The sequence below is a fragment of the Corallococcus macrosporus genome, assembly GCF_017302985.1.
GTDB classification, from domain to species: domain Bacteria; phylum Myxococcota; class Myxococcia; order Myxococcales; family Myxococcaceae; genus Corallococcus; species Corallococcus macrosporus_A.
Genome location: NZ_JAFIMU010000017.1, coordinates 1 through 115,343, shown reverse-complemented (window position 1 = coordinate 115,343; position 115,343 = coordinate 1). Strand labels below are relative to the sequence as shown.

The 115,343-nt window shown below is 71.5% G+C and carries 86 protein-coding genes and 1 pseudogene (1 of these 87 running past the window's edge); 39 read left to right on the top strand and 48 right to left on the bottom strand.

Annotation, left to right across the window (positions count from 1 at the left end; translation table 11 throughout):
* The 3 genes in view from JYK02_RS36835 to JYK02_RS36825 are tightly spaced (at most 33 nt apart) and all read right to left on the bottom strand, a layout consistent with a single transcriptional unit that may run on beyond the window.
* Nucleotides 1–858 carry the 5' portion of a hypothetical protein gene (locus JYK02_RS36835; protein WP_207057638.1) on the bottom strand. The gene continues 447 nt to the left of window position 1, outside the view, so only the first 858 of its 1,305 coding nucleotides appear in the window; its start codon is at nucleotides 856–858; its stop codon lies off the left edge, out of view.
* Between the two features lie 33 nt (nucleotides 859–891).
* Nucleotides 892–1,596 (bottom strand): hypothetical protein, encoded by a 705-nt coding sequence (locus JYK02_RS36830; RefSeq protein ID WP_207057637.1) that lies wholly within the window; start codon nucleotides 1,594–1,596, stop codon nucleotides 892–894.
* A 2-nt stretch (nucleotides 1,597–1,598) separates the two neighbouring features.
* On the bottom strand, nucleotides 1,599–2,273 hold the full coding sequence (locus JYK02_RS36825) for a carboxypeptidase-like regulatory domain-containing protein (RefSeq protein ID WP_207057636.1): 675 nt from the start codon (nucleotides 2,271–2,273) through the stop codon (nucleotides 1,599–1,601).
* A gap of 325 nt (nucleotides 2,274–2,598) precedes the next feature.
* Here JYK02_RS36825 and JYK02_RS36820 point away from each other — a divergent pair, with 325 nt between their 5' ends.
* The 3 genes from JYK02_RS36820 (at nucleotide 2,599) to JYK02_RS36810 (ending at nucleotide 4,690) form a co-directional block, all read left to right on the top strand.
* Nucleotides 2,599–3,201 (top strand): hypothetical protein, encoded by a 603-nt coding sequence (locus JYK02_RS36820; protein ID WP_242589620.1) that lies wholly within the window; start codon nucleotides 2,599–2,601, stop codon nucleotides 3,199–3,201.
* A gap of 17 nt (nucleotides 3,202–3,218) precedes the next feature.
* Nucleotides 3,219–3,770: a hypothetical protein gene (locus tag JYK02_RS36815; RefSeq protein ID WP_207057634.1), complete on the top strand. Its 552-nt coding sequence runs from the start codon at nucleotides 3,219–3,221 to the stop codon at nucleotides 3,768–3,770.
* 101 nt (nucleotides 3,771–3,871) lie between these two features.
* Nucleotides 3,872–4,690, top strand: coding sequence for a transglycosylase SLT domain-containing protein (locus JYK02_RS36810; protein WP_207057633.1), 819 nt, complete (start codon nucleotides 3,872–3,874; stop codon nucleotides 4,688–4,690).
* Nucleotides 4,691–4,731: 41 nt separating this feature from the next.
* On the opposite strand, the gene JYK02_RS36805 is transcribed toward JYK02_RS36810, so the two are convergent.
* Entirely contained in the window at nucleotides 4,732–5,493 is a 762-nt protein-coding gene (locus JYK02_RS36805) for a glucosamine-6-phosphate deaminase (protein ID WP_207057632.1), read from the bottom strand.
* A gap of 230 nt (nucleotides 5,494–5,723) precedes the next feature.
* On the opposite strand from JYK02_RS36805, the gene JYK02_RS36800 reads away from it, so the two are divergent.
* The 3 genes from JYK02_RS36800 (at nucleotide 5,724) to JYK02_RS36790 (ending at nucleotide 9,125) form a co-directional block, all read left to right on the top strand.
* Complete coding sequence (locus JYK02_RS36800; RefSeq protein ID WP_207057631.1) at nucleotides 5,724–6,761, top strand: 6-phosphofructokinase; 1,038 nt, start codon at nucleotides 5,724–5,726, stop codon at nucleotides 6,759–6,761.
* A gap of 105 nt (nucleotides 6,762–6,866) precedes the next feature.
* Nucleotides 6,867–8,501 carry a long-chain fatty acid--CoA ligase gene (locus JYK02_RS36795; protein WP_207057630.1) on the top strand — a complete coding sequence of 545 codons (1,635 nt, stop codon included), beginning with the start codon at nucleotides 6,867–6,869 and terminating at the stop codon, nucleotides 8,499–8,501.
* An 87-nt stretch (nucleotides 8,502–8,588) separates the two neighbouring features.
* Nucleotides 8,589–9,125 carry an FHA domain-containing protein gene (locus JYK02_RS36790; RefSeq protein ID WP_207058303.1) on the top strand — a complete coding sequence of 179 codons (537 nt, stop codon included), beginning with the start codon at nucleotides 8,589–8,591 and terminating at the stop codon, nucleotides 9,123–9,125.
* Here the strand turns inward: JYK02_RS36790 and sitI6 are convergent, their stop codons facing one another.
* Both sitI6 and sitA6 read right to left on the bottom strand, forming a co-directional pair.
* Nucleotides 9,126–9,845 carry a SitI6 family double-CXXCG motif immunity protein gene (sitI6, locus tag JYK02_RS36785; RefSeq protein WP_207057629.1) on the bottom strand — a complete coding sequence of 240 codons (720 nt, stop codon included), beginning with the start codon at nucleotides 9,843–9,845 and terminating at the stop codon, nucleotides 9,126–9,128. It lies immediately after the preceding gene.
* Nucleotides 9,846–9,848: 3 nt separating this feature from the next.
* Entirely contained in the window at nucleotides 9,849–10,517 is a 669-nt protein-coding gene (gene sitA6, locus JYK02_RS36780; protein WP_207057628.1) for a SitA6 family polymorphic toxin lipoprotein, read from the bottom strand.
* A 138-nt stretch (nucleotides 10,518–10,655) separates the two neighbouring features.
* Here sitA6 and JYK02_RS36775 point away from each other — a divergent pair, with 138 nt between their 5' ends.
* Together JYK02_RS36775 and JYK02_RS36770 are read left to right on the top strand one after the other, a co-directional pair.
* The gene (locus JYK02_RS36775; protein WP_207057627.1) at nucleotides 10,656–11,828 is read left to right on the top strand and encodes a metallophosphoesterase; all 1,173 of its coding nucleotides are present in this window, start codon (nucleotides 10,656–10,658) and stop codon (nucleotides 11,826–11,828) included.
* 62 nt (nucleotides 11,829–11,890) lie between these two features.
* A complete protein-coding gene (locus tag JYK02_RS36770; RefSeq protein ID WP_207057626.1) occupies nucleotides 11,891–12,802 on the top strand; it encodes a hypothetical protein in 912 nt (303 codons plus the stop codon).
* Here the strand turns inward: JYK02_RS36770 and JYK02_RS36765 are convergent.
* The 13 genes from JYK02_RS36765 to JYK02_RS36705 all read right to left on the bottom strand — a co-directional run bounded on the left by JYK02_RS36765 (nucleotide 12,784) and on the right by JYK02_RS36705 (nucleotide 34,570).
* Nucleotides 12,784–16,017 (bottom strand): CHAT domain-containing tetratricopeptide repeat protein, encoded by a 3,234-nt coding sequence (locus JYK02_RS36765; RefSeq protein WP_207057625.1) that lies wholly within the window; start codon nucleotides 16,015–16,017, stop codon nucleotides 12,784–12,786. The two genes, JYK02_RS36770 and JYK02_RS36765, sit on opposite strands and share 19 nt — an antisense overlap.
* A gap of 105 nt (nucleotides 16,018–16,122) precedes the next feature.
* Nucleotides 16,123–16,728 (bottom strand): class II aldolase/adducin family protein, encoded by a 606-nt coding sequence (locus JYK02_RS36760; RefSeq protein WP_207058302.1) that lies wholly within the window; start codon nucleotides 16,726–16,728, stop codon nucleotides 16,123–16,125.
* 41 nt (nucleotides 16,729–16,769) lie between these two features.
* Nucleotides 16,770–17,885 carry an S-methyl-5-thioribose-1-phosphate isomerase gene (mtnA, locus tag JYK02_RS36755; RefSeq protein ID WP_207057624.1) on the bottom strand — a complete coding sequence of 372 codons (1,116 nt, stop codon included), beginning with the start codon at nucleotides 17,883–17,885 and terminating at the stop codon, nucleotides 16,770–16,772.
* A 26-nt stretch (nucleotides 17,886–17,911) separates the two neighbouring features.
* Nucleotides 17,912–18,796: an S-methyl-5'-thioadenosine phosphorylase gene (locus tag JYK02_RS36750; protein WP_207057623.1), complete on the bottom strand. Its 885-nt coding sequence runs from the start codon at nucleotides 18,794–18,796 to the stop codon at nucleotides 17,912–17,914.
* Nucleotides 18,797–18,844: 48 nt separating this feature from the next.
* Nucleotides 18,845–19,546, bottom strand: coding sequence for an acireductone synthase (gene mtnC, locus JYK02_RS36745; protein WP_207057622.1), 702 nt, complete (start codon nucleotides 19,544–19,546; stop codon nucleotides 18,845–18,847).
* A complete protein-coding gene (locus JYK02_RS36740) occupies nucleotides 19,543–20,088 on the bottom strand; it encodes a 1,2-dihydroxy-3-keto-5-methylthiopentene dioxygenase (protein WP_207057621.1) in 546 nt (181 codons plus the stop codon). The genes mtnC and JYK02_RS36740 overlap by 4 nt, the downstream gene beginning before the upstream one ends.
* Nucleotides 20,085–20,714, bottom strand: coding sequence for a methylthioribulose 1-phosphate dehydratase (locus JYK02_RS36735; protein WP_207057620.1), 630 nt, complete (start codon nucleotides 20,712–20,714; stop codon nucleotides 20,085–20,087). Before JYK02_RS36735 ends, JYK02_RS36740 begins: the two co-directional genes overlap by 4 nt.
* Nucleotides 20,715–20,838: 124 nt before the next feature.
* Nucleotides 20,839–21,651 carry an alpha/beta hydrolase gene (locus JYK02_RS36730; protein WP_347402669.1) on the bottom strand — a complete coding sequence of 271 codons (813 nt, stop codon included), beginning with the start codon at nucleotides 21,649–21,651 and terminating at the stop codon, nucleotides 20,839–20,841.
* Between the two features lie 44 nt (nucleotides 21,652–21,695).
* Complete coding sequence (locus JYK02_RS36725) at nucleotides 21,696–22,931, bottom strand: serine/threonine-protein kinase (RefSeq protein WP_207057619.1); 1,236 nt, start codon at nucleotides 22,929–22,931, stop codon at nucleotides 21,696–21,698.
* A 98-nt stretch (nucleotides 22,932–23,029) separates the two neighbouring features.
* Nucleotides 23,030–23,650 carry a D-alanyl-D-alanine dipeptidase gene (gene ddpX / locus JYK02_RS36720; RefSeq protein ID WP_207057618.1) on the bottom strand — a complete coding sequence of 207 codons (621 nt, stop codon included), beginning with the start codon at nucleotides 23,648–23,650 and terminating at the stop codon, nucleotides 23,030–23,032.
* Entirely contained in the window at nucleotides 23,650–24,345 is a 696-nt protein-coding gene (gene queC, locus JYK02_RS36715; RefSeq protein WP_207057617.1) for a 7-cyano-7-deazaguanine synthase QueC, read from the bottom strand. Before queC ends, ddpX begins: the two co-directional genes overlap by 1 nt.
* Nucleotides 24,346–24,402: 57 nt before the next feature.
* Nucleotides 24,403–25,017 carry a hypothetical protein gene (locus JYK02_RS36710; RefSeq protein ID WP_207057616.1) on the bottom strand — a complete coding sequence of 205 codons (615 nt, stop codon included), beginning with the start codon at nucleotides 25,015–25,017 and terminating at the stop codon, nucleotides 24,403–24,405.
* 13 nt (nucleotides 25,018–25,030) lie between these two features.
* Nucleotides 25,031–34,570: a flagellar hook-length control protein FliK gene (locus tag JYK02_RS36705; RefSeq protein ID WP_207057615.1), complete on the bottom strand. Its 9,540-nt coding sequence runs from the start codon at nucleotides 34,568–34,570 to the stop codon at nucleotides 25,031–25,033.
* A 167-nt stretch (nucleotides 34,571–34,737) separates the two neighbouring features.
* Between JYK02_RS36705 and JYK02_RS36700 the strand changes: the two genes are divergently transcribed.
* Together JYK02_RS36700 and bla are read left to right on the top strand one after the other, a co-directional pair.
* The gene (locus JYK02_RS36700; protein ID WP_207057614.1) at nucleotides 34,738–37,173 is read left to right on the top strand and encodes a protein kinase domain-containing protein; all 2,436 of its coding nucleotides are present in this window, start codon (nucleotides 34,738–34,740) and stop codon (nucleotides 37,171–37,173) included.
* Between the two features lie 112 nt (nucleotides 37,174–37,285).
* Nucleotides 37,286–38,068 carry a subclass B1 metallo-beta-lactamase gene (gene bla, locus JYK02_RS36695; protein ID WP_242589618.1) on the top strand — a complete coding sequence of 261 codons (783 nt, stop codon included), beginning with the start codon at nucleotides 37,286–37,288 and terminating at the stop codon, nucleotides 38,066–38,068.
* Between the two features lie 13 nt (nucleotides 38,069–38,081).
* On the opposite strand, the gene JYK02_RS36690 is transcribed toward bla, so the two are convergent.
* From JYK02_RS36690 to JYK02_RS36680, 3 genes are all read right to left on the bottom strand, one after another.
* Nucleotides 38,082–38,492, bottom strand: coding sequence for a hypothetical protein (locus tag JYK02_RS36690; RefSeq protein ID WP_242589617.1), 411 nt, complete (start codon nucleotides 38,490–38,492; stop codon nucleotides 38,082–38,084).
* 77 nt (nucleotides 38,493–38,569) lie between these two features.
* Nucleotides 38,570–39,466, bottom strand: coding sequence for a CHAP domain-containing protein (locus tag JYK02_RS36685; RefSeq protein WP_207057611.1), 897 nt, complete (start codon nucleotides 39,464–39,466; stop codon nucleotides 38,570–38,572).
* Nucleotides 39,467–39,529: 63 nt separating this feature from the next.
* Entirely contained in the window at nucleotides 39,530–44,515 is a 4,986-nt protein-coding gene (locus JYK02_RS36680; protein ID WP_207057610.1) for a hypothetical protein, read from the bottom strand.
* Between the two features lie 943 nt (nucleotides 44,516–45,458).
* Between JYK02_RS36680 and JYK02_RS36675 the strand changes: the two genes are divergently transcribed.
* On the top strand, nucleotides 45,459–45,959 hold the full coding sequence (locus tag JYK02_RS36675; protein ID WP_207057609.1) for a GNAT family N-acetyltransferase: 501 nt from the start codon (nucleotides 45,459–45,461) through the stop codon (nucleotides 45,957–45,959).
* A gap of 74 nt (nucleotides 45,960–46,033) precedes the next feature.
* On the top strand, nucleotides 46,034–46,783 hold the full coding sequence (locus tag JYK02_RS36670) for an endonuclease III domain-containing protein (protein ID WP_207057608.1): 750 nt from the start codon (nucleotides 46,034–46,036) through the stop codon (nucleotides 46,781–46,783).
* 9 nt (nucleotides 46,784–46,792) lie between these two features.
* Here the strand turns inward: JYK02_RS36670 and JYK02_RS36665 are convergent, their stop codons facing one another.
* Complete coding sequence (locus tag JYK02_RS36665; protein ID WP_207057607.1) at nucleotides 46,793–48,061, bottom strand: phospholipase D-like domain-containing protein; 1,269 nt, start codon at nucleotides 48,059–48,061, stop codon at nucleotides 46,793–46,795.
* Nucleotides 48,062–48,212: 151 nt separating this feature from the next.
* On the opposite strand from JYK02_RS36665, the gene JYK02_RS36660 reads away from it, so the two are divergent.
* The 5 genes from JYK02_RS36660 (at nucleotide 48,213) to JYK02_RS36640 (ending at nucleotide 55,250) form a co-directional block, all read left to right on the top strand.
* Nucleotides 48,213–50,627 (top strand): acyl-CoA dehydrogenase, encoded by a 2,415-nt coding sequence (locus JYK02_RS36660; protein WP_207057606.1) that lies wholly within the window; start codon nucleotides 48,213–48,215, stop codon nucleotides 50,625–50,627.
* On the top strand, nucleotides 50,624–51,142 hold the full coding sequence (locus JYK02_RS36655; RefSeq protein ID WP_207057605.1) for an ester cyclase: 519 nt from the start codon (nucleotides 50,624–50,626) through the stop codon (nucleotides 51,140–51,142). Before JYK02_RS36660 ends, JYK02_RS36655 begins: the two co-directional genes overlap by 4 nt.
* Nucleotides 51,143–51,277: 135 nt before the next feature.
* Nucleotides 51,278–52,744, top strand: coding sequence for an MBL fold metallo-hydrolase (locus tag JYK02_RS36650; protein WP_242589616.1), 1,467 nt, complete (start codon nucleotides 51,278–51,280; stop codon nucleotides 52,742–52,744).
* Nucleotides 52,737–53,186, top strand: a complete 450-nt coding sequence (locus tag JYK02_RS36645; protein WP_207057604.1) for a DUF3293 domain-containing protein — start codon at nucleotides 52,737–52,739, stop codon at nucleotides 53,184–53,186. Before JYK02_RS36650 ends, JYK02_RS36645 begins: the two co-directional genes overlap by 8 nt.
* 141 nt (nucleotides 53,187–53,327) lie before the next feature.
* Nucleotides 53,328–55,250 carry a bifunctional metallophosphatase/5'-nucleotidase gene (locus JYK02_RS36640; RefSeq protein ID WP_207057603.1) on the top strand — a complete coding sequence of 641 codons (1,923 nt, stop codon included), beginning with the start codon at nucleotides 53,328–53,330 and terminating at the stop codon, nucleotides 55,248–55,250.
* 12 nt (nucleotides 55,251–55,262) lie between these two features.
* On the opposite strand, the gene JYK02_RS36635 is transcribed toward JYK02_RS36640, so the two are convergent.
* Complete coding sequence (locus JYK02_RS36635) at nucleotides 55,263–55,580, bottom strand: hypothetical protein (protein ID WP_347402668.1); 318 nt, start codon at nucleotides 55,578–55,580, stop codon at nucleotides 55,263–55,265.
* A gap of 213 nt (nucleotides 55,581–55,793) precedes the next feature.
* The gene (gene clpP / locus JYK02_RS36630; protein WP_014399808.1) at nucleotides 55,794–56,393 is read right to left on the bottom strand and encodes an ATP-dependent Clp endopeptidase proteolytic subunit ClpP; all 600 of its coding nucleotides are present in this window, start codon (nucleotides 56,391–56,393) and stop codon (nucleotides 55,794–55,796) included.
* A gap of 184 nt (nucleotides 56,394–56,577) precedes the next feature.
* Here clpP and JYK02_RS36625 point away from each other — a divergent pair, with 184 nt between their 5' ends.
* Complete coding sequence (locus tag JYK02_RS36625) at nucleotides 56,578–58,689, top strand: ELWxxDGT repeat protein (RefSeq protein ID WP_207057601.1); 2,112 nt, start codon at nucleotides 56,578–56,580, stop codon at nucleotides 58,687–58,689.
* A 145-nt stretch (nucleotides 58,690–58,834) separates the two neighbouring features.
* Nucleotides 58,835–61,681, top strand: a complete 2,847-nt coding sequence (locus JYK02_RS36620) for an ELWxxDGT repeat protein (RefSeq protein WP_207057600.1) — start codon at nucleotides 58,835–58,837, stop codon at nucleotides 61,679–61,681.
* Between the two features lie 7 nt (nucleotides 61,682–61,688).
* Here the strand turns inward: JYK02_RS36620 and fumC are convergent, their stop codons facing one another.
* Nucleotides 61,689–63,086 carry a class II fumarate hydratase gene (fumC, locus tag JYK02_RS36615; protein WP_207057599.1) on the bottom strand — a complete coding sequence of 466 codons (1,398 nt, stop codon included), beginning with the start codon at nucleotides 63,084–63,086 and terminating at the stop codon, nucleotides 61,689–61,691.
* 122 nt (nucleotides 63,087–63,208) lie between these two features.
* Here fumC and JYK02_RS36610 point away from each other — a divergent pair, with 122 nt between their 5' ends.
* From JYK02_RS36610 to JYK02_RS36600, 3 genes are all read left to right on the top strand, one after another.
* Nucleotides 63,209–63,688 (top strand): MOSC domain-containing protein, encoded by a 480-nt coding sequence (locus tag JYK02_RS36610; RefSeq protein ID WP_347402667.1) that lies wholly within the window; start codon nucleotides 63,209–63,211, stop codon nucleotides 63,686–63,688.
* A 140-nt stretch (nucleotides 63,689–63,828) separates the two neighbouring features.
* A complete protein-coding gene (locus JYK02_RS36605; protein ID WP_207057598.1) occupies nucleotides 63,829–64,380 on the top strand; it encodes a PDC sensor domain-containing protein in 552 nt (183 codons plus the stop codon).
* A gap of 31 nt (nucleotides 64,381–64,411) precedes the next feature.
* The gene (locus JYK02_RS36600) at nucleotides 64,412–66,319 is read left to right on the top strand and encodes a methyl-accepting chemotaxis protein (RefSeq protein WP_207057597.1); all 1,908 of its coding nucleotides are present in this window, start codon (nucleotides 64,412–64,414) and stop codon (nucleotides 66,317–66,319) included.
* A 1-nt stretch (nucleotide 66,320) separates the two neighbouring features.
* On the opposite strand, the gene JYK02_RS36595 is transcribed toward JYK02_RS36600, so the two are convergent.
* Nucleotides 66,321–66,680, bottom strand: a complete 360-nt coding sequence (locus JYK02_RS36595; RefSeq protein WP_207057596.1) for a PspC domain-containing protein — start codon at nucleotides 66,678–66,680, stop codon at nucleotides 66,321–66,323.
* 274 nt (nucleotides 66,681–66,954) lie between these two features.
* Between JYK02_RS36595 and aceB the strand changes: the two genes are divergently transcribed.
* From aceB to JYK02_RS36580, 3 genes are all read left to right on the top strand, one after another.
* Nucleotides 66,955–68,577 (top strand): malate synthase A, encoded by a 1,623-nt coding sequence (aceB, locus tag JYK02_RS36590; RefSeq protein WP_207057595.1) that lies wholly within the window; start codon nucleotides 66,955–66,957, stop codon nucleotides 68,575–68,577.
* A 64-nt stretch (nucleotides 68,578–68,641) separates the two neighbouring features.
* Nucleotides 68,642–69,928, top strand: a complete 1,287-nt coding sequence (aceA, locus tag JYK02_RS36585; protein WP_014399818.1) for an isocitrate lyase — start codon at nucleotides 68,642–68,644, stop codon at nucleotides 69,926–69,928.
* Nucleotides 69,929–70,138: 210 nt separating this feature from the next.
* Nucleotides 70,139–70,552, top strand: a complete 414-nt coding sequence (locus tag JYK02_RS36580; protein WP_207057594.1) for a hypothetical protein — start codon at nucleotides 70,139–70,141, stop codon at nucleotides 70,550–70,552.
* A gap of 62 nt (nucleotides 70,553–70,614) precedes the next feature.
* On the opposite strand, the gene JYK02_RS36575 is transcribed toward JYK02_RS36580, so the two are convergent.
* The 6 genes from JYK02_RS36575 to JYK02_RS36550 all read right to left on the bottom strand — a co-directional run bounded on the left by JYK02_RS36575 (nucleotide 70,615) and on the right by JYK02_RS36550 (nucleotide 75,463).
* Nucleotides 70,615–70,860 (bottom strand): hypothetical protein, encoded by a 246-nt coding sequence (locus tag JYK02_RS36575; RefSeq protein ID WP_207057593.1) that lies wholly within the window; start codon nucleotides 70,858–70,860, stop codon nucleotides 70,615–70,617.
* Between the two features lie 81 nt (nucleotides 70,861–70,941).
* A complete protein-coding gene (locus tag JYK02_RS36570; protein WP_207057592.1) occupies nucleotides 70,942–71,283 on the bottom strand; it encodes a hypothetical protein in 342 nt (113 codons plus the stop codon).
* Between the two features lie 16 nt (nucleotides 71,284–71,299).
* Complete coding sequence (locus JYK02_RS36565; RefSeq protein ID WP_207057591.1) at nucleotides 71,300–72,592, bottom strand: TIGR04013 family B12-binding domain/radical SAM domain-containing protein; 1,293 nt, start codon at nucleotides 72,590–72,592, stop codon at nucleotides 71,300–71,302.
* Nucleotides 72,593–72,620: 28 nt separating this feature from the next.
* A complete protein-coding gene (locus JYK02_RS36560) occupies nucleotides 72,621–73,463 on the bottom strand; it encodes a type VI immunity family protein (RefSeq protein ID WP_347402666.1) in 843 nt (280 codons plus the stop codon).
* 74 nt (nucleotides 73,464–73,537) lie between these two features.
* Nucleotides 73,538–74,347 carry a hypothetical protein gene (locus tag JYK02_RS36555; protein ID WP_207057590.1) on the bottom strand — a complete coding sequence of 270 codons (810 nt, stop codon included), beginning with the start codon at nucleotides 74,345–74,347 and terminating at the stop codon, nucleotides 73,538–73,540.
* Between the two features lie 90 nt (nucleotides 74,348–74,437).
* A complete protein-coding gene (locus JYK02_RS36550) occupies nucleotides 74,438–75,463 on the bottom strand; it encodes a polysaccharide lyase (RefSeq protein ID WP_207057589.1) in 1,026 nt (341 codons plus the stop codon).
* A gap of 334 nt (nucleotides 75,464–75,797) precedes the next feature.
* Between JYK02_RS36550 and JYK02_RS36545 the strand changes: the two genes are divergently transcribed.
* Nucleotides 75,798–76,823, top strand: a complete 1,026-nt coding sequence (locus JYK02_RS36545) for an arginine N-succinyltransferase (RefSeq protein WP_207057588.1) — start codon at nucleotides 75,798–75,800, stop codon at nucleotides 76,821–76,823.
* Here the strand turns inward: JYK02_RS36545 and JYK02_RS36540 are convergent.
* Nucleotides 76,807–77,850: a lasso peptide biosynthesis protein gene (locus tag JYK02_RS36540; protein ID WP_207057587.1), complete on the bottom strand. Its 1,044-nt coding sequence runs from the start codon at nucleotides 77,848–77,850 to the stop codon at nucleotides 76,807–76,809. The two genes, JYK02_RS36545 and JYK02_RS36540, sit on opposite strands and share 17 nt — an antisense overlap.
* A 66-nt stretch (nucleotides 77,851–77,916) precedes the next feature.
* Here JYK02_RS36540 and JYK02_RS36535 point away from each other — a divergent pair, with 66 nt between their 5' ends.
* Nucleotides 77,917–81,066: an ABC transporter substrate-binding protein gene (locus JYK02_RS36535; RefSeq protein ID WP_207057586.1), complete on the top strand. Its 3,150-nt coding sequence runs from the start codon at nucleotides 77,917–77,919 to the stop codon at nucleotides 81,064–81,066.
* Here the strand turns inward: JYK02_RS36535 and JYK02_RS36530 are convergent.
* The 7 genes from JYK02_RS36530 to JYK02_RS36500 all read right to left on the bottom strand — a co-directional run bounded on the left by JYK02_RS36530 (nucleotide 81,063) and on the right by JYK02_RS36500 (nucleotide 87,664).
* Nucleotides 81,063–83,261 (bottom strand): hypothetical protein, encoded by a 2,199-nt coding sequence (locus JYK02_RS36530; RefSeq protein ID WP_207057585.1) that lies wholly within the window; start codon nucleotides 83,259–83,261, stop codon nucleotides 81,063–81,065. The two genes, JYK02_RS36535 and JYK02_RS36530, sit on opposite strands and share 4 nt — an antisense overlap.
* Before the next feature lie 92 nt (nucleotides 83,262–83,353).
* Nucleotides 83,354–83,977 (bottom strand): DedA family protein, encoded by a 624-nt coding sequence (locus JYK02_RS36525; RefSeq protein ID WP_207057584.1) that lies wholly within the window; start codon nucleotides 83,975–83,977, stop codon nucleotides 83,354–83,356.
* Nucleotides 83,978–84,103: 126 nt separating this feature from the next.
* Nucleotides 84,104–84,865, bottom strand: coding sequence for an SDR family oxidoreductase (locus tag JYK02_RS36520; RefSeq protein WP_207057583.1), 762 nt, complete (start codon nucleotides 84,863–84,865; stop codon nucleotides 84,104–84,106).
* 177 nt (nucleotides 84,866–85,042) lie between these two features.
* Nucleotides 85,043–86,113, bottom strand: a complete 1,071-nt coding sequence (locus JYK02_RS36515) for a radical SAM protein (RefSeq protein WP_207057582.1) — start codon at nucleotides 86,111–86,113, stop codon at nucleotides 85,043–85,045.
* Nucleotides 86,110–86,349 (bottom strand): anti-sigma factor family protein, encoded by a 240-nt coding sequence (locus JYK02_RS36510; RefSeq protein WP_207057581.1) that lies wholly within the window; start codon nucleotides 86,347–86,349, stop codon nucleotides 86,110–86,112. Before JYK02_RS36510 ends, JYK02_RS36515 begins: the two co-directional genes overlap by 4 nt.
* 65 nt (nucleotides 86,350–86,414) lie before the next feature.
* Nucleotides 86,415–87,044: an RNA polymerase sigma factor gene (locus JYK02_RS36505; RefSeq protein ID WP_120524966.1), complete on the bottom strand. Its 630-nt coding sequence runs from the start codon at nucleotides 87,042–87,044 to the stop codon at nucleotides 86,415–86,417.
* A 35-nt stretch (nucleotides 87,045–87,079) separates the two neighbouring features.
* Complete coding sequence (locus JYK02_RS36500) at nucleotides 87,080–87,664, bottom strand: DNA-3-methyladenine glycosylase (protein WP_207057580.1); 585 nt, start codon at nucleotides 87,662–87,664, stop codon at nucleotides 87,080–87,082.
* 114 nt (nucleotides 87,665–87,778) lie between these two features.
* Between JYK02_RS36500 and JYK02_RS36495 the strand changes: the two genes are divergently transcribed.
* From JYK02_RS36495 to JYK02_RS36490, 3 genes are all read left to right on the top strand, one after another.
* Complete coding sequence (locus JYK02_RS36495) at nucleotides 87,779–88,189, top strand: hypothetical protein (RefSeq protein WP_207057579.1); 411 nt, start codon at nucleotides 87,779–87,781, stop codon at nucleotides 88,187–88,189.
* A 77-nt stretch (nucleotides 88,190–88,266) separates the two neighbouring features.
* Nucleotides 88,267–88,392: a hypothetical protein gene (locus JYK02_RS40645; protein WP_277991512.1), complete on the top strand. Its 126-nt coding sequence runs from the start codon at nucleotides 88,267–88,269 to the stop codon at nucleotides 88,390–88,392.
* A gap of 173 nt (nucleotides 88,393–88,565) precedes the next feature.
* Nucleotides 88,566–90,119, top strand: a complete 1,554-nt coding sequence (locus JYK02_RS36490) for a 4-alpha-glucanotransferase (RefSeq protein ID WP_207057578.1) — start codon at nucleotides 88,566–88,568, stop codon at nucleotides 90,117–90,119.
* 68 nt (nucleotides 90,120–90,187) lie between these two features.
* On the opposite strand, the gene JYK02_RS36485 is transcribed toward JYK02_RS36490, so the two are convergent.
* Nucleotides 90,188–90,490 (bottom strand): hypothetical protein, encoded by a 303-nt coding sequence (locus JYK02_RS36485; protein WP_207057577.1) that lies wholly within the window; start codon nucleotides 90,488–90,490, stop codon nucleotides 90,188–90,190.
* A gap of 166 nt (nucleotides 90,491–90,656) precedes the next feature.
* Between JYK02_RS36485 and JYK02_RS36480 the strand changes: the two genes are divergently transcribed.
* Both JYK02_RS36480 and JYK02_RS36475 read left to right on the top strand, forming a co-directional pair.
* Nucleotides 90,657–92,828, top strand: a complete 2,172-nt coding sequence (locus tag JYK02_RS36480) for a BamA/OMP85 family outer membrane protein (RefSeq protein WP_347402665.1) — start codon at nucleotides 90,657–90,659, stop codon at nucleotides 92,826–92,828.
* Nucleotides 92,825–97,570: a translocation/assembly module TamB gene (locus JYK02_RS36475; RefSeq protein ID WP_207057576.1), complete on the top strand. Its 4,746-nt coding sequence runs from the start codon at nucleotides 92,825–92,827 to the stop codon at nucleotides 97,568–97,570. The genes JYK02_RS36480 and JYK02_RS36475 overlap by 4 nt, the downstream gene beginning before the upstream one ends.
* Before the next feature lie 45 nt (nucleotides 97,571–97,615).
* On the opposite strand, the gene JYK02_RS36470 is transcribed toward JYK02_RS36475, so the two are convergent.
* Nucleotides 97,616–98,641: a hypothetical protein gene (locus tag JYK02_RS36470; RefSeq protein ID WP_207058260.1), complete on the bottom strand. Its 1,026-nt coding sequence runs from the start codon at nucleotides 98,639–98,641 to the stop codon at nucleotides 97,616–97,618.
* A gap of 161 nt (nucleotides 98,642–98,802) precedes the next feature.
* Here JYK02_RS36470 and JYK02_RS36465 point away from each other — a divergent pair, with 161 nt between their 5' ends.
* A complete protein-coding gene (locus JYK02_RS36465; RefSeq protein ID WP_242589615.1) occupies nucleotides 98,803–100,113 on the top strand; it encodes a hypothetical protein in 1,311 nt (436 codons plus the stop codon).
* 76 nt (nucleotides 100,114–100,189) lie between these two features.
* Here JYK02_RS36465 and JYK02_RS36460 read toward each other — a convergent pair whose 3' ends face one another.
* A complete protein-coding gene (locus JYK02_RS36460; RefSeq protein ID WP_207057575.1) occupies nucleotides 100,190–100,957 on the bottom strand; it encodes a DNA alkylation repair protein in 768 nt (255 codons plus the stop codon).
* 116 nt (nucleotides 100,958–101,073) lie between these two features.
* Between JYK02_RS36460 and JYK02_RS36455 the strand changes: the two genes are divergently transcribed.
* From JYK02_RS36455 to JYK02_RS36430, 6 genes are read left to right on the top strand one after another with little or no spacing between them, the layout of a single operon-like run.
* Nucleotides 101,074–102,243, top strand: coding sequence for a hypothetical protein (locus tag JYK02_RS36455; protein ID WP_207057574.1), 1,170 nt, complete (start codon nucleotides 101,074–101,076; stop codon nucleotides 102,241–102,243).
* A 43-nt stretch (nucleotides 102,244–102,286) separates the two neighbouring features.
* Complete coding sequence (locus JYK02_RS36450; protein WP_207057573.1) at nucleotides 102,287–103,360, top strand: hypothetical protein; 1,074 nt, start codon at nucleotides 102,287–102,289, stop codon at nucleotides 103,358–103,360.
* A gap of 38 nt (nucleotides 103,361–103,398) precedes the next feature.
* On the top strand, nucleotides 103,399–104,703 hold the full coding sequence (locus tag JYK02_RS36445) for a hypothetical protein (RefSeq protein ID WP_207057572.1): 1,305 nt from the start codon (nucleotides 103,399–103,401) through the stop codon (nucleotides 104,701–104,703).
* 21 nt (nucleotides 104,704–104,724) lie between these two features.
* Nucleotides 104,725–106,734 (top strand): hypothetical protein, encoded by a 2,010-nt coding sequence (locus JYK02_RS36440; RefSeq protein WP_207057571.1) that lies wholly within the window; start codon nucleotides 104,725–104,727, stop codon nucleotides 106,732–106,734.
* Between the two features lie 58 nt (nucleotides 106,735–106,792).
* A complete protein-coding gene (locus JYK02_RS36435) occupies nucleotides 106,793–107,890 on the top strand; it encodes a hypothetical protein (RefSeq protein WP_207057570.1) in 1,098 nt (365 codons plus the stop codon).
* 15 nt (nucleotides 107,891–107,905) lie between these two features.
* On the top strand, nucleotides 107,906–108,877 hold the full coding sequence (locus tag JYK02_RS36430) for a DUF4438 domain-containing protein (RefSeq protein ID WP_207057569.1): 972 nt from the start codon (nucleotides 107,906–107,908) through the stop codon (nucleotides 108,875–108,877).
* Here the strand turns inward: JYK02_RS36430 and JYK02_RS36425 are convergent.
* The 4 genes and pseudogenes from JYK02_RS36425 to JYK02_RS36410 form a co-directional block, all read right to left on the bottom strand.
* Nucleotides 108,860–109,228, bottom strand: coding sequence for a response regulator transcription factor (locus JYK02_RS36425; RefSeq protein WP_207057568.1), 369 nt, complete (start codon nucleotides 109,226–109,228; stop codon nucleotides 108,860–108,862). The genes JYK02_RS36430 and JYK02_RS36425 overlap by 18 nt on opposite strands.
* 8 nt (nucleotides 109,229–109,236) lie before the next feature.
* Nucleotides 109,237–110,184 (bottom strand): hypothetical protein, encoded by a 948-nt coding sequence (locus tag JYK02_RS36420; RefSeq protein ID WP_242589614.1) that lies wholly within the window; start codon nucleotides 110,182–110,184, stop codon nucleotides 109,237–109,239.
* Between the two features lie 742 nt (nucleotides 110,185–110,926).
* On the bottom strand, nucleotides 110,927–112,609 hold the full coding sequence (locus JYK02_RS36415) for a hypothetical protein (RefSeq protein ID WP_242589613.1): 1,683 nt from the start codon (nucleotides 112,607–112,609) through the stop codon (nucleotides 110,927–110,929).
* 574 nt (nucleotides 112,610–113,183) lie between these two features.
* A pseudogene (locus JYK02_RS36410) lies at nucleotides 113,184–115,343 on the bottom strand (VWA domain-containing protein); the annotation flags it as partial.

Below are 115,343 nucleotides of genomic sequence, written 5' to 3'. Positions count from 1 at the left end.
GAGCAGCGCGACCGCCGGGGCCCGCTTCACGGCGCCCCCATGCAGCCGCCAGTCCCCCTCCAGCCGCGGGTCCAGGCTGTGCTCCAGCCGGAAGCCCTCGGGAGGGATGGCGCCCCAGCGCACCTCGCGCGGCTCGCCGAACATCGGGGCCCAGATGAGCCGTTCGCTGGTGAGCCGGAGCCGGCCCGCGCTCAGGAGCTGGGCCCCCAGGGTGGCCAGGGCGAACGTGACCAGGAAGCCCGTCAGCCAGGACTCCATCGACTTGGGGACGACGAAGGACAGCAGCAAGGTCAGCGCGAACACCGTCCCCACGGAGAGCACCAAGCGCCGCGTCCGCTCCTGCTTCCAGGCGGTGAACGGGGGTGCCAGGTCCGAGCGCAACCAGGAGTCGTTCTCGAAGACGAGCACCTCGCCCGGCTTCAGCGCCCAGCGCACCGCGGGCTGGCGCACCAGCGCATCCAACCGCGTCAGCGCCTCCTCCAACGGCACGTCCTCCGGCGCCACCGTCAGCGCGTTCAACCTGCGCCGGACCAGCTGCCGCAGCCCCTCGCGCCCGGCCGTCAGCTCCCGGGCCTCCCGCAGGACGGGCGTGCCGTCCGGCCAGACCTCCAGCTCCGCCCGGCGCTGGACGCGCTCCAGTGCCTCCTCCACCGCTCCCGCTTCGGCCACGAGCGTGGGCACCAGCTCCGGGCGCCGCAGCAGCGCGCGCTTCCAGCGAGGGCCGGACAGCACCTTCCGCAGCTCCGCGTGGGAGCGCCGGGCCGCGGCGAGCACCTCCGCGCGGCCCTCCAGCTGACGCTCGACGTCGGCCACGGTGAGACCTGGAGCGCTGGAGCCGGGACGTGACCGCTGGGACATCACGCCGCGCATCATAGCCTCGGCGGGCCGGGACTACTCGGCGGACGGCTCCAGCTCCAATCGCTCACACTGACGCAGCATCTCCTCCGCGTCGGCGGGCTCGGCGGGCGAGGGCGGCACCGGCTCCGACCAGGGCACGGAGGGCGGGGCCCGCGTTCCCAGCGACTCCTTCAGCAGCGTGAGCAGCTCCCGCGCCGGGTCCCTGGGAAACGACGTCACCGCCTGCGACGGCTGCGCCGCGGGCGGAGGCTCGCGCGCGGCGGCCTGGAGCAGCAGCGCAGGTGAAGGCATCGGGGCCACCACCGCCACGGGCTCCGCGGGCAGCAGGTCATCCGGGTCGAACCCGAAGGGCACCCGGGGCGTCGCGTTCAGGGGCGCGTCCTCGCGCGCTTCCACCGGAACGCGCCACTCGTCCCTCGGAATGCACTGCAGCGTGTTCAGGCGCGGCGTGTGCGCCGCCGAGTGCGTCACCCTGGGCACCGGAGGCAGGGGGGACTCCCGCCAGGAAGGCCACAGCGGCACGGACGGCGGCGGCGTCACCGGCGGCTCGCGCAGGGGCAGCGAACGCACCCGCGCGCTGCCCAGCCCCGCCGCCGCCTTCGCCAGCGCGGCGGAGTGCTCCGCCAGCACGCGCTCCGCCCAGGCCTTCAGCCACCGCGCCAGCACCAGCACCCACGCCAGGTGCCGCCGCGCGCGGGGCAGCGTCCCCACGGCCTCGGCTGGCGGACCCGCGCGCATCGTCACTCCTTCACCGGCATCCGGATGATCAACGGCGCCGTTCCCGTGGCGAGCCCCTCGGACTCCACCGCCAGCATCTCCCCTTCCGCGCGCACCTCCAGCCGGCCCAGCGACTCCACCGGCGGCAGGCGGGGGAAGTGGAACTGGCCCTGCGCGTCCGTGCGCGTGCTCAACTGCAACTCCGGCAGCGCCACCCACGCACCACGGATGGGCACGTCACCGGGCCCCACCACCCGACCCAGCAGGGGGGCCGGCGCGGACACCGCGTCCACCAAAGACAGACATCGCGCTTCGGTCCGGGGTTGCTCCTTGCGCACCTGCACCCGCAGGCGGAACGCGGGACGCGGCACCGAGCGCAGGCCCGCCCACAGCGCCGCCGGCACCGGGCTCAGGTCCACCTCCAGCTCCTTGTCGCTCATCGCGGCGAACACGAGGTCGCCCAGCAGCCGGTGCGCGCGCTCGGGCGTCTCCGCGCCCACCGTCACGAGATAACAGACGGTGAATTGCAGGCCGTTCCGCTTCCCCGCCCGTGTCAGGGGCGCGGGCCCCAGCTCCAGGAGGTAAAGACAGACACCCCTGTCCAGGGACTCACGGTCGGGCACGCCCAGATAGACAGGCGCTTCCGTGGCAATGCGTCCCACCCACGCCTTCATGCGCAGATCGACTTCGTCGATCATCCTTGGCCCCCCGGTTCCCGGCCTTGAACGTCACGCCACCGTTTTCTTTCATCATACGCTCGCACCGGGCGAAATGGCTGCACATCACCCAGGGGATTGAACAGGACGTCGGTGATTTGACAGGCATTGCACGCATTTCCCGGTCTGACCGTACGACTCGGCGTGTCGGGAACCGGGCAGTCCACCCACCGCGTGTCGTGGCATCCCGGAAAGCCCGTACGGGATTCGCGCGTCGCGCTTCATTTCCCTCGCGCGTTCCGCGAAGAATGGCCGCTGGGCCGGCATTCACCGTGGAACTTTCGTCATGACGATGGACTCCCCTTCCTTGAGACGACGACACCCTTCCCTTCTCTCCTCGGGCATCGCCCTGGGGTGCCTGGCGGTGTTAGGCACCGCCACGCCCGCGCTGGCACAGGACGACGACGCGCCCCGCCGGGTGGGCCTGCTGCTGGACGCGGGCGCCCCGCACGGCATCGGCCTGTCCGCGGTGGTGCGCCCGACGAACTGGCTGCGGCTGCACGCGGGCCCCACCACCAACACGCTCAGCATCGGTGTGCGCGGCGGGTTGAGCATCCTTCCGATGGACACCTTCGTCGCGCCGTCGCTCAACGTGGAGGCGGGGCACTACTTCGGCTCGGAGTACAGCGAGGTGCTGGACTGGCTGGGCCGTGAGCCGAGCGCCACGTCGGAGGCCATCCGCGACGTCACGTACAACTACGTGACGGGCAGCGTGGGCCTGGAGGTGGGCACGAAGAGCCGCTTCAACTTCTTCCTCAACGTGGGCTTGAGCTACGTGGCGCTCACCGTGCCGGACCCCACGCCGCTCATCCAGGACGCGGCGGAGGACGACAGCGTCACCTCCGGACCGCTGCACGTGCGCGCCACCATCCCGTCGGTGAAGCTGGGCTTCATCGTCTACTTCTTCTGAGCCAGGAGACCGACACCATGCGAACGAATTCCTTCCGCACCCTCCTGCTCGCCGGCGCCGTCACCCTGCTGGGCACGGGCTGTGATTCGCTCTTCTCCCTCGAGGTGGAGGCCGAGCGCATCTGCAAGACGGAGAACGACCTGTCCTTCCCCGCCGCGCCGCCCATCAGCGGCACCGTGGAGCAGACCTTCGAGATTCCGCTGGGCGACTTCGCCAGCGCGCTCCCCGAGGACGCCGAGGTGGAGACGGAGCTGCGGCTGAAGCTCTTCGACGCCACCGCCAGCACGGACATCAGCGGCATCCAGCGCGCGAGCCTCTCCGTGCGCAAGCCGGGCTCCACGGAGTACGTGCTGCTGGGCGAGTTCCAGCGCGCGGGCACCGGCGGCTCCACCAACAAGCTCCAGCTCACCAGCAGCGGCCCGGTGGACGTGCTGGACCTGGCCAGGCAGGAGCAGCTGGAGTTCCGCTTCCAGGCCACGGGGTCGCCCCCCACGCAGTCGTGGACCGCGGACGTCGAGGTCTGCGTCGGCGCCAAGGCGAGCGCCAGCTACTTCGGCCTGCTGTTCTAATTGTCCGAAGCCCCCCGCCCCGGCCTCGTGCCGGGGTGGGTGTGTCCACTGGCGCGGGCCGGAAGTTGGACGGGGACGCGCCGCGCCCTTAAGTGGGGAGGGTGGGACGCAAGCGGGCCGTGGGCGGCATCGAGATTCCGGGATGGGCGTGGCTGGTGCCGTGCGCGCTGGTGCCCGTGGTGCTGCTCAACGTGGGCGTCGCCTGGCTGGGCGGGACGCAGGTGTCGCCGCTGTCCTTCTCCTTCCTCCAGACGAAGGCGCGCGCCCTGGGGGCCTACGTGGCGCACCGGCCCGCGTGCGTGCTGGAGGACCATCCACCGCTGGAGCCGCTCATCGCGGACGCGGAGCGCCGCCACGGGATTCCGCCGGGGCTCCTGAGGGCGCTCATCCAGGTGGAGTCGGAGACGCGGGTGCACCGCATCTCGCCCGCGGGGGCCATGGGGCCCGGGCAGCTCATGCCGGACACGGCGGCGCTGATGCGGGTGGAGGACCCCTTCGACCCGGCACCCTCCGTCGACGCGAGCGGGCGCTACCTGGCCGAGCAGCTGCGAAGGTTCCGCGACGTGCGGCTCGCGGTGGCCGCGTACAACGCGGGCCCGGGGTCGGTGAACGGGCACGTGCCGCGCAACGGGGAGACGGAGTTCTACGTGGCCAAGGTGCTCGCGGCCTATGAGCACACCCGGCCCAAGGCGCCCGTGGTGGTGAAGCGTCCGGCCGCCTCCGAGGCTCCCGCGAAGGCCGTCACCGTGAAGGCGCCCGCCGCGAAAGCCTCCGCCGCGCAGGCCGCGAGGAAGGCCCGTCCGCCCGATGCGTCCGCGAAGCAGCCCGCCGCACCGAAGGCGCTTCCCCCCGCGAAGCCCGCGTCCCGCCCGGCCAAGGCCAGCAAGCCTCCCGCGCGGGTCGCGTCCGCGGCGCGCTGAATCCGGTGCCCGCACCGAAGACGGACAGTCCGCCAACAAGGTCACCTGGGCCGGGCGTCCACCAGCCTGCGCCCGTGCAGGCCGCTGGCCGCACCGGTGTCCAGCCACAGCTCCGCGTCGCGGTGGAGCTGGAGGAACGACGCGGGGCACCGGGGCGTGAGCGGCCCGTGCACCATCTCCGTCACCGCCGCGGCCTTGTTCACGCCGAAGGCCAGCACCACCACCTTGCGCGCCTGGAGCACGGCCGCCATGCCCAGCGTCAGCGCCGCCATGGGCACCTTCGAAGGGTCATCCCCGAAGGCCATCACGTGCGACAGGCGCGTCTCCCGCGACAGGCGCGCGCGGTGGCTCCTCGCCGTCAGCACCTCGCCGGGTTCGTTGAAGGCGATGTGCCCGTTGGGCCCCACGCCCAGCAGCAGCAGGTCCAGCCCCCCGGCCGCCGCGAGCGCCGCGTCATAGCGCGCGCATTCCGCCTCCGCGTCCGGCGCGCACCCGTCGAGGAAGTGGATCCGCTCCGTTGACAGATTCACATGCCGGAACAGGTGCCGGTCCATGTACGCGCGGAAGCTGCCCGCGTCCTCCGGCGGCAGCCCCAGGAACTCGTCCACGTTGAACGTCGTGGCCCGCGACAGGTCCAGCGCCCCCCGGGCCGCCAGCTCCGTCAGGCTCCGGTACACGTTGAGCGGCGAGCGCCCCGTGACGAGCCCCAGCACCAGCTCCGGCGTGTGCCGCACCGCCTCGGCGATGCGCGCCGCGCAGGTGCTGGCGGCCTCCTGCTCCGACTCGAACACCCGTAGGTCCATGGACCCGCCAGCATACGCCGGCCTCCGGGCCCCGGTCGCTGGCCCCCTCAGCCGCATCGTGCGTGGCGCCGCGCGGCAAGGGCTCACGCTTCCGGGAATTACACGCGAACCCGGGCGGCGATTAACAGGCCAGGCCCCCCGCACGCCTGGGGACCGGGAAGGGTTTCCCACGGGCGCTCCGTGCAATCCGTCCTCACGCGTGGAGGCCGGGTCGCGCTAGAACCTGTCACATGAAAGTCGCCGTGCTCACCGGCGGGGGTGATTGCCCCGGCCTCAATGCGGTCATCCGAGCCATCGTCCGCCGTGCCAGCGAGCACGGCTTCGAGATGATGGGCCTGCGGGATGGGTGGAAGGGCCTGCTGGACGACAACCACTTCCGCCTCACGCGGGAGACCACCTCCGGCATCCTCCACCGGGGTGGCACCATCCTGGGGACCTCGCGCGTCAACCCGTTCAAGGTGGAGAACGGCCTGGAGCGCGTGAAGCGCGCCATCGAGCGCAATGGCATCCACGCGGTCATCGCCATTGGCGGCGAGGGCACCCTGTCCGCCGCCACGCGCATGTCGCAGGAGGGCCTGCGCATCGTCGGCGTGCCGAAGACCATCGACAACGACCTCAACGGCACGGACTTCACCTTCGGCTTCGACACCGCGGTCCACATCGCGACGGAGGCCGTGGACCGGCTGCACTCCACCGCCGAGTCCCACAAGCGCGTCATCGTCTGCGAGGTGATGGGCCGGCACGTCGGCTGGATCGCCACCTACGCGGGCATCGCGGGCGGCGCGGACGTCATCCTCGTCCCGGAGATTCCCGCGGACCTGGAGGCCGTCGCGCAGCACCTGGTGCGCCGCAACGCGGGCGGGCGCACCTTCTCCATCGTCGTGGTGGCGGAGGGCACGCGCATCAAGCTGTCCGCGGAGCAGAACGAGCAGCTCGTCACGACGGGCGCGCTGGACGAAGCGGGCCGTCCGCGCCTGGGCGGCGTGGGCAACATCGTCGCCGCGGAGATTGAGCGGCGCACCGGCTTCGAGACGCGCGTCTCCGTGCTGGGCCACATCCAGCGCGGCGGCGCCCCCACGGCGCACGACCGCGTGCTCGCCACCCGGTTTGGCGTGCATGCGTGCGACATGGTCGCCCGCGGCGAGTTCGGCAAGATGGCCGCCCTGCGCGGCAACGAAATCGTCAGCGAGCACCTGGCGGAAGCCACCCGCGAGCTCAAGCGCGTCCCCGAGGAGTTCTTCAAGGTCGCCCAGGTTTTCTTCGGCTGACATTGACGTGTTGCGCCATGCCTGCCCCCACCGGGAGTGGCAGGCATGGCGCTGTGCATCCGGTAGCATTTGGCCCTTCCCCCCTCTCCCGAAGGGATGGTGTCGATGCTCACCGGTCGCATGATGGACTTCCCGCTCACCCTGACGCACTTCCTGGAGCGCGCGCGCTCCTATTACGCCGCGCAGGAAATCGTCAGCCGCAAGCCGGACAAGTCCCTGCACCGCTACACGTACGCGGACTTCCACCAGCGCGTCTGCCAATTGGCGAACGCGCTGACGCGGCTGGGGGTGAAGCCCGGGGACCGCGTGGCGTCCCTGAGCTGGAACCACCACCAGCACCTGGAGGTGTACTTCGGCGTGCCGGCGATGGGCGCGGTGATGCACACGCTCAACCTGCGGCTGCACCCCAACGACCTGGGCTACATCGCGCGCCACGCGGAAGACACCGTCGTGGTGGTGGACCGCTCGCTCTTGCCGCTGGTGGAGAAGTTCGAGAAGGCCGCCGGCAGCATCAAGCACGTCATCGTCATCCCGGACGACGGCCCGGTGCCGGAAGGGCGGCTGGACTACGAGAAGCTGCTCGCGGCGGAGTCGCCCACGTTCGAGTTCCCCCGCCTGGATGAGAACAGCGCGGCGATGCTCTGCTACACGTCCGGCACGACGGGCAACCCGAAGGGCGTGCTCTTCAGCCACCGCTCCATCGTGCTGCACACGCTGGTGTGCTGCCTGCCGGAGGTGCTGGGGCTGAGGGAGTCCGACACGGTGCTGGCGGTGGTGCCCATGTTCCACGCGGCGGCGTGGGGCCTGCCGTTCGACGCGCTGCTCACGGGGGCGAAGCAGGTGCTGCCCGGGCCGCACCTCGACCCCCAGTCGCTCTTGGAGCTGATGCAGAACGAGAAGGTCACGGTGGCGGGCGGCGTGCCCACCATCTGGCTGGGCATCCTGGCGCAGCTGGACCGCGAGCCGGGCAAGTGGGACCTGAGCGCGATGCGGCACATGGTGATTGGCGGCTCCGCGGCGCCGCCGGCGCTGATTGACGGCTTCCGCAAGCGCCACGGGCAGAACGTGCTGCACGCGTGGGGCATGACGGAGATGAACCCGGTGGGCACGCTCGCGCGGCTCAAGGGGGACCTGCGCACGGCGTCGCCGGAGACGCAGCTGGAGGCGTACGCGTCACAGGGCTACTCGGTGCCGTTCGTGGAGACGCGCCACGTGAGCGACAGCGGGGAGATATTGCCCTGGGACGGCAAGGCCATGGGCGAGCTGGAGGTGCGCGGGCCCATGGTGGCGGCGTCGTACTACGGCGACGAGGGCAAGGACCGGTTCACGCCGGACGGGTGGTTCAAGACGGGCGACGTGGTGACCATCGACCCGGCGGGCTACCTGCACATCACCGACCGCAGCAAGGACGTCATCAAGTCCGGCGGCGAGTGGATCAGCTCCGTGGCGTTGGAGAACGCGCTGATGGCGCACCCGTCCGTGCTGGAGGCGGCGGTGTTCGCGGGGCGGCATCCGAAGTGGGACGAGCGTCCGCTGGCGGCGGTGGTGTTCAAGCCGGGACAGCAGGCGACGAAGGCGGAGCTGACGGCGCACCTGGAGAAGCAGTTCGCGAAGTGGTGGCTGCCGGATGACTTCCTCTTCGTGCCGCAGATTCCGCGCACGTCGACGGGGAAGTTCCTGAAGATGAAGCTTCGGGAGGACTACGGAGACCACCTGATGAAGGCGTCCGTGGCGTCCTGAAGTGGTTGGAAGGACCGCCGGGCACCCGACACTGGGAGCGCCGGCGGCTCGCACCGGGGCGGGGCCGAGGATAATCTGGGGGGCGTGATGCCTTCCGTCCAACAGCTCCGCCCGTTCGCGTACGCGCCCGTGCAGGCGTTCCTGCAAGCCTCCGGACCGGTGGTGCTCATCCAGCAGCCACCGGAGCCGGTGTTCCAGCAGGTGGCGCTGCGGCTGGCGGAGGCGCGCACGGTGGGGATGGCGCACCGGTCGCGGCTGGTGGACCGGCTGTTGGTGATGCTCCAGGCGTTCGACTCGCTGGAGGTCCACTTCCTGGGGCCGGAGTGGGACGGGCAGGAGCTGCGGGTGGGGCGGATGGAGGGATGCGCGCTGATGGTGCATGACCCGTCCGTGTCCAAGCAGCACGCGGTGCTGCGCTGGCACGCGGCGCAGGGGACGTGCTCGGTGCAGGACCTGAAGTCCATGAACGGCACCTGGCTGAACGCCGCGGCGCTGGGCGAGGGCGAGGTGCGGATGCTCACGGACGGAGACGCGCTGGCCTTCGGCGACGCGCAGTTCCTGTACCTGCGAGCGGAGACCCTGCACTCCCACCTGCGGCTCGCGAGCCCGGGCGGGGGGATGTAACTAGTCGGCGGCGGGAAGCTCCTGGTAGTGCACGTCGCTGGGGCCCAGGCGCTGCACGGTTTCGACGAAGCGCTCGCTGACGACGCGCTTGCTGGCGCCCTTGATGCCGAAGAAGTCGAGTCCCTCCGGGATGGAAGAGCGCAGCAGCCAGCGCTTCGGTGGCAGCGGGAAGCCCTCCGGATTACCGCAGACGTCGCACGCAGGCGTCTTGAATTCGCCGATGCAGTCAGGGTGCAGCCTCGCCAGGGGGCGCGCTTCCAGTTCGTAGAGCGCGGGCATGTTGCTCCGGCGGGACCGGAGTTCCATCCGGACCGCGATGATCCCTTGCAGCCCTTCGGCCTTGAGCAGTTCAACCGCGTCCTCACGGAGAATCAATTCCCAAGGAGGATCGCAGGTAACCGGGCCGAACCTGCCTTGAGCGAATCCAACCATGGGCCCGAACGAGTCACCTGCACGGACCGGCAGCTCCGGAGGGACGAAGGGACGCACCAGTGACACCAGCCGTTTGTATTCCTCCAGGGACATAGGGCCCTTTGGGTTGGCCAGGACCGGCTCGTTCACTGCTGACAGGTCGACGGTAGGGAACGCACTCTTCCCTGACCAGATGCCTTCCCGAGGGCAGTCGACGCCTGACAGGTGCCATCGATGGTGCGCCCGGTACGTGCCGCTCCAATGCCCCGGCTCATCGAAGTCAAAGCTCTCCACCGTGAAGTAGCGCATCGCTCAGTCCTCGAAGGGCACGGGTGAGAGTTCGAACTGCTGCCAGTACGTCATGGGCAAGCCGAAGAGCTCATACTTCTGGATCATCCAGGAGGCATGTTCAAAGTACTTGGAGATCGGCACCTTGCCGTCGTCCCGATCAAGGAAGATTCGCCAGTCCCGGTTCCAGGGTCCGCCACGTTCGCCGCGGTGGATACGCGCGTGCACTTCCGCATCGATCATCAAGACGTACTTGTGGATTTCAATGCGCTTGTCGTCGAATTTGGCTTTGTACGCCTGAGGGAAGATGTGGTGCCGCTCCTTCGGCCGCTTCGCCCACTCCTGTAACGCCTTCTCGCGACGGACCTCACTCGGCAGCTTCTCCCGCCGATGCCAGCGGAAGACCATGACGGGCACCGCGTCTCGCGGCAGTCCCTGCGCACTTCCCCACGTCCGCTGAGGCCCGCTGCCGGGTGCCACGAAGATGGGCGCCACGGGCATGGCGCCTCGTGTTCGCACGATGCGGTTCGGGGACAGGTCCTCGCACCGGAACAATGCGCAGACGTCGTCCTCGCAGACCTGCGTGAGGCACTGGTCCTCGTCGCGGTCCTCACACTCCCTTGATGCCTGGATGGGCACGGGTGCGGACGCGCACCCCAGCAGCACCACCAGCCACAGCCACACCGCGCGCATGTCGCCTCCGTTTTTCCTGTTATTCCATGTTCAACCCCATGGAGCCCAGGAGGCGAGCAGCCCGGTCACGGAGGACAGCGCGGTGTCAGGGGGTCCGTTATCCTCCGGGCTCCTCACGACACCGAGAGCGCGCACACCATGGGAAGGCTGCTGGTCCTGCTGTTCGTCTACCTGGGCGCGTACCTCGTGCTTCGCAGGCTGTGGCCCGCCGTCACTCGCGGCTGGCGCCATGGCGTGCTGGTGGGGCTGATGGTCTTCGCGTTCGCGGCCTGGACCGTGCCCGCGGTCACCGGCTACGGCCTGCACCACACGCCTCCGTTCCTCGTGCCGGTGAAGCTGTTCGCCGTCGTGTGGAGCATCTCCGCGCTGCTGGTGATGCTCATGGGCCTGCCGTTCCTCATCCTCAAGCTGCGCGCCGAGCGCCGTCAGCAGGCCGCGCCTCCGGGCGTGGACCTGGAGCGCCGCAGCCTCCTCGTGAAGGCCGGTCAGGCCATGCCTGTCCTCGCCATCGGCGCCAGTGGCGTGGGCGTCGTGGGCGGCAGCCTGGGCTTCACCGTGCGCGAGGTGGAGGTGAAGCTGCGTGGCCTCCCCGCCGCGCTCGATGGCTTCCGCATCGGGCAGATCACCGACGTCCACGTGGGCCCCTTCATCTCCGCCGAGTACCTGCGCGGCGCCGTGGAAGTGATGAACACCGCCGGCGTGGACCTCCAGGTCATGACCGGGGACCTCATCGACGACGTGAATCAGATCGACGAGACCATGGCTGCCCTCGCCTCCACGACGGCCCGCCACGGCATGCTCGCGGTGCTCGGCAACCACGAGCACTGGCGCGGGCTGGAGGAGGTCCTGGGCGGCTACGAACAGCTGGCCCAGCGTGGCGCTCCGGTCCGGCTGCTCGTGGATGAGACCCACGTGATTGAGCACGGCGGGCAGCGCGTGCGCGTGGTGGGCGTGGACTTCCCCATGTCCGGCGGCAGCCGCACCGGCCGCGACCGGCGCTGGCAGCGCTCCGCGGAGACGGCGTTCAAGGAGGGCCACCCGGACGACGTGGTCCTGTGCCTCTCCCACCACCCGGACTTCTTCCCCTACGCGGCAGAGCGCGGCGCGCGCCTCACGCTCGCGGGCCACACCCACGGTGGACAGGTGGCCTTCCTGGGAGTGCCGCTGTTCGGCTTCGCCTTCAAGCACATGCTGGGCCGCTATCGCTTCAAGGACAGCCACCTCTACGTCTCCGGCGGCACGGGGCACTGGCTCCCCTTCCGCATCGGCGTCCCGCCCGAGGTGACGCTCCTCACGCTGCGCAGCGCCTGAACTGTCCCGGGGATGTAACCGGGTGCGGGAGCATTTCGTACAGGGGGCAAGGAGAGTCCTCCATGCTCACGAAGCTTCTGTCCCGCCCCCTCACGCTGGCTCCGGCCCCCAAGCCCGTCGTTCCCGCCGCGCTCCCGCTCAAGCCCGCGCCCATCCAGAACACGGCGGTGCGCGCGTTCCAGGGGACCAGCGGCTTCGAGTCAGCCCGGCCCGCGAAGCCCCTCCTCCCGCCGCTCCCGCCCCTGTTGCCCGGCGACCTCGGGAAGCTGATCAACCCGCGCCGTGCCGCCGTGGAAGAGGCCCTGGAGACGGGCAAGACGGTGCCCTTCACCAACACGGACGGGAAGACCGAGCAGGTGTCCGTCACGCAGCTCCCTCCCGGCTTCGCGGGTGGCGGTGACGACGTCTACGTCGTCACCGTGGGGGACGACCGGTTCACCGTGCGGGTCGAGGAAGGCGCCGACGCGGACGCGGAGGCCGTGCTCGCCCAGGTCATCGATTCGTACAGCGAGACGCCGGAGGACCTGCGGGGCTCACTCGAGCGCGTCGTCATCAAGAAGGACCCGGATCCGGACAATGCCGCCGCGCGCGCGGGCGACGGCACCATCACCTTCTACAACGGTGGGGAGTACGTGACGGACGACATCTTCCACCACGAGATTGGCCACCTCATCGGCCGGCAGGTGGAGAACGCGAACGACACCTGGCTGTCCCGCATCCTCGAGCAGTACGCGGGCGAGCCCCCTCCCATCCCGGACGGCTGGGCGGAGGCCGCCGCCGCGGACGGCAACCACCTCAACGAGTACACGGAGGACAGCTTCAACGACTCCGGCGTCTACACGGAGGACTTCGCGGAGGCCTGGTCCGAGTACATGCGCGCGCTCGATGGCGGCCCCAAGGCCCTGGCCGAGTTCGAGCGGACGTACCCCGGGCGTTCGGAAATCCTCGAGGACATCTACCCGCCGCCGGCCTGAGCCATCGGCCCCACGTCCAGCAACCGCAGCGGCGTGTCCCGCCCCATGGCGATGAACGGCGCCCAGTAGTGCGGATGGGGCTGCGCCTTCCGCAGCTCCCTCATCGCCTCACGCAGCGCCGTGGCCAGTCCCTCGCCGCCGAGCAGGTGGCGGTAATAGGTCTCCATCAGCGTGCGCGTCGTCGCGTCGTCCACCTTCCAGAGGCTCATCACCACCGTCTCCGCGCCCGCCACCAGGAACGCCCGGCGCAAGCCGTAGACACCCTGCCCGCGCCGGACCGCGCCCCGGCCGGTGTCACAGGCGGACAGCACCACGAGCTGCGTGCCCCACAGGTCCAACCCCGCCAGCTCCAGCGCCGTCACCAGCGCGCTGTCGGAGGAAGAGGCACCGGGAGCGCTCGTCTTCGCCGTCTCGCCCGCGAGCAGCAGGCCGGAGCGCAGCAGTGGATCCGGCGGACGCGTGGCCGGCGGATCCTCGCCCAGCGCGCCGAAGGTCGCGACGGCACGCGAGGTGTTCTCCGGCGCGGTGGCGTCCTCCAGGAAGAAGCCGTGGGTGGCCAGGTGCAGGATGCCCGGCGTGCGCAGGTGCAGCAGCCGCTCCTTCGTCGCCTTCGTCCCCAGGAACAGCTGCGCCTGCGGGAACAGGCGCTGGATGGCCTCCGCCTCCTCGCGCGAGCCCGGCAGCGGGACGGGAGCCCAGTCCCGCGCCACCAGGTCCGCGCGCCGCGACGACGGCGAACGCTCGGCCACCACGGAGGTGCCTCCCATGGGAGGCCGGGGGCTCGTGTTGAACGCCGGATCCGCCAGCACCACCACCGAGGACGCGGGCCGGGGCTGCTGGGAGCGCGGCAGCAGGTCCTTGCCGGAGGTCAGGTAGATGAAGTCGTAGCTGTCCACCAGGTACTGCTGGCCGTCGTGCAGCGCCGCGAAGGGCACCAGGGCCAGCTCGCCATCCGGGGAGAGGAAGAGGCGGCGCGTCTTGCCCAGCAGCGGCAGCAGCGGCTGGAAGGCGAGCTGGTAGAGCGCGTGCGAGGACTCCTCGAAGGCGGCATCCCGGCGCGCCAGCGCGTCCCGCAGGCGGGAGGCCGCCGCTTCGATGGGGCCGGCGGGGCCCAGGTCGAGCGCGCGGATGCTCGCGTCGGGCATCAGCACCAATGCCAGACAGCGCAGCTGCGACGTGCCCGTTCCCTGCACGAGAGGACGGTCCTCGTAGGTGATGAACTCCACGAGCGCGCCGTCCTTCGGCAGCGTCTCGGCGACGCGGTCGACGATGTCCTCGGGAGACGGCAGCGCGGCCAGCGCGCGCAGCGGCGCGGAGCGGCTGGCAAGCGTCGCCTCCAGCGCGTCGCCCTGCGTGGTCAGCGCCGTGAGCTGCCGCTGGTAGGCGGACGGCGTGAGCGCGCCGGGCCCGTGGAGCGAGAGGCGGGCCAGCTGGGTGCGCAGCTTGCGCAGCCGTTCGAAGGTGCCGCGCTCCTCCGTGCCCAGGCTCCGGTAGACCGCGCGGGAGATGTCGGCCGTTTCCTCGACGGAGCGGCCCTTGAGCAGCAGCGCCGCGCTCAATGCCAGACGCCGCACGTCCGCCGATTCCGGGTGCGCGCGCACCAGCGCGTAGAGCTGCTCCTCGTCCGCGCGCAGGTGCTGGAGGAAGCTGGCCAGCCGCGCCTCGGAGAACTCCAGGGCCTCGCGGCGCAGGCGCTGTTCGGAGACGGCGAAGGCGCGCGTGAACAGCGGCACGGCGTCCTCCAGCCGGTGCTGCGCCAGACGCAGGAGGGCCAGGTTGTTGAGCGAGGCCGCGAGGTCCGGGTGGTTCCTGCCCAGCACCGCCTCACGGATGGAGAGAGCGCGCGCGTAGAGCGGCTCCGCCTGGCTGTACATCCCCTGGTCCCGGTAGAGGTTGGCCAGGTTGTTGAGCGAGCCCGCGACGTCCGGGTGGTTCCTGCCCAGCACCTCCTCCCAGATGGCGAGCGCGCGCGCGTAGAGCGGCTCCGCCTGGGTGAGCTTCCCCTGCTTCCGGTAGAGCGTGGCCAGGTTGTTGAGCGACGCGGCGACGTGCGGATGGCTGCGGCCCAGCGCCGCCTCCCACAGGCCGAGCGCGCGCGCGTAGAGCGGCTCCGCCCGGCCGTACTTCCCCTGCGCCTGGTAGAGCGTGGCCAGGTTGTTCAGCGCGGCGGCCAGGTCCGAAGCGCTGCTGTCGGGCGCGGCCTCGCGGATGGCGAGCGCGCGCGCGTAGAGCGGCTCGGCCCGGTCATACAGCCCCTGGTCCTGATAGAGATTGGCCAGGTTGTTGAGCGAGTCCGCCACCAGCGGGTGCTTCTTGCCGAGCGCCGACTCGCGGATGGCGAGCGCGCGCAGGCCCAGCGGCTCCGCGCGGCCGTAGAGCCCCTGGTCCTGGTAGAGCGTGGCCAGCGTGTCGAGCGAGTCCGCGATGAGCGGGGCCTCCTTGCCCAGCGCCGACTCGCGCAGGGAGAGCGCCCGCACGTACAGCGGCTCCGCGCGGTTGTAGAGCCCCTGCTCCCGGTAGAGCAGCGCCAGGTTGTTGAGCGAGTCCGCGACGGTGAGATGCTGCTTGCCGAGCACGTTCTCCCGCAGGTCCAGCGCGCGCGAGTAGAGCGGCTCCGCCCGGCTGTAGAGGCCCTGCTGCTGGTAGAGGTTGGCCAGGTTGTTGAGGGACTCCGCGTAGGCGGACTGGTTCTCGCTGAGGGTCGCCTCCTGGCTGGCCAGGGCCCCCATGCGGCTGCGCTTGTCCAGGCTGAACAGGTTGTTCGTCCGCCGGGACATGGCGTGCCCGTGGTCGTAGAAGCCTCCAGCCTGGCGGTCGGTCTCCATCATCGGGGAGGCGGCGAAGCCGAGCAGCCTGGCCGCGGTGACGGACTTCGCGGCGTCGTCGTTCACCACCGCTTCGCGGATGGCCAGCGCGCGCTCGTGGAGGACGCCCGCCTGGGCGAAGTCCCCCTGCAGCCGGTACAGCTCCCCCAGCAGGTTCAGGGCGTAGGCGACGTCCGGGTGCGAGTCCCCCAGCACGGCCTCCCGCAGGGCCAGGGCCCGCGCTCCGGGCGCCATGGCCTCGGCGTACCGGCCGGCCTCGTAGAGCGTCGCGGCCTGGTCGAAGGCCTTGAGGGCGTCCGCCAGCCGGGGGTCCGAGGGCTCGCGACCCACGGGCATGATCGAGGCACACCCCAGTGCCATCACCACCATGCACCCGAGAACCCACCGCATGCCGACGCCTCCTGGGGACCAGGGATGACCCACCCGGGCCTCCCCTTCCCGACTTAGAGGCAGGGACCCGGAGAATCATGCAGGAACGTGTGCGCGAAGCACCTCCTACTGCCCATACCCCCGGAATTGCTGGAACACGCGCTCCATCTCGGCGTCGTCCAGCAGCACGGGCTCACCAAGCTGGAGCGCCCGCCAATACATGGCCGCCAGCGTCTCCACCTCCACCGCCAGCTTCCAGGCGGAGGCCAGGTCCGCGCCCACCGCCACCAGCCCGTGGTTGGCCAGCAGGCACGCCTTGCGGCCCTCCAGGGCCACCATCATGTTGCGCGCCAGCTCCGGGGTGCCGAAGGTGGCGTACTCCGCGCAGCGCACGTCGGTGCCGCCCGCCGCGGACACCATGTAGTGGAACGCGGGGATGCCCCGGCGCAGGCACGCCAGCGTGGTGCTGAACATGCTGTGCGAGTGCAGCACCGCGCCCACCTCCGGCCGCGCCTGGAGGAGGTCCCGGTGCAGCTGCCACTCCGTGGACGGCTTGCGGTGGCCCTCGTGCGAGCCGTCGAAGCGCATGAGGACCAGGTCCTCCGGCGTCATCGTCTCGTAGTTCATCCCGGATGGCGTGAGGAGGAAGCCACCCTCCACCCGCTGGCTCAGGTTGCCGGACGTGCCCTGGTTCAGCCCGGACGTGTTCATCCGCCGCGCGGTGGCCACCATCGCCTCGCGCAGCGCAAGGTGGAGGACGCCCCCCGCTCCGCTCACTTCGCCGCGCTCCGCTGGGCGCGCCGCTCCGGGAAGAGCGACAGCATCCCTTCTTCCGTCGCGGGACACACGCCGCGCTCCGTGACGAGCGCCGTCACCAGCCGCGCGGGCGTCACGTCGAACGCGTAGTTCGCGGCGGGGCTGCCCGGCGGAGTGATCCGCACCGTGGCGATGTCCCCCGACGGCAGCCGGCCCGTCACGTCGCTGAGCTCCGTGCCTTCGCGCTGCTCGATGGGGATCTCCTTCACGCCATCCTGGATGGTCCAGTCGATGGTGGGCGAAGGCAGCGCCACGTAGAACGGCACGCCGTTGTCCTTCGCGGCTAGCGCCTTGAGGTACGTGCCAATCTTGTTCGCCACGTCACCGCGCGCCGTCGTGCGGTCCGTGCCGACGATGCACAGGTCCACCTCTCCGTGCTGCATCAGGTGGCCGCCCACGTTGTCCGCGATGACGGTGTGCGGGACGCCGTGCTGTCCCAGCTCCCACGCCGTCAGCACCGCGCCCTGGTTGCGCGGCCGCGTCTCATCCACCCAGACGTGCAGGGGGATGCCCGCGTCGTGCGCCAGGTACATGGGCGCCAGCGCCGTGCCCCAATCCACCGTGGCGAGCCACCCGGCGTTGCAGTGCGTGAGGACGTTCAGCCGGCCCTTGCGGCCCTTCTTGTCCCACGCCTCCTGGAACAGCTTGAGCGCGTGCTCGCCGATGGCGCGGTTGATGGCCACGTCCTCGTCGCACAGCGCCGCCGCCTGCCGGTACGCCGCGGCGACGCGCTCCGAGGGCTTCAGCGGCGCGAGCACCTGGCGCATCCCGTCCAGCGCCCAGTGCAGGTTCACCGCCGTGGGCCGCGTGGCCCGCAGCATCGTCAGCGCCTTCTCCAGCGCGCCGTCGGACGCGTCCTGCCGCATGGCCAGACACACGCCGTACGCGGCCGTGGCGCCGATGAGCGGCGCGCCGCGCACCAGCATGCTGCGGATGGCGTGGCCGGCCTCATCCGCCGTGGACAGCTTCACCTTCACGAACGCGTGCGGCAGCCGGGTCTGGTCGATGACGCCGACGCTCCAGCCGTCGGACTCGACCCAGATGGAGCGCATGGGAACGCCTTGGACTTTCATCGCCGTGTCTTCCTTTGGTCCCGCGTTCAGCGCTTGAGGACGCGGCCCGCCACCGCGGAGAGCTTCTCCACCATGGCCGGGTCGCGTGCGTCGGGCGACGTCATGATGGCGTGCTCCAGGGCCGTCTGGCAGCCGGCCTTGCAGAGGGCCGTGTGCTGGCCCACGAGCGGCGCGATGTTCTTCACCAGCCCGCGCGCCTTGCCCGCGTTGCCCAGCAGCACCGCGACCACCTGGTCCACCGTCACCGCGTCGTGGTCCGGATGCCAGCAGTCGTAGTCCGTGACCATCGACACGCTCGCGTAGCAGATCTCCGCTTCACGGGCGAGCTTGGCCTCCGGCATGTTGGTCATGCCAATCACGTCGCAGCCCCACTGCCGGTACAGCTTGCTCTCCGCCAGCGTGGAGAACTGCGGGCCCTCCATCACCAGGTACGTGCCGCCGCGCACGACCTTGATGTCCAGGCCCTCGCACGCGGCCATCACCGCGTCACCCAGGCGCGAGCACGTGGGCTTCGCCATGGACACGTGCGCCACCAGCCCCTGCGAGAAGAAGCTCTTCGTGCGCGCGAAGGTGCGGTCCACGAACTGATCCACCACCACGAAGGTGCCGGGCGGCAGGTCCTCCCGCAGGCTGCCCACCGCGGAGACGGAGAGGATGTCCGTGACGCCGCTGCGCTTGAGCGCGTCGATGTTCGCGCGGAAGTTCAGCTCCGACGGGGGAATCTTGTGACCGCGGCCGTGGCGCGGCAGGAACACCACCGGCTGGTCGCCGATGCGGCCGAAGCAGAACTCGTCCGACGTCTCACCGAAGGGCGACGACACCCGGCGCCACGAGACGTCCGTCAGGCCGTCAATCTGGTACAGGCCGCTGCCGCCGATGATGCCCAGCACGGGCTTGTTGGAACTCGACATGGATGGGGAGGCTCCGCTCCGCGAGGCTCAGGAAGATGAAGAATCGAATCAGGACACGCGCGCGAATGGATCGAGCGACATGAAGTCGTGGAACACCGGGTGCCCGTGGCCGGGCGGAAGGGCCACCTCGCCCCGGTCCAGGGCCGCGGTGCGCAGGCCCGCCCGCTTCGCCGCGTCCAGCTCCGCCACGTTGTCGGACAGGAACAGGATGTCCCCGGGCACAAGCTCCAGCGCCTGGGCAATCGTCGTGTACGACGCGGCCTCCACCTTGGGGCCGGTGGTGGTGTCGAAGTAGCCGGAGAACACCGGCGTCAGGTCCCCCTCCACGCTGTAGCCGAAGATCAGCTTCTGCGCGGCGATGCTGCCGGAAGAATAGACATACAGACGCAGGCCCTTCGCGTGCCACTCGCGCAGGGCCCGGGCCGCGTCCGCGTGGACGTGGCCCTTGATTTCGCCGCGCGCGTAGCCGTCCGCCCAGATGAGCCCCTGGAGCGTCTTGAGCGGCGTGGCCTTGCGGTCCTCGTCCAGCCAGCGCTGGAGCAGCGCGACGGTGCCCACGTCGCCCAGGCCCGGCTCGCCCGCGAGCGTGCGGGCGTCCGACAGGCACTGGCGCACGGCGGCCTCCTGGCCGTGCGTCGCGACGTACTCCGCCAGGTGCTTCCGGGCGAAGGGGAAGAGGACGTCCTTCACGAAGGCGATGGAGCTGGTGGTGCCCTCGATGTCCGTGACGATGGCCTTGGGAGGACTCACGGCGCGTACTTCGGGAAGCGCTCGGCGATGGTCTCGCCGGTGAAGTGGCCCACCCAGCCGTCCGGGCGGATGAAGAAGCGGATGGCGGCGAAGCGCGGAGAAGCGCCCATGTCGAACCAGTGCTTCATGCCCTCCGGCACGCTGATGAGGTCGCCGCGCGTGCACTCCACCTGGAAGACCTTGCTGCCCGCGTGCAGGTAGAAGCAGCCGCTGCCCTCCACCATGATGCGCGACTCGTCCTCCGTGTGGGCGTGCTCGGAGAGGAACTTCGCGCGGGCGGCCTCCACGTTGGGGGCGTCCGGCTTGATGCGCGCCACGTCCACGGTGTTGTAGCCGTGGGCCTTCATCTCCGCGTCCACGATGTGCTTGTAGGCCGCGAGGACCTCTTCCTGGCCCGCGCCGTCCGGCAGGTCCACGGACGCGTTCACGCGCTCGAAGCGCACGCCCACGGGCTTCAGCTCGCGACGGATGTCCTCGGGCTCGGTGTAGACGCCCAGCGGCGTCTCCGGCTGGTGGTCGTTGTAGACAATCAGCTTGCTCATCGCCGCACCTTCATCTTCTCGAGTTCGTACGTCAGCAGGTGTTCCAGCGCCACCACGTGGCGGCGCGCCTCGGCCATGCTCCGGCCCCAGGTGTACAGCCCGTGGCCGGCAATGAGATACGCGACCAGGTCCGTGCGCTTCGTCAGCATCGCGGTCACCTTGTCCGCGAGCCGGGGGATGTCCTGGTCGTTGGGGAAGATGGGGATGGACACCGCCGCCTCGTGCGTGCGCGTGTCGCCCAGGGCCTTGAGCAGCTCGAAGTCCTGGAGCACCAGCTCGCCTTCGGCCAGCCGCAGGTTGGACAGCAGCGCGGCCACCACGGAGTGCGTGTGCAGCACGGCCTGCGCCTCCGGCCGGTCCCTGTAGAGCTGCAGGTGCAGGGGCGTCTCCGCGGACGAGCCCTTCGGCGGCGGCGCGTGGATGTCCGCGACCAGGATGTCCGCCTCCACCAATTCGCCCTTGTCCACGCCAGAGCGCGTGACGGCGGCGGTGCGGGCATCCAGCCTGCGGGAGAAGTTGCCGCTGGTGGCGGGCACGAAGTTGCGCACGCTCAGGAAGCGGCCCACTTCGACGATTTCACGGGCCGCTTCGGACAGGTTCGCGGCGGGGGCCGGTTCGATGCTCATCCATCCCTCGGGGGAGCTTGAGGACGCGATGAAACATCGCGTTGATGACACCGAGCATAATCCGGGGGTCGCCGGTAGGCGCAAGGGAACGCGACGCAGGACGTCATGCGTCCTCCCGGCAGCCTCATGTCCCGTCGAGCGCGAACGTGGCCAGCCGCGCGAACTCCTCCTGGCCTTCCCGCTCCAGCACGTCGTTGTGATGGGCGCCGGGCACGGTCACCACCCGGACCTTCGGGAAGCGCTGGCCCAGCGTGCGGCCCATGTCCACGGGAATCACCTCGTCGTCCTCGCCGTGGATGATGAGGACGGGGATGGGGATGTGCGGGGCCTTGTCGAGCGACAGGTAGCGGTCGCGCATCAGCAGCGAGGCCGGCAGGAAGGGCACCGTGCGCTGTCCCATGGCGACCATGGACGTGTACGGGGACACCAGCACCATGCGTGCGCCGTATCCGCGCCGCGCCATCTCCACCGCGACGCCGGTGCCCAGGCTGCGCCCGCTGAGCACGATGTCCTCCGGCTTCACGCCCTGCTCGCGCAGGAACTGGAGCGCGGCCTCCGCGGACGCGTACAGGCCCGCCTCCGTGGGACTGCCCGGTGACGCGCCGTAGCCCGGGTACTCCACCGCGAGGAAGCCCAGCCCCGCGTCCCCCAGTGCCTGGCCGAAGCCGCGCTGTCCCAGGAGCTGCTCGCCGTTGCCGTGGAAGTGCACCACCGTGGGCGCTCCCGGCGGCGCGGGCAGGTAGTAGCGGTCCACGTTGAGGCCGTCCGCCAGCGGCACCACGCCGAAGCCGGGCTGGTCGCGCAGCATCGCGGGGTCCGCGTGGGGCGCGGGGTAGATGAGGGAGCGCTGCGCGGCGAAGAGGACGGCGCACAGCGCGAGGTACAGCATGCCGGCGATGAGGACGAAGGCCATGAGGAGGCGGCGGAGACGTTGCACGCAGGCACTCCATCACACCGCGCGCGGTGCTGGGGTGACGGACTTCAGTGCAGCATCGCGCCGAAGAGCGACAGGCCCAGGTTCACCGCCGAGGCGATGACCAGGCCCGCGCCCACCACGCCCGCGGCGGTGAGGGCCATGGGGTTGCGGTCCGCGAGGCGCAGGCCCTTGTGCAGGGTGCGCTTCAGCATCGTACGCTGGCAGTGCACGTGGATGCGGCCCTCCAGCGCGGCCTGCAACTGCGTCACCATGTCGTCCACGGACTCGAAGCGCTCCTTCGGGTCCTTGCTCATCCCCTTCTTCACGAACCACATCAGCTCCGCGGGCACCGGGCCCTGCGCACTGTTCAGGTGCATGGACCCCATGTCCAGCGTGCGCTCCTGCACCGCCTTCATGATGTCCGGCACGGACTGGAGGCCGTCCAGGTAGTGCGACAGCGACAGCAGCTCGTGGAAGAGCACCGATAGGCTGTAGACGTCACTGCGCGCGTCCATCGTGTCGTGCTCGCCGCGCGCCTGCTCCGGGGACATGTAGAGCGGCGTGCCCACCACGGAGCCCAGCTCCGTCTGGAGCGGCCGGGCCGAGTGCAGGTCCACGGGCGAGCCATCCGCGACGGCCCGGGCGGCGGAAGCGCCCACGCGGCGCGCGAGGCCCCAGTCCAGCACCGTCACTTCACCGAAGGGGCCCACCATGATGTTCGCGGGCTTCAGGTCGCGGTGGATGAAGCCCTTGCCGTGCGCGTACGCCACCGCGTGCAGCACGCCCAGGAAGATCTGCACGCGCACCTGGAACGGATAGCGCACCAGCGCGTCCAGCTCTGAGCGGCGCAGCCGGCCGATGATGGACTCCAGCGTCTCGCCCTTCAGGTGCTTCATCAGGAAGTAGTACCGGCCCTGCTCATCCACGCCCACGTCGTGCACGGGCGCGATGTTCGGGTGGTCCAGCATGCCCACCGTGCGGATCTCCTCCACGAAGCGCAGCACGCGGTCCAGGTCCGCGCCCGGAGGCAGCCGCTTGAGCGCGACCTCCCGCTCGATGTCGTGGTCGCGGATCAGCACCACCTCGCCCATGCCGCCCTGCCCCAGCGGACGGACCTCCTCGAAGCGCTCGCGCTGCAGCGGCACCACGCTGGGCTGCTGTCCCTTCCACTCCACGCGCGGCAGCACCGTGTTGCGCCGCTGGGTCGTGGAGGCCCCCGGGGTGAGCGTGGGCGCGAGCTGCGCCCCCGAGGACGGAGAGATGAGCGTGTTTTCCAGGCCGGCCGCGAGCGTTTGACTCATACGCGGCCAGGAATAGCAGGCACTCCGTGCGCGCGCCCACTAACGCGCAGTCCCTGACGCAACCGCGCGAAACCACTGGGCTGGCGGGCAGGCAGGCGTCACCCCGCCGGGGTGAAGGGCACGTCCAGCACCGGCAATTTCGTAGCGCCGGGCAGGTCGTAATGCCACCACTCCATCTTGTTGCGCTGGAAACCTGCGCCCTCCATGGCCTTGCGCAGCACCTCCCGGTGCTCGCGCGAGGCGGGGGTGCCGCCGGCGTAGCCGTGGTGCGCGGCGGGGGTGAAGTCGTCGAAGGGGGTGGGCATCTCCACCTCCGCCCCGTCCTTCGTCACCAGGGTGAGGTCCACCGCCCCGCCCCGGTTGTGGTTGGAGCCCTTGCGCGGATCCGCCACGTAGCCGGGCTTCGGGAGGATCTTCCACATCTCGTACTGCACCGCGCGCGGGCGGTAGCAGTCGTACACCTTCAGCCGGTAGCCCTGGGGGCGCAGCGCGTCCGCGGCCTCCTTCAGGCGCTTCACGGAGTCCGGCAACAACAGACACCGCGCGCCGTCCGGGTACACCTGCCGCTTGAGGAAGTTGTCCTTCGTCGCGTAGCGCAGGTCCAACACCAGGTCCGGGATGACGGTGGTCGCGTCCACCAGCTCCGGCTTGGGCGCGGCGGCCTTCGGTGCGCCCGCGAGCAGCGTCAGGGTCAGCGTGAGGCCCGTCGAGAAGAGCATCAGCGCACCCCGTCCGTGTACACCGTGGGGTCCGGCACGCCGGCCTCCTGGAAGCCCTTCGCGCGCAGCTGGCAACTGTCGCAGCGGCCACACGCGCGGCCCTGGGCGTCCGGGTCGTAGCAGGAGTGCGTCATGCCGTAGTCCACGCCCAGCTTCACGCCGGCCTGGATGATCTGCGCCTTGGTGAGGCCGGACAGCGGCGCGTGCACCTTGAAGGTCGCGCCCTCCACGCCCGCCTTGGTGGCCAGCTGGGCCATGGCCTCGAAGGAGCGGATGAACTCCGGGCGGCAGTCGGGATAGCCGCTGTAGTCCACCGCGTTGACGCCGATGTAGAGGTCCGTGGCGCCCACCACCTCCGCCAGTCCCAGCGCCATGGAGAGGAACAGCGCGTTGCGCGCGGGCACGTAGGTGACGGGGACGTCGTGGGACATGTCGTCCTCCGAGCGGTCCTTGGGCACCGGGATGTCGTCCGTGAGGGCGGAGCCGCCCACCTGCCGCAGGTCCACCGTCACCACGCGCACGTCGCGCACGCCCATGGTGGAGGCGACCTTCTTCGCACGCTCCAGCTCCACCGAGTGGCGCTGGCCATAGGCGATGGAGAGGCACACCGGCTCGAAGCCGTCCGCCTTCGCCATCGCCAGGCACGTCGTCGAGTCCAGACCGCCGGACAGCAGCACCACCGCACGCTTCGCCATTCCATCCTCCACTTCGGGGCGGCGCACACTACACGACGGGCACAGGCCCGGGGTGCTTCAGTCGATGCGGTCGCCGCTCACCGTGTACACGGTGGTGCAGGTGGACGGGTTGCATTTGCAGTTCGCGTTGCCGCTCTTGCTTGGCAGGAAGACGTCCGTGAGCGTGCCGCACGCGAGCGACACGTCGTAGCCGTTCTCCGTGGGGGCCGGGATTTCGCCCTCGGGGACGCCGCCGTCCAGGCGCTTGCAGTCGCGCGCCACGTTGCGCGCCTGGCTGTCGCTCAGGAGCATGATGTTGAGCGCTTCTTCAATCTCGGAGTCCTCGCAGCCGGTGCCGCACGAGTCGCGGCGCGCGATGGCGCGGTGGGTGGAGGACACGCTCTGGCCGGTGTAGCCCGCGTCGCGGGAGAAGCCCTGCACGGTGAAGAAGCCCGTGCCCGCGTCGGTGTCGCGGGAGAAGGTGCCCTCGAAGGAGAAGGTGCCCGCGTCGTCCAGTTGCGCGAAGTCGCGCGAGCCCGCGTCGCACGTGGTGCGCGCCGCGTCCAGCTTCGCCTGGAAGCGGAAGGTCCCCATCACCTGGTTGCCCGGGTACACGGGGTCGGAGAAACAACCCACCGCCACGGCGAGGGCCGCCGCGGGGAAGAGCGCCAGTGCCAGTCGCTTCAGGTGCATGAGGCGCTCCAGGTTAGACGTCCAGCGAGGCCAGGGCCAATTGACGGAAGGCCTCGCTGCGGGACAGCACCGCGCCCACATCCACCGCCGCGGGGTCCCCGCCGCGCACGTCCGAGTCCAGCCGCGCCAGCACGCGCCCCGCCGCCAGCGACGCGGGCATCGCGCGCCAGGCCGCCACCGCCGCGTCCTCCCACGCCAGCACCGCGCCGGGACGGGTGAGCTCCACGCCCTCGGAGCCCAGCGCCAGCGCCAGCGCGCACAGCCAGCCCAGCTCCACCGCGCCGAAGCAGCCGAGCGCGCCCGCGCCCAGCACCAGCGCGTCCGGCGACGTGAGGTACGCCTCCACGCCACCGCGCGGGTCCACGGACACGCGCACGCCTTCCGCGCCCAGCGACACGAGCACCGGCTTCAGCGCGACGTGCAGCCGCGCGAGGCTCTCTTCCGTCACCGGCACCAGGCCCTCCGGCTCCGGGTGCTGGAAGTCCTGCGCGGGACGCTCCAGCCGCGACACGGGCGCGCGAGGCGCGGGAGCGTCGCTGCTCACGAGCGCGGCGCCGATGCCGTCCGTGCGCTCCGCCTCCGGACGTCCCAGGGCGCGCAGCGCTTCCGCGTAGAGCGTCCAGCCGTCCACGTCCGGCCACTTCTCACGCAGGAGCGCGGGCCAGAAGCGCACCGCGAGCACCGCGCCGTCGGGGGACGGAGAGAAGCGCTCGGTCACCCACCGCGTCAGCGCGGGCGTGAGCTGTTGTGCGTCCGCGAGCCGCTCCGCCAGGCGCACCGCCGGGCCCACGAGCTGCGCGTCCAGGTAGCCGCGCAGGATGACTTCCAGCTCCGCGGGGTCCTGCGTGAGGCGCTCGCGCAGGCGCAGCGCTTCGCCCACCAGGCCGCGCGCGTCGGCGAGCTTCACGCGGCGGGCCAGCCGCTCGTCCGTGTCCGGGAGCTGCTCCAGCTGCGTGGCCGCCTCGGCCCAGCGCTGCTGGGCTTCGTAGGCGTCCGCCAGGCGCTCGCGGTACGGCGTCCACGCGTCGGCGCCCGCGAGCTTCGCGAGGGTGTCCGCCAGCGTGAGGAACACCGTGGACTCGCGCGCCTCGTCCACCAGCGCGAGCAGCGCCTGCACGGCGGCGAGGTTGTCCGCGTCGTCGGCGAGGGCGGCCTCGAAGGCCTCGCGCGCTTCCGCCGGCTGGGCCAGCGGGCCCTGGAGCAGCTCACCGCGCTCCAGGTGCAGCAGCGCGCGCGCCCTGGCGTCCTTCGTGTCCTCCGCGATGAGCGCCAGCGTGCGCTCCGCGGACTCCAGGTTGCCCAGCTGGCGCTCCAGCGCGTAGCGCTCGCGCAGCAGCTCTTCACGGCGCGCGGGCCAGCCGTCCGCCGCGAAGGCCAGGGACTCCAGCCGCGCGGGCTCCGGCAGCGCGCGCACGCGGACGAGCACGGCCTCCGCCAGCGCTTCCGGCTCCAGCCCCAGCTCCGGCAGGAGGAGCATCAGGCGCGCGCCGAGGCCGGGCTCACCACCCACCTCTTCCAGGGCGCGCAGGCGCGCGAGCACCGGGGCCGGACGGGCGCGCAGGACTTCATCGCGCAGCGCCACGGCGAAGCCAGCGTCGCGCTCATAGGACAGGGCCGCCAGCTCCAGCAGGCCTTCCCACTCCGCGTCCTCGCGCAGGCCGTCCGCCAGCGCGGAGGCGTGGGCGGGATCCGCGTCCGGCATCGCGACCAGGGCCCAGAGGGCCACGCGCGTGCGGGGCACGTCGCCCGCCTGCGCGGCCATGGCCAGCGCGTCGGTGTACTCGCCCGCGGCCATGGCGGGCGCGAAGCCCACGTCCAGGGCGCGCGCGAAGGAACCCAGGCGGGCGAAGCGCTCGGCCAGCTCCGACGCGGACAGCATGTCCGGTGCGTCCGTGGCGATGCGCTCGATGACCTCCAGCGCCTCGCTCATCTCACCCGCCTTCTCCCAGAGGCCGGCGGCCTCCAGCAGCAGCGGCGGACGCTCTTCCGGCGCGGCGAGCCGGGCCGCCTGCAACAGCGCGCGGGCCGCGCGGGGCGCGTCTCCCGAGGCGCGGTGCAGGTGCGCGACGAGCAGCGCGGCGCGCAGGTCCGGCTCCGTGGCGACGGCGGCCTTCGCGGCCTTCAGTGCGTCTTCCAGCAGGCCTGCCTTCTCGAAGGCCCGCGCGGCGGCCACCAGCAGCGACACGCGCTGCTCGCCCGACGCGAGCTCGGCGCGGGCCACGCGCACCTCGGCGCGGCGCGCGTGCGCTTCACCGAGCAGCGGCTCCAGGGCCTCCAGCGCGTCGGCGTAGCCGGCTCCGGAGACACCGCGCGACACCACGGCTTCCAGCGCGTCGCGGGCGGCGTCCTCGCGGCCCGCGTCCTTCGCCAACGCCGCGAACTCCAGGCGGAGCACCGCGGACTCGTCCGCGTCCTCCGTGAGGGGAATCAACCGCTCCAGCGCGGCGAGCAGTTCGGCGGACTCCTTGCGTGCGCGCAGGCCGTCCACCAGCGCGCGCAGGGCGGCCGGGTTCTCCGGATCCGCTTCCGCCGCGCGGCGCGTGAGGGCCCAGGCGGTGTCCGCGTCCGACAGCGACTCGTTCGCCACGGACGCGGCGGCGAGCAGCAGCTCTGCGGCGCGCGAGCCTCCCGCGGCCTCCGCGCCCGCTTCGTAGATGCCCAGCAGGTCGCCGTGGCGGCCCAGGGCGCGCAGTCCCTCCACCGCGCGGTCGATGACGCTCGCATCCGCCGGGCGCAGCCGGGCCAGGGGCACCAGCGCGTCGATGGCCTCGCGCGGATCATCGAAGAGGTCGGCCGCGCGGCGCAGCAGCACCTCTTCCGTCGCCGCGTCCTGGGCCCTGCGCGCCAGCTGCAACGACGCGCGGTACAGCCCGGGGCCGTTGCCCGTGCGCGAGTGCACCTCCGCGAGCAGCGACAGCGCCTCACCGCCGCGCGCGCCCTCCGGCTCCAGCGACACCACGGCTTCGAAGGCATCCGCCGCGTCGTGGAACGCTCCGGACGCGAGCGACGCGTGGCCCAGGCGCAGCCACGTGCGCACGCGCACCGGCACGGGCAGCGTGTCACCGCCCAGCGCCAGCACCCGGCGGTCATACGGCTGCGCGGCGGCGGGGCCACCACCCTGCGCGGCCAGCTCGGCGCGGGCGCAGAGCGCGTCCACGTCGCCGCCCGCGCGGCCCAGGTAGTCGTCGAAGGCCTCCGCGGCCTTGAGCGCTTCACCCGCGTCCAGCAGGCGCTGGGCCCGCTCGCGCAGCAGGGGCAGCGCTTCGGTGGGGGCCACGGCCTCCGCGCGCTGGCCCAGCAGGTCCGCCAGCCGGCGCACGTCTCCGGCGGCGCGCTCGCGCACGTGCTGGAAGGCCTCCGCGTTGGCGGGGTCCAGCTCGAACGCGCGGTCCTCGCAGAGGATGGCGCGCTCGCGGGCACCCTCTTCGCGGAAGGCGCTCGCGGCGGCGAGGTAGCTGGCGGCGGCCTCGGCGGGCGTCTGACGCTCGGCGCGGCGGAGCATCAGCTCGGCCAGGGCCTGGCGCTCGCCGCTCTCCTCCAGGAAGGCGCGGTGGCGCGCGAAGACGGGCTCCCGGAACGGGTCGGCCTCCAGGAGGATGGCGTCGAACTCGGCGGCGTCGGCGGGGCGGCGCACCTGGTGCAGCAGCTCCGCGGCCTGCGCGGTGAGGTTCAGGTCGTCCGGCTTCGCGGCGCGCGCGGCGATGAGCGCGGCGGCGGCGGCCTCCGGCTTGTTCGCGCGGTCGCGGTAGAGGACCGCGGCCTGGAGCAGCAGCGCCGCGTGGCGGTCGGCGTCGATTTCCGACTCCGCGCACTCCTCGTACCAGGCGGCCAGCTCCGCGAGCCGTCCGTCGCGCTCCAGCAGCTCCGCGAGCAGGTTCTCGGCCTCGGTGAGCCACCGGTCCTGGCGCAGGGCCTGGCGCAGGAAGCCCTCGGCCTTCGCAGGGTCCGCGAGCTCGCCCAGGTACAGGCGGGCGAGGCGCAGCAGCACCGCCGCGCCCTCGCGCGTGCCCGTCATCCGGGGCAGGCCACGCTCCCACCAGCGCGCCTCGGCGGCAGCGTCGTCGCGGCGCTCGGCCAGGGCCGCGCCCATGCGCGCGGTGTCCAGCTCCGCGGCGAACCCGAAGGCGCGCTCCAGCGAGGCCTCGGCCGCGTTCAGATCCAGCTTCACGTCGCGCAGCAGCTCCGCGCGGCGGCGCTCGCACGCGGCGGCCTCCGCGTTGCGCTCCCCCGCGGCGAGCAGGTCGCGCGCGTTGGCGAGCGAGCGCAGCGCTTCGTCCGCGCGGCCCAGCGACTCGGCGAGCCGGGCCTCTTCGTCGTAGGCCGCGAGCGCGGCGTCCACCTCTCCGGCCTGGAGGCTGAGCGCGGCCACCGGCTGGAGCTCCGCCAGGAGTTCCGACGTGCGGCCCGTCTCGCGGTAGAGGGCGACGAGCCGGCGGCGCAGGGGCAGCGGCTCCTTCGCCATCTGCGCCGCGTGGGACAGCAGCGACGCGGCGATGCCCGCGTCCGCCAACGCCTCGCGTGCGCGCTCCGCCAGCGACACCAGCCGAGTGACGGTGTCCTCAGACGGCGCCAGCACGCGCGCGTGGGCGACGCGCACCTCGAAGGCACCGCGCGGATCATCGCGCTCCAGCAGCGCGGCCAGACGCTCCACGGCGCGCTCGCACAGCGGGCGCTCCGCGAGCAGGTGCCGGTACGCGGCCACCGCGCGCTTCACGTCTCCGGCCTGCTCCGCCAGGTCGCCCAGGCGCAGGCTCGTGGACTCCGCCGCTTCCGGGGCCGCGCGGAAATCCGCGGCCTGGACCAGGGCCTCCTGCAACGGCAGGGCTTCGCGCACCGCGCCGCGCAGGAAGAGCAGGTCCGCGAGCGTGGCCAGGTCCTCGCCCTTCGCCGGCACCCGCGCATGCGCGCGACGCGCCAGGGCCAGCGCCCGGTCCAGCTCCTGGGCCTGCCGCGCGTAGGTGACACCCTCGCGCAGCAGCGCCGCGGCCTCGGCGGCGTCGGCGTCCTCCGCCGCGGCCTCCAGCAGGCCCGCGGCCTCCAGCAGCTCACCGCGACCGGCCACCAGCGACACCAGCCGGCGGCGCACCGTCGCGTCGGCCGGGCTCAGCCGCAGCGCCTGGCGCAGCGCGGCCTCGGCGGGCGCCCCCTGCCCCAGCCGGTCGAGGTAGAGGCTCGCGAGCTCCGAGTACAGCGACGCGGCGGCGGCGGCCGGCGCATGGGGCGCCTCGGCGGCGAGCAGCTCCGCGAGCCGGGCCCAGTCCTCCAGGTCGCGCAGCACGCGCTGCAACGCGAGCGTGGCCTCTTCGTGGCGCGGCGCCAGGACGAGCGCGGCTTCCAGGTCGCGCGCGGCGCCGCTCCGGTCGCCCAATTCTTCGAGCAGCGTGGCGCGCAGCAGGAGCGCCTCCACGCGGCGGGCGATGGGCCCCTGGCGCGAGGCCTCGGCGAGCGCGGCGGCTTCGTCGGCGGGCTTGCTGTCGCGGCGGGCCAGCTCGGCGAGCGCGAAGAAGGCGTCGCACCGCGCGTCGGAGGGCGGATCCAGCGCGATGGCGGCGCGCAGCGCGTCCCCGGCGGAGGCGCGCTCGTCCTTCTCCAGCAGCACGGCGGCCAGGGCCAGCAGCCGCTCCCGGGCGCGGGCGCCCAGGGTGGCATCGGCGGCGACGGCGCGGCGCCAGGCATCGAGTTCGGCGGGCGCGTCCGACGCCTCGCGCGCCAGCTCCGCCAGCATCAGCAGCAGCGGCGCGGGGCGGCGCGACAGCTTCGCGGCCTGCGCGCAGTCGTCCCGCGCGGGACCCGTGCGGCCCGCGCTCCGGTGCAGGGCGGCCCGGCGCGCGAGCAGCTCGGCGCGGGCTTCACCCGACGCGGCGGACACCAGCGTGCCCAAGAGTTCCAGCCGCTCGGCCTCTTCTTCCGGCGTGCCCGTGCCGGGCGGGGGCAGCAGCTCCAGCAGCGCCTGCGCGGCCCACGCGTCCTGCGGCTCCTCCGCCAGCAGGCTGCGCAGCGAATCCGCCGCGGCGCTCGCACGGCCCAGGGAGAGGCACAGCTCCGCCAGCTCGCGGCGGGCCTGACGGCGGGCGTCTCCGGCGAGGCGCGGCCACAGCTCCACCAGCAGGTCCGCCAGGGCCTCGCGGGCGCCGGCCTTGCGGTGCAGCGCGGCCAGCTCCAGCCGCGCGTCCAGGTCCTCCGGCGTGCGCGCGCTGAACTCCGCGAGCAGGCGCCGGGCCGCGTCCGTGCGGTTCGCGCGCACGGCGGCGGTGGCGGCCTTGCGCGTGAGGGCCACGCGCTCCGCTTCGCGCGGGGCATCCACGTCCGCGGGCGGCAGCGCCAGCACCGCCTCGAAGTCCTCCAGCGCGGCGCGGGCATCCGTGGCCAGCCGCAGCTCGCCCCGGCGGATCCGCGCGGGCGCGAACGTCGCGTCGCGCTCCAGCGCCTCGGCGAGGAAGGCCTCCTCGCGGCTGGTGCCCGCGGCCAGCAGCGACGCGCGGAAGAGCAGCTTCGCGCCCGCGCGCGCCTCCGGCACCAGCGTGGCACGCCGCGCGTACAGCCGCGCCGCCTCCAGCTTCTCGCCGCGTTCCAGCTCCAGCTCGGCCAGCGCCTCCAGCACCTCGGCGGCCAGCGGTCCCTCGGGGCTCGCCTCCAGCGCGGAGGCCAGGCGCATCAGCGCGGAGGCCTTCTCTCCGCGCTCCAGCAGGGCGCGAGCGCTCTGGAGGAACAGCGGCGCCGCCTCCTCCGCCCGGTCCGCGCCCGCCAGCGCCTGCGCGCGCGTGGCCCACAGCTCCGCCAGCGCCTGCGTCTCGCCGGCCTCCGTGTAGAGGGCCTCCAGCCGCGTGGCGAGCACGTCGTCCAGCCGCCGCAGCGGGAACGCCTGCGCGTACGCGGCGATGGCGCCTTCCCGGTCGCCCAGCAGCTCACACGCACGGCCCAGCCGCGCGCGCACGTCCGCCAGCTTCTCCGGCGCCGCGGTGCGAGGCAGCGTGGCCAGCAGCGATTCCAGCGCGCGGCGGGCATGCTCGGGCCGCTCGCAGCGCAGGCTCAGGTCCGCCAGGTCCAGCAGCACCGCCGCGTCCGGCGCCAGCCGCGCGGCCTTCTCCAGCGCCACCAGCGCGTCGCCCACGCGGCCCAGCCGCGCCTCCAGCACGCCGGCCAGCTCCCGCAGCGCCGCCGCCGCCAGCCGCTTGTCGCCCTGCGCCTCGGCCACGCGCGCGCGGTCCTCCAGCGCCGTCGCGAGCCCCGCCAGGTCGGAGCGCTTGCGCTGCAACGCGCACAATTCGCCCAGTGCCGGCAGGTCGTCCGGCTCCGCGCGCAGTACCTCCTGCAGCGCGTGCACGGCGAGGTCCAGGTCGAACGCCAGGTCGCGCGCGGCCACCGCGAGCCGGCGGTACTTCTGCGCCCGCTCCTTCGGTTCCACCGTCAGCCGCGCCAGCGCCGCGAGGCACCGGGTGAGCTGTGCGCCGTCGCGACGGGCCTCGGCCAGCGCGAGCAGCGACTCCAGCGCGGGCCGGTGGTCTCCGTCCGCCTCCAGCGCGAGCGTGAGCAGCTTGTCGGCCTTGTCCGCCTGCTGGAGCTTGCCCCGGTACAGCTCACCGGCCTCGGCCCACAGCGCGGCGCGGGCCTTCGGCTCCTCCTTCAGCGCGGCGGCCTTCTCCAGCGCCTCGGCCAGCTCCTGAGAGCGGCCGGTGACGCGGAAGTACGGAATCAGCTCCTCCAGCGCCACCGCGTCGCGCGGGTCCAACGCGAGCGCCGCTTCCAGGTGCTCGCGCGCCCGCGCCGGGTCGCCCAGCTTCGTGCGCGACAGCCGCGCCAGCGCATGGTGGCTCTCGTGCGCGGCGTGGCGCACGCTCTCCGAACGCGGCGCGGGGCCCGCCAGCTCCAGCGCCTGCTGGTAGCCGCTCAGCGCTTCCTGCAACCGGCCCAGCCCTTCCGCCACGCGCGCGGACGCGAACAGCGGCTCCGGCTCACCGGGCAGCAGCGACACCGCCTCGCGGTAGCGCAGGAGCGCGTTCTCCGGCTGCTTCAGGCCGTCTTCCCATACACGGCCCGCGAGCAGGTCCGCCTGTCCCACGCGGTCCAGCTCATGGCGCGCCATGGACACTTCGCGCAGCCGGTCCAGCGCCTTCAACGCGCGCAGGTGCTCGCCGCCGCGGTGGCACAGCTCACCGAGCAGCAGCAGCGCGTCCGGCTGATCCGGAGACAACCGCAGCGCGGCCTCGCAGTGCAGCCGGGCGCCCGCGATGTCGTCCTCCGTCTGCGCGCACAGCCGCGCCAGGTGCACGTGCGCGTCCGCGGCCTCCAACGGGTCGCGCGCCAGCGCCGCGAGCCGCCGGTACGCCCGCACCGCGCCCGCCCGGTCGCGCGCCTGATCCGACGCGCGCGCCAGCGCCTTCAACGAAGGCAGGTGGTCCGGCTTGAGGCCCAGCAGCTCGTGCAGCGCCTTCACCGCCACCTGAGGCGCGGTGTCGCGCGAGGAGCGCGCGGCGGCCTCGGCGGCGAAGAACGCGGCGGCCTCTTCCGACGTGCGGCGGGCCAGCGCGCACAGCGCCAGGTAGCGCTCCGCCGCGCGGGCACCCTCGCCCCGGCGCTCGCGCACCACGGCCTCGCCCCACAGCGCCGCGGGGCTGCGGTCCCGGCGGCGCGACAGCGTGGCCGCGACATCCAGGGCCAGGTCGTGCGCCTGAGGATCCGCGACGAGCAGCGCCAGCAATCGCTCCGCCGCGAACGGGTGCGCGTCCTGCGCGTCTCCGGCCTGAAGGTACGCCTGCCGCGCCTCCGCGAGCCGGCCCTGCGCGACCAGCGCCTCGGCGTCCGCGAAGGCCCGGGCGCCCTCCAGCGCCAGCATCAGCTCCTCGTCCGGCGCGGCGGGCGGCGGCAGCCCACCGGCGGCGAAGCGCAGGCGCAGGCCCGTGCTGGAGACCTCCGCCGCGGACAGGCGCGCGGTGTCCAGCGTGGGCACCTTGTAGCCCCGGCTCAGCGCGGCCAGCTCGCACAGCGCCGGTAGCACGCGGGTGGAGAAGCCGGTGGCGCCGCGCACCTCCACGTCCGGCAGCAGGCCCAGCGCGCCCACGGCCTCGGACAGCAGGCCCGGCAGCTGCACCGACGGCGTGGCGGAGAAGCCATACAGCCGCACGTCGTAGACGTAGACGGCCAGCCGGTCCCCGTCCGCGTCGAAGGCGATCTTGAACGTGAACGGCGTGCGCTCCGGCGCGGGCAGCCGTCCCTGGCCCTCCAGGTAGCCGGGGCGGAAGTGCAGCCGCAGCTCCTCGATGCCCGCCAGCCGTCCGGCCAGCTCCGCCACCTTGCGAGTGACGAGGTCCGCGTCGACCGTCAGCTCCAGGAAGCCGAAGAGCAGCTTCTTGCGCTGGTAGCGCGTGGCGCCCGCGCTGACGTTGAACGGGAAGCTGACGTCCGGAATCTGGAGCGCGAAGTCGGCGATGCGCAGCCCGGGCTGGACCTCCAAGGCCGGAAAGCCCACGAACGCACGCCGATCCAGCAGGCGAAGCTCGGGGGCGGCGCCGGAAGCAGGCGCGACGGGCTTGGGGGACTCGCTATCGGTGGCCATCGGTGAGGCTGGGGAGGCTACCATGCCCCCTAAGCCCTGGAATTTTTAGGCAAACCCTTGGCTGGGAGGCAGGCGGCGGGGCATGGCGCACCCAGGCGTTGTCCAGGTGATTCCGTCCTGGAGGAACGTCATGCGCCCAAGAGGGAAGCCGTGCAATATGCCGCGCCGTGCTGGCCCCCGACGCACTGGTTCTCGACGGCCGTTTCCGGGTTCTCAAGCCCCTGGGCTCTGGGGGCATGGGTGAGGTGTACCTGGGTGAGCAGGTCTCCCTGGGACGCAAGGTCGCCATCAAGGTCCTCCACCACGACCTGCACGCCCAGGCCGGCATGGCCGAGCGCTTCAAACGCGAGGCCCGCCTCCTCTCCGCGGTGGAGCACCCGGCGGTGGTGCGCATCGTGGACTTCGGCCAGTCCGGCGACGCCGCGTGCCTGGTCATGGAGTTCGTGGAGGGGCAGAGCCTCCACGACGCGCTCCAGGACGGCCCGCTGCTCGCGCCCCGGGCGCTGGCGCTGCTCCAGCAGTTGGCGGAAGGGCTGTCCGCCATCCACGACAAGGGCATCATCCACCGCGACCTGAAGCCGGAGAACGTCCTCATCTCCCCGTCCGCGCGCGGAGAGCAGGCGCGGCTCCTGGACTTCGGCATCGCGCGGCTGGTGGAGCCGGAGGCGGGCAGCGCGCTCAGCCAGGTGGGCGTGGTGCTGGGCACGCCGGAGTACCTGTCCCCGGAGCAGGCCGTGGGCGCGAAGGTGGACACGCGCAGCGACCTGTACTCGTTCGGGGTGCTGGCCTACCGCGTGCTTTCCGGACGGCTGCCGTTCGACGGGCCCACGCCGCGCCACTTCCTGTCGCAGCACGCCTCGCACGCGCCGCTGCCGCTGGACCGCGCGGCGCCGCAGTTGTCGCGCTACGTGGGGCTGCTGTCGCTGGTGATGCGGCTGCTGGACAAGGACCCGGCGAAGCGGCCGCAGACGGCGAAGGAGCTGGCGGACGCGCTGGGCCTGGCGCACGCGGCGCTGATGGCGTTCACCCCCAGCCAGGGCACGCCCATCGTCCATGCGACGCCCTCCTCGGGCACGGCGCCGGCCGTCGGCGGTTCGGGCACGGCGGCCTTCGGCGTGAACCCCGCGCCCCCGGGCCCGGGCTCGGGCACGGCGGCGTTCGGCGTGGCACCGGCCGCTCCTTCCGTGACGGCGCCTCCGGTGCAGGCCCCGCAGCGCACGGGCACGGCGGCGTTCGGCACGGCCCGGCTGACGGGCGGCGGGATGCCCGCGGTGACGGGCGGCGCGGCGGTGACGAAGGCGCAGAACGTGACGGTGATGCTCACCGACATCCAGGGCTTCACCGAGCGGATGAGCCGGCAGACGCACGAGGAGAACGCGCGGATGCTGGACACGCACGACCGGCTGCTGATGCCGCTGGTGCGCGAGCACGAGGGACGCCTGGTGCAGAAGCGCGGCGACGCGCTGCTCGCCGTCTTCCGGGCCCCCACCGCCTCCATCCGCTGCGGCATGGCGATGCAGCAGGCGCTGTGGCGCTACAACCAGACGGTGCCGCCCGAGCACCAGCTCCACATCCGCGTGTGCCTGCACGCGGGCGAGGTGCTGGTGACGAACGACGCGGTGCTCGGCGAGCCGATGGAGGTCGTCAAGGCGGTGGAGCACGTGGCCGCCGCGGACGAGGTGACCTTCACCGAGGCCGTGAACATGGTGCGCAACCGCGCCGAGGCTCCCGCCGAGCCCTGCGGCGCCATCCCCCTGCCCGGCCGCGACGAGAAGGTGCAGCTCTACCGGGTGACGCGCTCGGCGGAGGGCTCCCCCTTCGCCGCGGCGCTGGGCCTCCCGGAGCCAGGGACGAAGCTGCCACCGCTGGACGCCCTGCGCCTGAAGGCGCGCGAGGGCGCGAGGTACCTGCGTCATCACCCGCGCGTGCTGGCCGGCGTCGCGGGGGGAGCGCTGGCGCTGCTGGTGGCGGGCGTCGCCTGGGCGGTGCACGCGAATGATCCGCTGGTGCAGGCGCGTGGGCTCCTGGAGGACGGCAAGCCCCGGGAGGCCCTCCAGCGGCTGGAGGCGCCAGACGTGCCCAAGGGCGCGCAGACGACGCTGCTGCGCGCGGAGGTGAAGCACGCGCAGAACCGGCACAACGAGGAGCACGGCCTCATCCTGGGTCTGGGCAAGGAAGACGCGGTGGAGCCGGAGACGACCCTCCTGGATGGGCTGGCCGAGGACCTGGGCGACAACGACACCTCCGCGAGCCGGGCCCTGGACGCTCTGCCCGACGCCACCGTCCTTCCGCGCATGGAGTCCCTGGCGCGGGGCGAGCTCTCCTCGAAGCAGTGGGGCGCGCTGCGCTACCTGGACGCCAGGGACTACAAGGGCCTGGACCGGGTGAAGCTCTTCTCCGCGTCGCTGGAGTCCAGTGACTGCAACGTGCGCGCGAAGGCCGCCCTGCGGCTGGTGAGCCTGGGCGACGCCGCCGCCCTGCCCGCCCTCACGCGCGCGGTGGAGTCGGCCTCCAGCGAGAAGCCGTCCGGTAGCGGCAAGGCCTGCAACGCACAGGTGCTCAGCCGCGCCCTGGAAGAGCTGAAGAAGAAGACCGCGCAGTAGCGTGGGGCGTGGCTCACCGGACGCGCGGGTGCGTCACGGGGGCCACGCATTCGCTGTGCATCCCTCTTGCACTCGCGGCGGGCCTCCCATGCGTTCCTCTCACTGGAGCCCCATGAAGCCCCTGCGCCGCGCCGCCCTGCTCGCCTTCCTCGCGTGTTCCGCCACCGCCTCCGCGGCACCGCCCAAGACCCCTTCCAAGAAGCCCACCCCGGCGGCCTCCGCGAAGCAGGAGGAGACCGTGCTCGCGAAGGACGTGCGCGTGCGGCGCATCGCCCCGGGCGTGTGGCTGCACGTCACGGAAGCGGGCGGGGACTGGGCGGGCATCACCGCGAACGGGCTGCTCGTGGAGGACGGTGACGCTTCCATCCTCGTGGACACGGGCTGGAAGCCGGAGCACGCCAAGGCGCTGCTCGCCTGGGCGAAGGACACGCTCCATCGCCCGGTGCGCGCGGCGCTGGTGACGCACTTCCACATCGACCGCACGGGCGGCATCCCCACGCTCGACGCCCAGGGCATCCCCGTCCACGCCCGCGAGGACACGGCCCGACGCGCGAAGGCGGAGGGCAACCCCGTGCCCCAGCAGCGCTTGAGCGATGCGCAGGACTTCGGCCCGCTGTCGGTGTTCTTCCCGGGCGCCGGGCACTCGCCCGACAACCTCGTCGTCATGCACCCGGCCTCGGGCATCCTCTACGGCGGCTGCTTCATCAAGGACGCCACGGCGAAGGGCCTGGGCAACCTGGACGACGCGGACGTCGCCGCCTGGCCCGCGAGCCTCAAGCGCGAGCGCGAGCACTTCCCCGACGCCCGCATCATCGTGCCCGGCCACGAGCAGCCCGGTGGGACGGAGCTGCTGGACCACACCGAGGCCCTGCTGAAGAAGAAGGCCTCGAACTGAGAGACGCGGCGGCTCAGTCGTCCCGGCGCGCGTGGCCCTTCTTCTTGCCACGCCCCGGGCCGTCCCAGTCGTCGTCGTCCCAGTCGCGGCCGCCCTTGTCCTTCACCTTGTCGTTCACCTTGATGAGGTTGCGCGAATAGGCGTCGTAGTCCAGGTGCAGGTGCCCCTTCTCCCCCCGGCCGTCCACGCGGAACTTCACCTTCCACACGTCGTTGCCGGTGAGGTGCGCCTCTTTCAGGTCGCAGCGGTAGCCGCGCGCACGGCACTGGTCGAAGCCGCGCCGCACGGCCTCGTCGTAGCCCATCGCCACCGGACGTGACGGCGGCGGCCTCGGGGGCGGCCGGTGCGGATGCGAGGGACGCGTCTCGGCCACGATGCAGCCGGATGACAGCAACAGGCTTCCCAGGAGCAGGGGCAATCTCATGCGCGGGATGACGCCACACCCGCGCATGGATTCAAACGCGCTCGCGGTGCGAGCCCGTGCCCGGGACTGCCGTGAGACTACAAACCTCCAGGCGAGGCGAACGCGACGAAGAGCTCGCCCGCGAGGTACGCGCGCATCCCCTTGCTCGCCGGTCGGATGAAATCGTTGAGCAGCGCACCGGAGTCGAGCTTGTGCACCGTGGGGAAGGCCAGGTTCATGCGGCTGCGCGCCACGCCCTTGCCGCCCCGGTGGATGAACGTCACGGTGCCGTCCGGCGCCACCGCTTCCACCACCGCGATGTGCGTCATGCCGTCGTTGCGCTTGCCGTCGCGGTTGCGGTCGTACGTCTCCTTGAAGAACGCCAGGTCGCCCGGACGCGGGTTCAGCCGGTGCACCGCGCCCGCCGCCTGCGCGCGACGGAAGATGCCCGTCACCGCGTTCTCGCCGGCGAGGAAGCCGTGCGCCACCAGGTCGATGCCGGCCTGGAGATACGCCAGCCGCACCAGCCCCGAGCAGTCATTGGGCACCGAGCGGTCCAACCGCCGCGCGCCCACCAACTGCGCCGCGCGCGCCACGATGCCGCGCGCCAGCTTCGACGGCGGCGGCAGCAGCTCCTCCCAGAAGCCGCCCGGCCCCTGCGTGGGCCCGGTGAAGAGCGCCGCGGCCTCCAGCGCCGCCGCGATGACGCCCGCCTCCTCCGGCACCGGGTGCGCGTCCGCCTCCAGCAGCGCGGCCAGCCCCTCGCTGCCCTCGGGCGTCACGAAGGCCAGCGGCGGCGGGGCTTCGGCCTTCACGCCGAGTGCCCCCTCCGCGCCCACCGCCGCGACCTTTGGGGCTTCAACCGCGGAGGGCCGCGTGACGGCCGAGCCAGGGAGTTCCACCGCCATGCGAGGCGCGGCGTCCGGGACGTGCGCACAACCCACCAGGCAGCCCAGCGACATCAGGGTGACGAGCGACGAACGACGCAGCAGCAACAAGTCCTCCGGGGGTGAACGCGGCCGCATTCAACCCCGGAATCGTTTTACGTCAAACAGCGATCATCCCTCCCAGGTCGCGAGCAGGTCTCGCACCCGCGCGTACTTCTGGAGCAGGGCGGCGCGGTGGGCGCTGAGCGCCACCATGAATCCCACCACCGCCAGGCCCAGCAGCGACAGGAACAGGGCGCCCATGCGGTGGTCGCGCATGCCGAAGCGCACCAGGTTGGCGGCCACCGCCGTCACCAGGAACGCGGAGCCCAGGTACACGTAGGAGCGGATCCGCAGCGCGATGCCCGCGCCCACGCCCACGAGGCAGAGGAAGACGCACAGGAGCATCGCGTCGCCGTCGTTGAAGAGCAGCGGCTTCCACGCGCCCGCCACGTAGATGCCCGTCACCGCCAGGGCGCGCAGCTGCGCGTAGGCGTCCTGCGACAGTCCCCTGCGGAAGACGCGCAGCAGCAGGAGCAGGGAGAGGCCCGCGGGGATGGCGTAGTACTGCGGCTCGCCGGAGCCGGTGCCCAGCCACACGAGGTACAGCGCCGTGTTGAAGGCCGCGACGGACATGAGCGACGCCGCGCCCCGCTGCTTCGTGAACGCCCCGAGCGCCGCGAAGTGCGCCGCGTAGCCCACGAGCAGCGCCACCGCCACGAACGGCTGGCTCCACGGGACGGTCAACAGGCCCGCCAGCGGGAAGAGCCACGCGCCCGCCACGGCGGGACGGCGGAAGGCCTTGAGGCCCGCGCCCTCGCGCCGCACGAAGAGGTACAGGCCGGTGAAGGCCGCGCCGCCCATGATGGACACGAGGCTGTCCGCGGCGTCGGGGCGCGCGTCCAGGCCGATGAAGCGCACGCAGAAGTAGCCCGTCGCCACCACCGCCTGCGCGAGCCACGCGGCCGCTTCGTCCTCCTCGCGCGCCGCGTGGCGCACCAGGGCGAAGAGCAGCACCGCGAGCCCGCCGCACGCCACCCACGCCTCGCGCGACGCGCCGCCCGGCAGGCGCACCGCCAGCACCGCGAACAGCACTTCGATGAGCGCGATGCCGGCGAACGCCCGCCCCATCCGCCCGCGCACGGACGGACCCGCCACGGACAGCACCAGCGTGGCCAGCAGCGCCGTCGCCGCGCCGAAGTACGGGAGGATGAACTCCGCGCCCCGGCCGGTGGAGTGCGTCGCGCCGTAATTCAGGATGAAGGCGTGCACGGCGAAGAGGGACGCCAGCCACCCCACCCACTCGCGGTCCCGGCGGCGCATCACCACCACCCACGCGGTGGCCCACGCGAAGAGCACGCACAGCGGCATGCCCGGGTGCGTCAGCGAGCGCAGGCCCGCCACGGACAGCAGCGCCAGCACCGCGCCGCCGTGGTGCAGGGCCGCGCCCACCGCCACGCCGCGCGTGTCCAGCCAGAAGCCCACGCCCGCCAGCACCAGGCCCGCACCCGCCACCACCGCGGGAGCCCACAGCGGAGGCACGGCGGCGATCAGCACCAGACCGAGCAGCGCCGTGGCGGCGTTCATCATCAGGCGCTCGCGCGTCACCATCAGCGTCAGCGACGCGGCGCCCGCGACCAGCGCCACGGACAGGGGCAGCTCGCCCGGGCCCGCGTCCATCAATCGCAGAACCACGAGCAGCGCCACGGTGCCGGCGCCACCGGCCCACAGCGGCTCGCTCCAGGTGCCCTCGATGCCGGGCGTCAAACGCGCGGCGGCGTTCGTCAGCGTGCGCTGCACGGCGCCGGACTGGCACAACGCGGACAGCAGCGCGGAGCCCAGGCCCACGAGCGCGACGAGCACGGCTCCCTCCGGACGCCACTCGCCCACCGAGAGCGTCCCCGTCTGCCCCAGCGGCGCCAGCGCGAACGCCGCCACCGCCGCGGTGAGCAGCCAGCGCTGCGACAGCAGGAACGCGGACATCAGCAGCACCGCGCCGAACACGGCCAGTGCGCCGGGGGACGGCAGCACCAGCGTGGACACCGCGGCGATGGCCAGCGCCGAGCCCGTGGCCGAAGCGCGCAGGGACGCGTCGCGCGGGCCTCGGAAGAAGGCGGCCAGGGACTGGGGCGCGTGGTGCTCCGCCAGCGCCAGGGCCAGCAACAGGACCGTGGCCCACGGCCGCGCGTCCGGGATGAACAGCAGGAGCAGGGACGCGGCGATGACCCGGACGGACGGCAGCGGGCCCGTCATGGGCACCAGCGCGATGGCGCAGAAGAGGGCCGTGCGCTGCCCCAGTTCCACCTCCGGGACCAGCAGCATCAGCGCCCCCAGGCCCGCGAGCGCCACCTGCATCCACTTCGACAGCTCGTGGCGCGGACCTTCTTCATTGGAGCGCAGCAGCAGCGAGGCCACGGCGGGCACGTGCTCCACGACGCGCACCACGAGCAGCGGGAAGAGCGGCAGCAGCGCGGTCCACATGAACGGCACGGGCCAGGCCGACACGGTCATCACGCCATAGGGCACCATCAGTGCCGCGACGAAGGGCTGGCGCAGCGAGCGCGTCCACAGGAGCGGCAGCAGCGCGGGTCCGATGAGCGCGAGCGGCAGGGCGACGCGAGACAGCACCAGCGCGTGCCCGTGCCAGGACATCGAGGCGTCCACCATCACCGCCATCGCGCCCAGCGTGGCGACGATGCGGAAGGACTCGCCGCCCGTGGCGATGCGGCGCACGGCGGGCACGTCGTCCAGCAGGGCCAGGACGCTGAGGAATGCGGCGAGCCCCACGAGCGCCAGGGGCCCCGCGGTGTGGAGCGCGACGGTGGCCTCGATGGTGGCCAGCAGCAGGCCCAGCGTCGCGGGCAGCGCGCGAGCCGTGAGGAGCGCCGCCAGCGCCGCGCCCAGCAGGAACAGGGACTGCTGGCTGGACGGAGCCAGGGACACCGGCACCAGCGGCAGGATGAGCGCGAGGACGCCCGCGGTGGTGGTGCTCGCGCTCCTGCCCTTGCGCGCGGCGACGAGCGAGCCCAGCAGCGACGCGGCGATGAGCAGCCCCAGCGACAGCCCCGGCGACAGGCCCCACACGGAGTAGACGTGCGGCACGTCCGGCAGGAGCGCGAAGCCCACGAGCACGACCGCGAACGGCCGCACGCCGGGGAAGGTGCGGGAGGTCACCGCCACCGTCGCGGCGGCGGTGAGCAGCACGGGGCCCATGAAGACCATGCCGATCGCGCCCCACACCACGGCGAGCCCCGCGTACAGGAAGGCCGGCACGCCCAGCCGCTTGAGCAGGCCGCCGCGCTCACCCAGCAGCGCGAGCACCAGCGAGCCGCCCACCATCGCCGCGACCATCGCCTGCGTGGAGTGGGCGAAGGCGAGCTTCGGCAGGATGGCGCCCGCGAGGAGCGCGCCGTAGGCCAGGAAGCGCTCGTCGCGCAGCCGGAGCGCGGCCACCAGCACGCCCGCGCTGCCCAGCGTCATGCCCACGACAGGCGCGGTGATGGGCTGGGTGACCAGCGCGATGCAGAAGCCGCACGTCGCGATGACGCCGACCACGGCGGAGAGGAAGCGCCGCGTGCGCTCGTCGGTGAGGCGCCACGCGAGGCCCGCGAGGCCCAGGGCCAGCACGCCTGCGACGACGGCCGCGGGACCCGCGCCATAGATGCGGATGGCGGAGAAGGGCAGCGCGGCGAAGAGCACCGCGCCCACGGCGGACAGCGGGAAGCGCTTGAACAGCAGCCCCGCGCCCAGGGACATCACGGCCAGGGCCAGCGTGGCGAAGAAGGCGGGGCGCGAGTCGGCGCCCAGGTGCGAGTAGAGCGCGAACGCGGGCGCGGCCCAGGTGGTGCAGCGCAGCAGCACGTCCGCGAGCCCCAGGGAGCGCGCGTCACCGGTGCGCTCGCCGCGCTGCTGGACGCGGTACGCGAGCACGAGGCCCGCGAGCACGAACGGGAGGGCCGTCAGCGCGCCGTACTGGAAGGGCAGCACCTCCGCGGGCGGATAGCCCAGGCGCGTCTTGATGGCGTTGAGGAGGACGGTGATGGCGTGCGGGACCAACTGCACGCTGGACGCATAGGTGAGGTAGGCGCCGGCATAGGCCGGGTAGAGCCACGGCAGCCGGTTCACGGCCCCGCGCGACAGCGACACCAGCGTGCCGGTGAAGATGGCGGCGGTGAGGAAGAGCGCGGGGTTGGTGCCGGTGATGGCGCCCGCGAGGCAGGCCACCTGGAGCGCGACGGTGCCGACCGCGAGCGGATCCGCGGCGCGGTTCGCCTCCAGCGTGCGGAAGCGCAGACAGGTGGCGAGCAGGAACGCGACGAAGGGCGCGTAGGTGCCCGGAGGCACGGGAGTGCCCGCGGTGGCCAGGGCCAGGTGCAACCGGATGGCGAACACCGCGGTGAGGTACAGGGGCGCGGTGAGCGCGAACGCCAGCGCGGCGCCCTTGCGCGGGGTGGCGGAGGCCTTGCTCGACAGCAGGAAGAAGAGGGCGCACGGCAGGGCGTTGAGCCACACGGCCGGAGCGCCCACGCGCGCGGCCAGGGGCGCCAGTCCCATGATGAGCGTGGCGCCGACGAGGCCCAGTTGGATGAACGGACGGGAGGGCGCGTCGAAGGACTCGGAGGGCTTGCGCGCGAGCCAGGCGGCGGCGCCGGCCCAGACGAAGAGCAGCGGCACGAGCAGCGCGGGGTGCACACCGTCCAACTGGAGGGATTCACCGAAGCCCATGGGCCCCAGCGCGACGCCGCCGAGCGGGGCCACGGCGGAGCCGATGAGGCCGAGGATGTGGCCGGGCTTGCGCAGCGTCTCGCGGCGGGCGAGGACGCCGCCCCAGACGGAGAAGCCGACGGAGTAGCCCACGGTCATGAGGAAGACGGTGAGCGAGCGGGTGACGGACGTCATCCCGGCCCAGGACTCGAAGACGAAGTAGAGCGTGCCGGAGAGGATGAGGAACGCGCCGATGAACCACGCGATGCTCTCGTAGAGGAAGGGCCGCCACACGCGGCTCCACGTCGACGTCTCCTCCACGATGCGAGCCGTGCGGCTCTTCGGAGCCGGAGGCTCCATGAACACTTCGCCCGGGTTCGGAGGCAGCTGACGGGCCGCACGCTGTTCGTTCACGGCCCGAGCACGGGACTCGGAGGAAGCACGCGCCGCGTCCGAAGCAGGAGCGACACGGGGGAGCCCCGGGGTCGGAGGAGCGATGCCCAGGGCCGCGGCGAGATCCAGCGTGGTGAAGCGGACCGCGGAGGGCCCCGTCGCGGCGGCGGCGGCGTGAGCGCCCGGAGTGGCGGCAGCGTCACTGGCGACGGAAGCAGTGTCGCTGTCGGCAGCGGCGTGGGCGCTCGAAACAACGGCTGCGTTGGTGGATGCGGCGTGAGCGTTCGAAGCGGCGGAGGCAGCGTCGCTTGTGACAGCAGCGTAGGCGTTCGGAGCGACAGCGGCGTCAGCGGCAACGTAAGCGGAGGACTCGCTCGCGACGGAGATCTCAGGGACGGCAGCAGGAGCGGAGGCATCGGCGGCGGCGTTCACGGCCACCTGCGCGGCAGGCGCGTCAGCGGGAACGGCGTCCACAGAGGGAAGCGCCACGGGGCCGAGGGCGACAGCGCCCTCCCCCATCGCCGGAGGCACGACGGCTTCGTTGCGAGCCGCGACGGGCGTCTCGGTGAGGACGGAGAGGAGGATGCGGGCCTGCCGCTCGTAGCGCTCGGTGAGGCGGCGGCTGACGTGGGGCGGAACGTCGTGGACGTCCCAGCATCGCACCTCGTCCAGGAGGAAGTGGACGTGCGCGAGCTCGGCCTCGATGTCGGACCGGGCCCGGGCGGCGAGACGATTGCCACAGACGACGCACTGGGACGCGCTTCCCAGGCGTTCTTGTCGGCAGGCAGGACAGTACATGGAACTTCCCCCTCTACAACGACCGTGCCACGAAGAATGCCCTGGAAGGGCCAGGGATGGATACCCACCGGGGTGCGTCGGGCGCGTGGCGGTTGTGCAGGGCGCTGCACAGGTGCACACCGGGCGCCGCTGGCCGCCAGCCGCGAGTCATGGGACCGTGCGCGCCATGAGCACGGAACTGACGTTGAGGCCCATCGAGGCCCGGGACGACGCGGCGGTGGCCGCGGTCATCCGCGCGGTGATGCCGGAGTTCGGAGCGGACGGCCCGGGGTTCGCGATCCACGACCCGGAGGTGGACGCGATGAGCGCCGCGTACAGCCGTCCCCGGCACGTGTATTTCGTCGTGGAGCATGGGGGCCGGGTGGTGGGAGGCGCGGGCATCGCGCCGCTGGACGGAGGCGCACCGGACGTCTGCGAGCTGCGCAAGATGTACTTCCTGCCCACGGCCCGGGGCCACGGCATGGGCGAGCGCGTGTTGAGACACTGTCTGGAGTTCGCGCGAAGCGCCGGTTTCCGGCAGTGCTACCTCGAAACGCTGGGAGGCATGGAGCAGGCCCAGAAGCTCTACCGCAAGGTCGGTTTCGAACCGCTCTGCGCCCCCATGGGCCGCACCGGCCACTTCGGCTGCGACCGCTGGTACGCGATGAACCTCACCCCGCCCGCCTGACCGCCCACCGGCCCGGCAAGTAGCTCCAGCCAGTCTCGTCCTCCAGACCCAACTTCCCAGGTCAGGAGGCCCGCATGGCACCCAGGAAGCAACCGACAACTCCACGGCGTGCGCCGCGCGCACAGAGCGCTCGCACCGCGCACGCCACTCCGTCGGCCTCGGACAAGCTCCCGTTCGACATCGAAGAGGTCCTCCGCCGCGTGCGCCATGAAGTCCGCTCCTTCGCGGACGCGGCCATGTTCGAGCTCGCAGCGAAGGGCCACGGCTCCCTCTTCGAACAGCTCATCGCGTGCATCCTCTCCATCCGCACGCTCGACGAGGTCAGCCTCCCCGCTTCACTCCGCCTGCTCGGCCGCGCGCACACGCCCGAAGCGCTCGCGCGGCTGACTCCGGAAGAGATCGACGCGCTCATCCGCCCCGTCACCTTCCACGAAGGCAAGGCCCACCAGGTCCACGCCATCGCCGTGCGCACGCGCGATGAGTTCGGCGGCCAGCTGCCCGCGGACGCGGACGTGCTCCAATCCTTCAAGGGCGTGGGCCCCAAGTGCGCGCACCTGGCGCTCGGCATCGCCTGCGGCCACGAGGTCATCAGCGTGGACATCCACGTCCACCGCGTCACCAACCGCTGGGGCTACGTGAAGGCCTCCACGCCGGAGCGCACGCTGGCCGCGCTCGAAGCCGTGCTGCCCCGCCCCTACTGGGTGGAGCTCAACCGGCTCCTCGTCCCCTTCGGCAAGCACGTGTGCACCGGCAGCCGCCCGAAGTGCTCCACCTGCCCCGTCCTCCCATACTGCCGGCAGGAGGGCGTCACCTCCCACCGCTGACCGCCAGCGCTACCGGTCGTGCCCCGCCCACTGCGTGGCCCGCCGCGCGAACCTCCGCCATGGGTTCGTCCGGCCGCCGTTCTCCAGGGAGATCTCCTTCGAGTGCCGCACGTCCTTGTGCCAGCACTGCTCCAGCTTCGCGGCGATCTCCCGGTCCTCGAACACCAGCGACCCTTCGCTCAACTTGTTGAGCGACAGCGAATCCAGGTTCGTGGAGCCCACGACGCACAGCCAGTCATCCACCAGCATCGTCTTCGAGTGCAGCATCGCCGGCTGGTACTCCCAGATGCGCACCCCCGCGGCCAGCAGCCGCTCGTACGTGGACCGCTGCGACGCGCGCACCACCGGCACGTCGTGTTGCGGCCCCGGGCCCATCACCCGCACGTCCACGCCCTGCCGGACCTTCACCTCCAATTGCTCCAGGATGTCGTTGGGCGGCGTGAAGTACGCATTGGCGATCCACAGCCGCTCCGTCGCCGCCGCCACCACCAGGCGCACCATCCGCTCCGCCTCGGTGATGCCCAACCGCCCGGCGCTGTCGATGAACGCCGCGCACCCGCCTCCGTCCGCCTTCAGCTCCGGGAAGCACTCGCGCGGCAGGAACCCGCCGCCGGACTCGATCCAGTGCTTGGCGAACGTCACCTGGATGCGCCGCACCTCCGGCCCCTCCACGCGGATGTGCGTGTCGCGCCAGTTGTCCGGCTTCAGCCCGTCCCCCTCCCATACCTTCCAGATGCCGAAGCCGCCCGTGTACGCGACGCGCCCGTCCACGATGACGAGCTTCTGGTGCGACCGGCTCAACAGCCGCCCCAGCACCTTGCCCGCGAGCAGCCGGTAGTAGTGCACCTCCACGCCCGCGTCCGTCAGCCGCTTCTCCACCTGCTGGTCGAAGTCCTTGTCGCCGGTGGTCTCCTCGCTGCCCACCGGATCCACCACCACGCGGCACTGCACGCCCGCGCGCGAGCGCTCCGTCAGCGCCTCCACGAACCGGTCCGACAGCTCGCACGGCCGCCAGATGTAGACGAGCATGTTCACGCTGTGCTTCGCCGCGCGGATGTCCTCCAACATCCGGTCGAAGACCTGGCTGTTCTCCAGGAGGTGCATCCGGTGCCCCGGCGTCAGCGACACGCCCGTGGCCTGGTAGAGCGCGAACGAGAAGCCTTCCGGCCCGGGGGGCAGCTCGAACGGCCCCTGCATCTCGTGCTTGCGCGTCTCGTCGCCACCGTCGAACCCATGCGCCCCCGGCTGGGGCACCAATTCGTCCGTAAGCTCGCTCATGGTCCCGGCAACGTAAGGACGCCCGCTCGCCCCCGGGAGTCACCGCCCGCTCCACGCTCCGCCCGGTGAACAGCTCTCCATTCCGTCGTTGCCGGAGCCTTTCAGCGTGGCGACACTGCCGTCTTTCGGTTCCCTCGCCTGGAGAGACTGCATGCTCGACGCCCCATCCCGCCCCTCCGCCCGGGAGCTCCTGTCCCTGCCCAGCCTCGCGCCGCTGGTCCCCATGCTGTACGTCGCCTGGACGGACGGCGAGCTGACGGGCGACGAGCTGCGCGCGCTGGGCGCCGCCGCCAGGTCGCAGCCGTGGCTGGACCTCAAGTCCAGCTCCATCCTGGCCCTCTGGGTGGATCCGCTGCGCCCGCCCCCGCCGCGCGAGCTGGCCATCGTGCGGGAGCACATCCGCGCCACCGCGGAGAAGCTGGCCAGCAGCCAGCAGCAGAACCTGGCGGAGCTGGGCGTGCAGTTGGCCCAGACGCTCGCGGGCGAGGCGCCCCTGAGCATCCCCGCGGCGGAGCTGGGCAAGGCCCTGGCCTCGCTGGAGGCCACCCTGGGCGTGGACGGCAAGGAGGCGGTGCGCTCCCTGGTGCCCAAGGCGTCCCGCGTCCCGCGCGCGGAGCCCCGCTCGCACGCGGCGTCCTTCGACCCCGCGGCGATGAACGCCGTGCTGGAGCGCACCTACGCGGACGTGCGCCAGCGGGTGCGCGGTTGGCTGGAGGACGCGGACTTCCGCTACAAGGAAGGGCTGTCCACCACGGCCTACCGCGACCAGGTGTTCGACTGGCTCAAGCACCTGGCCAACGACGGCCTGGGCCAGCTCGCCTTCCCCAAGGGGCGCGAGGGCGGCGGGGACCTGGGCGCGTTCATCGCCGCGTTCGAGACGATGGCCTTCTTCGACCTGAGCCTCGTCATCAAGGCGGGCGTGCACTTCGGCCTGTTCGGCTCCAGCATCCTGTTCCTGGGCACGAAGCGGCACCACCAGCAGTACCTGCCGAAGGTCGCCTCGTTCGACCTGCCCGGCTGCTTCGCGATGAGCGAGCTGGGCCACGGCTCCAACGTGCGCGACTGCGAGACGGTGGCCATCTACGACGCGGCCACGGGCGAGTTCGTCCTCCACACCCCGTCGGAGACCGCGCGCAAGGAGTGGATCGGCAACGCCGCCCGCCACGCGCGCATCGCCACCGTGTTCGCGCAACTGGAGGTGGGCGGCGAGCGGCTGGGCGTGCACGCGCTGCTCGTGCCGCTGCGCGATGAGCACGGCAAGGTGCTGCCGGGCATCCGCATCGAGGACTGCGGCGAGAAGATGGGCCTCAACGGCGTGGACAACGGCCGGCTGTGGTTCGACCACGTGCGCGTGCCGCGCGACAACCTGCTGGACCGCTACGGCCAGGTGACGGAGGCCGGCGAGTACACGTCCTCCATCACCGGCGACTCCAAGCGCTTCTTCACCATGCTGGGCGCGCTGGTGGCGGGCCGCGTGAGCGTGGCGTGCGCGTCGCTGTCCGCGGCCAAGAGCGCGCTGACCATCGCCGTGCGCTACGGCGACCTGCGCCGCCAGTTCGGCCCCCAGGGCGCGCCGGAAGTCCGCCTGCTGGACCACCAGTCGCACCAACTGCGGCTGTTGCCGCTCGTGGCCAAGGCGTACGCCGTGGACTTCGCGCTGGAGTACCTGGTGGACCGCTACGTCCACCGCACGGAGGACGACGCGCGCGAGGTGGAGGCGCTGGCCGCGGGCCTGAAGGCCTACGCGTCGTGGAACGCCACCGCCACCATTCAAGAGTGCCGCGAGGCCTGCGGCGGCCAGGGCTACCTCACCGCCAACCGGTTCGCGGCGCTCAAGGCGGACACGGACGTGTTCACCACGTTCGAGGGCGACAACACCGTGCTCATGCAGCTCGTCGCCAAGGGCCTGCTCACGGGCTACCGCCAGCGCTTCGAGGACGACCGCGTGTTCGCCGTGCTGCGCCTCATCGTGGATCAGGCCACGACGGTCATCACGGACCGAAACCCCATCGCCGGCCGGCGCACGGACACGGACCACCTGCGCGACAGCGACTTCCAGCTGCGCGCCCTGCGCTTCCGCGAGGAGGCCCTGCTCGCGTCGGTGTCCAAGCGGATCCGCAAGCGGCTCACCGCGGGCGTGGAGGCCTTCGAGGCCTTCAACCAGGTGCAGGCGCACCTCTTGGCCCTGGCGCACGCGAGCGTGGAGCGCATCGTGCTGGAGCAGTTCCTGCGCGGCGTGGCGGAGGTGAAGGACGAAGCGCTCAAGCCGGTGCTGGGGCGCCTGGCGGACCTCTTCGGCCTGTCCTGCCTGGAGTCCGCCAGCGGCTGGTTCCTGGAGCACAGCTGGCTGACGGCCCCCAAGGCCCAGGCCATCCGCAAGGAGCGTGTGAAGCTGTGCGAGGAGCTGCGCTCGGACGCGGTGGGGCTGGTGGACGCCTTCGGGATTCCGGACACGTTGCTGGCGGCGCCCATCGGATTGGGGCGGCTGGCGCCCGGCGGTGAACGGTTCGACGACACGGCGGCTGACAGCGCCCGTGCGGGCCCGGCAGATTCCCGCGCGTCATGAGGACCCGTGTCGTGTCGTGGATGGCTTTGGGGCTCGTGGGGCTGACCGGTTGCGCGACGGTCTCCCCGGCGGAGCGGGCCCAACAGGTGGGCGAGTCCAACAAGGCCCGCGCCCGCCTGTTCACCGAGGAGGTCTACAACCAGAAGCGCCTGGAGCGCATCCCCGAGTACGTCGCCGCGGACTTCGTGGACCACTCCGAGGGCGCGCCCCAGCAGCTGCGCGGCCCGGAGGTGGTGCGCACCCAGGCGGAAGCCGGGTTCACCCTCTTCCCGGACCTGAAGTTCGAGCTGCTCCACGTCATGGCGGAGGACGACTGGGTGCTGGTGCGCTGGCGCGCGACGGGCACGGACACCCAGGGCCCGCCCACGCGCGACGGCAAATCCCGGCCGTTCACGTTCCAGGGAGACTCGCTGTACCGGCTGCGCGACGGCCGGCTGGTGGAGTCATGGGACCTCACCGACCGGCTGGCCCCGCTGCTCCAGCGCGGCTTCAAGATCGTCCCGCCAGACCCCTGAAGACTCCTGACCCCGGCCCTCGGGGAACGGCCACGGGTCGGACGCGACGCCGCCGGAGTCCGGAAAACCCGGCACCGTCGAAACGTCTCCCCATTGACACCCATGCGCCGGAGCCAGCAGGGTCCGGGGATGAGGATGAACGCGGGACCCATGCGGGCCGCGGACAAGGCCCGACAGAAGGCCTTCCGCACGGCCTTTCCCTCCTACGGCCAACGGCCGTCCTGGGGCGGCAGGTTGTTGCGCCTGTTCGGCTGGGGCCTGCTGCTGCTCGCCGCGTTCCTGGCCATCGTCGTCATCGACGGGTGGCGCGCGTTCGGCAGGGCACCGGAAGGGGCGCGGCTGGAGCGGATGGCGCGCTCGCCGCAGTGGCAGGACGGCGGGTTCGTGAACCCGCAGCCCATCCTCAACAACTGGGAGCGGACGCTGGGGGACCTGTTCCACTCCAGCCCGGAGAGCTCGCCCCGGATGCCGGTGGTGGTGGACCGCATCGACCCGAAGCGCTTCGCCACGCCGCCCGAGGACGGGCTGCGCGTCACCTGGCTGGGGCACTCGTCCACGCTGGTGGAGGTGGACGGGCACCGCGTGCTCACCGACCCCGTGTGGGGCGAGCGCACGTCGCCGCTGGAGTGGATTGGCCCGAAGCGCTGGTTCCCCGCGCCCATCGCGCTGGACGCACTGCCGCCCATCGACGCGGTGGTGATTTCGCACGACCACTACGACCACCTGGACTTCGCCACCATCACGGCGATGAAGGACTGGAACACCACGTTCGTGGTGCCGCTGGGCGTGGGCGCGCACCTGGAATACTGGGGCGTGCCGGCGTCGCGCATCGTGGAGCTGGACTGGTGGGAGCGCACGAAGGTGAAGGGGCTGGACATCGTGGCCACGCCCGCGCGGCATGCGTCGGGCCGCTTCCTGAAGCAGGACAAGACGCTGTGGGCGGGCTGGGCGCTGGTGGGGCCGCAGCACCGCGTCTACTACTCCGGCGACACGGGCCTGTTCCCCGCGATGGAGGAGATTGGCGCGAAGCTGGGGCCGTTCGATGTGACGATGATTGAAACGGGCCAGTACGGCGCGGGCTGGCCGGACTGGCACCTGGGGCCGGAGCAGGCGGTGCTCGCCCACCGGCTGGTGCAGGGCCGGTTGTTCCTGCCGGTGCACTGGGGCCTGGTGACGCTGGCGTACCACGGCTGGACGGAGCCGATTGAGCGCTCGCTGGTGGCCGCGAAGCGCGATGGCGTGGGCATCACCGCGCCCCGGCCCGGGCAGGACTTCCTCCCGCTGGCGCCGCCGCCCGTGGAGCGCTGGTGGCCCGACCGCCCGTGGAAGACCGCGGAGGAGGCGCCCATCGTGGCCAGCCAGATTCCGCCCAAGCTGAGGGAAGGACACCCGGCGCTGCCGCTGCTTCCCGTGCCCGCCGCCGTGAATCCGCAGGGCGCGAAGCCCACGACTCCGAACGCGCAGCCCGCGCCGGCCACCGCGAAAGCTCCGGCCGCGACGCCGCCGGCCGCACCGCAAGGGACGGCGACGCAGCCCAAGCCCCCATCGGACGTGAACGCTCCGCTGGGCGTGGGCGCGACGGTCGCGACCCCGCATGAGTGACGCGCGGAAGGCCGCGCTGCATGCGGCCTTCCAGGCCACGGCCTACGTCGTGCGCCCGCATCCGCTCGTCGGCGACCGCGAGCATGTGCTGCGCGTGGACGCCACGCACCCGGAACTCGACGCCGCGCTCACGGTGCACGGCTTCGCATCCTGGGCCTTCATCACCGCGTGGAATCCCCGTGCTCAGTCCTGCCCGGCCGAACTCAACGAACGGTTTCAAAAGCGTCTTGTCGCGCTGCTTGAAGCCGGGGGCCATCCGCACGTGTCCGCCGTGGGCGAGGCCGACGACCGGAGCTGGTCCGAGGACAGCCTCTTCGTCCCCGGCCTGTCCCGCGACGAGGCCCTGCGCATCGGCCGTCTGTTCGACCAGGAGGCCGTGCTCTGGGGCTCCGTGGGCGGCGCCGCGGAGCTGGTCATGTGCCTGGAGCCCTTCGGCTCTTGAGCCGACGCGCCTGTGTCATCCAGGCTACATCCGCCCGGATGACACCCATTCCTGACCCGGACCTCACCTCCGCGTCACGCAACGATGCCAGGGTTTCGCGCTTTCCCGCGAACACTGCTTCCCTCCCCAGGAGCCGTCTCGATGCAGCCTCCCGTCCCCCGCGCGCGTGATGTCGCGCGTCCCAGTGTCTTCCTCCTCGCCGGCGCCTTCGTCACCGGCCTGCTGCTCGCCTTCCACGGCGGCTGCGGCAACAACGAGTGCACCAACGCCTTCGACTGCCAGGAGGAGAACCCCGCGCCGGAGGGCCAGGGCTGGACCTGCGTGGACCACGTCTGCCAGGCCGTCACCTTCCCGCCCCCGGCCGGAAACACCGACGCGGGCACCGGCACGGAGGACGCCGGCACCGGCAATGAGGACGCGGGCACGGGCACCACCGTCTCCGTGAAGATCATCGCCTTCAACGACTTCCACGGGCAGTTGGAGCCCGCGACCGGCACCGGCGGCCAGATTGCCCAGGCGCTGCTGGCGGACGGCGGCGTGGACCCGGCCAGCCGCGTGAACGCGGGCGGCGCGGTGTACTTCGCCCGCTACATCGCGGAGCTGCGCGCGAAGAACCCGAACTCCGTCGTGGTGTCCGCGGGCGACCTCATCGGCGCCACGCCGCTGCTCTCCGCGCTCTTCCACGACGAGCCCACCGTCGAGGCCATGAACCAGATCGGCCTGGACATCGCCGCCGTGGGCAACCACGAGTTCGACGAGGGCGGCTCGGAGCTGCTGCGCATGCAGAACGGCGGCTGCCACCCGAAGGACGGCTGCCAGGACGGCACCGGCTTCACCGGCGCCCGGTACAAGATCCTCGCGGCCAACGTGGCCACCGGCCCGGACCGCACCCTCTTCCCGCGCTACGACGTGCGCACCTTCGAGGGCGTGAAGCTCGCCTTCGTCGGCATGACGCTGGAAGGCACGCCGACGCTCGTCACGCCCACGGGCATCTCCGGCCTCCAGTTCAAGGACGAGGTGGAGACCGTCAACGCGCTCGTCCCCGAGCTCAAGGCGCAGGGCGTGAACGCCGTCGTCGTCGTCGTGCATGAAGGCGGCACGCCCGGCGTCGACTCGCTCTACAACGAGTGCAAGGGCTTCACCGGCCCCATCGTGGACATCGCGGCGAAGCTGGACCCCGCGGTGAGCGTCATCGTCAGCGGCCACACGCACCAGGCCTACAACTGCATGCTCAGCGGCAAGCTGGTCACCAGCGCCGCGTCGGTGGGCCGGCTCGTCACGGACATCGACCTGACGCTGGACGCGGCCTCCGGCCAGGTGGTGAAGGCCCAGGCCCAGAACGTCATCGTCACCCGCACCGTGGCCCCCGACTCGGACATCAACGAGCTCATCACCCGCTACAAGGGCCTCACCACGCCGCTGGAGAACCGCGTCATCGGCTACATCTCCCAGACGCTCACCCGCAGCAACGTGCAGACGGACCCCACCGGCCAGTCCACCATGGGCTTCGTCATCGCGGACGCGCAACTGGAGGCCACCAAGGGCGCCACCGTGGGCGGCGCCCAGATTGCCTTCATGAACCCGGGCGGCGTGCGCACGGACCTGGTGCGCAACCCGGCGGACCCCAACGACAACGGCGCCGTCACCTACGGCGAGGCCTTCACCGTGCAGCCCTTCGGCAACACCCTGGTCACCGTGACGCTCACGGGCGAGCAGATTGAACGCCTGCTGGAGCAGCAGTTCCAGTTGGCCAGCCCGCGCATCCTCCACCCGTCCGTGGGCTTCCAGTACGCGTTCAGCGCGTCCGCGCCCGCGGGCGCCAAGGTGGACCCCGCCAGCATCAAGCTCAACGGCGCGACACTGGACCCGGCCGCCAACTACCGCGTCACCATCAACAGCTTCCTCGCGCCGGGCGGTGACGGCTTCACCGTCCTCACCGAAGGCAAGAACCCGGTGGGCGGCGGCGTGGACTCGGACGCGCTGGAGGCCTACCTCACCGCGAAGAGCTCGGAAGGAACGCCGCTGCCGGCCCCGGCGCTCGACCGCGTCACCCGGCTGCCGTAGCCGCCGGACGCTTCAGCGACCCGAGCCGCCCGTCGCGGGGCTCGCGTCGCTGGGCTGGAAGGTGCTGGAGGTGGGCGCGAAGGTGGGGTTGATGTCGATGCGGCGCGACCCCGTCACGCGCTGGGCCAGCTCATCGAAGTCCAGCTCCAGGAACTTCCCGGAGCCCTCCTCCGGGAGCGCGAAGCGGATCCGCCAGTAGTTGGGGCGGATGCGCACCGCCTCGCCGCCCTGGGCCAAGAGGATGCCGTTCTGCCGGGCGTACTCCGCGCCCGCGTCGATGACGTTGCGCTCGCCCAGCTCCGACTGCACCGACGCGGAGGCAGGCGGCACGGGCGGACGTCCGGTAGGGCCGGTGGCACATCCCACACCCGCCAGGAAGGCAGGCAACAGAGCAGCGGCAAGGAGACGGGGAGCCATTTCCAGACTCTGGACACGCCCCCGTCAAGCTGCACCGTGGGGCAGCTTGCGAAGCCGACACCCATCGGATGCCTGCCCGGAGCAGCGGCACGGGGCCTGCTCCTCCGGTCCCTGCTGGAATGGAAACTACTTGGGCGCCGGCACGCCGGAGGCGCGCTCCACGACCTCGTCGATGAGGCCGTACTGCCGGGCCTCCTCGGCGCTCATGAAGTAGTCGCGCTCGGTGTCCTTCTCGATGCGCTCGATGGTGTGGCCCGTGTGCTTCACGAACAGGCCGTTGAGGTACGTGCGCAGCCGCAGGATTTCCTTCGCCTGGATGTCGATGTCCGTCGCCTGGCCCTGCGCGCCGCCCAGCGGCTGGTGAATCATGATGCGGCTGTTGGGCAGGGCGTAGCGCTTGCCCTTGGAGCCCGCCAGCAGCAGCAGCGCGCCCGCGGAGGCCGCCTGGCCCACGCAGATGGTGGACACGGGGCACTTCACGTACTGCATCGTGTCATACATCGCGAGCGCCGCCGTGACGGAGCCACCGGGCGAGTTGATGTAGAGGTTGATGCCCTTGTCCGGGTCCTCGGACTCCAGGAACAGCAGCTGGGCGACGATGAGGTTGGCCACATCGTCGTTGATGGGCGTGCCCAGGAGGATGATGCGGTCCTTGAGCAGACGGCTGTAGAGGTCGTACGCCCGCTCGCCGCGGTGCGTGGTCTCAATGACGAAGGGGACGTTCATGGCCCCCGTACCCTAATCGTCCCCCATCCCGCGCGCTCCTCCCTTCTTGCCGGAGCGTGCGCTGTCCCACGCTTGCAACGGAATGAAGCGTCGCTCCCTTGTCCCGGACAGGGAGGGTCCCAACACATCCCCTGCCGACACGCACCCACCGTCCGTGCGGTCGGCGGAATCGTTGGGGAATGTCATGTCTGTGAAGTCGCCGTTGCGCACACTGGCCGTCTTTCTTCTCACCCTGGGCACGAACACGGGCTGCGAGTCTCCGACTCCGGCTTCCGGCACCGACCCGCTTCCCACCGTGGAGGGCCCGACCGGGCCCGTGGATCCAGGGCCCCTCCCACAGGAGCCGGTGGAGGAGGACCCCGGCCCGGTGGCGCAGCAGCCGCCTCCGGTGAAGGAGGAGCCACCTCCGGTCCAGGAGGAACCGCCTCCGTTGGAGGAGGAGGACGACGCGGACGTCGCCCGCCCGTTCCTCGTGAAGGACCTGTCGCCCGGAGTCCGGCCGGGGCTCCCCCACGTGCGGCTGGACGGACGGGCCCAGCTGGGCGCGTACACGTACTTCGCCGCGGACGACGGGATCCATGGCTGGGAGCTCTGGAGGACGGACGGGACACCGGAGGGCACGTCCCTGGTGACGGACCTGCTGCCCGGCCGCGAGGGTTCCGATCCCTCGCCGCTCGTGCGCATGGGTGACAGCCTGTACTTCACCGCCCGGATGCGGCCGGGGGTGAGCGCGGAGTACGACCTCTACGCGCTGTGGCGAACGGATGGCACCGCCGCGGGCACCCGGCGCCTGGTCACCTTGATGCGCCATGCCTGGGACGTCACCGTGCGCGACGGGCGGCTCTTCTTCAGGGCGTCACCCCAGGACGACTTCTTCGGGATGGACCCCTCGCTGTGGAGCACGGATGGCACTCCCGAGGGCACCGTGAACCTCGGCCGAGGCCCCCACCCCCCGACGCCGCCGGAGCCCACCGTGACGCAGGACCCGGCGTTGATGCCCGCCCCGGGGGCCAGCTCGTTCGGCTGGAACAGCGAGGCGGTGGACGTGGACGGCACGCTCTTCTTCACCACGCAGCCCGACGCGCAGGACGGCGGGCTGTGGAAGTCGGACGGGACGCCGGAGGGAACCACGCGGGTGGAGATCAAGGCGGAGGCCACCTTCGAGCACAGACCCAGGAACCTGGCCGCGTTGAACGGGGGCGTGCTGTTCCTGGAGGAGGACTGGCGCGACCAGAACTCGCTCTGGTGGCTGGAGCGCGGCGCCACAGAAGCGCGGCGGTTGGGAAAGGTCGCCCAGGCCCGCGAGGGAGAGGGCTTGTCCTTCGCCTCCTCGGGGACGCGCGCCTGGTTCATCCAGGGGGCGCCCTGGCAGTGGAGCACTCAAGAGCTGTGGACGACGGATGGCACGGTGGAGGGCACCGTGCGCCTGGCGCCCGCCGGAAATCCGCTGTTCCAGGCCGCGCGCCTGCTGACCCCCGTGGGCGACACGCTCTACTTCGTGTCGGACGAAGGCGAAGGCTCCACCTACGGCGCGCTGTGGAAGTCGGACGGGACGTCCAAGGGCACGGTGAGGGTCCAGTCCTTCCGCGAGAACGCGGGCCGGTGGGCGGATGTCCTGGCCATCTATCCCGCAGGCTCGCGCATGTTCCTCCTCGTCCTGAAGGAGACGGGCTACGAGGTGTGGCTGCGCGAGGGCACGTCGGAGACGGCGCGCTTCGTGGCCCCCCTGCCCTACGACTTCAACTACCACTTCCGGAACGAAGCGGCCGTGGTGGGGGACACGCTGTTCCTGTCATGCCCGCACAGCTTCTTCTCGGGGTCGCTGCTGTGGAAGACGGACGGCCACGACTCGGGACCGGTGCGCGGCCTCGCGTCGCAGCCCTTCCATCTCACCGCGCATGGCGACCGGGTGTTGTTCTGGACGACGGACGCGGAGGGCGGCTACGAGCTCTGGCAAAGCGACGGCACGCTGGTGGGCACGACGCCGGTGAGGGATGCCGCGCCGGGTGCCGCTGGCAGCGTGGCGTTCCCCGTCCCCCTGGTGCCGCTGCGTCCGGGAGGCCCGCTCCTCTTCGCCGCGTCGGATGGCGCGTCGGGTCTGGAGCTGTGGAAGACGGACGGCACCGCCCTGGGCACGAAGCGGCTGGTGGACGGAGTCCCCGGGGTCCGCTCCTCGGCGCCCGCCAACCTGACGGTCGCGGGCGACCACCTCTTCTTCTCCGCGTGGACCCCCGAGTCCGGACGTGAGCTGTGGGCCCTGCCGCGCCAGGCCCCCGGAGCCGAGACGTCCCCGTAGGCCGCGAGCGCATTACCGTGCGCTGCTCCACGTTTGAGTCGGCGTGGAGCAGCGCCCCCTTGTCGCCAGAGGGGACCGTCCCGACACATCCCCCGTCGACACGTACCCACCGTCCGGACGTGCGGCGCTGCTTGCTGGGGAATGTATGCGTTTGAAGCCATCGCGAAGTGTCCTGACCACCGTCCTCCTCACCCTGGGCGCGAGCCTCGGATGCGGGTCACCCTCCGAACCCGAACCCACGTCGCCAACTGAAGACCCCGGGCCCCAGGAGCCCGGGCCCGCGCCCCAGGAGGAACAGGAGCAGCCCGGCCCGGTGACGGAGGCGGAGGTGCCGCTGGCCGCGCCGTTCCTGCTGAAGGACGTCGTCCAGGGCCTCACGCGGGAGGGGCCCCGGATGGGGCCCACGGACTTCGTCGAGCTGGGAACGGCCCGGTACTTCACGATGGACGACGGTATCCACGGGCGGGAGCTCTGGAAGACGGACGGGACGCCCGAGGGCACGTCGCTGGTGACGGACCTGCTGCCGGGGAGCCTGGGCTCGAAGCCGGGGTCGCTCGTCCGCATGGGGGACCGGCTGTACTTCGTGGCCCGGACGCTGGTGGACCCCAGCGACCCTGGGAAGTACGGCGCGGCCGGAGACCTGTATGGCCTATGGCGCACGGACGGCACCGCGCAGGGCACGGAGCGGCTCGCGGCGCTGGGGAACTCCGCCCTGTTCCTGACCGAGCACCAGGGCGTCCTCTACTTCGCGGCCCCGACCGTGGATGACTTCTACCGCTTCAAGCTCTGGCGCAGCGACGGCACGCCCGAGGGCACCCGGATGCTGTGGCCCGATGCATTCAGCGTCGGCTCGGCCCACGCATGGCTCGGCGATTCGCTCTACGTCGTGGGCAGCGATGCCACCAACGAGGGCGGCCTCTGGAAGACGGATGGCACCCGGTTCCCGGTCCGCGTGGCGGGCGGAGCGGGCGCCCAGGGTCCCAGCGACGTCCGGAACCTCACCGCGCTCGGGGATCGGCTCCTCTTCTGGGCCCGGAGCACCCCGGACGGCGCGCCGTTCCTGTGGACGTCCGACGGCACGCCCGGGGGAACGGCCGTGCTGAAGCTCATCCTTCCGGACACCAGCTCCGACACCCGCTACGCCTCGTATTCCTCCCCCTTCGTCGTGGCGGGGGACACGGCCTTCTTCAGCGCCTGGGACTCCGAGGGTGGCCAGGAGCTGTGGAGGACGGACGGCACGGCGGAGGGCACCGTCCGCGTCGCCGACATCCGCCCGGGGATCGCGGGCAGCCTGGTCAGCCGCATCACCGTCCAGGAGGGCACCGTCTACTTCCAGGCCCTGGCGGACGGGCTCAACCACAGCGTGTGGCGGTCGGACGGGACGGCGGAGGGCACCGTGCGTGTCGCGCCCTTCCAGGTGGGGGAAGAGGCCCAGCTGCGGTCGTGGGCCGCGCCGCGAACGGGCCCCCAGGGCGTCTTCTTCAGCGTCTGGACCCAGGCCGATGGGAACCGGCTCTGGCGCACGGATGGCACCGCGCCGGGCACGGTCCCCGTGACCGCGGAGCCGACCCTCGCGAACATCGACCTCGTGGGGGGAGGCGCGGGCCAGCTGTACTTCACGTCCACGAAAGGGACGCTGTGGTCCACGGATGGCACACCGGACGGCACGCGTGCCCTGCGGAAGTTCGACGCGGCGCTCGCGGGCGCGTTCGACGGGGACTGGAACGAGACCGTGGACCTGGGCGGCACGCTCTACTTCACGCTGCCGCAGGTCATCGAGCCCGGGCCGCCGTACCGGATGGAGACCGTCATCGCGCTCTGGCGCACGGACGGCACGCCCGGGGGAACGCGTCAGGTGAACCGCAAGGCCCCCGGCGTCTTCGAGCATGAGCCCCTCCACCTCACCCCGCTGAACGGCCACCTGCTGTTCGTGGACGAGCGCGACCGCAAGACGCTCTGGTCCATGGACGCGAGGACGGAAGAGGTGCGCCCGCTGTCGGACTTCCCCAGCGGCGTCTACGGCCCGCCCCTCGCGGTCATGGGCGCGCAGGCCTTCTTCGTCCGCACGCTGTCCGCGTCCCAGCAGGAGCTGTGGAAGACGGACGGCACGCCCGAGGGCACCGTGCGCGTGATGGGCACCCCGCCCGGCTCGCCCCGGGGCTGGAGCCCGCACCTGCTCACCCCGGTGGGCGAAACGCTCTACTTCGCCGCGCGTGACGACGCGGAGCTGCGCGACTCGCTGTGGAAGACGGACGGCACGGCCGCGGGCACGGTGAGGCTCAAGTCCTTCGCGGGCGGTCCCACGTGGGTGGACCTGCTGGGCATCTACCCGGTGGGCTCGCGCGTGTACTTCCGCGCCCGCCAGGCGGAGAGCCATCAACTCTGGGTCACGGACGGCACGGCGGCAGGCTCCCGCCTCGTGGCCGAGCTGTCCGGCGACGACCTGCGCGACCCGAGCAAGGGCGAATGGGCCGCCGTGGGCGACACGCTGTACCTGTCGCTGGGGTCCACCAGCGGCGAGGCGCCGACGCTGTGGAAGACGGACGGGAAGACTTCAGGCGTCGTGCGCGCCCTGCCCAAGACGGACGTGACCGCGCCGCCCGCGCGGCTCACCGCCGCTGGCAACCAACTGCTGTTCTGGTGGACGGACGGCGCGAACGGCTACGAGCTCTGGAAGAGCGACGGCACGGAGGCTGGCACGGGGCCCGTGAAGGAGCTGCGCCCCGGCGCCGCGGGCAGCGTGGCCGTGCCCGGGCCGCTGGTGCCGCTGGGCCCGAAGGGGCCGTGGGTGTTCGCGGCGTCGGACGGCGTCATGGGCGTGGAGCTGTGGCGCACGGACGGCACGGCCGAGGGCACGAGGCCGCTCGTGGACGTGCTGCCCGGCCCCCTGTCCTCGTCGCCCGCGAACCTGAAGGTCGTGGGCGACCGGCTCTTCTTCTCCGCGTGGACGCCGGAGACGGGCCGCGAACCCTGGGTGCTGCCCCTGAAGTAGGGGCGGCCTAGAGGTTCCCGGTCATCTTCTCCGGGCGCACCCACTGGTCGAACTGCTCGGCGGTGACGAGCCCCAGCTCCACCGCCACCTCCTTCAGCGTCTTGCCCTGCTTGTGCGCCGTCTTGGCGATCTTCGCCGCGTTGTCGTAGCCGATGTGCGGGTTGAGCGCGGTGACGAGCATCAGGCTGCGCTGGAGGTTCTCCTGGAGGCGCGGGAGGTTGGGCTCGATGCCCACCGCGCAGTTCAGGCGGAAGCTGCGCATGCCGTCCGCCAGCAGGCGGCAGCTCTGCAGGAAGTTCTGGATGATGAGCGGCTTGAAGACGTTGAGCTCGAAGTTGCCGGACGCGCCGCCCAGGGAGATGGCCACGTCGTTGCCCATCACCTGGGCGGACAGCATGGTGAGCGCCTCGCTCTGCGTGGGGTTCACCTTGCCCGGCATGATGGAGCTGCCCGGCTCGTTCTCCGGGATGTTGATTTCACCGATGCCCGAGCGCGGCCCCGAGGACAGCCAGCGGATGTCGTTGGCCACCTTGAACAGCACCGCCGCCAGCCCCTTGAGCGCGCCGTGCGCCTGCACCAGCGCGTCGTTGGCGGCCAGCGCCTCGAACTTGTTGGGCGCGGTGACGAAGGCGTGGCCGGTGAGCTTCGCGATCTCCGCGGCCACGCGCTCGGCGTAGCCCGGGGGCGCGTTGAGGCCGGTGCCCACGGCGGTGCCGCCCAGCGCCAGCTCCAGCAGGTGCGGCAGGGACGCCTCGATGTGGCCCTTCGTGCGGTCCAGCTGCGCCACGTAGCCGCTGAACTCCTGACCCAGGGTGAGCGGCGTCGCGTCCTGCAGGTGCGTGCGGCCAATCTTCACGATGGACTGGAAGGCCTGGGACTTCTGCGCGAGCACGTCGCGCAGGGCCACCAACTCCGGCAGCACGTGCTTCACCACGGCCTCCACGGCGGCCACGCTCATCGCGGTGGGGAACACGTCGTTGGAGCTCTGGCCCTTGTTGACGTCGTCGTTGGGGTGGACCTTGCGCGCCTCACCGCGCTCGCCGCCCAGCAGCTCCGAGGCGCGGTTGGCCAGCACCTCGTTGCAGTTCATGTTCGTCTGGGTGCCGCTGCCCGTCTGCCACACCAGCAGGGGGAACTCCTCGTCGTGCTGACCGGCCAGCACCTCGTCCGCGGCCTTCACGATGGCCTGGGCCTTCTCCTTGGACAGCGTGCCGTTCTCCTGGTTCACGAGCGCGGCGGCCTTCTTCACCAGCACCAGCGCGTGCACGAGCGCCAGGGGCATGCGCTCCGACGAGATGGCGAAGTTCTGGCGGCTGCGCTGCGTCTGCGCGCCCCAGAGCCGGTCGGCGGGGACTTCGATGGGACCAAAGGTGTCCTTCTCGATGCGGACGTTCTTCGTGCTCACGGTGGCGCCTTTCGCGGACGGGGACGAGGTCCCGCGCGATTAACACCGCCGCGCTGTCCTGGCAGGACGGAGTGGCGGGCCGTCCCCTCACCAACGGGGCCCACCGGCGTTAGTGTCACGTCGTGAGCACCGCAGGCACCATCCGAGCCCTCTTCCTTGCCCAGGAGCGGGGCACGCCCATGCGCCGGGTCCCCGAGGCCCGCGCCGTGGAGCAGCACGGCTTCGAGGGCGACCGTCACCAGCGCAGGGCCGTGGGCCACAAGCGCCAGCTGCTGCTGATGGACGAAGCGCAGCGCGCGGCGCTGGACGTGCCCAAGGGCGCGCTCAAGGAGAACGTGCTGGTGGACGGCCTGGCCCTGGACGCGCTGCCGCCGGGACAGCGCCTGGCGCTGGGGGACGAAGTGGTGGTGGAGCTGACCGAGCCCTGCGTTCCGTGCTGGAAGCTGGACGCCCTGCGCCCCGGCCTGCTCAAGGACAGCTGGGGCCGCAGGGGTCAGCTCGCTCGGGTGCTGAAGCCAGGCACCGTGCGCGAAGGCGACCCCGTGCGCCTGCTGGACGTGAACCCGGACGCACCGCGCGTCATCCGGCCCAAGCTTCCCTGAGCCCTCTCAAGCCAGCAGCCGAGCCTGTGAAAACAGGCTTAGTTTGAATAATTCAAATCACGCCTGCCTGCGTGACGGCGCGAAGTGTTCCATGACACACTTTTTCCCAACCGTTCTCACGGCTCTGGGGGCGTCTGGGTATGTCCATGGTGTGGCTGGGATTGGCGCTGACCGTTGGGGGTCAGCTCCCTCCTGACGGTGTCGCGCAGCTGCGGAAGGTGGACGGCGTGATGCCGCACCTGCGGCGGCTGGCCGAGGACCCGGAGGTGGTGCGGGCCATCCGCGCCCAGAACGCGCTCCGCACGCCGCTCGCCACCCTCCAGCAACACGACGCCGAGTGGATGGCGACCCCGGCCCTCACGCCCTTCAAGCAGCGCGTGCTGGACGGCCCCTGCAAGGGCGCGCTGCACCGCCTGCGGGAGCGGCTGGGCCCGGCGCTGGCGGAGGCCTTCACCATGGACGGCCAGGGCGCGCTCGTGTGCGCCAGCCGCCGCACGTCCGACTACTGGCAGGGGGACGAGGACAAGTGGCGCCTCACCTACGCGGAAGGGCGCGGCGGCCCCGTGCTGCGCGAGGCCCCCTTCTTCGACGAGTCCTCCCAGGCCTACGTCATCCAGGTGTCCCTCCCCGTCCGCGACGGCGCCCAGGTCATCGGCGCGCTCACCGTGGGCCTGTCCCTGCTCGACCTCTGACGCCGCCCTCCACCTCCCAGGGTCTTCACGCATGCGCCTGCTGTCCGGATTGAAGTTGCGGGGCCGCCTCACGCTGTGGGTCTGCCTGCTGCTCGTCGCGGCCCTCACCCCCGTCGTCGCGGTGGGCGTCCACGTCATCCGGCGCAATCTGGAGCAGCAGGTGCACGGCGTCCTCCAGGTGGAAGCGGACGGCCTGCGCGACCTCATCGAGTCCTCCCTGCGCGAGCGCGAAGCGAACGCCCGCGCATGGACCGAGGACGCCATCGTGCGCGGCGCGCTCCTCTTCGACACCTACGCCAAGAGCGACGCGGTGCTCGCCTCGCTCAATGGCCGGCACACCCGCTTCGCGGGGCTGGTGCTGTTCACCGCCGACGGGCGCGCCGTCTCCGCGAGCCGCCCGGAGCTGCGCCAGGCCTTCGCCGGCCGCGAGAAGGAGGTGCTCGCCGCGCCCTGGTTCCAGACAGCGCTGGAGGACCGGCTGGACGCGGGCGTCCTCACGGGCGCCCTCACGAAGAAGGACCCCTTCCTCGACCGCCGGGTGATGCCCCTGGCCCTGCCCGTGCTCAGCCCCATCTCCGGCGCGCGCGTGGGCGTGCTGCTGGCCGCGTATGACTGGGGCCAGCTGGAAGAGGTCGTCGCGGGCGCGCTCCAGCGCTCCCTGGACCGGGGCCAGAAGAGCTTCACCCTGGAGGTCCTCGCGCCCGACGGCGGCCGTCTCTTCAGCTCCCGCGCGACAGCGGACGCGCCGGCCATCGTGGACGCCGTCCGGGCCGAGTCCCGCGACGACACCGCCCGCTTCAGCGCGAGCCAGGGCTGGCGCTTCGTGGCGGCACTGGACGCGCAAGAGGCCTTCCTGCCCCTCAGGCGCTTCCTCCAGCTCAGCCTCCTCGCGGTGCTGGCCCTGCTGGGGCTGGCCGTCCTGGCCGCCTGGGCCCTGGCACGCGGGGTGACGCGGCCCATCACCACCCTGTGCGAGCTGGTGACCCGCGTGGTGCGCGAGGGCGACCTCACCCAGCGCGTGGAGTCCCGCGGCCACCAGGACGAGGTGGGCGACCTGGCCTCCGCCTTCTCCCGGATGATGGACCACCTGCGCGAGTCCACCACCAGCCTCCAGCAGGCCACCCGCGTGCTGGGGCAGACCGTGGGAGAACTCACGCAGGCCACCGAGCAGCAGGAGCGCATCCTCGTCCGGCAGGGCGCCGCCATCCAGGAGACGCAGGTCACCGCGAAGGAGATCCAGCAGACCTCGCAGCTCGCCGCGGAGCGCTCGCAAGCAGTGCTCGCCCTGGTGGCACGGGCGCGCGAGGCGGGCGGCTCCGGCCAGCTATCGCTCGACGCCAGCCTGGACGGCTTCGAACAGCTGCGCGACCACGGGGCCCGCCTGGCCGAGGGCATCTCCACCCTGCACGAGCGCACGCACCAGATTGGCGGCATCACGCAGACGGTGAAGGACCTGGCGGACCAGTCCAACATGCTCGCGCTCAACGCGGCCATCGAGGCGGCCCGCTCCGGCGAGCACGGCAAGGGCTTTGGCGTGGTGGCGCGGGAGATCCGCGGCCTCGCGGATCAATCCATCCACGCCACCAACCGGGTGCGCGACATCCTGGACGCCATCCGCGGCGGCATCCGCGACACCGTGGCGCTCTCCGAGGAGGGCCAGCGCCGCTCCGAGGCGGGCCTGGCCCAGGTGCGCGAGAGCGGCCAGAGCCTGCGCGCGCTGGGGGACATCATCCAGGACAACGCGTCCGCGGCCCAGCAGATCGCCGCCGCCGTCATCCAGCAGAACGCCGGCATCGCGCAGATCTTCATGGCCGTCACGGACCTGTCCCGGATGATGGACGACACCCTCCAGGCCATGCACGGCACCCAGCGGATGACCCACGCCCTGCGCGGCGTGGCCGAGCGCATGGAGACCGTGGCCGGCGTCTGGCGCGTCTAGCTCAGACGCGCTTCTCCCAGCGGGGCGCGTCGTCGTCCACCGGCGTGTTCGCGACCTTGGACACCCAGTCCAGTGTCCCCTGCAGCGGGGCCCGCCCATGGGCCTTCGCCGGGAGGAACGCCCAGAGCAGCAGGTAGAGCCCCGCGCTCATGCCGCCGGACGCGAAGAACATCAGCACGAACGCCACCCGCACCAGGGCCGGATCCACGCCCAGCTCGCGGGCCAGCGCCGCGCAGACGCCCAGGAGCGCGCGCCCCTCGCCCCGGTGCATCGGCACCGTGCGCGTGCGGCAGTGCGAGCAGCGCGTCGCCTCCCCGGACAGCTCCCTCGAACAAGCCCTGCACCGTGTCGTGACGTCCATGAGGTGACCTCTCCGTCAGGCCCCCGCTTGGCACATGGGGGTCTCATTCCTACCTACGGAAACCCACCGCCCTGATTGCCGTCGCTCCCCAGGTGACGTGATTCCGGGGGTTTGTGTCCGGCTGCGTCAGTCGATTTACAGATTTAATCCTGATGATGTTGACAGCCTTACAGGCAAGCAGGTTCTGATTCACCAAGACTTCCCATCCCTAGACGGTGGGAGCATCTTTCAGCCCGTTAGGCCGTTTTTACAACGCATCTCGTCAGGAGCCGACATGGACGCGCGCACCTCCCAGACTCCCCCGGCCTTCGGCCCCGGCGTGACCGTTGAGGGGCCCTGGCATCCGGACTACGCGGAGGTGCTGACGCAGGAGGCCATGGCCTTCGTGGCGAAGCTGGTCCGCACCTTCGGTGAACGGCGGGAAGCCCTGCTGGAGCGGCGCAAGAAGGTGGCCCAGGCCTGGCGCAAGGGCGAGCGCCCGCACTTCCTGCCGGAGACGGCGGACATCCGGAAGGGCGACTGGCGCGTGGCCCCGGTGCCCGCGGACCTGCAGGACCGGCGCGTGGAAATCACCGGTCCGGTGGACCGCAAGATGATCATCAACGCGCTCAACTCCGGCGCCAGCGTGTTCATGGCGGACTTCGAGGACGCCAACAGCCCCACCTGGGACAACGTGGTGCGCGGCCAACTGAACCTGCGCGATGCCGTGCGCAAGACCATCTCCTTCACGGCGGAGAACGGGAAGCACTACGCGCTCAACGACAAGCACGCGGTCCTCTTCGTGCGCCCGCGCGGCTGGCACCTGCCGGAGCGCCACGTGCGCATCGACGGCAAGCCCATCTCCGGCTCGCTCTTCGACTTCGGCCTCTTCTTCTTCCACAACGCGCGTGAACAACTGAAGCGCGGCACGGGCCCCTACTTCTACCTGCCCAAGATGCAGAGCCACCTGGAGGCCCGGCTGTGGAACGACGTGTTCCACCTGGCCCAGAGCGAGCTGGACATCCCGCGCGGCACCATCAAGGCCACGGTCCTCATCGAGACGCTGCCCGCCGCGTTCGAGATGGACGAAATCCTCCACGAGCTGCGCGAGCACTCGGCCGGCCTCAACTGCGGCCGCTGGGACTACATCTTCAGCTTCATCAAGACGCTCCAGTCCGACGACTCCGTGGTGCTGCCCGACCGCGGTCAGGTCACCATGGACAAGGGCTTCCTCAACGCCTACTCGCAGCTGCTCATCCAGACCTGCCACCGCCGGGGCGCGCACGCCATGGGCGGCATGGCCGCCTTCATCCCCATCAAGGGCGACACGGCCGCCAACGACGCGGTGATGGCCAAGGTCCGCGCGGACAAGCTGCGTGAAGCGAAGAACGGCCACGACGGCACCTGGGTCGCGCACCCCGGCCTCGTCCCCGTCGCGAAAGAAATCTTCGACGCGCAGATGCAGGGCCCCAACCAGGTGGCCAACAAGCGCGAGGACGTGCGCATCACGGAGGCGGACCTGCTCCAGGTGCCCTCCGGCACGCGCACCGAAGAGGGCCTGCGCCACAACATCCGCGTGGGCATCCAGTACACCGCCGCGTGGCTGGGCGGCCTGGGCTGCGTGCCCCTCTACAACCTGATGGAGGACGCGGCCACGGCGGAAATCTCCCGCGCCCAGGTGTGGCAGTGGATCCACCACGGCGCCACGCTGGAGGACGGCCGCAAGGTGACCCAGGAGCTGTTCCGCAAGCTGCTCGCGGAGGAGATGGCGCAGATGGGCCGCGAGGGTGCGGTCGAGCGCTACGGCCAGGCTCACATGGAGAAGTCCCGCGCTCTCTTCGAGCAGCTCTCCACCGCTCCCGCCTTCGAGGACTTCCTCACCCTGCCGGCCTACGAGGCCCTCGACCCGCGGTCCTGACCTTTTTGCAAACGCAGCACCGACGTCTTCTTCCACCCTTCACCGCAGCACGAGGAGTCCTGGCATGTACGACGCGACGCCGACCACTTCCGATGCCTCCCCTCACGCGAAGCTCCATGCCCAGCGCTTCGAGGGAATCAAGCGCAACTACACCGAGAAGGACGTGGAGAAGCTGCGCGGCTCCATCCGCGTGAGCTACACGCTGGCGGAGCTGGGCGCCCGCCGCCTCTGGGAGCTGCTCCACACGGAGGACTACATCAACGCGCTGGGCGCCCTCACCGGCAACCAGGCCGTGCAGATGGTGCGCGCGGGCCTCAAGGCCATCTACCTGTCCGGCTGGCAGGTCGCCGCGGACGCGAACAACGCCGGCCAGATGTACCCGGACCAGAGCCTCTACCCGGCGGACTCCGTCCCCTCCGTGGTGAAGAAGATCAACAACGCCCTGCGCCGCGCGGATCAGATCGACCACGCCGAAGGCCGCAAGGACCGCAACTGGTTCGCGCCCATCATCGCGGACGCGGAGGCCGGCTTCGGCGGTCCGCTCAACGCCTATGAGCTGATGAAGGGCATGATCGAAGCGGGCGCCGCGGGCGTGCACTTCGAGGACCAGCTGGCGAGCGAGAAAAAGTGCGGCCACATGGGCGGCAAGGTGCTGGTGCCCACCAGCCACTTCGTGCGCACGCTGACCGCGGCGCGCCTGGCGGCGGACGTGATGGGCGTGCCCACGCTGCTGGTCGCCCGCACGGACGCGGACAGCGCCAAGCTGCTCATGAGCGACGCGGACGAGTACGACCACGCCTTCATCGACAAGGCGGCGGGCCGCACGGGCGAGGGCTTCTACCGCATCAAGGGCGGCCTGGAGTGCGCCATCGCGCGCGGCCTGGCGTACGCGCCCTACGCGGACCTCGTGTGGTGCGAGACCAGCACCCCGGACCTCGCGCAGGCCAAGGCCTTCGCGGAAGGCATCCGCAAGCAGTTCCCCAACAAGATGCTCGCGTACAACTGCTCGCCGTCCTTCAACTGGAAGAAGAACCTGGACGACAGCACCATCGCGAAGTTCCAGCGCGAGCTGGGCGCCATGGGCTACAAGTTCCAGTTCGTCACCCTGGCGGGCTTCCACGCGCTGAACTTCTCCATGTACGAGCTGGCCCGTCAGTACAAGGACCGCGGCATGGCGGCCTACAGCGAGATGCAGCAGTCGGAGTTCGGCGCGGAGAAGCACGGCTACACCGCCACGCGCCACCAGCGCGAGGTGGGCACCGGCTACTTCGACCAGGTCGCCGAGGTCATCTCCGGCGGCAGCGCCAGCACCCTGGCCCTGCACGAGTCCACCGAGGCCCACCAGTTCTAGGCCCGGCGGATCATCCCGGCGCCTGAAAACGCCTGAAGGCCGCGGCGTCCCAGGGGAAAATCCCCCGGGATTTCGCGGCCTTCGCCTTTCTCCCACACGAAGAGGCAACTTCCGGGGGGCCCGGGCGATAATGGGGAGAACGAACTTGAAGCCCCCAAGGCACGCCCGACGCGTGCCGGAAGCCGACCGGGGCCTTTGACGGGAGCCGCCATGAACCGCATCACGTCCCTCTCCGGTCCGCGGGTGCAGCCGGCCACGACGAACACCGCCACCTCCGTGTCGGGCAGCCGCTTCGGCTCCCTGATGTCGGGCGCGGCCGCGCAGACGCCCAAGGCGGGCGCGCAGCTGTCCGGCGGCTCGGTGGTGTCGGCGGCGCTGGCGCAGATGGGGGCCACGCCGCACGGCGGGCTGGTGAACGCCTACACCGCGGGCGCCACCTCCACGCCGGTGAACGTCACGGGCCAGCAGCCCCAGCAGCAGCAGGCCGCGGGCGCGCAGGCGGGCGCGGAGCCCCAGAGCGAGGAGATGAAGGCCATCCAGGACCTGGCCATCATGTCGTCGGTGTCCCTGTCCCAGTCCATCCTGCACATGGGCGGCATGAAGGTGGACCTGGAGCGCGAGTAGTCCCCGCGCCCCAGGCCGTGCCTCACGGCACCTGACGCTTCACGAAAGCCCTGGGGGAGACCTCAGGGCTTTTTCTTGTCGCTGTCGTCGCTGTACTTGTCGCGGATGCCGTCGTGCCGGTGCCGCGTGTCGTTCCAGGGCAGGTTCGCGTCGGTGCGCTGACCGCCGTTCTGGCCGGTGACGTCGTTGAGCTCCTCGGCGCGCCCTTCCGCGGGCACCCGGTCGCCGTCCTCTTCCGGATCCTTCTGCTTGCTGGGGTCCAGCGGGATGCCGGCGCTCTTCTTGAGGTATTCGTCCTTGGGGTCCATGCCGCCATTCCTCCCTTGAGCCCTCAAGGTGGTGACGGAGTGCCGTTCCGGGAGCGGCCGGGCGGCCAGGGGGCCCCTTCCTCAGTTGAGGTACTTCGGCTTCGCGGGGGCGGCGGGTGCGGACTCCTGGGCCTTCATCATCTCCAGCCCCTGGCGGGTGAGGACGAAGCGGACGACGCCGGAGCCGCGCTCTGTTTCGATTTCGGCCTCGAAGGCGGGCCCGGCGATGCCGCCCAGGGACACGTCCTTGCGCAGGTTGTTCACGCGGCCGGAGAGCAGATCGCCCGCGACCTCGCGGGAGCCCTCGCCGCGCGAGTACAGCTCGTAGGCGGCCTCGTGCAGCGTCATGGCCAGCGCCGGGGTGAGGGGCTGGGAGCTGAAGAGCACGGAGATGAGGAGCCAGTAAGGCGTCTGTTCAGCCATCGCGCGAGTGTAACGGTTACGTCTGGCGGGCGCGCGGCTGTCTGCGGGCGGCGATGGCCTCCGCGAGCACGCCCTGCGCCTTCCAGTGGCCGTACAGCCGCCCCTGGGACGCGAGGAAGTCCAGCCGCTGCCGGGTGCGCGCATCCAGACGGCCGGGGGCCGCGTCGCGGAACGGCGTGCCGGGCAGCGGCATGAAGGTGTGGCCGTGCACGCGGGCGCCCAGGTCGGACAGCCGCTGCATGAGGTCCAGGGTGGCGTCCACGTCCGAGGGCTCCTCGCCGGGCAGGCCCAGGATGAAGTCCACGTTGGGGATGAAGCCGCCCTCCACCGCGAGCCGCGCGGCGCGCACCACGGTCTCCACGTCGTGGCCGCGACGGGTGGCCTGGAGGATGCGCTCGGAGCCGGACTGGCCGCCGATGATGAGGTTGTCGTTGGCCACGTAGCGCTTGAGCAGCGCCAGGGACTCCGGCGTGACGTGCTCCGGGCGGACCTCCGAGGGGAAGGTGCCATAGAAGATGCGCCCGTCCGGGGCCGTGGCCTCCTTCACGGCGGCGAGCAGCTCCTCCACGGCGGCCAGGTTCACGGTCTCGTCGGCGGTGCCGTAGGACAGGGACGTGGGGGTGATGAAGCGCACGTCGCGCCGGCCCATGCGGAGCAGCTCGCGGGCCCAGTGGGCGGTGTTGGCGACGCTGCGGTGCCGGAAGCGCGCCTTGGACATGAAGGGCGTCTGGCAGAAGCGGCAGGCGTAGATGCAGCCGCGGGTGATCTCGATGGCGCCGTACTTCACGTGCTTCACGGCGAACGCGGGGAAGTCGTCCAGGCGCACGCCCTCGCCGTGGCCGTGCTGCACGAGCTTGCCGTCCTTGAGGTGCGCGGTGCCGTGCGTGGTGCGGGGGTCCTCGCCCTTGAGGACGCGGGCCAGGAGGGCGCGCAGGGTGTGCTCGCCCTCGCCCACGGCGACGAGGTCGAAGCCGGCCTGGAGGGTCTGGAGCGTTTCGGCGGTGGCGTGCACACCGCCCGCGATGCAGAGGACGTCACGGCCCTCCAGCCGTTCGCGGACCCAGGTCAGCTCCTCCACGGAGGGGCCGAAGCTGGCGGAGTAGAAGGACCACGCGGCGACGACGGTGTCGCCCGCGTCCACGCGTGCGCGCAGGGTGTCCAGCAGGGCCTCGCGGCTGCGAGGAAAGTGGAGCGACACATCCGCGAGCGCGGGGTCGGCCTCCACGGCGCCAGCGAGCACGGTGAAGGCGTACTTGCCAGGGTACTGGAAGCTCAGGACGAGCGAGACCTTGCGAGGCGTCTGCGGCATGGAGGCCGGGGATGATGCCACAGGGAGGTCAGAGGAAGCGGCGCTCCCACTGGCGGACCTCGGCTTCGGTGAAGTCGCCCCAGGCCCCCTTGTGCGCGTAGAGCCACGGCTCCAGCACACGGGCAAGCTCACGGTAGGCAGGCAGCGTGTCACCGGCCTCCAGGTCCCCTGCTTCAGGAGCAGGGCCCAGGGACACCACCGCGCGGTCCGGGGACAGGGCTTCCACCTGGGTTGAAGGCGAGTGCAGCCGGGAGCGCAGTCCCTCCGCGCCGCCCAGTTCGTTCAGGACCGGCGGTCCCAGGAACGTGAGCCACGCGGGAGCACGGACCTTCGAGCCCAGGTACAGGGCCAGTCTGTCCAACTGGTTCAAATCGAAGCCGGGGTGACGCCGGGTCACTTCACGCAGGCGCGGCGTAAGGGTCTTGGGCCAAACGTGAGTTTCCAGAGATAGACCCGCGTGACCCGAGTTCCAGGGCAACTCGCGCCCCAGGTCGATGGCCAGCGTGCGGATCCACTCTGGCCCGCGTTCGTCCAAGAATTCGGTGGGCAGCCGGAACTCCGCTGTACAAGCACTCTCAGGATAGTCCTGACGGAAGCCAACCGAACCGCGCCCCCTTCCGTGATACCGGAAAGCGACTCCTGTCGCCGAGTGCGCCAACTCGGTCACCTCGATGAAGCAGGAGGAACCCAGGATCCGCTTTCTCAGGTCGGCCTCGCCGCCTGAATCCAGTTCAGGCCAGTCGCCCGTGTAACAGTTCCAGTACCAATGCAGGTGCTGCGGTTCGATGGCCCGGCGATAGCGCTCCAGGGAGCGCAACAGGGCGGGAGCGAACTCGTCATGAGGAGCGCTCATGTAGAAGGCGATGCTCACGCCTTCCCGCATGAAGACGACGGACTCGCCCTCGATACCCATCCCTTCCCGCAGCCTTGGTATCCGTCGACTCATCATTCGACTCCCATATTGGGGGAAACGAGGCGTGGAGCCTGCTCACTCGACAGGAGTTCTTGGTAAACCGCATTCTGCGGCTTGTCCGCGAAGGGACTTCCTTCGGGATAGGTGTCCCATCGGGGCGGGTTTGTCACCGGGCACGGGAACTTGAAGTCGTAAATCCGCTGCACCTTCAGCGGGTTTCCCAAGGCGTGCAGCACCACATCCGGTGCGATGCTCCCCGTGAGCAGGTGGAACAGCCCGTCCCGCAGCCATCGCGAGACCTCCGCTGGATCCAACCACCGCGTCCGTCCTGTCTTCGCGTCGCGCAGGTAGCGTGGCTCCAGGCTGAACCGGCCCGCGTCCATATCGCCCAGTTCCCGCTGTACGCACTCCAATGCCGCCGCGTGCTTGGCCTCTCCCAATTGCATCGCCCGGGTGATTTCCCTGCCGTTCGAATCCACCACCTTCTCCCGGCACACCTCGGGTGAGGTCCGCTTCCCCGGTCCCAGCATCCGTTCGTTCACCTCGAAGTTCGCCCGCTTCGCGCACTCCACCAGCACGCGCTCCACTCGGGCCACCTCCGCCTCCTCCCACAGGCGCATCACCGTCGCGGCCTGCGCGGCTCGGGCCGTGGCCCGGGACAGCCACGGCAGGATGGCGTCCTGCCCCACCTGGGACGCGCACGCCGGGTTGCGCAGGCATCCCGCCGTCGCGGAGTCCATCGTCGCCTGGGAGTAGCTTCGCGGCGTTCGCACCTCCGGGCCCGCGCACGCGGTCCACAGCAGGAGGCAGCACGGCCACCACATCCATCGGGGAGGGGTCACGCCGCGCCTCCTCGCATGGAAGCGCCGGCCCCTTCAACCCGCCTCTCCCGCCCCGGACACACCGGAGCGGGAGGGTCCTTCACCCGCCGCTCAGCTCCGGCGACGACGCGCCCGCGCCAGGCCCAGGAGCCCCAGCAGCGAGAACGCGGCCAGCGAACCACCCCCCGTCGAGCAGCCACCGCGGAAGTCCGCGTCGCCCTCGTCCAGCGGAGACGGCTTCACGCTCGTGCCCGAACCCGCGTCCACCGGCGTGCCCGCGTCCACCACCGGATCCACCGGCGTGCCCGCATCCACCACCGGCTCCGGCTGCTGCGTGCCCGCGTCCACCACCGGATCCACCGGCGTGCCCGCGTCCACCGGCGTGCCCGCGTCCACCGGCGTGCCCGCGTCCACCACCGGATCCGGATCCGGCTGCACCGCCGGGAACACGTCCTCACGGCTGGTCGCCTGGATCATCCCGTCGTGGTAGACGACGCCCACCGCGGAGATGCTGTCGTCCCGGTACAGGCCCAGCTTCAGGTAGTTGTTCTGGCCGGAGAACATCGTCATGGCCTTGGTCTTCTTCAGCACCTGAACGCCGTTGAGCCACAGCTCCACGTAGCCCACGGACGGGTCCGGGGACCACTTCACGTGGAAGACGAACTCCTGCCACGTGCCGCGCTTGAGCGGCGTGGTCCACACCGTGCCGCTGTCGTTCAGCGACAGGCGGATGACCTCGCCCTTCACGAAGAACTCCACCGGCGGCGACCCGCAGCACCCGTCGTGGTGCCACTGCGTGAAGAGCTGCCACGCGTCCACGCTGGGGAAGTCGTTCGGGAACATCACCTTCCAGCGGTACCAGTACTCCGAACCCACCTTCTCGTTGCTCAGGTACACCAGCTCATTGCGGTTGCCGCTGGAGTTGATGGGGTCATCGCCCTGCTTCACCGTCGCCTTGAGCGCGTACTTGCCTTCCGAAACCGGGCTCGTCACCACCTGGAGCCGGTCCGAGCTCACCATCTGTTCCTTGCTGTACTGGGAACGGTTTCCCGTCTCGAAATCGCCCCGCCAGACGATTTCCGCCGCAGCGAGGCTCGGGAGCAGACAGACCACGAGCCAGAGGTGCAGTGCTTTCAATGAGGAATCCTTGGGGGAGGGGGAAGGCGTGATACTTTGCTTTCAAACTTCGACAAAGATTGAGCAGCATCATTCCCTGTCTTCATTCCATCTCCAAACCATTCCCAGACGCCCGGCAAGTGGGCATGCAGCCAGACAGGCCCTCAAATGGTTTGAGATGTGTTTCACGTCAGGATCGGGTCGCCCGTACCCACCGAGCGGACGGCGGAGCGGTGTCCTGAACGCAACGCGTCATTGACAAGGGAGCATGCAGGAGGCTGACGGGACGGGGGCGTGGTGTAAGGTCACGGGCCCTTCCGGCGCTCCCTTCCCGGGGCGCCCTTCAGCGTGCCCCATGCTCGTGTTGCGAGACGTCCAGAAAACCGATTTGCCCGGCCTGAAGCGTCTTGCCGCGGTGCTGAACACGGTCAACCTGCCGAACAACGAGGAAACCCTCGAGGCCATCATCGACAAGTCGGTGAAGAGCTTCGCCGGCAAGGTGAAGGACCCGTTCGAGCGCGAGTACCTCTTCGTGCTGGAGGACGTGCGCAACAACCTCATCATCGGCACGTCGATGATCATCGCCCAGCACGGCACGTACGACGCGCCGCACATCTACTACGAGGTGAGCGAGCGCGAGCACTACTCCGCCTCGCTGGAGCGGCACCTGCGGCACAAGGTGCTGTCCATCGCGTACAACTACGAGGGCCCCACGGAGATTGGCGGCCTGGTGGTGGACCCGCCCTACCGCGCGACGCCGGACAAGCCCGGCAAGCAGCTGTCCTTCGTGCGCTTCCTCTTCATCGCCATGCACCGGCGGCTGTTCCGGCCGCGCGTGCTGGCGGAGCTGCTCCCGCCGCTGCTCCCGGACGGGCGCAGCCTCCTGTGGGAGGCCTGCGGGAAGAAGTTCACCGGGCTCACCTATCTGGAGGCCGACCGGCTGAGCCGCCAGAACAAGGAGTTCATCAAGGAGCTGTTCCCCGCGTCGGACATCTACGCGTCGCTGTTCCCGGACCGCGTGCAGAAGGTGCTGGGCGAAGTCGGCCCGGCCACGCGCGGCGTGCAGCGGATGCTGGAGCGGGTGGGCTTCCGGTACGTGGAGCGCATCGACCCGTTCGACGGCGGCCCGCACTTCGAGGCGGACACGGCGGACATCTCCCTGGTGCGCCGCTACCGCACGGTGAAGCTGGCGGACGAGGACTTCGAGCTGCAGGGCGACGACGTGCTGGTCGCCGCCGAGCGCGAGTCCGGCCGCAACCGCTTCCGCTCCGTGCGCTGCCAGGCCCGGCTGGACAACACGCTCATCTACCTGCCCGCCCAGGCCAAGGAGATATTGGAAGTGAAGCCGGGCGCGAAGCTGTCCATCATTCCGTTCGAGTAGCGCGCACCACGCGCCAGTCCCCGCGCAAGAGCGACAGCCAGCGCTCCCCGGCCTCCAGGCCGGGGCCCTCGGGCGGCACCAGCGCCAGCGCCAGGTGCGTGTCCGGCCGCACGGGGTCCAGGGACGTGGGGTCCAGGTCCAGCGTCCCGCCGCCTCGCAGCGCCACCCGCACCCAGGCGTGCGGCCGGGCGGCGCCGCCGTCCACCACCAGCAGCCCGTGCACCAGCCCCACCCGCTGGCCCTTCTCACGGGCCAGGGACGCGAAGCGCAGCGCGTGGGCCAGGCAGCCTCCGGCCTCACCCTCCCCGCCTGAGCGCCAGTCCGCCGCCGTGGGCCCCTTGTCCGGGAAGGCCGCGTGCACCTTCGCGCAGAGGGCCCTCGCCTCACCTGGGGTCCAGTCCGTCATCTCCGGCAGGCGCGTGGGGACCGTGAAGGAGGTCGCCTGCCTGGCTTGCACGAGCCTCAGTGCGCCCTCGGCGCCGCCGTCCACGGGCAGCCCGTCCGCGAAGAGCTCGGGTGGGGCTCGCAGCCGTTCGCCAGGGGCGGCTCGCGTGAAGCGGGAGTCGCCCACCTCCAGCGCCTGGAGCTGGCCCTGGTCGTCGTAGCGGGCGCGGAAGCGTGCGCCGAGCATCGTGCCCTCGGCGGCCGTGGGGCTTCGCTTCGTGACGCAGTGGGGGCCCTCCTGGCCGGACAGCTCCTCGCGGCCCTTCACGCAGCCCTCGGGTGGCGGCCCTCGCCACAGCCACAGCGCCTGGGGCACCGCGTCCCCGACCTGCACGTGGCCCGCCGCGTCGACCTTCAGCGTCACCTCGCGCACGCGCTCGCCCGCGCGGCCGTCGCGCACGTGCAGGTGCCGGCTGGTGTACGTGAACCGCCCCGCGTCCAGGGACAGCCCCACCGTTCCCACTGGCACGCCGCGCCATGCGAAGACGAACCGCGCCGGGCTTTCGGTCCTGGCGGCCTCGGCGCCCGTGCTGGCGGGGATTCCCGGGAGCGCCAGCATGGCGATGGCGAAGAGGGCCTTCATGTCTCATGAAGCATGCGTCGAATTGAGGACCGGCGCGAGAAGGCGGGATAGCGTCCACCCCCGTCCATGGGCGCCAAACGGTACCTTTTCTCGTTCGGGGTGGCGGCGGCCCTGGTCTCGGCCATCCTGCTGGGCCTGCTGCTGCGGTGGGTGACAGGCCAGCCGGATGACGCGGCCGGGTGGGCGGTGCTGCTGGTCGGCGTGCCGCTGCTCTGGCTCATCGGCAGCTATCTGGCGTGGTTCCGTTTCGCGGCGATGCGCCGGCGTGAGCGGCGCGACCTGATGTCCCGGCTGGCGGAGGGCGACCTCACCACGCCCATCCACACGGGCTTCGAGGGCCAGGAGGACCTGCGCCGCCTCATCCTGTCCCTGCGCCGCGCGCTGTCCCAGGTGCAGCGCGTGACGAGCAACCTGCACCGCACCGGCAACGGCGTGAGCGGGCAGGCCCGCATGCTGCTGGAGGCCGCGCGCCGTCAGGGCGGCGCCGTGGAGCGCACGCTCTCCGCGGTGGGCGGCAACGGCACCAGCCTCCAGGTGGCCATCAAGCGCGTGCAGCACATTGAAACCTTCGCGCACGAGACGACGGGCGCGCTGCTGGAGATGACCGAGCGGCTGCACCAGGTGGTGGACGGCCTGGAGACCGTCAACGACTTCAGCCAGCGCACCAGCGGCCTCACCCAGGCGATGACGGAGCGGCTCACGCACATCGCCGCGTCGGGTGACGAGCTGGGCCGCTTCGCGTCGGAGGCGGAGGACTTCGTCGCGCTGGTGGAGGGCGGCATCTACGCCGTGCGCCGCCGCGCCATGGAGACCAACAGCATGGCCGTCGCCGTCACCACCACCGCCCAGCGCGGCGAGGCCCTGGTGGGCGACAGCGTGCAGGGCATGTACCGGGTGGAGGAGACGGTGCGCAAGGCGGCCGAGCTGATGGAGATGCTCGGCACGCGGTCGCTGGAGATTGGCCGCATCGTGGACGTCATCCAGGAGATCGCCGACCAGACGAACCTCCTGGCCCTCAACGCCGCCATCATCGCCGCGCAGGCGGGCGAGCACGGCCGCCCCTTCGGCGTGGTGGCCAACGAGATCCGCAGCCTCGCCGAGCGCACCACGCGCTCCACGCGCGAGATTGGCACCATGGTGACGGGCATCCGCGACGCGGTGGAGACCGCCGTGGCGCTGGTGCAGGAGGGGCGCGAGCAGGCCACCGCGGGCGTGGCCCTGGGCGACCGCGCCTCCGAGTCCCTGGCCGAAATCCGCGCCATCACCCAGCGCACCTTCGCCGCCGTGGAGGCCACGGTGATGGAGACGCAGCAACTGGAGGCGCAGGGCGCCACCGTCGTGGAGGCCAGCAAGCGCGTGGCCCAGCGCGTGGAGGACATCACGCGCATGGCCATCGAGCAGTCCGGCAACGCGCGGGACCTGGTGCGCCAGATTCAAGAGATGTCGCGCGTGGGCCAGAGCGCCGGCCAGAAGGCGGAGGCCCAGGCGCGCACCGGCCGCGACCTGTCCGAGGCCGTGATGCGGCTGAGCGCGGCCATCGAGGAGCTGCGCGCCGCGCACCAGGTGCTCAGCCGGGGCGACGCGTCCATCCGCGAAGAGGTGGCCCAGGTGCGCGAGGACGCGCGCCGGGTCATCCGCATCGGTGACGAGCTGGACCGCACGGTCGACCAGCTGAGCCACGAGACGGTGAGCCTGGAGGCGGAGGTGTTCCGCTTCCAGCTGCCCCGGGCGCGGACGGGCGGCACGCTGCGGGTGGGGTTGCACCAGGCGGGCTCGCTGCGCGCGCGGCAGTCGGTGGATCCGCTGTTCAGCGTCGAGAACCAGATGGCGGAGCTGACGGCGTGCCTCTTCTCCTGCCTCGTGCGGCTGGAGGACGGCGTGCTGGTGCCCGACCTGGCCGAGCGCTGGGACGCGGACCCTTCCGCGCGCCGCTACCGCTTCTACCTGCGCCGGGGCGTCACCTTCCACGACGGCAGCCTGCTCTCCGCCCAGGACGTGAAGCGTCACCTGGAGCGGCTGATGGACCCGGCGCTGCGCTCGCCGGACCGCAGCCTGCTGGAGGACGTGGAGGGCGCGCGCGAGTACTCCAGCGGCCTGGCGCGCGAGGTGACGGGCATCGAGGTCCTGGACGAGGGCACGCTGGAGATCCGCCTGCGCGAGCCCAAGGCGTTCTTCCTCCAGCTCATGGCGCTGACGGCCACGGCGGTGGGGAAGCTGGACGCGGCGGGGAAGCTGGTGGGCACCGGGCCGTTCCGCGTCGTCGGCCTGCAGCCGGACCGGATGGTGCTGGAGCGCAACGCCACCTACTGGCGCGGCGGGGTGCCGCTGCTGGACCGGCTGGAGTTCGTCATGACGGACACGCGGGCCCAGGCGGTGCGGCAGCTCTTGGACGGGCAGGTGGACCTCGTGTCGTTCCTGCATGTGGAGCACACGGAGGCCAAGGGGCTGGAGGCGCACCAGGTGGTGACCAGCACCACGCCGTCCACGGCGTTCCTGGGGCTCAACCTGAACGAGGCGCCGTACAACGACGTGCGCGTGCGGCGGGCGCTGCGCGCGGGCATGGACATCTCGGCCGTGGTGGCGCAGTTCCACCCGGGGGCCCGGGTGGCGCGCACGTTCACGCCGCCGGAGCTGCTGGATGGGGACCAGGAGCTGGGGCCCGCGCCGGTGCCGGACCTGACGCTGGCGGAGCGGCTGTTGCGCGAGGCGGGCGTGCGGCGGTTGCAGCTCACCCTGCACCACCCGGTGGGCCGCGACACGTCCACGGAGGACGCGGTGCTCTTCCGGCCGCTCATCCAAGCGGGGCTGCTGGAGCTGCGGCATGAACAGATGAGCCCGGAGGAGTACCTGCCGCGCCTGCGCGAGGGGAAGGTCCCGGCGTTCCGCACGCTGTGGCTGGCGGACTTCCCGGACCCCGACGCGTTCCTGCACTTCCTGCTCAACTCGAGCGCGCAGACGGTGTACCCGATGGGCTACCGCAACCCGGAGCTGGACCGGATCACCGCCGAGGCGCGCGTGTCCATCGACCCGGAGCTGCGCTCGCAGCTCTACAAGCGCGCGGAGCTGCTGGCGCGCGAGGACTGCCCGCTCATCCCGCTGTACCACGACCGCACGCACGCGGCGGCGGCGCCCTCCGTGCAGAACCTGCGGCTGCATCAGACGCCGCCGCAGGTGCGCTTCGAGGACCTCTGGGTGGATCCGGCGGTCAGCGGCTAGGGCCCGGCGCGGCGCGTCCCACCGGGGCCGCCGTTGCGCTGCGGCCAGCCCTGGGATTCGGCGAACCCGCCGACGGGATAGGACTCCAGCAGCCAGACGCCGTCGCGGCGCAGGGCCACGTGCAGCAGGCTCCCCGCGAACACCGCGCCCGCGACCTCCACGCGGCCCGGCAGGGAGCACTGGTTGACCTTGTTGCCGAAGGCGATCCATTCCAGCCACGCCTGACGCTGGCCGTTCGGAAGCACCGCGTCCGCGAGCACGCCCACGGTGCTTCGCTCCAGCAGCGCGGCCTCATGGAAGGTGCCAGGAAGCAGCGGCGAGGGCAGCACGTCCACCTCCGAGAGGACGCCGCCATCGTCCGAGCTGAACGAGCGCAGCACGGTGCGCAGCTCCGCGTCGACGCAGGGAGTGCCGTCGGTGCGCTCGCACGAGCGCGCGAACGCATGACCGACCGTGCCACTGGGAGACATCAGCACGGGCTCGGCCAGGGGTGTCAGCGTGCGCGAGCCCGCGTCCCAATCCAACGCGGTGAGCACGCCCCCATCCGTGTCCACGAAGGCCCGCGTGCCCACGAGCAACCGTCCCGGCGCGAGCGCCAGTGACGGTGCCCCACCCGGAACACCGGGCCCGATGGACTCAAGGCTCAGCGACGCGACCCCGCCGTCCTCGATTGCTTCACTCAAGTACGGACCCAACCGCGAAACGGCGGTCCCAGCGTCCGTGCCCACTTCGGGCAGTGACCAGTCCGTGAAGGCCAGCCGTCCATCCCACGGCGTGTAGAGGTACGCGCCGCGCGTGTCGTCCACGGCGAGCCTTGCCACGCCACCTCCGTCCTCCTCCGGTCCCATCGCCAGCGGTGCTCCCGCGTCCGCGCTCAGCAACACGAGCCGGGAGCGCAGCGGCTCCGTGCCCGCGTCGCCGGTCCACGTGACGTACGTCAGCACGTCCCCTTCCTTCGTGAGCGCCACCCTGCCCGCTCCCGTGCCGGGCACTCCCTCCGGGGTTCCTCCATCCTGCGCCGCATCGGCGAAGGCCAGCGACGTGCGCCAGCGCAGCTCACCCAGGCCTCGGGGCGCGTATGCCTCCAGGACCTCCGGTGCCAGCACCACCACGCCCGCGTCCGAGGCCGCGAGCAACGTCCTCGCGCCCCCGTCCTCATAGGGCGACGCGTAGCGCAGCAGTCCGCTCTCCGTGTACGCGACGAGCCGACAGCCCGCGTCCTCACCGCACACCGAGGCGTAGACCGTCCCGTCGTCCACCAGCAGCACCGGCCCTCCGTCCTCCGCGACGGGCGCGCCCCCCAGCTCCGCGCTGAAGACGGACTCCAGGTCTCCCGCGTCCGGGCGCAGGCACTCGCCCGCGCTGCACTTGCCCTCGTCCTGGCAGGGCGTGGCCGGCGAGCAGACGAAGCCGTCCGGCGGCGTCACGGTCCGGCACGTGCCGCTGAAGCAGACCCGCGCCGCCTTGCAGCTCACCGCGCCGCAGGGGCTGAAGTCCGCCACGTCCACCTCCTTGCAGCCCTCGTTGCGGTCGCACACGCCCACCTTGCACGGGTCGCTCGACTGCGGGCACGTCACGCGCTCCGTCACGCAGCCCTGCGTCGGAGAACAGCTGTCCACCGTGCACGGGTTGTCGTCATCACACGTGCGCGGCTGCCCCACGCAGACACCCGCCTGACAGCGGCCGTTCTCCTGGCAGCGGCTGCCCGGGATGCACGACGCTCCGTCCGCCTGCGGCGATTCGATGCACTGGCCGGACGCCAGGTCGAAGCGCGAGTCTCGGCACTCGCCCGTCGGCACGCATGGCTGCGGACGGACGCCCACGCCGATGAGCTTCACCTTCGCGGTGGTGCGCCCCGAGGTGAGCACCAGCTCGCCCTCCACCGGCGTGTTGCCCGCGGAGAACAGGACGTCCACCGTGCCCGTGCCGCTGCCCTCGACGACAATCTGGGACACCACCACGAAGAAGGGCGCGTCCGTCACCGCCTCCACCGTGACGCCCGCGCGGCCGGTGGCCACCAGCGTCAGCGAGCCGCGCATCTGGGTGCCCTCCAGCACCCGGCCGAAGTCCATGACCTCTTCCTGCGGCCGGAAGCTGGCGCTCGCACTGCCCACGTTGGGGTCGTCGCCGCAGCGGCACCCTCCCACCAGAACGAGCAACGCGAGCAGCCACCAGTGTGCACGGGCGCGGAACATCCCCCGACTCAACCGCGCCACCCCGGGCCCGCGCAACGTGCGCGCGGCTCCGGCAGGCATTCCCCGCACATTTACCGGCCCGGATGGGCCCGCTACGGTTCCACGGCCGACTCACGCCGCCGCGTCAGCGCCCGCACGCCAAAGGCCAGCGCCGCCACCACGAGCAGCCCGATGACCGCGTACTGGTAGCGCGACACCAGCACCGTCAGCCGCTCCAGGTTGCCGCCCACCGCCATGCCCAGCGCCAGGATGAGGCCGCTGTGCGCCAGCGCGGACACCGCCCCCAGCACCAGCGCGTTGAAGCGAGGCACGCGCGCCGCTCCCGCCGCGATGAAGATGACGCCCCGGATGCCCGGCAGGAACCGGTTCACCAGCAGCAGCCACGGCCCCGCGTGCCGCATCCGCGTCTGCACCTGCACCAGCCGCGCGTGCGTGAGGCCGAAGAAGGAGCGGTTCGGATTCGCCTCGAAGCGCTTCGCCAGCCACTGCCCCACCGCGTAGTTGATGAACGCGCCCAGCACGCTGCCCGCCGTCACCACCGCGAGCACGAGCCACCAGGGCTTCTCCCCGCGCACGGCGTAGATGCCGCCCATCAACACGATGGTGTCCCCGGGGAACGGAGGCACGACGTACTCCAGCATCGCCGCCACGCCGAGCACCAGGAACCCGAACGGCCCCAGCGTCCCGATCAGCTTGTCGACGTGCTCGATCCACATCCGCGCGGTGCCCTCCAGGCCCGAAAGCGTCTCGCGCGAGACTTAAGTCGCCTCCCCGCCCGGCGGAACCCGGGAACCGCACGTCCGCGCGACGGTGAACACGCGCGGCCCCGGGTCCCCGGCCCCTCAGACGAGCGACAAGCCTCCATCGACCGTGAAGACGCTCCCGGTGACGAAGGACGCCTCCCCGCTCGCGAGGAACACGGCCGCGTGGGCGATCTCCTCCGGGTCCGCGACTCGCTGGAGCGCATGCAGCCGCGCGGCGGCGGAGCGCTGCTCCCCGGACGCGTTCCAGCTCCGGAACATGGGCGTATCCGCGCCGCCGGAGACGAGCACGTTCGCGCGGATGCCCTGCGGGGCGTACTCGGCCGCGACGGTGCGCGTGAGCCCGATGAGCCCCGTCTTCGCCGCCGCGTACCCGGACGTGCCGGGCATCGCCTTCGTGTACCCGACGAAGGTCCCGACGTTGATGACGCTCCCCCCACCCGACTTCAACATCGCGCCCACCTCATGCTTCGTCGACAGGAACGCGCTCACCAGATACCCGTCGATCCACTCCCGGAAGCACGCCGTGTCCAACGCGTGCGTGGGCCCACCGCCGAACGAGCCTCCCGCCGCGTTCACGCCCACGTCCAGCCGCCCGAACGTCTCCAGCGTGAAGCGGACCAGCGCCTCGACGTCGCCCTCCTTCGTCACGTCCGCGGCGTGGGCCACCACCCGCCCGCCCTTCCCTTCGGCCAGACGCACCGTCTCCTCGAGCGGCTCCATGCGCCTGCCAGCCACCACCACCCGCGCGCCCTCCCGGGACAACGCCAGCGCGGTCGCCCGCCCAATCCCTGAACCCGCCCCCGTCACCAGGGCGACCTTCCCTTCCAATCGATGCGTCATCCGACGGCTCTCCCGGACACTGGCCCGTGCATGAGGTCGCGCCCGCGCAGGCCATTCGCCGCGGCGCACGGTCCTCGTAGCGCCGCGAGCCCAGGGCCCGCGCTCCGGTTCTTGCCGTCGAATCGAGAAGCCGCGAGCGCCGCCGGGCACGAAGCCCAGGCCGGCGAAGAGCGGACGTCAGGCCTGCCGGGGCGAGGCCGCGGGCGTCGGCAGCACCGTGCCGCCGTACTGGCTCGCCGCCAGCGTGCCGCACGCGGCGCCAATCTCCTTGCCGCCCGAATAGCGCCGCGCGATGGGCGCCTTGAGAATCTGGAGGTGGTCGCGGAAAGCGCTCAACTCCTCCGCCGTGGGCGGCAGGTACTTGCCCGTCGGATCCGTCACGTCGATGAGGTCCACCTTGATGGGGATGCCCTCGAACGCCGCCTTCAGCGCCTCCGCGTCCTCGCGCCCCAGGTTGAAGCCCTGGATGGCCACGTAGGCGATCATCGCCCGCTCGCGCCGCGCCTCGCTGTACTCGCGGATGGCCTGGATCAGCTCCGGCAGCGGGTGCGTCTTCTCGATGGGGAGCACCTTCGCGCGCTTCTCCGGGATGGCGCTCGTCACGCTGAACGCCAGCCGGAACGGGTGCCCTTCCTTCGTGTAGCGGCGAATGGCGGGCACGTGCCCCGCCGTGGAGAACGTGATGGCCGTGCCGGAGATGGAGAACCCGGCCGGGTGCGAGAGGATCTGCGCCGCGCGGACCGTCTCCTTGTAGTTGAGCAGCGGCTCGCCCATCCCCATGAAGACCACGCCGCCCACGCGCCGGTCCGCCTCCGCGCGCACCTGCATCACCTGATCCAAAATCTCCCAGGTCTGGAGGTTGCGCTGGAAGCCCAGCTTGCCCGTCATGCAGAAGTCGCACGCCAGCGCACAGCCCACCTGGCTGGACACACAGACGACGTACTTCTCGTCGAAGATGGGGATGCGCACCGCCTCGATGCGGCCGCCCAGCGGCGACTCGAAGAGGTACTTCACGAAGCCGTCCTCGGCCTGGCGCCGCTCGACGATCTTGAGGGACGGCAGCTCCGCCTGGGCGCGGAGCAGGTCCGCGACACGGCGCGGCACCTGGGGCGCCAGCGCGATGGCGTCCACCGTGGGACGGGCGTGGGCGAAGACGCCCGCGAACACCTTGCGCACCGCGGTCGCGGACGGCTGGGCCGGCGCGAGCGCCGCTTCCAGCTCCGGCAGCGACAGTTGTTTCAGGTTCACGAGCAGGACTTGATCTTCGAGCGCAGGAACTCGGTCAGCTTCGCCGACACCTCCCGGGGCATCTTCAGCGCCATGGCGCGCTTGCAGATGCCGGGAGTGGCCCGATAGGTGCTGAGGAATTCCTCGCAGGGCTTGCAGCCCGACAGGTGCTCCTGCAGGTGCCGCGCCTCCTCCTCGGGCATCTCGCCTTCGAGGAACTCCAGCAGGAGGTTGATGGAATCTTTGCAGGTATACATCCGAACCTCGGCTGACTGCGGCTCCCCTCGTTCCAGTTCGAAGATGCCGAGACGCCCTGGGGGTTTCACACCCCGCGATTGTCCCGGTTGTAGAACAGGTCGATGGCTTCTCGCAGCGCGAGCCGCGCCCGGTGCAGGCGGCTCTTGATGGCGGGGATGGAGTCCCCGGTCACTTCTGCGATTTGTTCGTAGCTGAGGCCGTCCACGTCTTTCAAGAGGAAGACCTCCCGGTAGCCCTCCGGCAACCGGTCGGCCGCCTGCTGGATTGCCTGCCCCAGCTCCGCGTCCAGCGCCTTCTCCTCCGCGTCCCGGCTCCAGTCCGTGACGGGGTAGTCCGCCAGGGTGCCCCGCTCGGTGAACTCGGGGGCCTGGAGCTCGGACTCGGCCGCCTGGGCCACCCGGCGGTGGCGCAGGCGCATGAGCGCGTGGTTCGCCGCGATGCGGTGCACCCAGGACCCGAAGGCCGCCTCGCCCCGGAAGTCCTTCAGGTGCTGGTAGGCGGAAAGGAAGGTGTCCTGGGTGATTTCCGCCGCGTCCGCCTCGGAACGCGTCATCCGAAGGGCCAGGCCGTACACCCGGTCCTGATGCAGGCCGACGAGGGCCTCGAAGGCGGAGACGTCACCGTCCTGGGCTCGTGCCAGGAGCCGCCGGTCCTCTTCCTGCCGGTCTTCTTCCTGGGAGGCCTCTTGGGACATGGCGTTTTCCACCCAACCAGCCGGAACGTTCCGCGTCAAGGCCGACGGCGAGGCCGCCGGGAGACGAAGCGGCTGACGTGTCCACTGTCCCGGTCCCACAACCGGAAGGGTTCAGCGGCCCACGCCCCGGCGTACTCCACGCCAATGCGGGGGCCCCGCTCCACCCGAGCATCCGGCACCGGCGTCCCCGGCAAGAGGTGCAGCCCGTCCGAGTCCAGCGGGAGGTCGTTGTGGTGGAGGTTCAGCCCCAGCACCCGGCACAGCCGCCCGGGCCCGTCCGTCCGCTCACCGGGCGGGATGCCCTCCACCGGCTCCACGCCCCGCACCAGCACCGCCGCGGCCACCCCGGGCGCGTCCGTCACCACGTTGAAGCAGTGGTGCATTCCGTAGATGAGGTAGACGTAGGAGCGCCCCGCCGGCCCGAACATCACCTCCGTCCGGGGCGTGCGCCCCTTGGACGAGTGACACGCCAGGTCGTGTTCGCCCAGGTAGGCCTCCACCTCCACGATGCGGCCCACGCGCCGGCCCTTCACCCCGTCCACCACCAGCAGGGTGCCCAGGAGGTCGCGCGCCACCTCCAGGGTGGGACGGGCGTAGAAGGACAGGGGAAGTCGTTTCATGGGTGCGGAGCGTGACCGGGGCCGAAGCCACCCACGACGCCAGGGAGGCTTGTCCGGGCGCGAAAGATGATGGCAGACGACCTCATGCACAACCCAATGAATGGGCTTCCCCTCTTGCGCCGTGCCCCGTTCGCCCTGGTGCTGTCGCTCGCGGTCCTGGGAGGGTGCGGGAGCGGGAGCGAGGCTGGCGGCGTCACCGGTCACATGCGGGTGCGGCATGGCGACGTCTGGGAAGAATTCCCCGCGTCGGCGCTCGGCCAGGTCCGCCCCCAGGAGATCCGGGACTCCGGGTTCGACCTCGACCTCGGCCCGGTCTTCAGCTTCTGCAATTCGGAGGAACTGTCGGCGGAGCACCCGGAGGCCTCGCGGGGCCTCTGCACCTACGTGGACATCGAGCCCTTCGCGAGGGGGCGCGGGCCCGCGGAGTACGCCATCGACGGAGCAGCCCATGTCCCGGGCCTGCGCTATCGGGGACCCATGACGGCGTCTACTTCGAGTCCGGCCCTGGACACTCGCAGGGGCTGAAGGCGGCCTGGCTCCAGTCCTTCTGCGCGGCCGGGGACGCCCAGAGGACCGCCATCCAGCAGGTCTCCGGCCGGCTCGTGCTGGAGGAGAATTCGGAGGACCGGCTCCGGGGTCACCTGGAGCTGACGGTCCAGGGGCAGACGGGCGGCACCTGCTCGGGCGATGCCGCCGAGGTGAACCTGGACTTCGACTTCCGGGACTGAAGCCGCCGTGCGCCCGGGAGCCAGGCGCGCGTGCGCTTCGTCAACCACTGAGCGCTCGGATGGGCCCGGAGTCCAATGCCACCGTCGTCCCCAAACGGCGGACAGGCAGGCGTGTGTGCACCGCGTCGCGACAGCAGTTCACACCGGCCCGGCGCTGGGGCAGATTGCGCCGCATGTCCACTCCTGGCCGGCTTTCCGGTCTCCTGCTTCCCCTGTTCTCCCTTCGCTCGCGGACAGACTTCGGCATTGGCGACTTCGGCGCCATGGACGGCCTGTTCTCCTGGATGAAGGCCGCGCGTCAGCGCCTGCTGATGGTGCTGCCCCTGCTGCCCACCGCGCCCGGTGACCCCAGCCCCTACGCCACGCGGTCCGCGTTCGGTCTGAACCCGCTCTTCATCGACCTGAACGGGGTGCCGGAGTTCCAGGCCACCGGCGGCGAGGGCGCGCTCAGCGACGCGCAGAAGCAGCAGCTGGCGGAGGCCCGGGGCGCGCCGCGCGTGCGCTACGACCTGGTGTTCCCGCTCAAGGACGCCGCGTTCGCGCGCGCCTTCGACCACTTCGAGAAGCACGAGTGGACCCCGCGCACGCCGCGCGCCCAGGAGTTCCAGAAGTGGCGCGAGGCGCAGGGCGAGTGGCTGGAGAGCTACGCCCTCTTCACCGCCATCAGCGAGAAGGAGGACCGCCGTCCCTGGTGGCAGTGGCCCGAAGGGCTGCGCACCCGCCAGCCGGAGGCGCTGCGCGCCGTCCAGGCCCAGGGGCTGGAGCGCCGCGTGCGCTACCACGCGTGGCTCCAGTGGCTGGCGGAGGTCCAGTGGAACCAGGTCCGCGCGCAGGCCAAGGCGAAGGACGTGCTGCTGTGCGGTGACGAGCCCTTCATCATCGGGCAGGACAGCTCCGACTGCTGGGCCCACCCGGACATCCTGCGCCGCGACGCGCGCCTGGGCGTGCCGCCGGACGACTTCTCCGCCACGGGCCAGGACTGGGGCCTGCCCTACTTCGACTTCGCCGCGATGGAGAAGGACGACTACGCGTGGCTGAAGAAGCGCGCGGCCAAGGCGGCCAGCTACTACGACCTGCGCCGCGTGGACCACGCGGTGGGCTACTTCCGCCAGTGGATCCGCGACGAGAAGAACCCCACCGGCTACTTCGTCCCCGCGGACGAGCCCACCTGGCGCCGCCAGGGTGAGAAGCACTTCCGCCTGCTGTCGGAGGGCGCGGGCATCGTCGCCGAGGACCTGGGCGTGATTCCCCCGTTCGTGCGGCAGATCCTCGCGGACCTGAAGCTGCCCGGCTACCGCGTGCTGCGCTGGGAGCGCGACGACAACACGTACCGCGACCCGCACGGCTTCCCCGCCGTGTCGCTGGTCACCACCGGCACGCACGACACGGAGCCGCAGGCGGAGTGGTGGGAGCAGGCGCAGGAGCACGAGCGCCAGAACGCCGCGCGCGTGTGGCCGGAGTTCCAGGGCGTCGCCGTGACGCGCGAGTTCACCCCGGACATCCACCGCGCCACGCTGGCCGCGGCGCTCAACGCGGGCTCGGACCTGTGCGTGCTGCCGTGGCAGGACGTGCTGGGCACGCGCGACCGCATCAACCTGCCCGGCACCATGGGCGACGCGAACTGGGCCTACCGCATCGCGCAGAACACGGACGCGCTCCTGACGGAGCCGCAGACGAAGGACGCGGCGGAGCGCCTGGCGTGGCTCACCGCCTCGTCGCGCCGCTGAGCTGAAAGAAGACCGTCACCGCCCCGGGGCCGCTGGAAGACGGCCGCCCCGGGCGCTGGTGCTGACGGTCACTCGTCGATGCACTTCACCTGGCCGGGGAAGCCGTCGAACACGGCGCAGCGGCGGCCCGCCTTCGCGCACTCCAGCCGGTCGCAGATGTTCTCCACGACGCACAGGGGCGGAGAGCGGCCGAACTCCAGGAACAGCTCCGCGCAGAAGCGGAACGGATCCGCGCACCCGAGCGAGCCGCAGTAGGGCGTGTCGGAGAGGTTCTCGCCCTCCTTGAGCTGGACCACCTCGTCTTCGTTCACGCCGCAGCCGGTGGCGAGCACCAGCGTGGCCGACAGCAACATCACGATTCGCCGGACCATAGGGGCCCGAATCTGACGCACCCCGGGCCCGGTTGCACGCGCCACGGAGGGGCCCGGGCGTTGGCGGACACTGCCCCTGCCCCCGAGGTCGTGGAATGCGACACTCGACGCACAAAGAAACATTGCGAAACGCGTCAGGGGCTGGCCTTCCGGTAAGAAACGTGGCGTGGCCGACGTCCGACTCCTCCGATTCCGCTCCGCCGTGCCCCTCGCGCTGGCCGTGCTGCTGACGGCGTGCGCCACCACCTCCAATCAGCCCACCGGGCCGAAGGTGAAGTCCCTGGACATCGAGGGGACGAAGCAGGTGGACGAGGGGGACATCAAGGACCGCATCCTCACGTCCTCCACCCCCTGGTACGCGTTCTGGCCCTTCGGCAAGGCGCACTACTTCGACACCAACGCGTGGCAGGCGGACCTGCGCCGCATCGAGCGCTTCTACCAGGCGCAGGGCTACTACCAGGCGCAGGTGGAATCCAACGAGGTGATTCCCGACGGCGACAAGGCCGTGCGCCTCAAGGTGGTGGTCAACGAGGGCGCGCCCACCGTCATCGACCGCGTCGAAACGCACGGCCTGGAGTCCCTGAGCCAGGGTGAGAACCAGCCCTCGCAGCGCGAGCGCGAGCGCATCCTGGAGGAGCTGCCGGTGAAGCCCGGCGACGTGTTCCGCGAGGACACGTGGGTGGCCACCAAGGACCTGGTGCTCCAGCGGCTCAAGGACCTGGGGTACGCGGAAGCGGAGGTCGGCGGCGAGGTGCGCGTGGACGTGGCCACGCAGAAGGCCGTGGTGGACCTGCAGATCGCCCCGGGCCTGCGCTACCGCTTCGGCAACATCTTCATCGCCACGGACGCGAACCCGCAGGTGCCGCCCCGCCGCATCATCGAGCAGGCGCAGGGCGCCGTGCACAAGGGCGCGTACTTCAGCGAGGCGGCGCTGGCGGAGGCCCAGGCGCGCGTCTTCCGCATGGGCGTCTTCGGCGCGGTGAAGGTGAACCGGGGCGCGCCGGACCGGCAGAACGGCACGGTGCCGGTGGTGGTGGACGTGCGCGAGTCCCCCTTCCACTCCATCCGGCTGGGCGGCGGTATCGGCGTGGACGCCGCGCGGCAGGAAGGCCGTGTGCTGGGCGAGTGGACCAACCGCAACTTCCGCGGCGGCCTGCGCCGGCTCACGCTGCGCGGGCGCGTGGGCTACGCGTTCATCCCCAACGTGCTGGCGAGCGTGCGCGGGGACGAGGGCTCCCAGGACGGCCCCATCTTCAACCTCACCACGGAGTTCGAGCAGCCGCGCTTCCTCTTCCGCGACGTGGCCCTGCAGGCCTCCGTCACCGCGGAGAAGGGCCTGCAGCAGGCGTACTCGTTCTACGGCGGCTATCTCAAGACGGGCGTCATCTGGACGCCCCACCCGTCCTTCTCCGTGTTCCCCTCGTACAACCTGCAGCTGTACCGGCTGAAGGGGCAGGTGTCCGCGGACGAGACCGTCCCGCCCATCATCCTGGGCTGCAACGACCCGTCGGGGCAGTGCGACGTGGCGCTGAGCTTCCTGGAGGTCGCGTTCGCGTGGGACCGGCGCGACGACCGCACCGAGCCGCGCGACGGCTACTACGCGGCCCTGTCCGTGCAGAAGGGCGGCGGCCCCTTCTTCGGCAACTACGACTACGTCCGCCTGCTGCCGGACCTGCGCTACTACTACTCCATCGGAGAGAAGAAGGACCTGACGGTGGCGCTGAAGCTGCGCATGGGCACGCTGGACCCGGCGGGCGGCGGCCAGAGCTCCATCGTCACCCGCTTCTTCTCCGGCGGCGCCACCTCCATGCGCGGCTTCAACGGGCAGCGGCTGTCGCCCATGACGCCGCTCGCGCCCACCTACAAGAAGGACGACGACGGCAACATCCTGCTGGACGGGGCCGGCAACCCCATCCTGGAGTCCTGGGACACCGTGCCCGTGGGCGGCAACAGCCTGGTCGAGACCTCCGTGGAGCTGCGCTACATGCTCACGGACGCCCTGATGCTGGCGGTCTTCTACGACTCCGGCCTCGTGGGCACGGAGGGGCTGATTGGCAAGAACGCCCCCAAGCTGTTCGGTCCCGAGCACTACCACGCCGTGGGCGCCGGCCTGCGCTACCTCACGGTGGTGGGACCCATCCGACTGGACATCGCGCGGCGCTTGAACATCGGGCGGGGATTGCCCGTCAGCGATCCCGGATACATCTATCCGTCCTCTGGTGGATGCCTGGGCTTTGGGCGCAAGTTCGGCAAGGCCTCGACGTCCGCTGATGCAGCGTATGCGGGTGCCCCGGAAGGGCTCTGCGCGGTCCATATCTCCATCGGAGAGGCGTTTTGAGCGACCCCACCACCCCCGCCCCCTCCGCCCCGCCCCACCGGCGCAAGCGCTGGGGACGGCGGATCCTCTGGGGCCTGCTTGGTTTCCTCGGGCTCATCGTCCTGCTGGTGGTGGGCGCGCTCGTGTACGCCACCAGTCCGGGCGGCTCCGCCCGCATCGCCCGCTTTGGCGTCGACCTGGCGAACAAGCAGCTCGCCGGCCGGCTGGAGCTGGGCGGGTTCGACCTGGACCTCAACGGCGCGGTCCTCACCGGCATCAAGATCTACACGCCCGAAGGGGACCTGGCGGCGGAAGTGGCCCGCGTGGAGGCGCGGCTGAACCTGTCCCCGCTCCTGGGCCAGCAGGTGGACCTGACGAAGGTGCGCATCGAGACGCCCCGCCTGTACCTGGTGCAGGACGAGCGCGGCCTCAACCTGATGCGCGCGCTGGAGCCCAAGGAGCCCAAGCCGGAGGAGCCGCCCTCCCAGAGCCAGAGCACCCTGCGCATCGACCTCAAGGACTTCGAGCTCAGCCACGGCTACGTGGACTTCCAGCAGGAGCTGCCGGACGGCGGCGAGCGCCAGGTGCGTCTGGAGGAGTTCGGCGCGAAGGGTGAGGGCCACTACGGCCTGGCGGACATGGACTTCGCCGCGGACCTCCAGGCGTCAGGCGGACTCACCCGCCCGCTCACGGGCCCGGTGCGCCTGGTGCTCAAGGGCCAGGGCAAGGACGTGGTGCGCCAGGTGGACGCGCAGCTGGCGCTGGCGGGCATCGAGGCGGACCTGGGCGCGAAGCAGTCCGGTGAGACGGCCGCGGCCGTGGAGCTGCGCCGCCTGCGCGTGCCCCCAGAGCCGGTGAAGGCCTTCGTGCCCGCGTACCCGCTGGTGGTGCCCATTGAAGCGAAGGGCACCGCGTCCCTGGACGGCGACCTCGCGAAGGCGCAACTGGGCGCGTCCGCGGGCAAGGCCACGCTGGACCTGACGGGCGACGTGAACCTCAAGACGTACCGCACCACGGAGACCACCGTGAAGGCGCGCGGGGTCAACCTGGCGGAGCTGATGGAGGGGGGCATCCCCACCAACATCGCCGCGGACCTCACCGCGCACGGCGGCGGCGACAGCGTGGAGACGCTGGACGGCGACGTGGCCCTCGCGGTGTCCCCGTCCGAGTACCGGGGCCAGTCGGTGGGCCCCATCGAGCTGAAGGCCAGCGCCAAGGACGGCCGCTACAACGTGGCCAACCTGCGCGTGATGATGCCGGGCGCGGCGTTCATCGCGTCCGGCGAGGGCACCTCGAAGGCGCTGGAGGCGCGCGGCAGCCTGTCCGCGGGCGACCTGAAGCTGCTGTCGCAGGCGCTCAACAAGCTGTTGCCCGGCGGCACCGTGCCGCCCATGTCCGGCAGCGGTTCGCTGGAGCTGCTGGTGCAGGGGCCGCCGCGCTCGCCGGGCGTGAAGGCGGACGGCAACTTCGTCGCGCTGAACTACGGCGACATCGCCATCACGGACCTGTCGCTCAAGGCGAGCGTGCCGGACGTCACCCGCCCGCTCACCACCGACGCCACCGTGCTGGTGAGCCAGCTGAAGACCGCGGGGAAGACCTTCCGCGACCTGTCCCTGGCGCTCACCACCGACGAGAACCGCGAGCTGAAGGCGAGCGTGCGCGTGGAGGGCGACGCGCAGCTGGCGCTGGGCGTGGAGGGCACGGTGGACGCGGACAACGAGGGGCTGGCCATGCGCGCCTTCTCGCTGTCCTGGCCGGAGGCCACCTGGACGCTCCAGCAGCCCACGCACCTGGGCTTTGGCGGCGGACGCATCGCGCTGGAGCCGCCGCTGGCGCTCGCGTCCGGGGCGCAGACCCTGAAGATCGCCGCGGTGAAGGACGGCGAGCGCGTGGACGCGCGCATCGACCTGGGCGCGTTCGACCTGTCCAAGCTGCCTCGCATCGCGGTGCCGGAGGACCTGGGCCTGGGCGGCACGCTGTCCGGCCACGTCGCGGCGAAGGGGCGCATGGCCCGGCCGGACGCGGAGGTGGACCTCACCCTGGCGGACGGCAAGGCGCGCGGCTACGAGGGGCTGGGGCTCCAGGTGAAGGCTCGGTACGTGAAGGACCGCGCCACCGGCACGCTGGGCGCGGAGCTGAACGCGGCGCGCGTGTCTTCCCAGTTCGACGTGCCCGTGCAGGGCGTGCTGCGCCGCCGCAACGAGCCCATGTCCCTCACGGTGAACCTGGAGAAGCTGGACGTCGCGGAGACGCTGAAGCTGGCGAACCAGCCGCCCGGCCCCACGGGGCAGATCACCGGCACGCTGGTGGTGAACGGCTCCGCGAAGGACCCGCGCCTGGACCTGAAGGTGGTGGGCGCGGAGCTGCGCTACCCCGGCCGGCCGGAGGCCCTCTTCGCGCAGGCGCTGGGCTTCGAGCTGCACGCGAACTCCGACGCGAACGACGCCACGCTGGGCGCGCGGCTGGACGTGAAGGGCCTCGCGCCGCAGGCCTACGTCTCGCTCAAGACGCCCTTCACGCTGGGCGGTGTCATCGCGAAGCCGCCCACGCCCGCGCAGGCGCTGGAGGCGCCGCTGCACCTGGAGGCGCTCATCGCGGAGCTGCCGCTGAAGCTGCTCCAGGGCGCCGAGGGCGTGGACAAGCCGGACGGCACGGTGACGCTGAAGGCGGACGTGAGCGGCTCCGCGCTGGCGCCGCAGGGCCGCGTGGAGATGCAGGCGAAGGCCGCCACCGCCAACGGCCTGCCGCCCCTCAACGGCACCGCGCTGGCGCTGGCGGGCGACAAGGACGTGAAGCTGACGCTGGACGTGCAGCGCCCCAACGGGCCGCTGGCCACGCTGGAGGCGCGCGTGCTGGCGCCGCTGGCCGCGCTCCAGGACCGCGAGGTCGTCAGCCGCGTGCCCTTCCGCATGAAGGGGCGCGTGGGGCCCGTGCCCTTGAGTGAGCTGCCCGGCATGGCGGTGCAGCAGCCCGGCCAGGGTGGCAACCGCGGGCCGCAGGGCGTGCTGTCCATGGAGCTGGTGGCGCGCGGCACGCCGGAGGCCCCGGAGCTGGAGCTGAACGGCGGCCTGCAGAACCTGGGCGTCGCGCAGACGGCGCTGGGGCAGGCGCGGCTGCACTACTCCTACTCGGAGGCGAAGTCGCTCTTCGACGCCATGCTCACCGCGCCGGGCGGCGGGTCGCTGCTGCTGGGCGGCACGCTGGCGCTGGACCTGTCCCTGCCCGCGTTCCAGGCCGCGCAGGGGCCGGCGAAGAAGGTGGACCGGGCGCCGGTGGAGGTGTCGCTGCGCGCGCGCCGCTTCGACCCGACGTTCCTCTCCGGCATCTCCACGTACGTGCGCTCGCTGGGCGGCCTCATGCAGGCGGACGCGAACCTGGGCGGCACCGTGGGCGCGCCCACCTTCAAGGGCAACCTGGCGTGGAAGGACGGCAAGCTGGGGCTGTCGGGCTTCGGCGAGTACCACGACATCCAGCTCGCGCTGAACGCGTCGCAGGAGCGCATCGAGCTCAAGCAGCTCACCGCGAAGTCCGGCAACGGCACGCTGGAATTGACGGCCACCGCGAACCGCCAGGGCAAGGGCGGCGAGTTCGTGCTGGAGGGCAAGGGCAACACCAAGAACCTGCCCATCGTGGTGGAGGATCAGCTCATGGCCCTGCTGTCGCTGAACCTGTCCATGAAGGGCAGCCTCAGCGACCGGCTGGTGAACATCAACGACCTGTCCATCCCGGAGGCGCACGTCGAATTGCCGGAGGCCAAGCGCAAGGACCTGCAGCCGCTGGAGCGCCCCGTGGACGTGGTGATGGTCCGCAACGGCGTGCCGGTGGACAAGCGCAAGAAGAAGGAGAAGGCGCCCACGCAGGTGGCCACGTCGCAGAAGGCGCAGAACCCGCGCAACGCCCCGGACTCGCCCGGCATGCCCGGCAACCCGGAGCCCACGGTGGGCAGCGGCGGCGCGGGCGGCCCCACGTCCCAGGCGGAGGCGGAGGCCCTGGCGGAGGAAGGCGAGGAGGAGGAGGCGCCGCAGCGCCAGTTCTGGGTGAACATCAACGCGCCCCGCAACCTCTGGGTGCGCGGCTCCGACCTCAACGTCCAGTTGGGCCTGTCCGAGGGCTTCCGCGTCGAGTACGCCAACGAGGCGCGCATGTTCGGCGAGGTGATGGTGCTGCTCGGCCGCGTGGACGTGCTGGGCCGCCGCTTCGACGTGCAGCGCGACAGCCAGGTGCGCTTCACCGGCCCGGTGCTCGCGCCGTACATCAACGTCACCGCCGAGCACCGCAACGAGAACGCGGGCGTCACCGTCTTCGTCACCGTGCGCGGCCAGGGCGAGGAGGTCACGCTGAAGACGACGAGCGACCCGGCCCTGCCGGAGTCGGAAATCTACACGCTGCTCGCCACCGGCCGGCGCACGCTGGAGCGCGGCTCCGGGGCGTCCATGAACGCGGGCGCGCAGGCCGCCTCGGTGGTGGGCTCGCTCGTCGCCAACGAGGCGCGCAAGGCCATTGCCTCCAAGCTGCCCCTGGACGTGCTCTCCATCGAGGCGGGTGACAGCGGCATCTCCGGCACCAAGCTGGAGGTGGGCACGTACGTGACGGACAAAATCTACGTGGGCTACACCGGCCGCGTGGGCGCCAACCTGCAGCGCGGGGAGAACGCCAACTCCGTGCGCTTCCAGTACCTCTTCAGCCCGCGCTGGAGCCTGGAGGGCATGTACGGCGACGCGCGCTCCGGCGGCCTGGACCTCATCTGGTCCAAGGAGTACTGACCGCCCGGACGGCGAGGAGTGCCCTCCGGGCGGCGAAGGTGACGGCTACAGCGCGTAGGTCGCGTAACAGGTGCCCACGGGCCCCACGCCCGTGGTGCCCGCGCCCGGCGCGTCCCGCCACACGCCCTCCGCGCCGCACTGCTGCCAGACGGTGCTGCTCGCCTGCACGCAGGTGCGCGTGGGCACGCCCCGGCCCAGGCGCGTGGAGACGCAGTACGGGAAGGACACGTTGCAGTTGGACGGCTTCGCCGTGGTGCCGCCAATGAAGACGCCCTGCGAGCACTGGCGCCACAGCGCGTCCGACGAGCTCTGCACGCACGAGCCCTCCGGCACCGTGGCGTCCACCGTGCCGGAGTAGCAGCCCTCCGCGGTGGTGAGCGTCCAGGGGTAGGCCGTCTTGTAGCGGTTGTAGATGGACGCCATCAGCGACGAGCCGCCCACCGTGGTGCGGCCGCACTGGATGGCGTACGCGCCCACCCAGGGCGTGTACGTGTAGAGCGCCGCGGTGGCGTGGTTCACCGGCTTCACCGAGCACGGGTCGGACGTGGACTTCGTCACGCCCGTCTTCCAGCCGGAGATGGTGGCGCGGCCCGCCTCCAGGTCGGTGAGGTAGCCGCGCATCTTCTTCGCGGCGCACTCCACCTGCTTGCCGAAGCCCACGTATTGCGCGTCACAGCCGCTGGTGTCCGGACAGCCACAGCCCGTGGCCTTGCTCAGGTTCGTGGACGTGCCGCTCTGGATGAGGCTGGACTCGCCCTGGATGCGCGCCAGCATGTACAGCGGGCTGATGTTGGACGCGCGCGAGCGCTCCACGATGAGCGTCGCCGCCGTCTTGCCGTAGGCCGGGTCCGTGTAGCCCGCCAGGTACGAGCCCTGCTGCTGCAGGAAGGCCTGCACCTGCGCCGGCGTGATGCCCGTGCCGCCCGTGACGTCCGAGTCCTCCAGCAGGCGGTGCATGTCGTACTTCGTCGTCGCCTCCTGGAGCACCTGCCCGGTCAGCTCGTCGATGACCGGCTCGGGCTCGGGGGCTTCATCCAGGGGACCACAGCCGGCCGCCAGCAGCACCGGCATCAGCAGCACACACCATTGGAGCTTCTTCACGCACACCTCGGGGGAAGGCCGGCTGTTCGCCGGTGGGGCGAGCGTGACTCAAGACTTCCTTGGAATGCGAGAAGAACCGTCCAGGGGTGGGAGGCGTGCGGGGACGGGGCCGGAGTAGAGTTTCGGACATCATGCGGACCCCTGCCCTGTTTCGTCGGAAGTGTTGGCCGTTCCTCGCCGCGGGCCTCCTGGCCGTGGCGGGCTGTTCGGATTCGAGTTCGCCGGGTGACGAGCCCGGACCGGGCACGGACGGGCCCGGGGTGACGCCGGGTGACGGCTCGGCGTGCCTGGGCGCGCAGTTCCTCACCACGCTGGGCCGGAGCACGGTGCTGGTGGGCGCGCAGATGGAGGAGGAGACGGCGGGCAAGGCGCCCTTCGACGTGCGCTACCTCTACATCGCGGCGGGCGTGTTCGACTCGAAGGACGCGTGCACGTCGTGCACGTCCGGGTGCACGTCCGCCGGCACGTCGTGCGCCAACGGCGCGTGCAACTGGTGGGGCTGCTGGCAGGACGTCTCGCAGGCGCCCGGCGACTACGTGCGCGGCTTCATCAAGGCCACGCAGGCGAAGGGGCAGCTCCCCTTCATCACCTACTACGAGGCGTTCCAGGCCAGCGGCTACACGGAGGGCGAGGCGCAGCTCAAGGCGCTCAACGACTCCGCGTTCCTGGGGCGCTACCTCGCGGACTGGCGCTTCCTGCTCAAGCAGGTGGGCCAGGAGAAGGTGCTGCTGCAGATTGAACCGGACATGTGGGCCTACCTCCAGTTCTTCCCGCAGGACGGCCGGGCGCAGTCCACGCCGGCGGCGGTGAAGGCGGCGAACCCCACGGACTGCGGCAGCATGGAGAACAACGCCGCGGGCCTGGGCAAGTGCATGATCGCCATGGTGCGCAAGTACGCGCCCAACGCGAAGGTGGGCCTGCACGCGAGCGCGTGGGCGACGAAGGTGGACGTGTCCCAGAACACGGACGCGTCGTTCGACGTGGCGGGCGAGGCGAACAAGGTGGCGGACTTCCTGCTCTCCGTGGGCGCGGGCGACACCGACTTCGTCACGGTGGAGGCGTCCGACCGCGACGCGGGCTGGTACCAGCAGACGACGGGCAGCGCGGCCTGGTGGGACCCGGAGAACCGCAAGCTGCCGCACTTCCACCAGGCCTTCACCTGGGCGAAGGCCGTCTCCACGCGGCTCAACAAGCCGCACCTGTGGTGGCAGTTGCCGGTGGGCAACATGGCCCTGCCCAACAGCGACAAGCAGTGGCGCGACAACCGCGTGGACTACTTCCTCACCCACCCGGGGGAAGTCGCCGCCGCGGGCGGCGTGGGCATGCTCTTCGGCGCGGGCAACTACGAGCAGACCACGCCGGAGACGGACGGCGGCAACCTGCTCAAGCGCGTGAAGGCGTACAAGGACGCGGGCGGCCAGGCCGCGTGCGTGAAGCCCTGAGGTGTTGAGGGGTGCCGCGCGCCCGGCTCGAACGCCGGACGCGCGGGCCGCCTGCACGCGGTGCTCGCGCGGCCGGTCAGGCGCGAGGCCGCGTGCGCGCCGCGGGCGGCTTCTTCGCGGCAGCGAGCTTCTGCTTCGGAGCCTGCTTCACGGAGGCCGGCTTCGCTGGAGCGCGGGCCTGCTTCCGGGCCTGGATCTTCTGGATGTACCCGGCGGCATCCGGCGTCTCACAGGCCGTGTCGCCGTGATCCACCTCCACGCGGCCCAGCCGCTTCGCCGCCGCGAGCGCCGCGTCCTGGAGCGCGCCTCCGGTGGCGCCCAGCGCGATGAGCGCGCTGTTCATCGCCTCGCGCACGCGGTTCCTCGCGCCCGGCAGCTCCGCCTCGATGCGCTTCACCCACGGCAGCAGGTCCTCGTCCTCGAGCACCGCGGTCTTCGTGAGCAGCACGGCCAGGCTCTGCCAGCCCGCGCGTCCCACCCACTCGGACTTCGACCGCGTCCACGTGAGCGCCTTCGCCGCGTGCGGTGAGCGCCGCACCACGTTCGTCACGAAGACGTCCGTGAGCGTGTGCCAGTCCAGCCCCTTCGCCCACGCGTCCAGCTCCTTCCAGGGCATCGCGGGCGCGTCCACCACCATCGTCGCCAACAGCCGCGCCTCCGTGTGGCCCGACGCCCAGAGCGCCCGGGCGAGCGCGTCGTCCGTGCCCAGCCGCTTCCTCAACACCGTCAACGGACCGAAGTTCACTCCGGACAGGGGCTGGGGGGCGCCGTGCCGCAGATAGGTCTTCCGCGTCTGCTCCGTGCCCAGCCGCTCCAGCTCCCGCATCGTCTCTTCCAGGGTCATGGCGCGCGGGATTCTGCCAGCACTAGCTCAAACGTGTGACTGCCGCTCCCCGTGTCCCTTCTCCAACTTGGGGCCCGTGAAGGGATGTGGATGTCCCGCGATGCGAGGGGGAAGCGATGACCAGCGCTGAGTTGCTGTCCGATGTGGAGTCCCTCGACGCCATGGACGCCTGGGAGGGCGCGGATGCCCTCCAGGAGCTGGAGGACCTGGCGGACGAGTTCAGCGACCTGGAGGGCTTCGAGGACGACCCCTTCGAGTCGGAGGGCTTCGAGGACGACGGCTTCGAGGAGCTGTTCGCCGAGGCCGAGGCCGAGGACGCCTTCCTGGAAGAGGACGGCTTCGACGCGTTCGAGCAGGACCTGGCCAGCGGTCTGTACGTGCCGACCACCGCCCAACGCCTCGTCTCCGGCCCCGCCGCCGTGGCGCTCGCGCGCACGCTCAACCCCTTCGTCCTGGAGTCCATGGACGCGGATGACGCCGAGGCGTTCCTGCGCCGCATCGGCCAGCGCGTGCGGCGTGCCGCGCGCGGCGTGGCGCGAGGCGTGCGGCGGGTGGGGCAGCTGGGGGCCGCGGCGCTGCGCCGCGCGGGGCCGCTGCTCGCTCGCGCGCTGCCGGTGGTGCAGCGCGTGGCGGGGCTCGCGGGGCCGTGGGGACGGGTCGTCGCGGCGGGCATTGGCGCGGCGCAGGGGCTGCTGCGGGGACAGGGGCTGCGCGGTGCGCTCGCGGGGGCGGTGGGCGGCCTGGTTCCCGGCGTGGGCGGGCGCATCGCGTCCTCCCTCCTGCGCGGCGACGGCGCGGACGACGACGCGTCGCTGGACGCGCTGGCGGACATGGCGGACGCGCGGCAGGTGCCGGCCGCCGTGGCCCTTCCGCTGGGCGCGGGGCTCGCGGCGCGCGTGGTGACCCGGCAGGCGGTGCCCATGAGCCGCACGCTCGGCGCCGCCGCCCAGGGCGTGCTGCGCTCGCGCGCACGCGGCGTGGAGCAGCAGCTGATCCGCGCCGTCCAGCGGGTGCCGGGCACCGCGGGCCGGCGGCTGCGGCTGATGCGCGCCATCGCCCGGCTCGCCGCCAGGCAGCTGTGCCAGCGCGGTCCCGGGGGCGCCATCGGGGCGATGCCCACGGTGGTGCAGGGCGTGGGACAGCGGGTGCTCGCGCGAGCGGTGCGGGTGCCCGCGATGGGGGTCGTCCCGGCGCGCGTGGCCGCGCGGCGGGTGCACGCGCGGCACCAGGTGCTGCGCCGCATCCCCGTCTCCGCCGTCAGCGCCGCGGCCGTCCGCCGCGCTTAGGTCGAACCACTCACGAAGTCTTCAGGACAAGGAGGAGTACCCCATGCAACCACAGCCTTTCGAAGAGGAGTTTTCGGGCGAGGGCGATGAGATGTCCGACCTGCTGGCAGAGGGCGAGGAGGGCTTCGAGGGCGAAGGCTTCGAGGCCGAGGGCTTCGAGGAGGACGGCTTCGAGGAGAACCCCACCGCCATGGAGGACTCCTTCGAGGGCGAGGGCTTCGAGATGGAGGGCATGGAGGAGGGCTTCGAGGAGAACCCCACCACCATGGAGGACTCCTTCGAAGGCGAGGGCATGGAGGAGGGCTTCGAGGAGAACCCCACCACCATGGAGGCCGAGGGCTTCGACCTGGACAACCCCAACGCCCTGGACGACGCCTTCGCGGACGCGATGGACGCGCAGGACGAGGAGGAGTTCCTCCGCCGCCTGAGGGCCGGCGCGCGCCGGCTGGCCACCATCGCCGGGCCCACGTTCCAGCGCATCCGCCGGCGGGCCATGCCCATCGCCATGCGGCTCATCCGCCAGGCCGCGCCCCGGCTGGGCGGCATCGCGGGCCAGGAGATTGGCCGCACCCTGGGGGGGCTGCTCCGCGCGGACGCCATGGACGCCTTCGCGGACGCCGCCGGGGACTACGCCGGGGACGAGGACCTGGACGCCTTCAACCGTGTGCTGGGCGGGCTCGCGGCGCGGCACGTGGTGCGCAACACGATGTCTCCCGCGCGCCGCCGGCAGAACCCGCAGCAGGCCCGCGCGCTGGGCCGGGCGGTGGGGAACATGACGACGCAGCTCGCCTCGCGCATCAGCCAGCGCTACGGCCCGCGGGCCCTGCCGGCGGTGACGCGCGTGGTGCGCCAGGTCACGCGGCTGGTGCGCCAGCAGGGCGCGAGCCCCCAGGCCGTGCCGCGCATGCTCCGGCGCATCGGCGGGCGCGTCATCTCCAACCCGCGCGTGGTGCGCCGCCTGGCCCGTCCGCTCGCCGGCGTGCGCCAGCTCCGGACGCGCGCGGGCCTGCGCAGGCCCGGGGTCCGCGGCCGCGTGAATCCCATGATGGGCGGCCTGGGGATGCGCCGGATGCGGACCGTGGTCCTGCGGGGACCGGTGCGCGTCGTCGTCAGGTGAGCCGGTTGGCGTGAACGGGACGAGGGGGGAGGCGGGCAATGGCGGACGCGCTTCAGCAGTTCCTGCGGGCCAAGGTCCAGAGCATCACGTTCCGGGCGGGGCGGCTGTCGCGCCTCACGCCGCAGGACGTGGGCATCCGGCCGCGGGACGTCCCCTATGCCCCCTCCACCGCGCACTTCGCGGCGGCCAACGCGCGGCTGGGCGAAATCGACCGCGACGTGCGCCGCGCGCTGGACCGGCTGAACGGCCGGCTGCGCGACGCCCCGCCCCACCCGCACGAGGTGCTGGAGCGCAACGCGCTGCTGGAGCGCGAAATCGACCGCGCCCGCCGCGCCTACGGCCTCTTCTTCGACGTCTTCAGCCAGCGCGGCACGCGGTTCGCGCCGGCCCTGGCCGCCTGCGACGCCATCGCGGTGGACTGCTTCCAGGCCGTGCGCCAGGCCGCGCCGGGGCTGTTGCACGGCCCCATGCTCAAGCCGCTCACCTACCTGGAGCACGGCTTCTCCCCGGCCACCTTCCGGCGCGGCGTGCTGTTGCGCCGGCTGCTCGGGGAGCGCAACCCCTTCCCGCTCATCCGCGTGCCCTACGAGCGCGTGGAGGCGCCGTGGGGCATGGGCGTCATCCTCCATGAAATCGGCCACAACCTGCAGGCGGACCTGGGCATCTGGCAGGAGACGGAGGCCGCGCTCCAGCGGCGGGTGCTGCACGCCACCGGCAACCCGTGGCTCACGCGCCTGTGGGGCCGCTGGCACAAGGAGATCTTCGCGGACCTCATGGCGTGCCTGCTCGGGGGCCCCGCGTCGGTGCACTCGATGAAGGACTTCCTCGCGTACCCGCCGTCGCGGGTGCTGACGTTCCACCCGCTCAGCGCCCACCCCACGCCGTTCCTGCGGGTGTTCATCCAGGCGGAGATGCTCCGGCGCATGGGCTTCCTGAAACACGCCCGGGACACCTACGACAACTGGAACCGGCTGTACCGCGCGCAGCTGCCCTTCGCCCGCATCCCGCGGATGCTGCTGTGCACGGCGCGCAGGCTCATCCCCCACGTGGTGGACGAGATTGCCTTTCAGCCCCGCCGGGGCCTCGCGCAGCGCGCGCTGGTGGACGTGATGCCCTTCTGGCCGTCGGATCAGCAGCGCATCGAACAGGCCGCGGAGTCCCTGGCGCGGGGCCACATCCCGCCGGGACTGCCGCCGCGCTACGTGGTGAGCGCCAGCCGCGAGGCGCTCGAACGGAGGCTGGCCCCGCCCGAGCGCATCTCGCGGACGGTGCTCAATCATCTGGTGAGGCTCGGCTCGCGCAGCGCGCGGATGCCAGGCGTGGGCGTCACCCTGGCCGCATGACAGGACCTCAAGGGAGGGACGATGTACGAGAACGTGAAGGGCAAGAGCCCCGCCGCATCCATGGCGCTGACCTCGAGCGCGAAGACGAAGTTCGACGAGTTCCTGCGCCGCCAGCTGGGCGTGTCCGACGCGCGTGACCCCAAGGCGGTGGTGTACGCGCTGCGCAAGCTCTACCCCACCACGGCCGCGCGCCTGGACGACGAGAGCCGGGGCCAGCCCATCCGCGTCCAGGCCACGCCCGAGCCGGCCCTGGGAATGATGACCGGCACCCTGGACTCGCCGGGCCAGCGCCGCTTCCGCCAGGAGCGCAAGGCACTGGCGGACGACCTGGACATCGCGGTGAACCTGGCCTCCAACCGCGACTTCAAGGAGCCCGTGTGCGGCTGGCGCGACTCCATCCTCGCGGAGGTGGACGAGGGCGAGGCCGCGGCGAACCTGGCGGTGGACCCCGTGTCGCGCGACCGGGCCTTCTATTCCGTGCGCAAGCTGGGGGACTGCGCGCGCGTGGCGCGCCTGGTGGGGATGCTCAACCCCACGGTGAGCCAGGAGTTCGGCCGGCTCGCGGCGTCCATCGACGACAACGCCACGCTCCTGCGCATCCTCGCCGGAGAGGCCCTCTTCCGCGCGGGCTTCGACAAGGGCGGCACGGTGTTCCAGGTCGCGCTCCAGGACCTGCGCCAGCGCCGCGAGGCGCTCATCAACTCCCTGGAGCAGCTCACCGCCACCTCCATCCAGGAGGGCTACGACGACTGGGGTGACGGCCAGGCGTCCTACGGCAAGCTCCTGGAGCAGCTGCGCGCCCGGGGGCAGTCGGACCTGCGCGCCATCGTCCGGCCGGACGCCATGTCGCGGCTGCTGGACGTCCTCTTGAACAACGCGCCCCGGCAGTCGGATGACCTGCGCGGCATCGCGTCCGCGGTGCCGGTGGAGCTCATCCAACTGCGGCGCCTGCGGGACGTGGCGGGCACCCTGCTGGACACGTCCACCGACGCCTTCACCAGCAACTCCAGCCGGGGCGTCGCGCTGAACGCGAAGGTCCAGGGCGCCTCCGCGCCCCTGGCCGCCTTCACCGAGGCGCTCACGCTCTTCATCGACGCGTTCGACCGGCCCAACGCCGGCGCGCGGCTGCTCAACCTGGTGCTCCCCACCCCGCTCACCTTCCGCGACCTGACGGGCAAGGAGCAGGAGCTCAACGACAAGTTCCGCGAGCGCAACGACGTCCAGGAGGCCATCGAGGAGCTGCTGATGGACCCCTCCACGTCGGTGGAGTTCTGGAAGGAGCTGGCGCGGCTGGACCGCAAGCTCTACCACCTCGACCGGATCATCGACCTGTTCCTCCTGGACTACGACGAGGCCGTCGTCCCGGGCGGCAACCGCGTGGACTTCCACTCGGAGATGCTGGAGCAGTTGGACCAGAACGTGGACGTCTTCAACGTGAACCCCGCGTTCCTGCGCGAGCAGTGCGGCCTGGAGGAGGACTCGCTGGAGCTGGCGAAGACCCTCACGCAGGAAGCACCGGGACAGGCGGAGGAGATTGAAGACGACCGCAACCACAAGTACGGCTTCCCGCAGGGCGGGCACTGCAACACCGGCGAGCCGTTCACGGTGCCCCCGCCCATCCGCGTCTCGCTGGACCGCATCGAGAAGAACCTGGAGCCGCGCATCATCGGCACGGGGGCCACGGCGAAGCCCCCGCGGGCTCCCGCGCGCGTGGAGCCTTCGTCCCCGGAGACTTCCGCCTCCGCCACGACGGAAGCCAGCGCCGGAGGGGCGAGCATGGACGACGTGGCCTCGCGCATCGAGGAGAGCCGCGCGCGCATCATGACGGACGTGAAGCAGCAGCTGGACGACCAGGCCGAGGAGCTGGGCCGGCAGCTGAAGCAGGCGTTCGCGGATCAGCTCAAGGCCGTGGAGCACATCATCGCCGGCAAGGAGCGCCACGGCACGGATGGCCCGCCCACGCCGGTCAACGGCTACGCCAAGGCGGGAGGCCACACGCGCCGCCACGTCCGCCACCCGCGCAAGTCCTGAGCGCGCACACGAACGCCCAAACCCTTTCCTTCAACGTCATTGACCCAGGTGGCATGCCATGAGCATCGGTACGGCAGAAGCCCTTCAGCGTCTCTTCTCGCAGTGGAAGCGGGAAGTCCTCGCCAACGTCACGTCGGATGAGCAGCGCACGGAGCTGCAGAAACAGCTCGCGCTGCGGGAGGAGGAGCTGCTGGCCAGCGCCTCCAACGGCGCGACGGCGTCGCTCTTCTCCGACCTGATGGGGTTGGGCAAGGACGGAGCGCCGTCCTTCGACTCCATCAGCCGGCCGCTGCTCGTCCAGGACTTCGACGAGTCCGTCATCGAGACGCAGCTCCACGCGACCGCGGAGCTCTATTACATCTACCAGCATGAGCGGATGAAGGTGTTCCAGGTGGCGGGCGCGCTGCTGCGCCTCTTCCACGACGGGCGCATGCGCATCCAGCGGGGCCCGGGCGCGCGGGCGCTGTACCTCATGGAGAAGCACCAGCCGCTGCGCTACAAGCCGCGCGACCGGCAGCTCGCGTACCGCAGGGCGTTCAACTACGGCAGCCTGGCGGCGCCGTCGGGCGCGGTGATGTTCCGCAACTTCCACCGCGAGTTCGTCGCCTTCGTGTCCGCCATCGCGCAGTACTTCCGCGACCTGTTGATTGGCGAGGTCATCCGCGGCTCGCAGCACCTGAACGAGCGGCCCTTCGCGAGCCAGGCCACCATCCAGCGCCTGGGCACGGACATCCGCTGGCAGATCGACCGCGCCACCTACGGCAACATCCTGGCGCTCACCGTGGAGGTGGGCGAGTACCTCAAGACCATCCTCGACGCGCTGGAGACGCCGGACATCAAGAAGGCCTTCGACGCGAACACCAAGTGGGACGTGATTGAAGTGGTGTCGCAGCGCTACCTGGGCGGCGCGGGGGAGATTTCGCAGCGCTCGAAGATGGCGGACGCGGGGCGCCTGCTGCTCAACTTCATCGCGGACAACCCGTTCAAGACGCGCGACTTCAAGGACTTCCAGACGGAGGTCATGCCGCTGGGCCCGGTGGCGGAAGAGTGGATCGCCGCGTACCGGATGACGCCCGACGGCCGCGCGTTCCGGGGCGTGGCCCCCACCCTGCGCACGACCCTGGGCGTCACCAGCCCCGCGCCGGCGTTTCGCTGAAGAAGGAGGCACGGCATGGACGTCCCGCTGCAACCCCTGATGGAGGCGGGCATGGGGGCCGCCTCGGCGCCGCGCACCAACGTGTCGCGGCTGGTGGCCACGGCGGTGGCGGGACAGGTGTCCCATCCCGTGGTGCGCGTGTCGCCCTACCGCATTGGCCGGGACGGGGTGCTGCGGCTGTTGCCGGGCAGCGGCGGCATCGCGCTCAACCGCCGCGTGGGCGACCGCGCGGTGGGGCTGGCCGCGGACCACATGGAGGCGGGAGTGTCCGTGCACAACACCGGGCGCGACGACGTGGGCGCGCGCGGTGGCTCCAACCGGGCGCTGATGTTCCAGGCGTGCGTGGGCAACCGCGCGCGCGTGACGAGCGGCCCCGTCACGGGCGCCGTGGGCACGGTGGTGGGCAAGCACGGCGGCATCAACCACGTCATCGTGGACTTCCCGTCCGCCGTGAAGCGCCGCCTGTGCATCGGGGACAAGATCCAACTGGATGCGTACGGCCAGGGGCTGGAGCTGCCGGACTTCCCCCAGGTGCGCCTGCTGAACCTGTCGCCCCGGCTGCTGCGGCGCTGGGGCGTGCGGACGCAGGCGGGGCGGTTGCACATCCCCGTGACGCACCTGGTGCCGTCGGAGCTGATGGGGTCGGGGTTCGGGCGTTCGGAGGGCGTGCTGGGGGACCTGGACATCCAGCTGTCGGATGCGCGGCTGGTGCGCAGGCACCGGCTGAACGCGCTGCGGTTGGGGGACCTGGTGGCGGTGTGCCCGCTGGACTACCGCTTCGGGCCGTCGCGGCGGCCGGGGGTCGTCACGGTGGGGGTGGTGGTGCACTCGGACAGCAAGGTGGCGGGGCATGGGCCCGGGATGACGCCGCTGCTCATGGCTCCGGCGGAGTGCATCCGGCTGGTGCGCAGGCCGCAGGCGAACGTGGCGCTCGTGCTGGGCCTGCGCCAGGACGTGGCGCCGCCGGCGTCAGGGGGGCGGTGGTAGGGCCCCGGCGCCCAGGCAGCGCGACACCATGGCCGCGCGGGTGTCCACGCCCAGCTTGACGAAGATGCGCCGCAGGTGGGCCGCCACGGTCCACGTGCTGATGTGGAGCCGGGTGGCGATCTGCTTGTTGCTCCAGCCCGCCTGGACGCAGGAGACGACCTGCAGCTCGCGCGACGTGAGCAGCCGCACATCGGACGCGGGCTCCGCCGGAGGGTTCACCGAGGGCTCCGCGGGGACCAGGTGGTAGCGCTGCCCGTTGATGATGAGCTCTCCGGCCAGCACGTGGTTCTGTTCGCCGGGGCCGGGGACCACGAGCAGGACATGGCTCCCGGGAGGAAGAGGCGTCCGCATGGTGGGCGCTAGGCGGGGTCCGCGAGCTCTGGAGAGGTGAGGATGCGCCAGACCTCGGAGGCCTCGCGAGCGCGTCCGGTGGAGCGCAGGTCCTCCGCGAAGCGTTCGCCCGCGGCGGAGGGCTCCGGCCGTTCACGCATGAGCGTCACGAGCCGCGTGACGCCGCGGTGGCCGAAGCGAAGCTCCGCGTGGAAGAGCAGCGCCAGCGCGCGAGCCGAGGAGAAGGCACCGTCGGCGGGAGCGTCCTGGGAGGAGGAGGCCAGCACGGACTGGAGCACGTGCGTGACCAGGGTCTCCAGTTGCGCCAGTTGAGCGCCGCGCTCCCGTCCGGACTGGGCGAGCGCCGCGAGCAACCGGGGGTCCTCGGCGAACAGGACCAGGGCCTCGAGTCCTTCGCTGGGAGTCGCGTTCCGTGCGCCCAGGAAGCGCAGCGCCGCGGGTTCAGGAGGCTGCGCCGGGGTGGCTTCGAGCCCCAGCCGTCCCAGCCGGCCATCGAACGCGTCGGGTTCACGCTGCCGCCACTGCGCGAGCGCCGTGACGAGCAAGGGCCCCGACAGCGGCCACGCGCCCCAGCGGGGTTCGCCGCCGGACTGGGGGTCCGAGGTGACGGAGTCGAACGGGTTTCCAAACCAGGTGAGGACGAACTCCAGAGCGCGAGCCTGGGCGTCCGTCAGGCCGAGCGTCACGAGGTCCGCCAGTGAAGGAGCGCAAGGGCCGCGCACCGCGACGGTGCCGCGATGGATGGGCCGACCGCCCTCGTTGCCCAGGACGATCCGCGAGCCATCCGGAAAGGTGACCACGGGCCCCTGGAGGCGGAGCTCCGCCCGGGCCGCGCGGAACGGAGAGACCTCTTCATGGGAGAGGTGAGCGGACGCGGGCTCGCGGAGCGAATCCGCGCCGGGGCGTGAATGGTTCAGCTCACGGGCTGGTGGAGAGGCCGGCGCCTCGGGTGCCATGAACGGATCCGCGTCAGCCTGAGAGCGACGGCCGCGTTGAGAGGACGCGCGAGCGGGCGATGCCTTGGGCTTCTGAAGTGGAGCGTCGCTGGAGTGAAGGCGACGGCTGTCTTTATGGGGCGCGCGAACAGGTGACGCCTCGAACTCTCGAAATGGATCCACGTCGGAGTAAGAGCGACGGCCGTCTCTGGGGTGCGAGGCATGGCCTTCTTGACGGGACGCACGAGCAGATGACGCATCGGGGTCCCTGAATGCGCCCGTGCCGGAGCGTGAGGTGCGGATTTCTCTACGGGGCGCGCGTTCAGGCAGGCCGGAGCTGTGAAGCTCTTCGTCGCCGAATGGATCCGCATCGAACTCGTGCGCTTCGCGCGTCGCGCGCGGCTTCGGCTCGGCAGCGGGCCTTGCGCCAGGACGCGGACGCGGCTCCGGCGCATCCTCCTTCGCGAAGGGCGCATCCCGTTCGAGGTCGGAGACCCAGCGATCCAGGAGCGACATCACGCCCTGGGAAGGAATGGGCGCACGGTTCCGCTTCCGCCCCGAATCATCACCAGCCACGGCAACCTCCCCTGCGTTCCAACCTGCCCACGCACAGTAGGAATCGCCCTTGCACAGGGAAGTTCGACCCGGAGCCGGGCTCCACGGTTGAGTTCAGGATGGAGGGGCCACGGCGGACCGCCAGGACGACACTGCGGTCATCCCGGAAGGCGGGCTCCACGCTGGCTCGCCTGCTCTCGACGTGGACTCAGAACAGGCGCGAGTACGTGGCCGGTGCCCCCGGTCGCGGCGTCCAGCGCTTCGCATCGCGGGGCAGCCACAGGAGCTGGAAGGCCTCCGCGCGCCCTTCGTAGCGGACCTGGTGCTCGCCTCGGGAGAGGGGAAACTCAGGCGTGGTGATGCGCTGGCCATCGATGAACAGCGCGCCGGTTTCGAGCGTGCTCGCGGGCTGGACGAAGTACCGGTCGGAGCGAACCGCGAGGAAGCGATCCTCCAGGACACCGGAGTCCCTGGGCACGCGGTAGCGCTGTCCCCACAGGTACAGGTCGCCGTCATGGGGCAGGTAGTGCGCGTCGAGGAACTGGCGAAGCACAAGGGGCAGACCGGAGGTACGCAGGTCGTCCACGCGCAGCACGCAGCCCTGCTCCACGAGCGCACGAGGCATCTCCGTGGACAGCAGACCCGCGAGCGAACCGCGAAGATACGCGTCCGTGTAGAAGTAGAAGTGGGCATGCGGCCGGCTCACGTAGCCGCCCGAGTTGTCGTAGACGACATCCTCCGGCCCCGTGAGCACCGCGATGCGAGCAAGCACCTCGCGCTGCCGGGCATTGCCGCCACCGTCCAGCAAGGCCTCCACCCGCGCGGCCTGAACGGCGAACAGGCCCACGAGCCCGGCAAGCCCCAAGGTGCGCAGGACCGGAGTGCGCAGCACGGAGCTCACGGCCAGGACACCGCGAGCCGCGAAGGGCGCGAGCACGCCCAGGAAGGGCAGCAGGCTGTAGGGGAACGGAGCGCGCTGGAGCGCGAAGGCACCGAACGTCGCGGGCACGGCCACGAACAGGAGCAGGTCCGGGGTGCGCGGGTGCTTCAGCAAGCGAGGGAACGTGGAGACGAACCCGACGCAGGCGAGGACGAAGAACGCGGGTTGTTCGCCAAGTGCCGGCACCAGGTACTCGCGCCACGAGAAGCCCGGGTAGTGGCGCTGATGCTCCGAGGCCCAGACGAAGCACCACTGCCACCAGGCGCTCCAGGACCCCGTCACCGTGAGGTACGCAGCCACCGCGCACACCGCGGTGCCAATCCCCAGAAAGAAGGCGCGAGGCGCGGCGATGAGCGAGGGAGGAGTCACCCTGCGCACGAGAAGGTCCGCCAGAAGCACCGCGACCACGAGCCCGCCGAAGAAGAGTGCTTTCTGGGAGCCCCACGCGGAGGCGACGAGCAGCGCGCCCGCCAGGAACGACGAACGGGCGGAGCCAGGTTGCACGGCCAACGCCGCGAGGGCGCCCAGGAAGAGCGCGGCGGTAAGGGCATCCGGGCGCACCTCGGTGGCGAAGTGCAGGAAGCCAGGGGTGCAGAGCAGCAGCACCGGTGCCAGGAGCGCGGCGACGCGCCCTTCCCGCCGGTTGAGCAGGAACACGGAGACACACGCCCCCGCGAGCGGCACGAGCATCGCAGCGCGAAGGGCGAGCACGTTGCGAGGATCATCCCCGAGCATCCGGAACAGCGGCGCCAGCACCTGGTACACGAGGGGGAAGTGCACCTCGAAGAAGTCACGGTACGGCACCTGACCGTGGGCCATGAGCCACGCGGCATGGGCGTACTGGAACTCATCGATGCTGAATGCCTTGTGCAGTGCGAGGCGCGAAGCCTGGAGCGCGAGCACGCCCAGGACGACACCCAGCCCCCACCGCAAGGCCCGGGGCTCCGTCATCGGCGCCGTCATACCGCGAAAGCCCGGGTGGCTTCAGGACGTCACGGAACCAAGGACCAGATGGCAACCGAAGGCCCACCCGCCCTCATGCACGAGGGGAAGCCCCTGCCCGGGCCCGTCCGAGCCTGCACCTCAAGAACCTGTCCGACTGTCGGACAGGTTCAAAAAGCCGCAGCGAAGCGGGCATCCGTACCAGCCTCGTCGCGGAAACCTGTCTGACAGGTTTGACTCCCCGGCCTGGAGGCGTCCGCGCCAGCTCCCAGAAACCTGTCCGACTGTCGGACAGGTTTGGGGAACCTGGCACGAGGACGCCCGCTTCAGCCGAACCGTGGAGACGGGTCCGACTGTCGGACCAGTTTGGCCAGCCCCGGCTTGGGGAGGTCCGACCCAGCCGAACCGTGGAGACGGGTCCGACAGTCGGACCAGTTTGGCGAGCTTCGACTTGGGGGCTCCACTCACGCCGCGTCGCGGGAACCTGTCCGACTGTCGGACAGGTTTGGACGCCACTCGGCGGGAGGTTCCCGCCTGGTGGTCCGGCCCCAGGGCGATGGGGCATTCCTTGGAGCTCAGCGTTTCAGCGCCCTGTGCGGCGCCGTGCACGGGCGCGTGCGGCTTCCAGCGCGGAGTCCACTCCGGCGGGCGGCTTCGGGGGTTCCGGCTTCTGCTGGGTTGGCTCCTCTGGCGCAGGCCGGGTCGGTGTCGCGGTGGGTCTTGCGTCGGTGCGCGGTGCTTCCGCCGGCCCTCGTGCCCTGGCGTCCTTCGCGGGCCGCTCCCGGGCTGCTTTCACTCGGGGCGCGGAGAGGAACCGGCGCACGGCCACTTCCGCCAGCATCGCCGCCAGCGCGAACGCCACCAGCCACGGAGCCAGCGGCACGCGGCCCTCGGACTCCGGCGCCTCCGCGAACAGGCCTGTCATCGACAGCCGCTCCTGGCCGCCTCCCACCGCCGCCAGGGCTCGCAGGAGCTTGAGCCCCTCCTTCGCGCTGCCCGGTTCGAACTCCGGCGCGTAGGGCAGCGCTACCGGTGGCGCCCTCAACACGCGCCCGCCCCACTTCACCACCGGATGCCAGGTGCCGCTGCCGCTCAGGGGATACTCGACCACCAGCCGGTCCTCATCCTCCCAGTGCAGCGGCTTCTCCGCGCCCGAGCGGCCGTCGCCTGACAGCAACACCGCCGTGGGCAGTGCTCCCGGCATCGGCTCTCCCGGCGGCAGGTCCAACGTCACTCGCAGCAGGTTGCCCTGGCGCTCCGAGCGCACCACCGCCTCCTCCTTCGGCGTGGCCCGCCCCATCGACCAGCGCACCACCGCCTCCAGCGTCGCCCGCAGCGCGCTCCACTCGCGCAGCTCGCCCGTGTACTTGCCGTCCACCTCCGCCGTGAGCGCCACCGTGCGCCCGGCTCCATGCGGCCACAGCGCCAGCACCGGCGCGGCGTTGGTGTCCAGCGTGCGCAGCGCCACGTTCGCGCGGGGCTTCAGGTAGGTGAGGTTGTAGCCGCCCACCTGCGGCAGCCCCGTCGTCGGCAGCGGCCCCAGCAGCGGCAGGTCCGGCGCGGCCTCCATCGACGCGGGCTCGTCCACGAACGTGGCCCTCGCCACCGCGAGCGTCTCCTGGCTGAAGATGCGCGGCAGGCTCATGGCGTCTTCCGCGAAGTAGATGCGCCCTTCTCCGCGCCGGGCCACCTCGCGCAGCAGGTCCGCGTCCGGATCCGTGGGCTTGCCCAGGCCGATGACGGACACCGTCACGTGGGCCTCCCGCAGCGCGGCCAGCGTCGCCTGGTAGTCGTCCGGCTCCTCGGAGTCCGCCGCGTCGGAGAACAGCACCACGTGCCGCGTGGGCTTGTCGCTGCGGAGGATCTCCTTGCGGCCCGCTCGCAGGGCCGCGCCCACGTAGATGCCGCCACCGCCGCTGAAGCCCCTCGCCACCTGGCCCAGCGGCAGGCCGTCGCTCACGGGGCTCAGCGGGAAGACCTCGTGCGGCTCCGTGTCCACCATGTGCACGGAGGCTTCGTCGTTCGCGTTGAGCAGCGTGAGCGCCGCCGTCACGCCCTCCGCGGCCAGCTCCATCTTCGTGCGGCCGTCCGGCACCTGCATGCCCATGGAGCAGCTGGAATCCATGAGCACGCTCATCGCCACCGACGCGCGCCGCTGCTCCTCGCGCATCTCCAGCGACACGGGCAGCAACGGCTCCACGGGGGAACGCCGGTAGCCGCCCTCGCCGAAGCTCGAACGCCCTCCCGTCATCACCAGCCCGCCGCCGGCCTGGTCCACGTAGTCCGCCAGCGCGTTCAAGCCCGTCTCGCCAAGCGCGTTGGCGTCCACGTTCTCCAGCACCACCACGCCCACCCCATCGAGCGCCTCCAGCGACAGGTGGAACGGCGCCTTCACGTCCACCTCCATTCCCGTCGCCGACAGCGCCTTCGCCAGCGTGCCCGAGGGCTGCGAGGTGAGCAGCAGCACGCGCGGCGGGCCCTCCACTCGCAGTACGCCCACGCCCACGTCGTTCTGGGGACGCCGTCGCCGGGCACCTCCACCGTGAGCCGGTAGCGCACGAGCCCCGGCTCCTCCAGCAGGTCGCGAAGGGGCAACAGGTTGGGGCGGGCTTGAAGTCGAACGGCCCCTTCACCAGCACCTTCCCGTCGCGCTCCAGGCGCACGGTGCCGGTGACGGCGGAGGTGGCCTGCACCACGGCGGGAGAACTGGAAGGGCTCGCGCACGGAGACGGTGGCGGGCACG

Coding starts and splice junctions, on each gene's coding strand:
- clpP (WP_014399808.1), bottom strand. CDS start 56,393: ATGAACGTCCCCTTCGTCATTGAGACCACGCACCGCGGCGAGCGGGCG.
- JYK02_RS36460 (WP_207057575.1), bottom strand. CDS start 100,957: ATGACCCTGGAAGAGACGATGCGGGAGCTGGAGCGGCTGGGCACGGAG.
- JYK02_RS36675 (WP_207057609.1), top strand. CDS start 45,459: ATGAGCACGGAACTGACGTTGAGGCCCATCGAGGCCCGGGACGACGCG.
- JYK02_RS36665 (WP_207057607.1), bottom strand. CDS start 48,061: ATGAGCGAGCTTACGGACGAATTGGTGCCCCAGCCGGGGGCGCATGGG.
- JYK02_RS36805 (WP_207057632.1), bottom strand. CDS start 5,493: ATGGACCTACGGGTGTTCGAGTCGGAGCAGGAGGCCGCCAGCACCTGC.
- JYK02_RS36650 (WP_242589616.1), top strand. CDS start 51,278: ATGAACGCGGGACCCATGCGGGCCGCGGACAAGGCCCGACAGAAGGCC.
- bla (WP_242589618.1), top strand. CDS start 37,286: ATGAAGCCCCTGCGCCGCGCCGCCCTGCTCGCCTTCCTCGCGTGTTCC.
- JYK02_RS36485 (WP_207057577.1), bottom strand. CDS start 90,490: ATGGTCCGGCGAATCGTGATGTTGCTGTCGGCCACGCTGGTGCTCGCC.
- JYK02_RS36595 (WP_207057596.1), bottom strand. CDS start 66,680: ATGGACGTCACGACACGGTGCAGGGCTTGTTCGAGGGAGCTGTCCGGG.
- JYK02_RS36465 (WP_242589615.1), top strand. CDS start 98,803: ATGCGGACCCCTGCCCTGTTTCGTCGGAAGTGTTGGCCGTTCCTCGCC.
- JYK02_RS36430 (WP_207057569.1), top strand. CDS start 107,906: ATGGACGTCCCGCTGCAACCCCTGATGGAGGCGGGCATGGGGGCCGCC.
- queC (WP_207057617.1), bottom strand. CDS start 24,345: ATGGCGAAGCGTGCGGTGGTGCTGCTGTCCGGCGGTCTGGACTCGACG.
- JYK02_RS36760 (WP_207058302.1), bottom strand. CDS start 16,728: ATGGTGGCCACCGCGCGGCGGATGAACACGTCCGGGCTGAACCAGGGC.
- JYK02_RS36670 (WP_207057608.1), top strand. CDS start 46,034: ATGGCACCCAGGAAGCAACCGACAACTCCACGGCGTGCGCCGCGCGCA.
- JYK02_RS36565 (WP_207057591.1), bottom strand. CDS start 72,592: ATGCCGCAGACGCCTCGCAAGGTCTCGCTCGTCCTGAGCTTCCAGTAC.
- JYK02_RS36445 (WP_207057572.1), top strand. CDS start 103,399: ATGGCGGACGCGCTTCAGCAGTTCCTGCGGGCCAAGGTCCAGAGCATC.
- JYK02_RS36580 (WP_207057594.1), top strand. CDS start 70,139: ATGAACCGCATCACGTCCCTCTCCGGTCCGCGGGTGCAGCCGGCCACG.
- JYK02_RS36470 (WP_207058260.1), bottom strand. CDS start 98,641: ATGCCGGTGCTGCTGGCGGCCGGCTGTGGTCCCCTGGATGAAGCCCCC.
- JYK02_RS36455 (WP_207057574.1), top strand. CDS start 101,074: ATGACCAGCGCTGAGTTGCTGTCCGATGTGGAGTCCCTCGACGCCATG.
- JYK02_RS36525 (WP_207057584.1), bottom strand. CDS start 83,977: ATGTGGATCGAGCACGTCGACAAGCTGATCGGGACGCTGGGGCCGTTC.
- JYK02_RS36830 (WP_207057637.1), bottom strand. CDS start 1,596: ATGCGCGCGGGTCCGCCAGCCGAGGCCGTGGGGACGCTGCCCCGCGCG.
- JYK02_RS36640 (WP_207057603.1), top strand. CDS start 53,328: ATGCAGCCTCCCGTCCCCCGCGCGCGTGATGTCGCGCGTCCCAGTGTC.
- JYK02_RS36750 (WP_207057623.1), bottom strand. CDS start 18,796: ATGTCGAGTTCCAACAAGCCCGTGCTGGGCATCATCGGCGGCAGCGGC.
- JYK02_RS36645 (WP_207057604.1), top strand. CDS start 52,737: ATGAGTGACGCGCGGAAGGCCGCGCTGCATGCGGCCTTCCAGGCCACG.
- JYK02_RS36490 (WP_207057578.1), top strand. CDS start 88,566: ATGTCCACTCCTGGCCGGCTTTCCGGTCTCCTGCTTCCCCTGTTCTCC.
- JYK02_RS36540 (WP_207057587.1), bottom strand. CDS start 77,850: ATGAAGGCCCTCTTCGCCATCGCCATGCTGGCGCTCCCGGGAATCCCC.
- JYK02_RS36620 (WP_207057600.1), top strand. CDS start 58,835: ATGCGTTTGAAGCCATCGCGAAGTGTCCTGACCACCGTCCTCCTCACC.
- JYK02_RS36770 (WP_207057626.1), top strand. CDS start 11,891: ATGCTCACGAAGCTTCTGTCCCGCCCCCTCACGCTGGCTCCGGCCCCC.
- JYK02_RS36605 (WP_207057598.1), top strand. CDS start 63,829: ATGTCCATGGTGTGGCTGGGATTGGCGCTGACCGTTGGGGGTCAGCTC.
- JYK02_RS36800 (WP_207057631.1), top strand. CDS start 5,724: ATGAAAGTCGCCGTGCTCACCGGCGGGGGTGATTGCCCCGGCCTCAAT.
- mtnA (WP_207057624.1), bottom strand. CDS start 17,885: ATGAAAGTCCAAGGCGTTCCCATGCGCTCCATCTGGGTCGAGTCCGAC.
- JYK02_RS36435 (WP_207057570.1), top strand. CDS start 106,793: ATGAGCATCGGTACGGCAGAAGCCCTTCAGCGTCTCTTCTCGCAGTGG.
- JYK02_RS36425 (WP_207057568.1), bottom strand. CDS start 109,228: ATGCGGACGCCTCTTCCTCCCGGGAGCCATGTCCTGCTCGTGGTCCCC.
- JYK02_RS36735 (WP_207057620.1), bottom strand. CDS start 20,714: ATGAGCATCGAACCGGCCCCCGCCGCGAACCTGTCCGAAGCGGCCCGT.
- JYK02_RS36415 (WP_242589613.1), bottom strand. CDS start 112,609: ATGACGGAGCCCCGGGCCTTGCGGTGGGGGCTGGGTGTCGTCCTGGGC.
- JYK02_RS36600 (WP_207057597.1), top strand. CDS start 64,412: ATGCGCCTGCTGTCCGGATTGAAGTTGCGGGGCCGCCTCACGCTGTGG.
- JYK02_RS36510 (WP_207057581.1), bottom strand. CDS start 86,349: ATGTATACCTGCAAAGATTCCATCAACCTCCTGCTGGAGTTCCTCGAA.
- JYK02_RS36660 (WP_207057606.1), top strand. CDS start 48,213: ATGCTCGACGCCCCATCCCGCCCCTCCGCCCGGGAGCTCCTGTCCCTG.
- JYK02_RS36690 (WP_242589617.1), bottom strand. CDS start 38,492: ATGAGATTGCCCCTGCTCCTGGGAAGCCTGTTGCTGTCATCCGGCTGC.
- JYK02_RS36530 (WP_207057585.1), bottom strand. CDS start 83,261: ATGTTCCGCGCCCGTGCACACTGGTGGCTGCTCGCGTTGCTCGTTCTG.
- JYK02_RS36545 (WP_207057588.1), top strand. CDS start 75,798: ATGCTCGTGTTGCGAGACGTCCAGAAAACCGATTTGCCCGGCCTGAAG.
- JYK02_RS36575 (WP_207057593.1), bottom strand. CDS start 70,860: ATGGACCCCAAGGACGAATACCTCAAGAAGAGCGCCGGCATCCCGCTG.
- JYK02_RS36795 (WP_207057630.1), top strand. CDS start 6,867: ATGCTCACCGGTCGCATGATGGACTTCCCGCTCACCCTGACGCACTTC.
- JYK02_RS36705 (WP_207057615.1), bottom strand. CDS start 34,570: ATGGCCACCGATAGCGAGTCCCCCAAGCCCGTCGCGCCTGCTTCCGGC.
- JYK02_RS36725 (WP_207057619.1), bottom strand. CDS start 22,931: ATGAGTCAAACGCTCGCGGCCGGCCTGGAAAACACGCTCATCTCTCCG.
- JYK02_RS36420 (WP_242589614.1), bottom strand. CDS start 110,184: ATGGCACCCGAGGCGCCGGCCTCTCCACCAGCCCGTGAGCTGAACCAT.
- JYK02_RS36790 (WP_207058303.1), top strand. CDS start 8,589: ATGCCTTCCGTCCAACAGCTCCGCCCGTTCGCGTACGCGCCCGTGCAG.
- JYK02_RS36570 (WP_207057592.1), bottom strand. CDS start 71,283: ATGGCTGAACAGACGCCTTACTGGCTCCTCATCTCCGTGCTCTTCAGC.
- sitI6 (WP_207057629.1), bottom strand. CDS start 9,845: ATGCGCTACTTCACGGTGGAGAGCTTTGACTTCGATGAGCCGGGGCAT.
- aceB (WP_207057595.1), top strand. CDS start 66,955: ATGGACGCGCGCACCTCCCAGACTCCCCCGGCCTTCGGCCCCGGCGTG.
- JYK02_RS36765 (WP_207057625.1), bottom strand. CDS start 16,017: ATGCGGTGGGTTCTCGGGTGCATGGTGGTGATGGCACTGGGGTGTGCC.
- sitA6 (WP_207057628.1), bottom strand. CDS start 10,517: ATGCGCGCGGTGTGGCTGTGGCTGGTGGTGCTGCTGGGGTGCGCGTCC.
- ddpX (WP_207057618.1), bottom strand. CDS start 23,650: ATGCTCTTCTCGACGGGCCTCACGCTGACCCTGACGCTGCTCGCGGGC.
- JYK02_RS36450 (WP_207057573.1), top strand. CDS start 102,287: ATGCAACCACAGCCTTTCGAAGAGGAGTTTTCGGGCGAGGGCGATGAG.
- JYK02_RS36440 (WP_207057571.1), top strand. CDS start 104,725: ATGTACGAGAACGTGAAGGGCAAGAGCCCCGCCGCATCCATGGCGCTG.
- JYK02_RS36740 (WP_207057621.1), bottom strand. CDS start 20,088: ATGAGCAAGCTGATTGTCTACAACGACCACCAGCCGGAGACGCCGCTG.
- JYK02_RS36655 (WP_207057605.1), top strand. CDS start 50,624: ATGAGGACCCGTGTCGTGTCGTGGATGGCTTTGGGGCTCGTGGGGCTG.
- JYK02_RS36535 (WP_207057586.1), top strand. CDS start 77,917: ATGGGCGCCAAACGGTACCTTTTCTCGTTCGGGGTGGCGGCGGCCCTG.
- JYK02_RS36825 (WP_207057636.1), bottom strand. CDS start 2,273: ATGATCGACGAAGTCGATCTGCGCATGAAGGCGTGGGTGGGACGCATT.
- JYK02_RS36505 (WP_120524966.1), bottom strand. CDS start 87,044: ATGTCCCAAGAGGCCTCCCAGGAAGAAGACCGGCAGGAAGAGGACCGG.
- aceA (WP_014399818.1), top strand. CDS start 68,642: ATGTACGACGCGACGCCGACCACTTCCGATGCCTCCCCTCACGCGAAG.
- JYK02_RS36815 (WP_207057634.1), top strand. CDS start 3,219: ATGCGAACGAATTCCTTCCGCACCCTCCTGCTCGCCGGCGCCGTCACC.
- JYK02_RS36520 (WP_207057583.1), bottom strand. CDS start 84,865: ATGACGCATCGATTGGAAGGGAAGGTCGCCCTGGTGACGGGGGCGGGT.
- JYK02_RS36625 (WP_207057601.1), top strand. CDS start 56,578: ATGTCTGTGAAGTCGCCGTTGCGCACACTGGCCGTCTTTCTTCTCACC.
- JYK02_RS36710 (WP_207057616.1), bottom strand. CDS start 25,017: ATGCACCTGAAGCGACTGGCACTGGCGCTCTTCCCCGCGGCGGCCCTC.
- JYK02_RS36775 (WP_207057627.1), top strand. CDS start 10,656: ATGGGAAGGCTGCTGGTCCTGCTGTTCGTCTACCTGGGCGCGTACCTC.
- JYK02_RS36500 (WP_207057580.1), bottom strand. CDS start 87,664: ATGAAACGACTTCCCCTGTCCTTCTACGCCCGTCCCACCCTGGAGGTG.